Source organism: Curtobacterium sp. 24E2, assembly GCF_016925595.1.
GTDB lineage: Bacteria > Actinomycetota > Actinomycetes > Actinomycetales > Microbacteriaceae > Curtobacterium.
In genome coordinates, this window is record NZ_CP068987.1 from 1,190,934 (window position 1) to 1,303,503 (window position 112,570).

The 112,570-nt window shown below is 71.8% G+C and carries 105 protein-coding genes, 1 tRNA gene and 19 pseudogenes (2 of these 125 only partly in view); 67 read left to right on the plus strand and 58 right to left on the minus strand.

All coding sequences use genetic code 11. From position 1 onward, the window contains the following. Positions 1-92, plus strand: partial view of a catalase gene (locus JN350_RS05985; RefSeq protein ID WP_205463910.1) — the end only. 1,438 nt of this gene lie to the left of the window's left edge; only the last 92 of its 1,530 coding nucleotides appear in the window; the start codon falls outside the window, past its left edge; the stop codon is at positions 90-92. 77 nt (positions 93-169) lie between these two features. On the opposite strand, the gene JN350_RS05990 is transcribed toward JN350_RS05985, so the two are convergent. Next, on the minus strand, positions 170-718 hold the full coding sequence (locus JN350_RS05990; protein WP_205463911.1) for a GNAT family N-acetyltransferase: 549 nt from the start codon (positions 716-718) through the stop codon (positions 170-172). Positions 719-839: 121 nt separating this feature from the next. Here JN350_RS05990 and JN350_RS05995 point away from each other — a divergent pair, with 121 nt between their 5' ends. From JN350_RS05995 to JN350_RS06025, 7 genes are all read left to right on the plus strand, one after another. After that, positions 840-1,121, plus strand: a complete 282-nt coding sequence (locus tag JN350_RS05995) for a hypothetical protein (RefSeq protein ID WP_205463912.1) — start codon at positions 840-842, stop codon at positions 1,119-1,121. Between the two features lie 30 nt (positions 1,122-1,151). Then, a complete protein-coding gene (locus JN350_RS06000) occupies positions 1,152-1,730 on the plus strand; it encodes a hypothetical protein (RefSeq protein ID WP_205463913.1) in 579 nt (192 codons plus the stop codon). Then, positions 1,730-2,146, plus strand: coding sequence for a hypothetical protein (locus JN350_RS06005; protein ID WP_205463914.1), 417 nt, complete (start codon positions 1,730-1,732; stop codon positions 2,144-2,146). Before JN350_RS06000 ends, JN350_RS06005 begins: the two co-directional genes overlap by 1 nt. 265 nt (positions 2,147-2,411) lie before the next feature. Further along, positions 2,412-2,771, plus strand: coding sequence for a hypothetical protein (locus JN350_RS06010; protein WP_205463915.1), 360 nt, complete (start codon positions 2,412-2,414; stop codon positions 2,769-2,771). Between the two features lie 79 nt (positions 2,772-2,850). Further along, entirely contained in the window at positions 2,851-3,363 is a 513-nt protein-coding gene (locus JN350_RS06015) for an ATP-binding cassette domain-containing protein (protein WP_205463916.1), read from the plus strand. Between the two features lie 11 nt (positions 3,364-3,374). Further along, a complete protein-coding gene (locus tag JN350_RS06020) occupies positions 3,375-4,451 on the plus strand; it encodes a hypothetical protein (RefSeq protein ID WP_205463917.1) in 1,077 nt (358 codons plus the stop codon). A gap of 303 nt (positions 4,452-4,754) precedes the next feature. Next, positions 4,755-5,639 (plus strand): VOC family protein, encoded by an 885-nt coding sequence (locus JN350_RS06025; RefSeq protein WP_205463918.1) that lies wholly within the window; start codon positions 4,755-4,757, stop codon positions 5,637-5,639. Positions 5,640-5,754: 115 nt separating this feature from the next. On the opposite strand, the gene JN350_RS20630 is transcribed toward JN350_RS06025, so the two are convergent. After that, complete coding sequence (locus tag JN350_RS20630) at positions 5,755-6,000, minus strand: SDR family oxidoreductase (RefSeq protein WP_461963989.1); 246 nt, start codon at positions 5,998-6,000, stop codon at positions 5,755-5,757. Then, positions 5,946-6,539 (minus strand): SDR family NAD(P)-dependent oxidoreductase, encoded by a 594-nt coding sequence (locus tag JN350_RS06030; RefSeq protein WP_461963992.1) that lies wholly within the window; start codon positions 6,537-6,539, stop codon positions 5,946-5,948. Before JN350_RS06030 ends, JN350_RS20630 begins: the two co-directional genes overlap by 55 nt. A 127-nt stretch (positions 6,540-6,666) precedes the next feature. Between JN350_RS06030 and JN350_RS06035 the strand changes: the two genes are divergently transcribed. From JN350_RS06035 to JN350_RS06045, 3 genes are all read left to right on the plus strand, one after another. Then, the gene (locus tag JN350_RS06035; protein WP_205463919.1) at positions 6,667-7,227 is read left to right on the plus strand and encodes a hypothetical protein; all 561 of its coding nucleotides are present in this window, start codon (positions 6,667-6,669) and stop codon (positions 7,225-7,227) included. Further along, entirely contained in the window at positions 7,224-7,844 is a 621-nt protein-coding gene (lepB, locus tag JN350_RS06040; RefSeq protein ID WP_205463920.1) for a signal peptidase I, read from the plus strand. Before JN350_RS06035 ends, lepB begins: the two co-directional genes overlap by 4 nt. A 76-nt stretch (positions 7,845-7,920) precedes the next feature. Continuing rightward, positions 7,921-8,733 (plus strand): helix-turn-helix transcriptional regulator, encoded by an 813-nt coding sequence (locus JN350_RS06045; protein ID WP_205463921.1) that lies wholly within the window; start codon positions 7,921-7,923, stop codon positions 8,731-8,733. A gap of 12 nt (positions 8,734-8,745) precedes the next feature. Here JN350_RS06045 and JN350_RS06050 read toward each other — a convergent pair whose 3' ends face one another. Then, complete coding sequence (locus JN350_RS06050; protein WP_205463922.1) at positions 8,746-9,066, minus strand: hypothetical protein; 321 nt, start codon at positions 9,064-9,066, stop codon at positions 8,746-8,748. A gap of 141 nt (positions 9,067-9,207) precedes the next feature. Between JN350_RS06050 and JN350_RS06055 the strand changes: the two genes are divergently transcribed. After that, entirely contained in the window at positions 9,208-10,413 is a 1,206-nt protein-coding gene (locus JN350_RS06055; RefSeq protein WP_205463923.1) for a PP2C family protein-serine/threonine phosphatase, read from the plus strand. Between the two features lie 259 nt (positions 10,414-10,672). On the opposite strand, the pseudogene JN350_RS06060 reads toward JN350_RS06055, so the two are convergent. Further along, positions 10,673-11,533, minus strand: a pseudogene (locus JN350_RS06060) (phosphoribosylaminoimidazolesuccinocarboxamide synthase); the annotation flags it as partial. Beyond that, positions 11,530-12,797 (minus strand): annotated as a pseudogene (purD, locus tag JN350_RS06065) (phosphoribosylamine--glycine ligase). The pseudogenes purD and JN350_RS06060, both read right to left, overlap by 4 nt. Before the next feature lie 56 nt (positions 12,798-12,853). Between purD and JN350_RS06070 the strand changes: the two are divergent. Next, positions 12,854-13,216 carry a sterol carrier family protein gene (locus tag JN350_RS06070; protein WP_205463924.1) on the plus strand — a complete coding sequence of 121 codons (363 nt, stop codon included), beginning with the start codon at positions 12,854-12,856 and terminating at the stop codon, positions 13,214-13,216. Positions 13,217-13,439: 223 nt separating this feature from the next. Here the strand turns inward: JN350_RS06070 and JN350_RS06075 are convergent, their stop codons facing one another. Then, positions 13,440-15,971 carry a helix-turn-helix transcriptional regulator gene (locus tag JN350_RS06075; protein WP_205463925.1) on the minus strand — a complete coding sequence of 844 codons (2,532 nt, stop codon included), beginning with the start codon at positions 15,969-15,971 and terminating at the stop codon, positions 13,440-13,442. Between the two features lie 162 nt (positions 15,972-16,133). On the opposite strand from JN350_RS06075, the gene JN350_RS06080 reads away from it, so the two are divergent. Continuing rightward, positions 16,134-16,529 carry a hypothetical protein gene (locus JN350_RS06080; RefSeq protein ID WP_111085569.1) on the plus strand — a complete coding sequence of 132 codons (396 nt, stop codon included), beginning with the start codon at positions 16,134-16,136 and terminating at the stop codon, positions 16,527-16,529. Positions 16,530-16,613: 84 nt separating this feature from the next. Here JN350_RS06080 and purF read toward each other — a convergent pair whose 3' ends face one another. Next, positions 16,614-18,071: an amidophosphoribosyltransferase gene (purF, locus tag JN350_RS06085; protein WP_205463926.1), complete on the minus strand. Its 1,458-nt coding sequence runs from the start codon at positions 18,069-18,071 to the stop codon at positions 16,614-16,616. A gap of 72 nt (positions 18,072-18,143) precedes the next feature. On the opposite strand from purF, the gene purM reads away from it, so the two are divergent. After that, a complete protein-coding gene (purM, locus tag JN350_RS06090; RefSeq protein ID WP_205463927.1) occupies positions 18,144-19,241 on the plus strand; it encodes a phosphoribosylformylglycinamidine cyclo-ligase in 1,098 nt (365 codons plus the stop codon). 643 nt (positions 19,242-19,884) lie between these two features. Here the strand turns inward: purM and JN350_RS06095 are convergent. After that, complete coding sequence (locus JN350_RS06095) at positions 19,885-20,103, minus strand: DUF3073 domain-containing protein (RefSeq protein ID WP_111085566.1); 219 nt, start codon at positions 20,101-20,103, stop codon at positions 19,885-19,887. Between the two features lie 158 nt (positions 20,104-20,261). On the opposite strand from JN350_RS06095, the gene JN350_RS20635 reads away from it, so the two are divergent. Both JN350_RS20635 and JN350_RS06100 read left to right on the plus strand, forming a co-directional pair. Then, positions 20,262-20,705 (plus strand): NAD(P)-binding protein, encoded by a 444-nt coding sequence (locus JN350_RS20635; protein WP_461964002.1) that lies wholly within the window; start codon positions 20,262-20,264, stop codon positions 20,703-20,705. Continuing rightward, a complete protein-coding gene (locus JN350_RS06100) occupies positions 20,609-21,376 on the plus strand; it encodes an FAD-dependent oxidoreductase (RefSeq protein WP_461964005.1) in 768 nt (255 codons plus the stop codon). Before JN350_RS20635 ends, JN350_RS06100 begins: the two co-directional genes overlap by 97 nt. 119 nt (positions 21,377-21,495) lie before the next feature. On the opposite strand, the gene JN350_RS06105 is transcribed toward JN350_RS06100, so the two are convergent. From JN350_RS06105 to JN350_RS06120, 4 genes and pseudogenes are all read right to left on the minus strand, one after another. After that, a complete protein-coding gene (locus JN350_RS06105; RefSeq protein WP_205463928.1) occupies positions 21,496-21,936 on the minus strand; it encodes a DoxX family protein in 441 nt (146 codons plus the stop codon). 109 nt (positions 21,937-22,045) lie between these two features. Continuing rightward, on the minus strand, positions 22,046-22,291 hold the full coding sequence (locus JN350_RS06110; RefSeq protein ID WP_111085563.1) for a DUF3072 domain-containing protein: 246 nt from the start codon (positions 22,289-22,291) through the stop codon (positions 22,046-22,048). Positions 22,292-22,345: 54 nt separating this feature from the next. Continuing rightward, positions 22,346-22,846 carry a hypothetical protein gene (locus JN350_RS06115; RefSeq protein ID WP_205463929.1) on the minus strand — a complete coding sequence of 167 codons (501 nt, stop codon included), beginning with the start codon at positions 22,844-22,846 and terminating at the stop codon, positions 22,346-22,348. 265 nt (positions 22,847-23,111) lie between these two features. Next, positions 23,112-25,288, minus strand: a pseudogene (locus JN350_RS06120) (APC family permease). A 172-nt stretch (positions 25,289-25,460) separates the two neighbouring features. Here JN350_RS06120 and JN350_RS06125 point away from each other — a divergent pair. Further along, positions 25,461-25,880 (plus strand): MerR family transcriptional regulator, encoded by a 420-nt coding sequence (locus tag JN350_RS06125; RefSeq protein WP_205463930.1) that lies wholly within the window; start codon positions 25,461-25,463, stop codon positions 25,878-25,880. Positions 25,881-26,047: 167 nt separating this feature from the next. On the opposite strand, the gene JN350_RS06130 is transcribed toward JN350_RS06125, so the two are convergent. The 3 genes from JN350_RS06130 to yczE form a co-directional block, all read right to left on the minus strand. Further along, positions 26,048-26,629: a PadR family transcriptional regulator gene (locus JN350_RS06130; protein WP_205463931.1), complete on the minus strand. Its 582-nt coding sequence runs from the start codon at positions 26,627-26,629 to the stop codon at positions 26,048-26,050. Then, on the minus strand, positions 26,626-27,492 hold the full coding sequence (locus tag JN350_RS06135) for a DUF4097 family beta strand repeat-containing protein (RefSeq protein ID WP_205463932.1): 867 nt from the start codon (positions 27,490-27,492) through the stop codon (positions 26,626-26,628). The genes JN350_RS06130 and JN350_RS06135 overlap by 4 nt, the downstream gene beginning before the upstream one ends. A 134-nt stretch (positions 27,493-27,626) precedes the next feature. Further along, positions 27,627-28,280 (minus strand): membrane protein YczE, encoded by a 654-nt coding sequence (gene yczE, locus JN350_RS06140; RefSeq protein ID WP_205463933.1) that lies wholly within the window; start codon positions 28,278-28,280, stop codon positions 27,627-27,629. A gap of 61 nt (positions 28,281-28,341) precedes the next feature. Here yczE and yczR point away from each other — a divergent pair, with 61 nt between their 5' ends. The 3 genes and pseudogenes from yczR to JN350_RS06155 all read left to right on the plus strand — a co-directional run bounded on the left by yczR (position 28,342) and on the right by JN350_RS06155 (position 33,977). Further along, a complete protein-coding gene (gene yczR, locus JN350_RS06145; RefSeq protein WP_205463934.1) occupies positions 28,342-29,793 on the plus strand; it encodes a MocR-like transcription factor YczR in 1,452 nt (483 codons plus the stop codon). A 106-nt stretch (positions 29,794-29,899) separates the two neighbouring features. Then, on the plus strand, positions 29,900-30,514 hold the full coding sequence (locus JN350_RS06150) for a DUF6518 family protein (RefSeq protein ID WP_205463935.1): 615 nt from the start codon (positions 29,900-29,902) through the stop codon (positions 30,512-30,514). 108 nt (positions 30,515-30,622) lie between these two features. Next, positions 30,623-33,977, plus strand: a pseudogene (locus JN350_RS06155) (efflux RND transporter permease subunit). Here JN350_RS06155 and JN350_RS06160 read toward each other — a convergent pair. Then, positions 33,974-34,270 carry a hypothetical protein gene (locus JN350_RS06160; RefSeq protein ID WP_205463936.1) on the minus strand — a complete coding sequence of 99 codons (297 nt, stop codon included), beginning with the start codon at positions 34,268-34,270 and terminating at the stop codon, positions 33,974-33,976. The pseudogene JN350_RS06155 and the gene JN350_RS06160 overlap by 4 nt on opposite strands. A gap of 298 nt (positions 34,271-34,568) precedes the next feature. After that, positions 34,569-35,792 (minus strand): annotated as a pseudogene (locus JN350_RS20640) (alpha/beta hydrolase); the annotation flags it as partial. Here JN350_RS20640 and JN350_RS06175 point away from each other — a divergent pair. Next, entirely contained in the window at positions 35,753-36,607 is an 855-nt protein-coding gene (locus tag JN350_RS06175) for a polyphosphate kinase 2 family protein (RefSeq protein ID WP_240347580.1), read from the plus strand. The pseudogene JN350_RS20640 and the gene JN350_RS06175 overlap by 40 nt on opposite strands. A 268-nt stretch (positions 36,608-36,875) precedes the next feature. After that, positions 36,876-39,039, plus strand: a pseudogene (locus JN350_RS06180) (DEAD/DEAH box helicase). A 144-nt stretch (positions 39,040-39,183) separates the two neighbouring features. Here JN350_RS06180 and JN350_RS06185 read toward each other — a convergent pair. Both JN350_RS06185 and JN350_RS06190 read right to left on the minus strand, forming a co-directional pair. Further along, positions 39,184-39,693, minus strand: coding sequence for a mycothiol transferase (locus JN350_RS06185; protein WP_123293670.1), 510 nt, complete (start codon positions 39,691-39,693; stop codon positions 39,184-39,186). Between the two features lie 48 nt (positions 39,694-39,741). Then, positions 39,742-40,284: a MarR family winged helix-turn-helix transcriptional regulator gene (locus JN350_RS06190; RefSeq protein ID WP_205463939.1), complete on the minus strand. Its 543-nt coding sequence runs from the start codon at positions 40,282-40,284 to the stop codon at positions 39,742-39,744. A 203-nt stretch (positions 40,285-40,487) separates the two neighbouring features. On the opposite strand from JN350_RS06190, the gene JN350_RS06195 reads away from it, so the two are divergent. From JN350_RS06195 to JN350_RS06215, 5 genes are all read left to right on the plus strand, one after another. Beyond that, positions 40,488-41,087: a hypothetical protein gene (locus JN350_RS06195; protein WP_111085548.1), complete on the plus strand. Its 600-nt coding sequence runs from the start codon at positions 40,488-40,490 to the stop codon at positions 41,085-41,087. 90 nt (positions 41,088-41,177) lie between these two features. After that, complete coding sequence (locus JN350_RS06200) at positions 41,178-41,651, plus strand: S24/S26 family peptidase (protein WP_205463940.1); 474 nt, start codon at positions 41,178-41,180, stop codon at positions 41,649-41,651. Next, positions 41,648-42,352: a hypothetical protein gene (locus JN350_RS06205; RefSeq protein WP_205463941.1), complete on the plus strand. Its 705-nt coding sequence runs from the start codon at positions 41,648-41,650 to the stop codon at positions 42,350-42,352. The genes JN350_RS06200 and JN350_RS06205 overlap by 4 nt, the downstream gene beginning before the upstream one ends. A 61-nt stretch (positions 42,353-42,413) precedes the next feature. After that, positions 42,414-43,577 carry an exonuclease SbcCD subunit D gene (locus JN350_RS06210; protein WP_205463942.1) on the plus strand — a complete coding sequence of 388 codons (1,164 nt, stop codon included), beginning with the start codon at positions 42,414-42,416 and terminating at the stop codon, positions 43,575-43,577. Continuing rightward, positions 43,577-46,552, plus strand: coding sequence for an AAA family ATPase (locus JN350_RS06215; protein WP_205463943.1), 2,976 nt, complete (start codon positions 43,577-43,579; stop codon positions 46,550-46,552). Before JN350_RS06210 ends, JN350_RS06215 begins: the two co-directional genes overlap by 1 nt. Positions 46,553-46,639: 87 nt before the next feature. Here JN350_RS06215 and JN350_RS06220 read toward each other — a convergent pair whose 3' ends face one another. Together JN350_RS06220 and JN350_RS06225 are read right to left on the minus strand one after the other, a co-directional pair. Then, complete coding sequence (locus JN350_RS06220; protein WP_159573240.1) at positions 46,640-46,816, minus strand: hypothetical protein; 177 nt, start codon at positions 46,814-46,816, stop codon at positions 46,640-46,642. Beyond that, the gene (locus JN350_RS06225; protein WP_240347581.1) at positions 46,813-47,625 is read right to left on the minus strand and encodes a class E sortase; all 813 of its coding nucleotides are present in this window, start codon (positions 47,623-47,625) and stop codon (positions 46,813-46,815) included. The genes JN350_RS06220 and JN350_RS06225 overlap by 4 nt, the downstream gene beginning before the upstream one ends. A gap of 92 nt (positions 47,626-47,717) precedes the next feature. On the opposite strand from JN350_RS06225, the gene JN350_RS06230 reads away from it, so the two are divergent. Beyond that, positions 47,718-48,146 carry a GNAT family acetyltransferase gene (locus JN350_RS06230; protein ID WP_205463944.1) on the plus strand — a complete coding sequence of 143 codons (429 nt, stop codon included), beginning with the start codon at positions 47,718-47,720 and terminating at the stop codon, positions 48,144-48,146. A gap of 104 nt (positions 48,147-48,250) precedes the next feature. Here JN350_RS06230 and JN350_RS06235 read toward each other — a convergent pair whose 3' ends face one another. Further along, positions 48,251-48,922 carry an EamA family transporter gene (locus JN350_RS06235; protein WP_205463945.1) on the minus strand — a complete coding sequence of 224 codons (672 nt, stop codon included), beginning with the start codon at positions 48,920-48,922 and terminating at the stop codon, positions 48,251-48,253. After that, the gene (locus tag JN350_RS06240; RefSeq protein ID WP_205463946.1) at positions 48,919-49,179 is read right to left on the minus strand and encodes a hypothetical protein; all 261 of its coding nucleotides are present in this window, start codon (positions 49,177-49,179) and stop codon (positions 48,919-48,921) included. The genes JN350_RS06235 and JN350_RS06240 overlap by 4 nt, the downstream gene beginning before the upstream one ends. Positions 49,180-49,215: 36 nt before the next feature. Here JN350_RS06240 and JN350_RS06245 point away from each other — a divergent pair, with 36 nt between their 5' ends. The 7 genes and pseudogenes from JN350_RS06245 (at position 49,216) to JN350_RS19070 (ending at position 55,195) form a co-directional block, all read left to right on the plus strand. Next, on the plus strand, positions 49,216-50,379 hold the full coding sequence (locus tag JN350_RS06245) for a CPBP family intramembrane glutamic endopeptidase (RefSeq protein ID WP_205463947.1): 1,164 nt from the start codon (positions 49,216-49,218) through the stop codon (positions 50,377-50,379). Positions 50,380-50,388: 9 nt separating this feature from the next. Then, a pseudogene (gene recQ, locus JN350_RS06250) lies at positions 50,389-52,241 on the plus strand (DNA helicase RecQ). 154 nt (positions 52,242-52,395) lie between these two features. Continuing rightward, the gene (locus tag JN350_RS06255) at positions 52,396-53,079 is read left to right on the plus strand and encodes a lysophospholipid acyltransferase family protein (protein ID WP_240347692.1); all 684 of its coding nucleotides are present in this window, start codon (positions 52,396-52,398) and stop codon (positions 53,077-53,079) included. 134 nt (positions 53,080-53,213) lie between these two features. Further along, complete coding sequence (locus JN350_RS06260; protein WP_205463949.1) at positions 53,214-53,552, plus strand: hypothetical protein; 339 nt, start codon at positions 53,214-53,216, stop codon at positions 53,550-53,552. Positions 53,553-53,570: 18 nt separating this feature from the next. After that, the gene (locus JN350_RS06265; RefSeq protein WP_205463950.1) at positions 53,571-54,407 is read left to right on the plus strand and encodes a M23 family metallopeptidase; all 837 of its coding nucleotides are present in this window, start codon (positions 53,571-53,573) and stop codon (positions 54,405-54,407) included. Between the two features lie 99 nt (positions 54,408-54,506). Then, a pseudogene (locus JN350_RS19065) lies at positions 54,507-54,800 on the plus strand (NAD(P)-binding domain-containing protein); the annotation flags it as partial. Between the two features lie 65 nt (positions 54,801-54,865). Further along, positions 54,866-55,195 carry an NAD-binding protein gene (locus tag JN350_RS19070; RefSeq protein WP_240347582.1) on the plus strand — a complete coding sequence of 110 codons (330 nt, stop codon included), beginning with the start codon at positions 54,866-54,868 and terminating at the stop codon, positions 55,193-55,195. A 137-nt stretch (positions 55,196-55,332) separates the two neighbouring features. Here JN350_RS19070 and JN350_RS06275 read toward each other — a convergent pair whose 3' ends face one another. Both JN350_RS06275 and JN350_RS06280 read right to left on the minus strand, forming a co-directional pair. Then, entirely contained in the window at positions 55,333-55,536 is a 204-nt protein-coding gene (locus JN350_RS06275; protein WP_205463951.1) for a hypothetical protein, read from the minus strand. 10 nt (positions 55,537-55,546) lie between these two features. Continuing rightward, entirely contained in the window at positions 55,547-56,065 is a 519-nt protein-coding gene (locus JN350_RS06280; protein WP_111085535.1) for a MarR family winged helix-turn-helix transcriptional regulator, read from the minus strand. A 163-nt stretch (positions 56,066-56,228) separates the two neighbouring features. Between JN350_RS06280 and JN350_RS06285 the strand changes: the two genes are divergently transcribed. Further along, positions 56,229-57,122 carry an alpha-E domain-containing protein gene (locus tag JN350_RS06285; RefSeq protein WP_205463952.1) on the plus strand — a complete coding sequence of 298 codons (894 nt, stop codon included), beginning with the start codon at positions 56,229-56,231 and terminating at the stop codon, positions 57,120-57,122. Positions 57,123-57,299: 177 nt separating this feature from the next. Here JN350_RS06285 and JN350_RS06290 read toward each other — a convergent pair whose 3' ends face one another. Together JN350_RS06290 and JN350_RS06295 are read right to left on the minus strand one after the other, a co-directional pair. Further along, the gene (locus JN350_RS06290) at positions 57,300-58,646 is read right to left on the minus strand and encodes an MFS transporter (protein ID WP_374114445.1); all 1,347 of its coding nucleotides are present in this window, start codon (positions 58,644-58,646) and stop codon (positions 57,300-57,302) included. Between the two features lie 16 nt (positions 58,647-58,662). After that, complete coding sequence (locus tag JN350_RS06295) at positions 58,663-59,052, minus strand: MarR family winged helix-turn-helix transcriptional regulator (protein WP_205463953.1); 390 nt, start codon at positions 59,050-59,052, stop codon at positions 58,663-58,665. Positions 59,053-59,146: 94 nt separating this feature from the next. Here JN350_RS06295 and JN350_RS06300 point away from each other — a divergent pair, with 94 nt between their 5' ends. After that, the gene (locus JN350_RS06300; protein WP_205463954.1) at positions 59,147-59,899 is read left to right on the plus strand and encodes an SDR family NAD(P)-dependent oxidoreductase; all 753 of its coding nucleotides are present in this window, start codon (positions 59,147-59,149) and stop codon (positions 59,897-59,899) included. Positions 59,900-60,002: 103 nt separating this feature from the next. Here the strand turns inward: JN350_RS06300 and JN350_RS06305 are convergent, their stop codons facing one another. Together JN350_RS06305 and JN350_RS06310 are read right to left on the minus strand one after the other, a co-directional pair. Continuing rightward, positions 60,003-60,272, minus strand: a complete 270-nt coding sequence (locus JN350_RS06305) for a hypothetical protein (RefSeq protein ID WP_205463955.1) — start codon at positions 60,270-60,272, stop codon at positions 60,003-60,005. 11 nt (positions 60,273-60,283) lie between these two features. Then, the gene (locus tag JN350_RS06310) at positions 60,284-61,444 is read right to left on the minus strand and encodes an inorganic phosphate transporter (protein ID WP_205463956.1); all 1,161 of its coding nucleotides are present in this window, start codon (positions 61,442-61,444) and stop codon (positions 60,284-60,286) included. 87 nt (positions 61,445-61,531) lie between these two features. Here JN350_RS06310 and JN350_RS06315 point away from each other — a divergent pair. The 4 genes and pseudogenes from JN350_RS06315 to JN350_RS06325 all read left to right on the plus strand — a co-directional run bounded on the left by JN350_RS06315 (position 61,532) and on the right by JN350_RS06325 (position 64,550). Beyond that, a pseudogene (locus JN350_RS06315) lies at positions 61,532-62,402 on the plus strand (alpha/beta hydrolase). A gap of 132 nt (positions 62,403-62,534) precedes the next feature. Further along, positions 62,535-62,885, plus strand: a pseudogene (locus JN350_RS19075) (GNAT family N-acetyltransferase); the annotation flags it as partial. Positions 62,886-63,002: 117 nt separating this feature from the next. Continuing rightward, positions 63,003-64,052 (plus strand): lipoate--protein ligase family protein, encoded by a 1,050-nt coding sequence (locus tag JN350_RS06320; protein WP_240347693.1) that lies wholly within the window; start codon positions 63,003-63,005, stop codon positions 64,050-64,052. Between the two features lie 168 nt (positions 64,053-64,220). Continuing rightward, positions 64,221-64,550, plus strand: coding sequence for a hypothetical protein (locus JN350_RS06325; protein WP_205463958.1), 330 nt, complete (start codon positions 64,221-64,223; stop codon positions 64,548-64,550). Between the two features lie 34 nt (positions 64,551-64,584). On the opposite strand, the gene JN350_RS06330 is transcribed toward JN350_RS06325, so the two are convergent. Further along, on the minus strand, positions 64,585-64,869 hold the full coding sequence (locus tag JN350_RS06330; RefSeq protein WP_205463959.1) for a GNAT family N-acetyltransferase: 285 nt from the start codon (positions 64,867-64,869) through the stop codon (positions 64,585-64,587). A gap of 94 nt (positions 64,870-64,963) precedes the next feature. Between JN350_RS06330 and JN350_RS06335 the strand changes: the two are divergent. Next, positions 64,964-65,870 (plus strand): annotated as a pseudogene (locus tag JN350_RS06335) (DNA-methyltransferase). Positions 65,871-66,691: 821 nt separating this feature from the next. Here JN350_RS06335 and JN350_RS06340 read toward each other — a convergent pair. From JN350_RS06340 to JN350_RS06350, 3 genes and pseudogenes are all read right to left on the minus strand, one after another. Further along, positions 66,692-68,717 (minus strand): annotated as a pseudogene (locus JN350_RS06340) (MDR family MFS transporter); the annotation flags it as partial. Between the two features lie 185 nt (positions 68,718-68,902). Continuing rightward, entirely contained in the window at positions 68,903-70,147 is a 1,245-nt protein-coding gene (locus JN350_RS06345) for a glycoside hydrolase 5 family protein (protein WP_205463960.1), read from the minus strand. 13 nt (positions 70,148-70,160) lie between these two features. Next, positions 70,161-71,213: a LacI family DNA-binding transcriptional regulator gene (locus JN350_RS06350; RefSeq protein ID WP_205463961.1), complete on the minus strand. Its 1,053-nt coding sequence runs from the start codon at positions 71,211-71,213 to the stop codon at positions 70,161-70,163. Positions 71,214-71,334: 121 nt separating this feature from the next. Here JN350_RS06350 and JN350_RS06355 point away from each other — a divergent pair, with 121 nt between their 5' ends. The 6 genes from JN350_RS06355 to JN350_RS06380 are packed head-to-tail and all read left to right on the plus strand — an operon-like array spanning position 71,335 to position 78,089. Then, a complete protein-coding gene (locus JN350_RS06355; RefSeq protein ID WP_240347583.1) occupies positions 71,335-72,624 on the plus strand; it encodes an ABC transporter substrate-binding protein in 1,290 nt (429 codons plus the stop codon). Positions 72,625-72,654: 30 nt separating this feature from the next. Then, positions 72,655-73,593, plus strand: a complete 939-nt coding sequence (locus JN350_RS06360; RefSeq protein WP_205463963.1) for a carbohydrate ABC transporter permease — start codon at positions 72,655-72,657, stop codon at positions 73,591-73,593. A 23-nt stretch (positions 73,594-73,616) separates the two neighbouring features. Next, on the plus strand, positions 73,617-74,471 hold the full coding sequence (locus tag JN350_RS06365) for a carbohydrate ABC transporter permease (RefSeq protein WP_123293697.1): 855 nt from the start codon (positions 73,617-73,619) through the stop codon (positions 74,469-74,471). Further along, complete coding sequence (locus JN350_RS06370) at positions 74,468-76,462, plus strand: glycoside hydrolase family 3 protein (protein ID WP_205463964.1); 1,995 nt, start codon at positions 74,468-74,470, stop codon at positions 76,460-76,462. The genes JN350_RS06365 and JN350_RS06370 overlap by 4 nt, the downstream gene beginning before the upstream one ends. Next, entirely contained in the window at positions 76,459-76,818 is a 360-nt protein-coding gene (locus JN350_RS06375; RefSeq protein ID WP_205463965.1) for a hypothetical protein, read from the plus strand. The genes JN350_RS06370 and JN350_RS06375 overlap by 4 nt, the downstream gene beginning before the upstream one ends. Then, complete coding sequence (locus JN350_RS06380) at positions 76,815-78,089, plus strand: glycoside hydrolase family 125 protein (RefSeq protein WP_240347584.1); 1,275 nt, start codon at positions 76,815-76,817, stop codon at positions 78,087-78,089. Before JN350_RS06375 ends, JN350_RS06380 begins: the two co-directional genes overlap by 4 nt. A gap of 39 nt (positions 78,090-78,128) precedes the next feature. On the opposite strand, the pseudogene pgm reads toward JN350_RS06380, so the two are convergent. The 7 genes and pseudogenes from pgm to JN350_RS06415 form a co-directional block, all read right to left on the minus strand. Next, positions 78,129-79,747 (minus strand): annotated as a pseudogene (gene pgm, locus JN350_RS06385) (phosphoglucomutase (alpha-D-glucose-1,6-bisphosphate-dependent)). A 104-nt stretch (positions 79,748-79,851) separates the two neighbouring features. Further along, complete coding sequence (locus tag JN350_RS06390; protein ID WP_205463967.1) at positions 79,852-80,097, minus strand: hypothetical protein; 246 nt, start codon at positions 80,095-80,097, stop codon at positions 79,852-79,854. A 59-nt stretch (positions 80,098-80,156) separates the two neighbouring features. After that, positions 80,157-80,819: a methyltransferase domain-containing protein gene (locus JN350_RS06395; RefSeq protein ID WP_205463968.1), complete on the minus strand. Its 663-nt coding sequence runs from the start codon at positions 80,817-80,819 to the stop codon at positions 80,157-80,159. After that, complete coding sequence (locus tag JN350_RS06400) at positions 80,816-81,346, minus strand: DUF2064 domain-containing protein (RefSeq protein WP_240347585.1); 531 nt, start codon at positions 81,344-81,346, stop codon at positions 80,816-80,818. The genes JN350_RS06395 and JN350_RS06400 overlap by 4 nt, the downstream gene beginning before the upstream one ends. Before the next feature lie 97 nt (positions 81,347-81,443). Beyond that, complete coding sequence (locus JN350_RS06405; protein WP_461964041.1) at positions 81,444-82,229, minus strand: glycosyltransferase family 2 protein; 786 nt, start codon at positions 82,227-82,229, stop codon at positions 81,444-81,446. Between the two features lie 318 nt (positions 82,230-82,547). Then, positions 82,548-83,628, minus strand: a pseudogene (locus JN350_RS06410) (NAD-dependent epimerase/dehydratase family protein). Then, on the minus strand, positions 83,625-84,572 hold the full coding sequence (locus tag JN350_RS06415; protein WP_205463969.1) for an MTAP family purine nucleoside phosphorylase: 948 nt from the start codon (positions 84,570-84,572) through the stop codon (positions 83,625-83,627). The pseudogene JN350_RS06410 and the gene JN350_RS06415 overlap by 4 nt, the downstream one beginning before the upstream one ends. Positions 84,573-84,677: 105 nt before the next feature. Here JN350_RS06415 and JN350_RS06420 point away from each other — a divergent pair, with 105 nt between their 5' ends. The 8 genes and pseudogenes from JN350_RS06420 to JN350_RS20655 form a co-directional block, all read left to right on the plus strand. Continuing rightward, a complete protein-coding gene (locus JN350_RS06420) occupies positions 84,678-85,904 on the plus strand; it encodes a molybdopterin molybdotransferase MoeA (protein ID WP_205463970.1) in 1,227 nt (408 codons plus the stop codon). Then, positions 85,901-86,434: a cyclic pyranopterin monophosphate synthase MoaC gene (moaC, locus tag JN350_RS06425; RefSeq protein WP_461964045.1), complete on the plus strand. Its 534-nt coding sequence runs from the start codon at positions 85,901-85,903 to the stop codon at positions 86,432-86,434. The genes JN350_RS06420 and moaC overlap by 4 nt, the downstream gene beginning before the upstream one ends. Further along, complete coding sequence (locus JN350_RS06430; RefSeq protein WP_123293708.1) at positions 86,431-86,943, plus strand: molybdopterin-binding protein; 513 nt, start codon at positions 86,431-86,433, stop codon at positions 86,941-86,943. The genes moaC and JN350_RS06430 overlap by 4 nt, the downstream gene beginning before the upstream one ends. After that, entirely contained in the window at positions 86,940-87,395 is a 456-nt protein-coding gene (locus JN350_RS06435; protein ID WP_205463971.1) for a molybdenum cofactor biosynthesis protein MoaE, read from the plus strand. Before JN350_RS06430 ends, JN350_RS06435 begins: the two co-directional genes overlap by 4 nt. Before the next feature lie 83 nt (positions 87,396-87,478). Further along, positions 87,479-87,877 carry a PLDc N-terminal domain-containing protein gene (locus tag JN350_RS06440; RefSeq protein WP_205463972.1) on the plus strand — a complete coding sequence of 133 codons (399 nt, stop codon included), beginning with the start codon at positions 87,479-87,481 and terminating at the stop codon, positions 87,875-87,877. A 373-nt stretch (positions 87,878-88,250) separates the two neighbouring features. Then, positions 88,251-88,617: pseudogene (locus tag JN350_RS20645) on the plus strand (ATP-binding cassette domain-containing protein); the annotation flags it as partial. A gap of 56 nt (positions 88,618-88,673) precedes the next feature. Further along, a complete protein-coding gene (locus JN350_RS20650) occupies positions 88,674-89,177 on the plus strand; it encodes a hypothetical protein (RefSeq protein WP_461964373.1) in 504 nt (167 codons plus the stop codon). After that, positions 89,066-89,401 (plus strand): annotated as a pseudogene (locus tag JN350_RS20655) (ATP-binding cassette domain-containing protein); the annotation flags it as partial. The gene JN350_RS20650 and the pseudogene JN350_RS20655, both read left to right, overlap by 112 nt. Before the next feature lie 623 nt (positions 89,402-90,024). Here JN350_RS20655 and JN350_RS06450 read toward each other — a convergent pair. Beyond that, the gene (locus JN350_RS06450) at positions 90,025-90,465 is read right to left on the minus strand and encodes a VOC family protein (RefSeq protein WP_205463973.1); all 441 of its coding nucleotides are present in this window, start codon (positions 90,463-90,465) and stop codon (positions 90,025-90,027) included. A 38-nt stretch (positions 90,466-90,503) separates the two neighbouring features. Then, positions 90,504-90,998, minus strand: a complete 495-nt coding sequence (locus JN350_RS06455) for a MarR family winged helix-turn-helix transcriptional regulator (protein WP_194648573.1) — start codon at positions 90,996-90,998, stop codon at positions 90,504-90,506. 79 nt (positions 90,999-91,077) lie between these two features. Here JN350_RS06455 and JN350_RS06460 point away from each other — a divergent pair. Both JN350_RS06460 and JN350_RS06465 read left to right on the plus strand, forming a co-directional pair. Continuing rightward, positions 91,078-91,149, plus strand: a tRNA-Gln gene (locus JN350_RS06460). A 68-nt stretch (positions 91,150-91,217) separates the two neighbouring features. Further along, complete coding sequence (locus JN350_RS06465) at positions 91,218-91,439, plus strand: hypothetical protein (protein ID WP_205463974.1); 222 nt, start codon at positions 91,218-91,220, stop codon at positions 91,437-91,439. Positions 91,440-91,556: 117 nt separating this feature from the next. Here JN350_RS06465 and JN350_RS06470 read toward each other — a convergent pair whose 3' ends face one another. The 8 genes and pseudogenes from JN350_RS06470 to JN350_RS06505 all read right to left on the minus strand — a co-directional run bounded on the left by JN350_RS06470 (position 91,557) and on the right by JN350_RS06505 (position 97,436). After that, positions 91,557-91,742 carry a hypothetical protein gene (locus JN350_RS06470; RefSeq protein ID WP_146249760.1) on the minus strand — a complete coding sequence of 62 codons (186 nt, stop codon included), beginning with the start codon at positions 91,740-91,742 and terminating at the stop codon, positions 91,557-91,559. 94 nt (positions 91,743-91,836) lie between these two features. Then, complete coding sequence (locus JN350_RS06475; protein WP_205463975.1) at positions 91,837-93,159, minus strand: cytochrome P450; 1,323 nt, start codon at positions 93,157-93,159, stop codon at positions 91,837-91,839. Further along, a complete protein-coding gene (locus JN350_RS20660) occupies positions 93,156-93,515 on the minus strand; it encodes an oxidoreductase C-terminal domain-containing protein (RefSeq protein WP_461964375.1) in 360 nt (119 codons plus the stop codon). The genes JN350_RS06475 and JN350_RS20660 overlap by 4 nt, the downstream gene beginning before the upstream one ends. A gap of 46 nt (positions 93,516-93,561) precedes the next feature. After that, the gene (locus JN350_RS06485) at positions 93,562-94,704 is read right to left on the minus strand and encodes an FAD-dependent oxidoreductase (protein WP_205463977.1); all 1,143 of its coding nucleotides are present in this window, start codon (positions 94,702-94,704) and stop codon (positions 93,562-93,564) included. Between the two features lie 228 nt (positions 94,705-94,932). Continuing rightward, entirely contained in the window at positions 94,933-95,475 is a 543-nt protein-coding gene (locus JN350_RS06490; RefSeq protein ID WP_205463978.1) for a CPBP family intramembrane glutamic endopeptidase, read from the minus strand. A gap of 58 nt (positions 95,476-95,533) precedes the next feature. Beyond that, the gene (locus JN350_RS19080) at positions 95,534-95,935 is read right to left on the minus strand and encodes an SDR family NAD(P)-dependent oxidoreductase (protein ID WP_240347587.1); all 402 of its coding nucleotides are present in this window, start codon (positions 95,933-95,935) and stop codon (positions 95,534-95,536) included. Between the two features lie 200 nt (positions 95,936-96,135). Further along, positions 96,136-96,585 (minus strand): annotated as a pseudogene (locus JN350_RS20665) (SDR family NAD(P)-dependent oxidoreductase); the annotation flags it as partial. Beyond that, a complete protein-coding gene (locus tag JN350_RS06505; protein ID WP_240347588.1) occupies positions 96,507-97,436 on the minus strand; it encodes an alpha/beta hydrolase in 930 nt (309 codons plus the stop codon). The pseudogene JN350_RS20665 and the gene JN350_RS06505, both read right to left, overlap by 79 nt. A 132-nt stretch (positions 97,437-97,568) precedes the next feature. On the opposite strand from JN350_RS06505, the gene JN350_RS06510 reads away from it, so the two are divergent. Then, complete coding sequence (locus JN350_RS06510; RefSeq protein WP_205463981.1) at positions 97,569-98,204, plus strand: TetR/AcrR family transcriptional regulator; 636 nt, start codon at positions 97,569-97,571, stop codon at positions 98,202-98,204. A 62-nt stretch (positions 98,205-98,266) separates the two neighbouring features. On the opposite strand, the gene JN350_RS06515 is transcribed toward JN350_RS06510, so the two are convergent. From JN350_RS06515 to JN350_RS06530, 4 genes are all read right to left on the minus strand, one after another. Next, entirely contained in the window at positions 98,267-99,097 is an 831-nt protein-coding gene (locus tag JN350_RS06515; protein WP_205463982.1) for an SDR family NAD(P)-dependent oxidoreductase, read from the minus strand. A gap of 137 nt (positions 99,098-99,234) precedes the next feature. Further along, complete coding sequence (locus JN350_RS06520; RefSeq protein ID WP_205463983.1) at positions 99,235-99,786, minus strand: cysteine hydrolase family protein; 552 nt, start codon at positions 99,784-99,786, stop codon at positions 99,235-99,237. 62 nt (positions 99,787-99,848) lie between these two features. Continuing rightward, the gene (locus tag JN350_RS06525; protein ID WP_205463984.1) at positions 99,849-100,373 is read right to left on the minus strand and encodes a hypothetical protein; all 525 of its coding nucleotides are present in this window, start codon (positions 100,371-100,373) and stop codon (positions 99,849-99,851) included. A gap of 16 nt (positions 100,374-100,389) precedes the next feature. Further along, on the minus strand, positions 100,390-100,950 hold the full coding sequence (locus tag JN350_RS06530; RefSeq protein ID WP_205463985.1) for a hypothetical protein: 561 nt from the start codon (positions 100,948-100,950) through the stop codon (positions 100,390-100,392). A gap of 535 nt (positions 100,951-101,485) precedes the next feature. Here JN350_RS06530 and JN350_RS06535 point away from each other — a divergent pair. Together JN350_RS06535 and JN350_RS06540 are read left to right on the plus strand one after the other, a co-directional pair. Then, complete coding sequence (locus tag JN350_RS06535) at positions 101,486-102,274, plus strand: sensor histidine kinase (RefSeq protein ID WP_205463986.1); 789 nt, start codon at positions 101,486-101,488, stop codon at positions 102,272-102,274. Further along, a complete protein-coding gene (locus tag JN350_RS06540) occupies positions 102,271-102,933 on the plus strand; it encodes a response regulator (RefSeq protein WP_205463987.1) in 663 nt (220 codons plus the stop codon). Before JN350_RS06535 ends, JN350_RS06540 begins: the two co-directional genes overlap by 4 nt. Here JN350_RS06540 and JN350_RS06545 read toward each other — a convergent pair. Further along, entirely contained in the window at positions 102,826-103,635 is an 810-nt protein-coding gene (locus tag JN350_RS06545; RefSeq protein ID WP_205463988.1) for a hypothetical protein, read from the minus strand. The two genes, JN350_RS06540 and JN350_RS06545, sit on opposite strands and share 108 nt — an antisense overlap. After that, positions 103,635-104,651 (minus strand): zinc-dependent alcohol dehydrogenase, encoded by a 1,017-nt coding sequence (locus tag JN350_RS06550; protein ID WP_205463989.1) that lies wholly within the window; start codon positions 104,649-104,651, stop codon positions 103,635-103,637. The genes JN350_RS06545 and JN350_RS06550 overlap by 1 nt, the downstream gene beginning before the upstream one ends. A gap of 195 nt (positions 104,652-104,846) precedes the next feature. On the opposite strand from JN350_RS06550, the gene JN350_RS06555 reads away from it, so the two are divergent. From JN350_RS06555 to JN350_RS06570, 5 genes and pseudogenes are all read left to right on the plus strand, one after another. After that, positions 104,847-105,734, plus strand: a complete 888-nt coding sequence (locus JN350_RS06555; RefSeq protein WP_205463990.1) for a serine hydrolase domain-containing protein — start codon at positions 104,847-104,849, stop codon at positions 105,732-105,734. Between the two features lie 78 nt (positions 105,735-105,812). After that, entirely contained in the window at positions 105,813-106,523 is a 711-nt protein-coding gene (gene mtnN / locus JN350_RS06560) for a 5'-methylthioadenosine/S-adenosylhomocysteine nucleosidase (protein WP_205463991.1), read from the plus strand. A gap of 456 nt (positions 106,524-106,979) precedes the next feature. Next, a pseudogene (locus JN350_RS06565) lies at positions 106,980-108,259 on the plus strand (KUP/HAK/KT family potassium transporter); the annotation flags it as partial. Next, a complete protein-coding gene (locus tag JN350_RS20670) occupies positions 108,239-108,823 on the plus strand; it encodes a KUP/HAK/KT family potassium transporter (protein ID WP_461964377.1) in 585 nt (194 codons plus the stop codon). The pseudogene JN350_RS06565 and the gene JN350_RS20670, both read left to right, overlap by 21 nt. A 162-nt stretch (positions 108,824-108,985) precedes the next feature. Further along, the gene (locus JN350_RS06570) at positions 108,986-112,087 is read left to right on the plus strand and encodes a choice-of-anchor G family protein (RefSeq protein WP_205463992.1); all 3,102 of its coding nucleotides are present in this window, start codon (positions 108,986-108,988) and stop codon (positions 112,085-112,087) included. A 332-nt stretch (positions 112,088-112,419) separates the two neighbouring features. Here JN350_RS06570 and JN350_RS06575 read toward each other — a convergent pair. Beyond that, positions 112,420-112,570: pseudogene (locus JN350_RS06575) on the minus strand (excinuclease ABC subunit UvrA) (it continues 2,275 nt past the right edge of the window).

A 112,570-nucleotide genomic window follows, 5' to 3' on the forward strand; every position in this document is an offset into this window, starting at 1 on the left:
ACGCCGACCTCGGTGCGCGCGTGCGCGCCGCGGTCGTGCCGAGCGCGCCGGGTTCGAACGAGGACCCGGAGACGGTTGCGGTCGAGGCGTAAGCCCCGCTCCACCACCTGACGGACGGGAGGCACGGTGCCAGCTGGCACCGTGCCTCCCGTCCGTTCGTGGTCTGGTCCTAGACCTCTTGGCCGTTCAGCCAGATCGGGCCGGCCGGCCAGTCCTCGAGCGCTGCGGCCACCGGCCGCACCATCCAGCCGCCCTGCTCCGTGTTCGTGATGCCGGCGCCCTCGGCGGTGAACGCCGAGAAGGTGCCGACGACCTCGGGGAACTCGTGCCAGCCGAGCTTCGCGTAGAAGGGGATGCGGTTCTCTCCCGCGCCGAGGAAGCCGTACGGCACCGCGAGCCCGTCGAGCACGGCGTGCGTACGCTCCATGAGCTCCCGGCCCCTGCCCGATCCCTGCAGTCGCGGCGACACGGCGACGAGGCCGGTGTCGCCGACCAGGACATCGCGCCCACCCACCGTGATGAACATACGGCGGATCCCGACGTGTGCCAGGACGACGCCGTCCTGGTCGCGGGCGAGGACCCGGCGCTCGGGTTGCATGCCGGACCAGCTGCGGCCGCCCACGTACCAGTGGGACCAGTCCGGGAACGCCTGCGCGAGCAGTGCTGCGATCGCTTCGTGGTCCGGGAGCGAGAGGAGCTCTCCTCGACCACCTCCCACCGGATGTCATCAGTCACGCGTCCATCCTGCACGGATGTCGAGGAAGCCGTTGCGTCCGTGCACGGACCGGTAATACGTTAACGGTGACATCGGGGCGGTGTCGCAACGAAAGGGGAGATCGATGTCGATCAAGAACGTCGTGCTGGGTGCGGTCGTGCTGGGGAGTGTCGTGGGCGGTGGGATCGCGGTCGACACCGCGACGGCGCCGGAGGCGAGTGCTGCGTGCTACGGGTCGGTGACCTGGACGAAGGGAAAGAACAACTCGTGTGGCAACGGCGCGCGACACTGGAACGCGATCAGGAACGCGCCGTCGAAGTACGGAAAGTGGGTCGGCAGGGGAGCGATCTCACAGCAGACCGCTTGCTGGGCCAACGCTGTCTCCTACGGGATGACGGCGCGGTAGATGCGCCGTCCGCTCGGCGGCCGTGGCGCAGTGAGCGTCATGGCCGCCGCAGTTCTCCTCTTGTCAGGATGCACCCCCGCTGTGGAAGCCACGAAGTCGTCGGATGCGCACCTTGCGATGGCCGGGCCGTGGGCCGAAGAGTTCCGAGCTGCGCTCGATGACGGTGTTTCGGACTTCGAGTTCAAGGTCCTCGCTGACGGTGAGGTGACCACTGCGGAGCTCGAGGCTGCGCACGAGCGCGTGGGCCGGTGCCTCGCGGACTCCGGACTGCGGATCGACTACGACCCGGACGGGGGATTCGGCCTCGAATCACTCGATGGACGCTATCCCGACGGCTTCTTCGAGCGCTCGGACCCGATCCTCCGAAAATGCGAGGAAACCGCCGACGAGTACGTGACGTACCTCTACGAAGAGACGCGGCGGAACCCCGACCGACTCGATGATGCGAAGATCACCGTTCCGTGTCTGCGGAAGGCCGGCCTCGTCGGACCTGACTACACCGAGGAACAGTGGCGGAAGGACCAGGACGCCGACGCCTTCCCGTTCGACTCGATGGGCGAGCAGGCGAAGCAGTGCGCCCTTGATCCGCTCGGGCTCTGGCGGCAGTGATGCGCTTCCCGTCTGCCGCACTCCTGGCGCTCGGGGCGATGGTGGTCGCGGCTTCTACGGCCGCCGCCATCGCGGTCACGGTGCCGGCCGAGGTGCCGGCTGCACTCCGGACGGCGGCCCCCGCGAGCACCGTCCGGGTGACCGAGCGCACCGATGCCGATGAACGACAGGTGCAGCTCGCACTCGACACCGGCGCCCCGCGGGCGGTCGTGACGTCGCGGACCGGCACGGTGACGACGTCGACGTGCTCGACCGGGGCACCCGTGCGGAGCGGGGACGTCCTCGCGCGGGTCGACGGGCGGCCGGTGATCGCGCTCGCCAGTGACGAGCCGCTGTGGCGCGACCTCGAGCGCGGCGACCGCGGGGCCGACGTAAGGGGTTGCAGCGGGAACTCACGCGCCTCGGTGCCGGGCTGAGCGTCGACGGCGTCCTCGGCCCGGGCACGCTCCGCGCTGCGCACCAGTTCCTGGTCGACCGAGGTGTCGACCGCGACGACCTGCCCGACGACGTCGTGCCGCGGGACCCGTTCGCATGGGTGCCAGCCGCCGAGAACACCGTCCTGGCGTGCGTGGCCGTCGTCGGTGCAGCAGTCGGCGCCGACGGTGTCCTCGTCGAACTCCCGGCCGAACTCCGCGGTGCGCGCATCGAGGCGCTCCCGGTCGATCCGGCGCCGGGGAGCGCGTGCTGCGGATCGGGAACGCCGACGTCCCGACCGACGCCGCCGGCGTGGTCTCGTCGCCGACGGCTCTCGCCGCGATCACCGCCCTGCCGGAGTACGCGGCGACGGTCGCTTCGGCCGACGGCACACCGACCGTGGCCGCGACGTGGACGCTCAGTCGCCCGCGGACCGTCCAGGTGGTGCCACCGACCGCCCTCTGGGACCTCGAGGGTGACCGGGCGTGCCTGCAACCGACGACGGGGCGGTCGCTCCGGGTCGAGGTCCTCGGGTCGGAACTCGGGCAGTCGTTCGTCCGGGTGCCCGGCGGACGAACGCTCGACCGGATCCGTGCCGCGCCGGACCGGTCCAGCTCGTGTCGGTGACGCTCGAGGGCGTGGGGCACGTCTGGCCGAACGGTACCGTGCTGTTCGACCGCGTCGACCGCACCTTCGCCGAGGGAGCGTGACCGCGGTCGTCGGGCCGAGCGGTTCCGGCAAGTCGACACTGCTCGCGATCCTCGCCGGGATGCTCCGTCCGACGCGCGGTGCCGCCGTCCGTCCGCCGGGCTGTCGGCCGCTCTGGGTCTTCCAGAACCCGTACGGGGTGGCCCGCCGCCGCGTGCTCGACCACGTCGCGCTGCCGTTCGTCGCCGAGGGCGCGGATCGTCGGACCGCGGACGTCCGGGCGCTCGAGGTCCTCGAGCGCTTCGGGCTCGGCTCGCGGGCGCACGCACGGTTCGCCGAGCTGTCCGGTGGCGAGGCGCAACGCCTGATGCTCGCGCGCGCGATCGCGAGTGCGCCGGGTCTGATGCTGGTGGACGAGCCGACGGCGCAACTCGACCGGGCGACCGCGATCGAGGTGAACCGTGGGATCGGTGCGCTCGCCGCGTCGGGGACGGTCGTCGTCGTCGCCACGCACGACGACGCGACCCGTGATGCCTGCGACGGAGTGCTCGACCTCGGGCGGTACCGATGAGCCCCCGCCGGATGCAGGTGACCGAGGTCTGGCGAGAGGCGTGGCGCGACATCGCTTCCGGAGCGTCGTGGGCAGCCACGGCCGCTGTCGTGCTCGCGGTGCTGCTCAGCGGTGTCGTGGGCATGCGCGCCGCAGCGGTCGCCGATGACGTCCGAGCGGCTGCGGAGTTCGTCGCGAGTGGTGCGGCGACGACCGTCCAGCGGGCCGAGGGTCGGATCGACGGCCGTGTGTGCGATGCCCTCGCGGACGCCGAGGGGGTCATCGCGTCCGGTGCGTTCCGGCGCGTCGATGCCGGGGTCGTCCCCGTTGCGCTCCCGGGTTCGGCGATCCCGACCTACGAGGTGACCGCCGGGGTGGGTGGTCTGCTCGGCGGCTCGGCAGCCGACGGAGCCGCGGGCGTGATCGTCTCGCCCGCGGTGCACGAGATGCTGGGTCTTGCTGCCGGCGATCGCCTCGTGACGGTGGGCGGCGCGGACACCGGAGTCGCCGGTGTGTACGACCACCCCGACGACGGCCGGGACCCTGACCTGGAGTACGCGGTCCTCGCGCCGACGGTGGACGACGGGTCGTCGTTCGACGCCTGCTGGGCGACGGTGTGGCCGCAGCGCGACGACACGGTCTCGATGCTCCGGCGCACCGTCCTGCCGGCGAGCGGGGCCGAGGACGAAGACCGACCGACCGCCGGGCAGCTCAACCCGACCCTGGGCGCGGTCTTCACCCCCGCAGTGCGGCAGCCAGTGCTCGTCCCGTTCGGTGCAGCGGCCCTCGTGGGGCTGACGATCGGCGCGGCAGCGGTCGCACGGCGCCGGCTCGCCCTGGCCTCCGACCGGCACGTCGGGGTACCGCGGAGCGCGCAGGTCCTCGGAATCGTCCTGCAGCACCTGGTCTGGGGATGGGTCGGGGCGGTGGTCGCGACGAGCGTCGCGGTGGTGTCGGTGCGTGGCCTCGACGTCGAGGACGCGCTGCCGATCGTGCGCGAGGCGATCGCGATCGCGTCCCTCGGGCTCGTGGGCGCGCTGCTCGGCGGGGCGCTCGCCGCGGCCGCGATCCGCGAGCGCGCGCTGCACCGCTACTTCCGCTCCCGCTGACCGCAGCTGGCGAGGCGGAGGCGCACCGGGCCTCCCGTCCGCTGCGGGACCCGTCCGCCAAGGCGACCCGTCCGCTGCGCGACCCGTCCGCTGCGCGACCCGTCCGCTGCGCGACGCGTCCGCCGAAGCGACCCGTCCGCTGCGGGACCCGTCCGCCAAAGCGACAGATCGCCGCGAACTGTTCACGGCGATCTGTCGCTTTGGCGCACACGTCGCACCGGGGTCGCTTGGATCTGTCGCTCTGGCGCGGCCGACCACGCCCACTTGGTTGACGCGTCAACCAAATGGGCGCACACTGGTGCCATGCACACGCAGGACCTCCTCGCCGCCGACACCGGGATGGGTGCCGTCACCCTCCGAGTCGCGAACCTCGACCGGATGATCGGCTACTACCGCGACGGCGTCCAGCTCTCGCTGCTCTCGAACGAGGGCGGCGTCGCCGTGCTGGGGCGATCGGGCGCCGGGGGTCTGGCGATCCCGATCGTGATCCTCGAGCACGCGCCGTCGATGCAGCACGCCGGCCCGCACGATGCCGGCCTGTTCCACACCGCGATCCTGTTCGACACGAGGGCCGACCTGGCTGCCGCGCTGTACTCGGTCGCGACGAAGTTCCCGCAGACCTTCACCGGCAGCGCCGACCACCTGGTCAGCAACGCGTTCTACTTCACGGACCCCGAGGGCAACGGCGTCGAGCTGTACTGGGACCGCGACCGCACCGAGTGGTCGTGGACGCACGGCATGGTCGACATGGACACGAAGTACGTCGACCCGAACGCGTTCCTGCAGGAGCATCTGACGGCCGACGCGGTGGAGTCCGCGCCGAACGCGCCGGGCCGGGTCGGTCACGTGCACCTGTCGGTCGGCGACGTCGCCAGCGCGAAGGACTTCTACGTCGACAAGCTCGGCTTCGCGACGACGGCCGGGTGGGGTGAGGCCCTGTTCGTCAGCGCCGGCGGGTACCACCACCACATGGCGATGAACACCTGGAACTCCCGTGGGGCCGGGCGCCGCCAGCTCGCGCTCGGGCTGGGGCTCGTGCGGATCGAGGTGCCTGGGTCGGACGACCTCGGTGCCCTCGTCGCACGCATGCACGACACCGGGGTGCAGACCGCCGACGACGGCCGGACGGTCGCGTTCGAGGACCCGTGGGCGAACCGCATCGAGGTGACCGCGCCCGGTCGCGGCTGACGGGGTCCGCTGCGGGCGGCCGAGACTCGGGCTGTCCGACTGTTCTCGCGCCCGAAGCCACGAGAAGTGTCGCTGCCACCGAGTCTCGGCGCCGCCACCCACCGCCACCCGCGGGTCACGCGCGGTTCGAGATCCCGCCGTCCGACGTCAGCAGCTGCCCGTTCACCCAGCGCCCCTGCTCCGAGCAGAGGAACCCGACGAGTGCAGCGGTGTCCGACGGTCGTCCGAGTCGGCCGAGCGGCGTGCCCTCGACCGCCCAGCGCTTGACGTCGTCGGACATCCACCCGGTGTCGTTCGGGCCGGGGTTCACCACGTTGGCGCTGACGCCGAGGCTGCCGAGCTCCTTCGCGGCACCGAACACGAGGCGGTCGAGGGCCCCTTCGACGCCCCGTACGGCAGGTTGTACGCGATGTGGTCGCTCGTCAGTGCCACGATCCGCCGGCGGTCCCGCGGTGCAGCGTCGCCAGCGCGTTCGAGTGCGGCCGCGTACGCCTGCACGAGCAGGAACGGCGCGCGGGCGTTGACCGCGAAGTGCCGGTCCCACGACTCGACCGTCGTGGTCCGGACGTCCGAGTCGACCGATTCGCAGTGCGACATCACCAGGGCGGTGACGGGTGCGCCCGCCTCGGTCTCGGCGCGGCCGACCAGGGCGGCCGCCTGGTCCGGGTCCTCCAGGTCGACCGGGAGGCGCGTCACGCGTGCACCCACCGACTCGCACTCCTGCACGACGGATTCGACCCCGTCGGGATCCGCGCCACCGCTCACGCGGTCGTCGTACGGGCCCCACCACGAGATGGCCAGGTCCCAGCCGTCGGTCGCCAGACGGGTGGCGAGCGCCGCGCCGATGCCGGCTCTGCGGCCCACGCCGGTCACCAGGGCGAGTGGTCGTGCGGACGTCATACGGGCCTCCTGTCCGGTGCGCCGTCGCACCGATCGCCACCCAGTCTGCCGGAACCGGGCACGCGCGTGGCCATCGCACTCGGTGTCCTGTCGGCGAGGACCGGCACGCGAGGGCCAAGATGGACGGATGCCACGCACACGACCACCGCTCGGACGCGGACCCCGCGGCGGTCGTCCGGACCCGCGCGACCTGCCGATCGAGCACGTCCGCGACCGGATGTCGTCCTACATCTACGGCAACATCACGGTGCTCGCCGCCGCGATCGCCGTCGACCCGGCCGCCATCCACCACGGTTCGGCGATCTGGGCCGTCCTGGCGACCGCGGTCCTGACCTACCTGGCGCACGTCCTGGCGCACCTGGTGGCGCACGGTCTCGGCGGCGACGACTCCCAGACCGACGACGCCCGACGCGAGTCGGTCGTGACGATCATGCGGAACGCGAACCCGATCGCGACGTCCGGACTCATCCCCGCGGTGCTGTACGCGGTGGCGTGGATCGGGTGGATCCCGACGGGGTGGGCGCAGACGGCGGCCCTGGTCATCCTGGTCGTGCGCATCGGGATGGTCGGCGTCTTCATGCAGCGGTTCAGCGGCAAGCGGCCCACGTTCCTCGGACTCTGGGGTGGCATCGTGCTGGCCGCCGTGGCGTTCGTGATCGGTCTCGTGAAGGTGGTGTTGACGCATTGAGTGCCACCGAGTCCGAGCCGAAGCCGAAGCGGGCCGGCTGGAAGTTCCTCCGCGACCTCGTCGTCATCGTCGTCGTGGCGCTGCTGGCGTCGTTCCTGGTGAAGGCCTACCTGGTCCGGTCCTTCTACATCCCGTCCGCGTCGATGGAGAACACGCTGCTCATCGGCGACCGCGTGCTCGTCAACGAACTCGTCCCCGGCGCCGTCCCACTGCAGCGCGGTGACGTCGTCGTGTTCCAGGACCCGGGTGGCTGGCTCGGCACCGGGCAGGGCGACGACCTGATCAAGCGCGTGATCGGCCTGCCCGGCGACACCGTGTCGTGCTGCGGCACCGATGGTCGGCTGTCGGTGAACGGCCACCCGGTCGACGAACCGTACGTGGTGCCCGAGATCGGGTCGGACCGGGTCTCCGGCACCGACTTCGACATCACCGTGCCGAAGGGGCGCATCTGGGTGATGGGCGACAACCGGTACAACTCGGCGGACTCCCGCGTGCACGGCACGGTGCCGGTCGACGACGTGGTCGGTCGTGCGTTCATCACCACGTGGCCGGTCTCACGGTGGACGGTGCTCTCGCGGTACGCCGACGAGTGGGACCAAGTGCCGGACCCGTCCTGACGTCGGTCGCGCTCGGTGCGGTAGCGTTCCAGTTCGCGCGCCGGACCGGCCGGTGCCGAGCGGATCGGAGGCGCGTGTGGCGGCCTCCGAGACCGCGTTCGACTACCAGGTCGGCGGCGACGACGAGCTCTCGATCCGCCGCATCGGTACACACGGTCCGCAGTCCGGCACCATCGGGCCGCGTCCGGAGCACGTGGTGTTCTGGCTGACGGACGGCCGAGCCCGAGTGACCTCGGACAGCGGCGGATCCTGGGACGTCGGTGCTGAACGCCCGATGATGCTGTCCGCGCCGGTGGCCTACGGGTTCGACACCGACGCCACCGCCATGACCCTGATCCACCTGTCCCCGGCACTGCTCGGCGACAGCGGCGGGCGGACCGAGTTCCGGCAACCCGACGCCGCCGACCCCCGGATCGAGCCCCTCCGAGCACTGCTCCGCGACGTCACCGGGCGGGTCCTCGACCCCGCGCTGCCGGCCGACGAGCGGGCCGCCCTGAACCGACGCATCGCGACGGTCGTGCTGTCGACGTTCTCGCCGGCGCGGTCCGACGTCGAGCACCGGATGCGTCGCGCGATCCGCTTCGTGCACGACCAGGCCGACCGGCGGCTCTCGGTGGCCGACATCGCGGACTCGTGCGGCCTGAGCGAGCGCGGTGTGCAGGACCTCTTCCGCCGGCGGCTCGCGGTGACACCGATGCAGTACCTGCGCGAGGTCCGGCTCGACCGGGTCCACCTCGAACTCGGCCGATCGCGTTCGGGCGCGCTGCTGGTGAGTGACGTCGCCCGGCGTTGGCGGTTCACACACCTCGGGCGCTTCGCTGCCCACTACCGCGCACGCTTCGGCGAGCAGCCGCATGAGACGATCGCTCGGGGTCCCGGCGCGGTCTGAACCGACCCGCGCTCAGCAGCCAGTCGTCGTCAGGGTGACCGTCGCGACGGCGTCGTTCGTCACCGTGGTCGTCTGCGGGCACAGCGAGCCCGCGCGGACGGTCACCTTGCCGAGCGGAACGCCCGCGAAGTCCGCGGTGCCACCGGGGAACACCCGCTGGTGCTCGGAGAGCTTGCCCGTCGACGCGAACACCTTGACCTCGTAGGGGCGGTCGGCGGCGTTGTCCGACACGGTGACCGAGACCTGCCCGGTCGAGTCGTGGGCACCGCACCCCGCGAGCGTCACCAGGGCCACCGCGGCGAGGGCGACGGCGGGCAGGACACGGCGGGACACGCGTCCAGGGTAGTCCGGGGCCGGGTCGCGCCGGACCAGGGTCGGCCGCCGAGCGCTCGGCGAGCCTGCCCCGCGGACTGGGGTGGTGCGTCCTCCGTAGTGGGGACAAGACCTGTCCGGTTGGCGCGTTAGCGTGGGTGCATGCACTCGGAGACAGCGACGACCGTCCCAGTCACCGGCGCGCCCGACGCCGTGCGCCGAGCAGCGCTGCTCGCCGCACTCGACGTCGTCGAGGGTGGTGCCGAAGAGCGCTTCGACCGGATCACCCGCATCGCGCGTGAAGCCCTCGGTGTCTCCGGCTCCTTCCTGAACCTGGCGGGTGAGACCTCGCTGACCATCAAGTCCCAGCAGAGCGACAGCCACTTCGGACCGGTCATCCCGCTGCAGGACACCTTCTGCGGGCGCACCTTGGGAGAGCGCGGCCCCGTTCTCGTGCCGGACGCGCGCATCGACGCCCGCTACTCCGACATGCCGATGGTCGTCGGCGACCCGAACGTCCGCTTCTACGCCGGGGTCCCGCTGCGGCTCGGCGACGACGACGTCAAGGTCGGCACGCTTTGCCTCATCGACCCGGAACCGCGGACCCTCGACGCCGACGAGGTCGCCCTGCTCCAGGAGCTCGGCGTCTGGGCCGAGCGGGAACTGGCCGCCGGCGCCGACGAGGACCGCCTGCGGTCCGTGCTCGCGGGGCTCGAACCCGGCACGCTCGACGTACCCGGCTACCGGATCGCGGGGCTGTCGGTCCCGCACGGCGTCGTGTCCGGCGACTTCCACGACTGGCACCGTTCCGGCGACGACGCCGTGCACCTGACCGTGGCGGACGTCATGGGCAAGGGCATGTCGGCCGGGCTGCTCGCCGCGAACATCCGCGGTGCACTGCTCGCCCGCGGCGACCTCGCACCCGACGTCGCCGTCGCCGAGCTCGAGGCGCAGGTCGCACCCGACCTCAGTCGCGCCGAGTCGTTCGCGACGATGTTCCACGGCCGGCTCACGCCCTCGACCGGCCGGATCGACTTCACCGACGCCGGACACGGGCTCGTCCTGCAGCTCCGCGACGACGGCGCCGAGCGGATCCTGCGATCATCCGACCTGCCGATCGGGCTGCACCCCGCGGGCATCGAGCGTGCCTCCGGCTCGCTCGTCATGCGTCCGGGTGACGTGGTCATCGTGGTCAGCGACGGCGCGCTCGAGCTGTGGGACTCCACGCTCGCGTCGCTGTCGCAGCTCGGCGCGCTCTACCGCGGATCGCCGGACATCGCGACGTTCCTGCAGCGCGTGCGGTCGCGCGCGGTCGACCACGACCCGGGCGACGACCTGACCGTCGTCGTGGTCGCGCGCGACGTCTGACGAGTCGTCGGCGAGCCGTGCGCCGATCGTCGGTCGGTCGGTCGGTCGGTCGGTCGGTCAGGACTGGTCGCTCTTCGACTGGTCACGACGTGCCGTCGGCGCGCCGCCGAGCGGTCACGAACGGTCGGGCGCCGGGGTCTGGACGACGGCTCGTGACCGGTCGTCGGACGTGAGCGGGGTGTCGTGACCGCTCGTGACCAGTCGGGGCCCGCTCGGGGCACGCAGCGGCAGGCCCGCAGCAGGAATCAGCTGAGGCGCCGAGGCGCTCGATGAGCTCGGCGTACCGCGCGGCCGTGCGGGACACGATCGCCTCGGGCAGCACCGGGGGCGTGCCCTGGCGGTCCCAGTTGGCGCTGAGCCAGTCGCGCACGATCTGCTTGTCGAAGGAGTCCGTCCGACCGTCGGCCCGGGCGTCCCAGTACCGGCTCGAGTCGCTGGTCAGGACCTCGTCCGCGATCCGGATCCGGCCGTCGGCGTCCTGCCCGAACTCGAACTTGGTGTCCGCGATCACGACGTCGCGCTCGAGGGCGATCGCGGCTGCCTCGGTGTACACGTGCAGCGACAGGTCGCGCAGGGTCGCCGCGACCTCGGCGCCGACCAGGTCGACGGTCTGCTCGTACGAGATGTTCTCGTCGTGCTCACCCTGCGGTGCCTTGTAGGCAGGGGTGTAGATCGGCTCGGGCAACCGGTCGCCGTCGGACAGCCCCTGGGGCAGGGCGACGCCGCAGACGCTGCCGGTCTGCTGGTACTCGGCCCAGCCGCTGCCCACCAGGTACCCGCGCACCACGCACTCGACGGGGAACATCTCGAGCGGCATGACGTGCATCGACCGCGACTCGACCTCGGCCGGCACGGGCGTGCCACCGGACGCCGGGCCGATGATGTGGTTCGGCACGTCGCTCAGCTGGGTGAACCAGAAGCGCGACAGGCGGGTGAGCAGCTCGCCCTTGCCCGGGATCGGTGGCTCGAGTGCGAAGTCGTAGGCGCTGACCCGGTCGGACGCCACGAGCAGCAGCTCGGACGCACTCTGGATGTCGGCGGTACCGGCCGGCACGTAGAGCTCGCGGACCTTGCCCGACGAGACGTGTTCCCAGCCCTCGATCACGGGCGCGGCGCTCATCGGGTGACCTTCGCAGCGATGTCGGTGCGGTACTGCGCGCCCTGCAGGGTGATGTCGCCGAGGCCCGCGTAGGCGCGCTCCCGGGCCTGGGCGAAGTCGGACCCGGTCGCGACGACGCTGAGCACGCGACCGCCGGTGGCGACGAGGGTTCCGTCGAGCAGTCCGGTGGCGGCGTGTGCGACGGAGACACCGTCGCGGGCGTTCGCGGCGTCGATGCCGGTGATGGGCCGGCCGGTCTGCGGGTTCTCCGGGTAGCCCTCGCTCGCGAGCACGACCGTGACCGCTGCGTCCGGACGGAACGAGGGTGCCGGGGTGCCCCCGAGCTGGCCCGTCGCGGCGGCGAGCAGCAGCCCGCTCAGCGGCGTCGCCAGGCGGGGAGGACGACCTGGGTCTCCGGGTCACCGAAGCGTGCGTTGAACTCGATGACACGGACGCCCTGCTCGGTGACGATGAGGCCGCAGTAGAGCAGCCCGACGAACGGGGTGCCCTCGTGCTCGAGGCGACGGACGGTGGGCAGGGCGACCAGCTCGGTGACCTCGTCGACGAAGGCCTGTTCGGACGCCCAACGATCGGCCAGCCACGGCAGCGGCGAGTACGCGCCCATGCCGCCGGTGTTCGGCCCGAGGTCGCCGTCGGCCAGGCGCTTGTAGTCCTGTGCGGGGCTGAGCGGGCGGACGTCGTGGCCGTCGCTCAGGAAGAACAGCGAGACCTCTTCGCCGTCGAGGAACTCCTCGACCACGACGTGCCCGTGCTGCAGCCAGTAGGTGGCGTGGTCGATCGCGGCCTGACGGTCCTCGGTCACGAGGACGCCCTTGCCCGCGGCCAGCCCGTCGGCCTTCACGACGTACGGTGCGCCGAGCTCGTCGATCGCGGCGACGGCCTCTTCAGCCGTGCCCGCGTACACCGGGCGACCGGTGGGGACGTTCGCCTCGGACATGATGCGCTTCGCGAAGGCCTTCGAGCCCTCGAGCTGCGCGGCGGCCTTGCCCGGCCCGAAGACCGGGATGCCCCGGGTGCGGACGGGGTCGGCCACACCGGCGATGAGCGGTGCCTCGGGCCCGACGACGACCAGTTCGACGCCGTTCTCGATCGCGTACTCGGCGACGAGTGCGCCGTTGGTGGGGTCGAGGGAGACGGTCTCGACGTCGGCGGCGATGCCGGCGTTGCCGGGCGCGGCCGTGATGACGTGGCCCGCCTGTTCAGCGAGGAGGGCCGTGATGATCGCGTGCTCGCGGGCACCGGAACCGAGGACGAGGATTCGCACCCGATCACCCTACCGATCAGGACTCGCCCCCGCGAGGCGACGGCTAGCCTGTGGAGATGCCACCCAGGAGGATCGAGGACGCCGCCGGCCGTGCCGCGCTGACCGCGGTGCAGCAGGGCGACACGGCACGGGCGACCATCGCGACGGCCGTCCGGTGGACCCTGCAGCGCCTCGCCGACGACGTCCCGGGCAACAGCGTCGAGGTCCGGGTGCCGCCGTTCGCCGCGGTCCAGGCCGTCCCCGGCCCGCGCCACACCCGTGGCACGCCGCCGAACGTGGTCGAGACGGACGCCACGACCTGGCTCGCGCTCGCGACCGCGGAGCTGACCTGGGACGAGGCCGTCACGCAGTCACGCGTCAGCGCTTCCGGCTCGCGTGCGGACCTGACGGCGTTCCTGCCGGTGCGGGTCACGCCGTAGTCGCGTCGAGGAACTCCCTAGGCGGACGAACCGAATTAGGTAGTCCCTACCGATGCGGGCGCATGCACTGCGAACCTACGCTTGAAGTCGCCGGGATTCGGACCCGACCCGAACGGGTCCGAACCCGGCGACAGGGACCAAGGTACGCGATGTTCCACACAACGTGTCAACCGCCGCGGCGCGTCGTGCTGCAATGCGCAACGTTCTTGCGTCTGGAGTGGACTCAGAACAGTCCGGCGAGCTCCGACCGCGCGTGCAGGTCCCACTTGCCGAACACCCGCGACAGGTGCGCGTCGATGGTCCGCGTCGAGAGCCCGAGCTCCTCGCCGATGAGGCGGTTGCTCAATCCCTGCGCCGCGAGCTCGGCGACCTGGTACTCGCGGTTCGTGAGCGGTGGTTTCGGCCGGCCGGCCGTGACCGCCATCCCGTGCGACGCGAGCACCCCCTGCGCCGCGATCACCCGCGTCCGGTCGCGTGCGGTCAGGGCGTCGGCGTACTCGACGATCGCCGCGGCGAGCGGACCGTCGACCCGAGCGGCGGCCTCGCGCATCCGACCGAGTGAGGTACCGGTCTCGCGTCCGTTCATCATGTCCATCGCGTAGTGCAGCGTCTGGGCGTACATGACGTGCGTCCACCCACCGCTGGCCGTCCCGCGGTCGATGATGTCGTCGGCGTGCCGGAGCCCCGCCGGGTTGCCGAGCACCGCCTCGGTCCAGGCGATCGTCACCGCGACCTGCTCCCCGGTGATCCGCATGGCCCGCTTCGGTGTGGCCCTCGCCCGGTCGAGCGCACGTGTCGCGTCCTCGGTGCGACCGGCGTAGGCGTACGCCATCGCGAGCCGCGCCCACGGGTAGGCCGCGAAACCACCGTGGTCCGCGACGTCGTACCGTTCGCAGGCGGCGGAGAACGCCGCGATCGCATCGTCCCAGCGTCGTTGGCCGATGGCGAGGTTGCCGTCCCCGATGAGCTCGAGGGTGAAGTCGTACTTCAGGTACGGGTTGGACCGTCGGACGGGCACCTCGGTCAGCAGATCGGCCAGGTCGCCCCGCCAGACCTGCACCTGGTGCAGCACGGACACGATCTCACCGACGCTCCACGGTGCGTCCTCGAGGTGCTCGGTCGCGGTGGCCAGCGCCCGGCGACCGAGGGCCGAGGCGTCGTCGAGCCGGCCGGCCGTGGCGAGCGCCATGATCGCGCAGGGGGCGACGCAGAGGAACGCGAACGGGATGGTCGGCGCGTGCACGATGCCGCTGCGCTCGAGCTCGGCCCGCACCTCGTCGAACCGCCCGCCCCAGCCGAGGTGCGCGAGGCGCAGCAGCCGGAGCCGTTCGACCGCCTCGCCGGACACCAGCCTGCTGGCGACGTCGGTGAGCGCGACCGCCGCCAGCACGTCGTCGTCGTGGAACTGCCGGATGTTGGCGAGGATCTCGCAGGCCTCGACCACGAGGGTGTCGTCCACCGTGCCGGGGTCCGCGCGGGCGACCGCCCAGGCGGCCTCGGCGTCGGCACGACCGGCCTCACGCCCGTCGCTGTACGAGTACGCGAGCGACCGCAGGCAGCGCGCGGCGACCTGCTCGTTCGGGTGCAGCGTCCGCCGGAGTGCTGCGGATGCCAGGGCGATCGCGCTCTCGTGCTCCTGCAGCCGCACCGCGACCTGCGCCGCGTCGAGCAGCTGCTCGACCGGGGGCACGACACCGCAGTCGAGCGCCCAGAGTGCCGACCGCAACCGCGCGGCGGGCGGGGCGCCCTCGGGACTGTCGGCGCGGAAGGCGTTCGCGCGGGCGAAGAGTGCCGTGCGGCGGGCCACCGGTACCAGGCCGCGGATCACCTCGCCGACGAGCGGGTGCTGCGGACGGGCCACCGCGGCACCGTCGTCGAGCGAGTCGATCCGGACCAGCCCGAGCGCGACCACGCGGTCGACGTCGCCGCCGCTGACCAGGCCGAGCAGCCGCGCGAGCGGGATCGGGTCGGCCAGCGCAACGATGTCGACGACGTCGCGCAGGTCCTCCGGCAGCGAGCCGAGTTCCGTCCGGTACATGTCGGCGAGGCTGTTCGACGCCGTCACCCGGCCGCGCCAGTACCACCCGGACGCCGTGTGCTCGAGGGCGCCCGAGGTGCGGGCGGCGCGGACGACCTCGCGCAGGTAGAGCGGGTTGCCGGCGGTCGCACGGTGCACCCGCTCGGCCGAGGCGTTCTCGAGCTGCGAGCCGAGCGCCTCGGCCACCAGGGCCGACGTCTCGCGCAGGGTGAGCGGCTCGAGGTCGATGCGCTCGAGCAGGTCGTCCTGCCACAGGGCGCGGAGCGGTTCCGGCAGCGCGGTGAAGTCACGGCAGGTCAGGACGAGCCGCGCACCCTGGTGCCGGACGAGCCACGCCACGTACCGGGCGGAGATCGCGTCGAGGTGGTCGGCGTCGTCGACGCGCAGCAGGACGTCGCGGTCCGCCAGGTCGGCGATGGCCCGGAGGCGCTGCTCGGCCCCGGCGTCGTCGGACAGTTCGGACAGGGTCGCCGGCAGCTCGCCGAAGCGGTCCGAGATCGCCCCGAAGGGCATCGACCGCCCGGAGGCGACGGCGGTGATGGGCACCACGACCGTGCGCCCGGTGGCGTCCCGTCCGGCGACGCGGTCGGTGACGCGGGCCGCGACGGTGCTCTTGCCGAGACCCGGGGCGCCGACGAGCGCGACGCTCCACTGGTGCTCCGCGACGACGGACACGGCACGGTCCTCTTCGTGGCGTTGCATCACGGGCCAGGTCACGCGCGCCGGGGTGCTCGGGGTGCGACCTCGCCCCCGTACGGTCCGTTCTCGCATCCGTGTCACCTCCAGCCCTTGGGATACCAACGCGTACGGATCATCCTCTCCTGGATCGGACTGCGCGGACAGGCCGGGAGACGTCCCACAGTGGGGGACAATGGGTGGGTGAGCAACACCGATCGACCCGACGACCAGCCGGTCCCGGCCCCTGCGCCGAACGCCGTCTCCACCTCTGACGAGGTCACGATCCGTCGTGCCCCGAAGTTCGGGGTGTTCATCGTCGGCGGTGCGGTGCTCGGGTTCATCGCGACCCTGATCGTCGTCTCGCTCACCATGAACCTCGGTGGCCAGCAGGAGGAGTCGAGCTTCGGCAGCCTGGTGGGCTACTTCAGCCTGTGGGGCGTGACGATCGGCGCCTTCGTCGGCGCGGTCGTCGCCGTCGTGTTCGACCGGGTCTTCGCCCGGCGCGCGGCCCGCCTGACGGCGGAGCGTGTCGAGGTCGAGCTGCCGCCCGAGACGGTCGACGGCGAGATCGACGAGCACGGCGACCAGCGGCCGTAGCCGCGACCGTCTTCGGACAGGAGGCCCGGTGCCAGCTGGCACCGGGCCTCCTGTCCGTCTGGTGGTCGCGATCGCGACCACCACTCAGCTGAGCTGGTTCGCCTCGACCCAGGACAGGTACTCCGGGCTCACGGTGCCCGTGACGTACTCGCCCGTGAAGCAGCTCATCTCGAGGTCGGTGACGTCGGAGCCCTCGATGATGGCGTCCCGCATGTCGCCGATCTCCTGGTAGATCAGGTGGTCGCTGCCGAGCACGCGGTTGATCTCCGGGATCTTCCGGTCGTGCGCGATGAGCTCGTCGCGCGTCGGCATGTTGATGCCGTAGACGTGCGGGAACCGCACCGGCGGAGCGGCACTCGTGAAGGTGACCTCGTTCGCACCGGCGGCGCGGGCCATCTCCACGATCTCCTTGCTCGTCGTGCCGCGCACGATCGAGTCGTCGACGATCAGGATGTTCTTGCCCTTGAACTCCGACGACATCGCGTTGAGCTTCTGCCGGACGGACCGCTTGCGTTCCGCCTGGCCCGGCATGATGAAGGTCCGGCCGACGTAGCGGTTCTTGTAGAAGCCCTCGCGGTACTCGATGCCGAGCTTCTGCGCGACCTGCATCGCGGCCGGTCGGGACGAGTCCGGGATCGGCATCACGACGTCGATGTCACCGGTCGGCGCGTACTGCTCGATGGTGTCCGCCAGCCGGTTGCCGAGGCGCAGGCGGGCATCGTAGACCGAGATGCCGTTCATGACCGAGTCGGGACGGGCCAGGTACACGTACTCGAACGAGCACGGCACGAGCCGCGGGTTCTTCGCGCACTGCCGGGCGTGCATCTGCCCGTTCATCTCGATGAAGATCGCCTCGCCCGGGGCGACGTCGCGCACGATCTCGTAGCCGCCGGACTCGAGCACCAGTGACTCGCTCGCGACGACCCACTCGGGCTGGCCGGCCTCGTCGAACTTGTGCCCGAGGATGAGCGGCCGGATGCCGAACGGGTCGCGGAACGCCAGCAGCCCGTGGCCGGCGATCGTGGCGATCGTGGCGTAGGAGCCCTCGACCCGCTCGTGCACGCGCTCGACGGCGTCGAAGACCTGCCCGGGGTCGAGGTCCGTACCGCGGACCTGCCCCTGCAGCTCGTGCGCCAGCACGTTCACCAGGAGCTCGGTGTCCGACGTGGTGTTGAGGTGTCGACGGTCGATGTCGAACAGTTCACGCGTCAGTTCCCGCGTGTTGGTGAGGTTGCCGTTGTGGACGAGGACGATGCCGTAGGGCGCGTTCACGTAGAACGGCTGCGCTTCTTCCTCGTTGCTCGCCGCGCCCTTGGTGGCGTAGCGCACGTGGCCGAGGCCCATGGTGCCGAGGAGGGCGCGCATGTCACGGGTGCGGAACGACTCCCGCACGTGGCCGCGGGTCTTGTGCATGTGGTGCACGTGACCCTCGACCGTGGCGATGCCCGTCGAGTCCTGCCCGCGGTGCTGCAGGAGGAGCAGTGCGTCGTAGATGGATTGGTTGGCGGGGCCCTGTGCAACGAGGCCGACGATGCCGCACATTCGCGGGTGTGCTCCAGACCGTAGAATCGGGGGTACCGAACAAGTCTGCCATGTCACCGCGAAGGACTCCGCATGCCCAACCCGTACGCCGAAGCCGGAGTGGACACCGCTGCCGGTGACCTGGCCGTCGAACTCATGAAGTCCGCAGTCGCGGCGACGCACGACAGCCACGTGCTGGGCGGCGTGGGCGGCTTCGCCGGTCTCTACGACGTGTCGTTCCTGAAGGACTTCTCACACCCGTTGCTCGCGACCTCGACCGACGGCGTCGGCACCAAGGTCGCCATCGCCCAGGCGATCGACAAGCACGACACCATCGGGCAGGACCTGGTCGGCATGGTCGTCGACGACATCGTCGTGGTCGGTGCGAAGCCGCTGTTCATGACCGACTACATCGCCTGCGGGCGCGTCGTCCCGAACCGCATCGCCGACATCGTCGCCGGGATCGCCCGCGGCTGCTCGGCGACGGGCACCGCGCTGGTCGGTGGCGAGACCGCCGAGCACCCCGGGCTGCTCGGCCCGGACGACTACGACGTGGCCGGTGCCGCGACGGGTGTCGTCGAGGCCGGTTCGCAGCTCGGTGCCCACCTGGTGCAGGACGGCGACGTCGTGCTCGCGATCGAGTCGTCGGGTCTGCACTCGAACGGGTACTCGCTCGTCCGGCACATCCTGGCGTCGCGCGGGGTCGGGTACACCGACCAGCTGGCCGAGTTCGGCGGCGTCTCGGTCGGCGAAGCCCTGCTCGAGCCCACCCGCCTGTACACGACGCCGCTGCTGGAGCTGCTCGAACAGCACCCGGGCGCCGTGCACTCCCTGTCGCACGTGACCGGTGGCGGCATCGCGGCCAACCTGGCGCGTGTGCTGCCCGTCGGCTCGTGGATCGAGGTCGACCGCTCGACCTGGCAGCCGCTCCCCGTCTTCCGCGTGCTCGCCGACATGGCCGGCACGCCGATCGAGGACACCGAGAGCACCTGGAACCTCGGCATCGGCATGTTCGCCGTGGTGTCCGCCAGCGCCGCGGTGGACGTCATCGAGTCGCTCGGCGTCGCCGGGATGCCCGCGTGGCCCGTCGGCACGATCGCCACGTCGCCCCGCGACCTGACCGGGTTCGAGCAGGGCGCCAAGGGTGTCGACGGCGGTGCCGTCCGGCTCGTCGGGAGCTACGCCGCCTGACCCTGGGGCTGACCCTGCCCGGCTCGGCCGTGCCGTGCCGTGCCGTGCCGTGCTGTGCTGCGCCGTGCCGTGCTGCGTGCGGTGAGTGGTCACGAACCGTCGTTCGGCAGGCCTGCAACCGACGGTTCTCGACCGCTCGGCAGCTTGTGCGCGGGGAGTCGTGACCACTCGAGGCGGGGACCCGGGCGCGGTTCCGGGGCGTGGGGCCCTGGGTCGCGGGTACGCGAGTCCGTACCTCCGGTGCGTATCGTGCTGGCGACTCGCCGTAGTGCGTGCGGCGAGTGGTCGCGAACCGTCGCCTGACGGGCCTGCAACCGACGGGTCTTGACCGGTCGGCATGGTGCACACGGCGAGTCGTGACCACTCGAGGCGGGGACCCGGGCGCGGTTCCGGGGCGTGGGGCCTTGGGTCGCGGGTACGCGAGTCCGTACCTTCGGTGCGTATCGTGTTGGCGACTCGCCGTAGTGCGTGCGGCGAGCGGTCGCGAACCGTCGCCTGACGGGCCTGCAACCGACGGGTCTTGACCGGTCGGCATGGTGCACACGGCGAGTCGTGACCACCCGAGGGGTGTCTGGGAGCCAGGTGTCCGGGCACGCAGAAACGCCGCGCTGCCCGGAGGCGCGCGGCGTGACGGCTGTGCAGGTCAGGCGGACTTGTTCTGGTCCGCTTCGGTCTCGAACTCGTCGGACTCGTCTGCCGCTTCGGGACCGTACTGGTCCGCCCAGCGGTCGACGAGATCGTCATCGGAGTGTTGTCCGGCGGAGAGCTCCTGCTCGAGTGCACCGTAGTTCGTCTGCGGGCTGAAGTACTTCAGCTCACGGGCGACCTTGGTGTGCTTCGCCTTTTGACGGCCGCGCCCCATGCGTGACCCCCTCGTTCGGCTCTGGTCCGGTCCTGGCGAATGACGGAAGATCACTCGGGGAACCAGACGGTTCGTGGTTTGAAATCTGCCGATCACTCTACCATGTACCTCGATCTGGACGTCGCCGCGACGGCTCCGCGCACAGGAGAATCGAAGTGATGACCGAACCCCTCGAGAGCCCAGCCGACCAGTCCGCCCGTGTCGTCGTCATCGGTGCGGGGCAGGCCGGACTGTCGGTGGGATACCACCTGCGCCGCCTGGGGCTCGTGCCCGGCACCGACCTGGTGCTGCTCGATCGTGCCCCGAGCACGGGTGGCGCCTGGCAGTTCCGATGGGAGGCCCTGCGGCTCGGCGCGGCGCACCGCGTGCACGACCTGCCGGGGATGCGGGCGATGGGGCTGCAGTTCGACGACGCCGATCGGTCACGACCCGCCCGGGACGTCGTGGGGAGTACTACCGGCGGTTCGAGCAGCACTACGACCTGCGGGTCCGGCGTCCGGTCGCGGTGCCGTCAGTCTCGCGCACCGCGGACGGCCGATTGTGCGTCACGACCCGTTCCGCTGACGGTACCGAGACCCGGATCCGTGCCGACGTCGTGGTGAACGCATCGGGCACGTGGGGCACGCCGTTCGTGCCGTGGTACCCGGGCCGCGGCGCGTTCCGCGGACGACAGCTCGACACGACCGAGTACCGCAGCGCCGCGGAGTTCGCCCGGCAGGACGTCGTCGTGGTCGGCGGCGGGACGAGTGCCATCGGTTTCCTGCTCGAACTCGACGGTGTCGCGCGGTCCACCCACTGGTTCACCCGACGGCCGATGGTGTGGGCGGACTCGTCGTCACTCGACCTCGAGTCCGCGGTCGCAGCGGTCGACGAGCAGGACCGGGCCGCCCGTGCCGGCGAGGTGCTCCCGAGCATCGTGAGCGGCACGGGCGTGCCGGTCTCGCGGCGGATCCGGGCGGGCATCGACCGCGGGGTCCTGCGCGACCAACCGATGTTCACGCGGATGGACGAGACCGGCGTGGTGACCGCCGACGGCACGCACGTGCACGCCGACGCGGTGCTCTGGGCGACCGGGTTCCGGGCCGACCTGCGGCATCTCGCTCCGCTGCACCTGCGGACCGCGGCCGGCGGGGTCGTCGTGGCGGACGGTCGCTCGGTCGACGAGCCGCGGTTGTTCCTGGCGGGCTACGGGCCGCAGGCCTCGACGATCGGGGCGAACCGGGCCGGACGGCTCATCGCCCGCCAGGTGATGGACGTGCTCGCCGCCGCGTGAGTCGCTCCGCCTGGTGCGAGGTTGACCTCCCGGTGCGAGGTTCTTTCGGCGCACCGAGTGATCAACCTCGCACCAGGGGGCGTAGGGGGCGCAGGGGGCGCAGGGCGGCGCAGGGCGGGTCAGGCGGGGAGGGGCTCCTGCACGCCACGACGGCGACGGGACGCCGCCAGGAACACGGCGTCGAGCGAGAACCGCCCCGGGCCGGTCAGCGCCACGACGAGCGAGCCGACCGCCAGGACGAGCACGTACTCGAAGCCGCCGTCCTGCGAGTAGAAGCCGGACGACGCATGGGCGAGCAGCCCCGCGACGACCATGTCGACGGCGAGCAGGACGCCCACGACGCGGGTCGCGATGCCGAGCACGAGCAGCACGCCGCCGACGAGTTCGAGGCCGGCCACCAGGGGCGCGGCGACGTCGGCGAGCGGGACGCCCATGCCGGAGAAGCCCTGGGCGACGTTCGGGATGCCCTGGGCGAACTTCTGCGCGCCGTGGGCGATGAACACCACCCCGAGGACGATGCGGAGCGCGGTCAGGCCGATGGAGGTCGATGTCGTTCGCATGGCCACGAAGCTAACCGGTGACACGTCATCGATGCCCCTCGTCCGGGGGTCTGCCCGGACATCACCAGAACATGCCCAGGCTGGGGTCCGCCGAAGGGCGGACCCGCTCTCAGGAACCCGAGGTGTCCGTGCCGCGGCCGGTCTGCTGCTGCAGGCGGTCGATGTGCTCCGATGCCTCGGCCTTGGTCAGGTCGGCGGAGAGCTCCTCGCCGGCTTCGCGGGCCAGGGTGTCGAGGTAGCTGCGCTGCGGTCCGGTCATCGGCTCGTCACCGGTGACCCACTGCTCGGGGTCCTTGCTCGCGTCGGTCGACGGGTCCGGACGGGCGCCGCCGAGGGTCTCTTCTGCATCACTCATGCCGAGGACGCTACGCCGCACCTCCGACGCATCCCGCAGGCGGCGTGTCCCCCGTCAGACCGGCGTGGCCGAGTACCGCACCAGGTCCGGGCCGACCGCACTCGTGGCGATCGGCACGGTCCGTCCCTCGCGCCGGACCCAGATCGTCGCGGCCTGCTCGTCGATCCGCTCGACCTCGTGCAGCGAGCCGTCGAGCAGCACGGTCGCGGACACCACGACACGGCCACTCGACGGCCGCGGCGGCAGACCGGGGACGTCGTCGTCGTACGCCGCGTACTCGCCGGGCTGCAGGAACGGGGACACCGGAGCGGTCACCACCTCGAAGCCCTCATCGACCTCGGCGACCGCCACGAGCCGCACCGCCTGGTCCGTCGGCAGGGGGACGTCGACCACCCAGGGCGCCTCGGAACCGGCCAGTGCGCGGAAGGCGGGCCGACCGTCGGGGGCGAGTCGTGCCTCCAGGCCGTCGATCCGCACCCGTCCGCGGCCGCGCGAATCGGCGTAGAGACCCAGCTCGATGCCGGACTGCCGCGCCTCGAGCCGGGTGATGACCACGCGGTCCGGGCGGTACCAGTCGCGCAGCGTCGACGGGTCGACCCAGCCGACGCTGGGGACGCCGCGCGACAGCGCTGCCGACTCGTCGGCGGCGCGCTCGTCGAGCGCACCGAGGGGTGTTCGCCGCGCACGGCGACGAGTCCTTCGTGGCGGCTGCCCGCGACGGGCTCGTGGTCCAGCACCTCGACGCGCTTCGACACCTTGCCGCCGTGGCCGTCGAACGTGGCGAACGTCCGCAGGTCGGTGATCGTCATGACGTCAGATGCTACGACTCGTCGCCCCGGCGCGGCGAGGTCGGTACGAGCGCGTGCAGCTCGCCGGTGCACTGTGCGGGGTCGACGCCCTCGGCGGGACCGGCCGGACGGGTCGCGCGACGCGGCTGCAGGCTGTTCCGCTGCGCGGACCGGGCCAGGCGGTCGTCGGCGACACCGTCGACCGGCGCTCCGGCCGAGCCGGCGACGGACCGGCGGAGCGGCGGCCGCACGGGCTCGCCGCGACGCTCCTGGCCGGGGAGCGGACGCGACCGGCGGCCGTACAGCAGTTCGGACGAGTCGAGCAGCCACGGCACCAGCGCGACGGTGACGCCGTGCACGAGCAGGAGCTTCTTGCGGATGCGACGGCCGCGGTGGTTGTGGAGCAGGCCCTCCCACCAGTGGCCGACGATGAAGATCGGCGTGTAGACGGTGACGACCTCGGAGCCGTGCTCGAGTCGGTGCGCCTTGATGTACTTGATGAGCGGCATCGAGATGTCGCGGTACGGACTCGGCACGATGGTCAACGGCATCCGGATGCCGTACTCGGCCCACTGGTCGCGGAGGTGCTGGGCGTCAGCGTCGTCGATCGCGACGTGGACCGCCTCGCAGCTGGCGTGCTCGGCGGCGATCGCGTAGTCGAGGGCCTTGAGCACCGGCTTCTGCAGCTTGTTCACCAGCACGACGGCGTGGTCGCCGGTGGCGCCGAACTCGGTCTCGACGTCGGCCTCGATCTCGTGCGAGACGTCGCGGTAGTAGCGGTTCACGCCGAGCATGAGCACGTACAGGATCGGCATGATCAGGAACACGAGCCAGGCGCCGTGCGTGAACTTGGTGATCGTCACGATGACCAGGACGACCAGGGTGAACGTGGCACCGATCGCGTTGATGGTGCGGGAGCGCACCACCTGCGCGCGGTTGACGGACGGTTCGGCGGTGCCGGACCGGTCCGCGCGCAGCAGGCGCGTCCAGTGCACGACCATGCCCGTCTGCCCGAGCGTGAACGACACGAAGACGCCGATGATGTAGAGCTGGATGAGGCTCGTGACGTTCGCCCGGTACACCACGAGCAGCGCCGCGGCGACGAGCGCCAGCACGATGACGCCGTTCGAGTAGATGAGCCGGTCGCCGCGGGTGGACAGGGCCTTGGGGGCGTACGAGTCGCGGGCCAGGATCGAGCCGAGCAGCGGGAACCCGTTGAACGCCGTGTTCGCGGCGAGGAGCAGGACCGCGGCCGTCGTCGCCTGGATCACGAAGAACAGCACCGAGTTGTCCCCGAACGTCGCCGCGGCGATCTGGGCGATGAGGGAGCGCTGCGGGGTCGTGGCGCAGTCCGCGAACCCCTGCAGGTCGCAAGCGCGTTCGGCGTAGTGCACACGGGACACGAGCGCGAGCGTGATGAGCCCGATGAACAGGACGATCGCGATGCCGCCCATCGCCACCAGGGTCGCCTGCGCGTTCTTGATCTTCGGGCGCCGGAAGGCCTGCACACCGTTCGCGATGGCCTCGACGCCGGTCAGGGCCGAGCAGCCGGACGCGAAGGCGCGGAGGAGCAGCAGGATGAACGCCGCCTGCGTCGTGTGCTCCACGTTGTCGACGGTGTACCCGGCCGACTCGGCGACCGGGGCGTGCCCGGCGGCGACCCGGACCAGACCGGTGACCACCATCACGAAGACCGACGCGACGAACAAGTAGGTGGGGATGGCGAACGCCTTGCTCGACTCCCGCACGCCGCGCAGGTTCGTGGCGGCGAGGAGCACGACGAACACCAGCGCGAGTTCGACGCGGAAGTCGTTCAGCATCGGCAGCGCCGAGATGATGTTGTCCACACCGGAGGCCACCGACACCGCGACCGTCATCACGTAGTCGACGAGCAGCGCGCTCGCGACGACCAGCCCGGCCTTCTCGCCGAGGTTCCGGTGCGCGACCTCGTAGTCGCCGCCGCCGGACGGGTACGCCTTGATGAGCTGCCGGTAGGACGCGACGACCACCACGAGCAGCAGCACCACGAGGGCGGCCACCCACGGCGCGAACGTCAGGAACGACATCCCGCCGAGCAGCAGGATCATCAGCAGTTCCTGCGGTGCGTACGCGACGGAGGACAGCGGGTCACTCGCGAAGATCGGCAGTGCCAGGTGCTTCGGGAGGAGCTGTCCTTCGAGCTTCTCGGAGGGAGGGGATCCCCGATCAGTCGCGCTTTCAGCGACCGGACCTCGTTCGTCACGAGCGGCAAACCTACTCAGTTCCGGGCGGGAGTCAACACGGGTGCCCGGGCGGTCATTCCCCGCCGGTCGCGTGTCGTCGACTCCGCACCCCGATCACCCCTTGCAGTTGACGCCGCGTCAACCTCTACGGTGGGCTGCATGAGGGATCCGTCAGACATCGCCACCGCAGCTGCGAAAGCGCCCCACGGCATCGCCGACGTGGCGCGATCCGCCGGGGTGTCGAGCCGCACGCTCCGCCACTACGACGACATCGGACTGCTGCCGGCCACCGCCGTCGGCGACGGCGGACTCCGCCGCTACGACGACCGGGCACTCGTCCGGCTGCAGCGGATCCTGCTGCTGCGCAGCCTCGGCCTCGGGCTGCCCGACATCCGCCGGGTCCTCGACGGCGAACAGGACGACGTCGCCGCCCTCACCGCGCACGTCGCCTGGCTCGAACGCGAGCGGGACCGCCTCGCCCGGCAGCTCGCCGCCGTGCGCACGACCATCACCAGGATCGAGGACGGGGAGCGTCTGACGGTGGCCGCCGCGTTGGACGGATTCGCACCCGTGCCGTGACGGAACCAGGTTCCGGTCACGACACCACAGATCGGCGTGGTGCTGTGTCCGGAACCTGGTTCCGTGGACGAGGCGGTGCGCCGGGCGCGACGCGGTGCGCCGGGCGCGACGCGGTGCGACGGGCGGCCGGGAGGCACGGGTCGCGACCGCCTGTCGGCCGCGGGCCGTCAGAGCGACTTGCGCAGGGCCTCCAGGCCGTCACGCAGGCGCGTCACGGTGTCCGCACGGAGCGTGCCGCGGGTCGCACGACGGCGCAGGTCCGCGCGGACCTGCTGCCGGAACGACGACAGCGCCATCTCGAGCTCGCGCAGGGCGCGGGCGCTCTCCGACGGGACCGAGACGGGGTCCTCGTGGGATCCGGTGCCGGGGCTCTCCGCCGACGCGGCGAGATCCGCACGGAGCGAGCGCATCGCCTCGCCGACCGAGGCGCGGACGCCGTCGGCCAGGGACTTCACCGAGTCGGCGACCCCGGACTCGACCGCGGCGATCTCGTCGGCGCGGGCAGCGAGTTCGCTGCGCCCGGCATCGGTGATCGCATAGACGGTCTTGCGGCCGTCGGCGGTCTTCGAGACGAGGCCTTCTTCCTCGAGCTTCGCGAGCCGCGGGTACACGGTGCCGGCGCTCGGCACGTAGGTGCCGCCGAACCGGTCGCCGAGGGCCTGGATGAGCTCGTAGCCGTGCATCGGGTGGTCCGCCAGCAGCACGAGCAGGTACAGGCGGAGGTGGCCGTGGGCGAAGACGGGGCTCATGCGGGCACCTCGCCGTCGTCGGTCGGGACCGTCGGGGGTGCCGGGGGTACGGTCGGTTCGGCGGCGACCGGCGGGGCGTGCAGCACCGCGATGTCGCCGGACACCGAGTTCACGCGCAGGTCGAGCCACTGGCCGGCCAGCTCGCCGCCCTGCTTCACGTACGAGCCGCGCACGCCGCGGATCTCGGAGTCGTCGAACTGCAGCTTGCCGGACGCCGTGCTGACGGTGCACTGGTAGGCGACACCGTCCTCGAGCCGGACGCTCACGCCACCGGAGACCGTGTTGACCCGCGCCGACTCCGGCACGCCGTGCAGGTCGAGCACGACGTCCGCCGAGACACCGTCCGCCTGGAACCGCGGGATCTCGCCCGTGGCCACGACGTCACCCGAGACCGTGTGGACCGTCAGGGCGCCGTCGAGCTCGCGGATGGTCGTCGCTCCGGAGACGGCGTTGACCGTGACGTCGCCGGCGACACCGTCCACGACGAGGTCACCGGACACCGTGTTGAGCATGGCGCCGCGGTTGGTGCCGGACAGCAGGGCGCCCGCCGACACGACGCCGAGGTTCACCGAGGCGTCGCGGGGGACCAGGATGCTGACGTCCGCCTGGGCCTTGCCGCGGAACGACTTGAGGAACCCGATGGGGTCGTCCCACCGGATCTGCGGGTGGTCGACGGTGAGCGTGTCGCCGTCGACCTCGATCTTCAGCTGCTTGCCGGACACGCTGTGGACCTCGACCCGGGCGGTGGGTTCGTCGTGTGCCACGACGTCGACCTGACCACCGACGAGTCCGACACGGAGTGTGCGGACGATGCCGGTGTCGATGACCTTGGGCTCGTCGACGAGCCACTTCTCCTGTGCCATGGTGCTTCCTCCAACTCGCGATGTATCGCGTCTGTGGAGGTCACGCTATATCGCGACTCGACGCTCCGCAAGGGTGCCGGGCGGATGGTGAGCAGAAAAGGTCGGGTGGGGCCCGGTGACCCGACCATTCCTGCTCACGAAGCATGCGCGACGGACGTGGGGCGCGCCTCCTGGACGGCCCGACGCTCCGGACTCCACGGGAACCGGCGGAAGAACGGCATGAGCGGCTGCACCATCGGGCCGATCGCGAAGGCGGCGATGACGGTGCCGGCGCCGACGTTCCCGCCGAGGATCCAGCCCACGACCACGACGGACACCTCGACCAGGGTGCGTGCGAGCCAGAGCGGCCAGCCGAGGCGCTCGTGCAGCCCGACCATCAGGCCGTCACGGGCCCCGGTGCCGAACCCCGCGCCGATGTAGAACGCCGTCGCGATGGCGAGCAGCACCAGTCCCGCGACGAACAGGGCGATCCTGGCGGGCAGCCCGGACGGCTCCGGCACGAGCCAGAGCACCAGGTCGGCGCTCGGCCCGATCGCCAGCGCGTTCAGCAGCGTGCCGATGCCCGGCCTCTGGCGCAGCGGGATCCAGAACAGCAGGATCACGCCGCTCGACACGACGGTGATGACACCGAACGACCACGGCACCACGTTCTCGAGGCCCTGCGTCAGGACGGTCCACGAGCTCACTCCGACCACCGCGCGGACCTGCAGCGCGGTGGACGCGCCGTAGAGGAACAGACCGACGAAGAGCTGGACGAAACGGAACGTGAGGGCGGTGCTGCGGGTCATGGGTTCATCGTCGATGCGGATTGGACTGCTGGTCGAGGGCCAATCGCGCTACCGTGGACCCATGACACCCGTGCTGTTGAGTGCCCGATCTGCTGCACTGCTGCTCACCGACTGGCGGGACGGCACCGACGCCCCCGCGTACGAGGCCCTGTCCGACGCCATCCGGGTCCTCGTCATCGACGGCCGGGTCGCGCAGGGCGTGCGGCTGCCGGCGGAGCGCGGGCTCGCGACCGCGCTCGGCATCTCCCGCACGACGGTGGCGAACGCGTACGCCCGACTGCGGTCCGACGGGTTCGTCGTGTCCGTCCGTGGCTCCGGCAGTGTGGTCCACCTGCCCGCGTCCCTGATCGGTCGACCCGACCCGGAACGGCTCGGCGGGGTGGTCGACGGCGAGCTGCTCGACCTGCGCAAGGCCGCGATGCACTCGGCACCGGGGGTCGCCGAGGCCGTGGAGCGGGCGGTGCGGCACGTCCCCGCGGCGCTCGCCGGCATCGGGTACGACACCGTCGGCGACCCGGGTCTCCGTGCCGCGATAGCGGACCGGTACACCGAGCGCGGACTGCTGACCGACCCGTCCCAGGTGATCGTGACGATCGGAGCGCAGCACGCCATCGCGCTCCTCGCCAGGGTGCTCGTCCGCCGCGGGGACGCCGTGCTCGTCGAGTCGCCGACCTACCCGCACGCGCACGAGGCGTTCCGCGAGGCCGGCGGGAGACTCGTCGGCGTGCCCGTCGACGCGCGGACCGGGTGGGACGCCGCCGCGCTCGAGACGACGCTGCGTCGGACCGCCCCGGCCGTCGCCTACGTCATGCCCGAGCTGCACAACCCGACCGGAGCGACCATGTCCCCGTCCACGCGCCAGCTCCTGCTGTCGGTCGCGGCGTCGGTCGGCACGACGGTGGTCGCCGACGAGACGATGGGTGAGCTGCGGATCGACGGCGCGCCGTCGCTGCCGCTGGCAGCAGCGGACCCGTCGGGGGCGTCGGTCGTGATGATCGGATCGGCCGACAAGGTGTTCTGGGGCGGCCTGCGGATCGGCTGGATCCGGGCCGCACCGGCCCTCCTGCAGCGGCTGCTCGCCGCCCGCCCGACGGGCGACCTCGGCACGCCCGTCCTCGACCAGCTGGTCGCCCGGGAGCTGGTCCCACGCACGGCGGCCGTCCTGGAGGCGCGGCGCGAGTCCCTGCGACAGGGTCGCGACGACGTCGTGGGCGCGCTCAGGGCACGACTCCCGGAATGGGACGTCCCGTCGCCGGCGGGCGGGCTGACGACGTGGGTGGGCCTCGGGCGTCCGGTGTCGAGTGCGCTCGTGCTGGCCGCGCGGTCCGAAGGGGTCGTGCTGGCGTCCGGGGGCGTGTTCGGCCCGGACGGCGGGTTCGAACGGTTCCTGCGGGTGCCGTTCACGATGGCGCCGGCGGACCGCGGTCGGCTGGTGGACGTGCTCGAACGGGCGTGGGCTCGTGTCGGTGGGGAGTCCGCCGGGGTGCGGGGGTCGCTCGCCGCGGTCGTGTGAGGGGGCGGGCGCGGTGCTCCGGGGTCATCCTCTGGGGTGAAGATGCACCCGCCATGTCGCTCCCGGGGGTGATGCGGCCCGGGGCGGCTGCGGCGATGCTGTTGCCATGAACGCGACCCTGTCCGCCGGTCCTCCGGCCGCTGCTGCGTCCCCGACGTCCTCGTCCGCGCAGCCGTGCCCGGCGGTGCCCGCCGTGGTGCGCGTCACGATGGCCCTGAGCGGTGCGCTGCTCGCCGGTGTGCTGACCTCGTTCGGGCAGAGCGTGCCCGCGCTGTCGTCGGTCGCCAACTCGGCCGGCCCCTGGTTCCTCGTCGCCGTCGCGCTGTGCATCGGCGCCGGGGCCCGTGCCGGCCGGTTCGCCCTGCCGCTCGCGATGCTGCTCGGCGTCGTGCTGCTCGAACTCATGCACGTCGGCTACTGGGCCACGACGAACCTGCGCGGCTACCCGGACTTCCTGTCCGTCACCAACCCGTGGGTGCTGCTCGGCGTCCCCGCGGGGCTGCTCGCCGGTGCGGTCGCCGTGTTCGTCCGCTCCCGTGACACCCGCTGGCGCGCTGGAGCGTTCGGGGTCACCGCCGCGATCCTGATCGGCGAGGGGTACGGGCGCTGCTGCAGGTGGTGGCCACGACCGGCCCGGTCACCTGGGTGGTCGAGATCGTCGTCGGCATCGTCGTGCTCGTCGTCGGGGTGGCCACCGCCCGGTCGTCGGTCGGCCGCGTGATCGCCCTCGGCACCGGGGTCGTCGGAGCCGTCGGTGTCCTCGGGCTCTACCTGCTGATCGGGGCCTGAACCCGGCCGCTCGCAGACGCGTCCTGCGAGGATCGATGACGTGCACCTCCTCTCGGTCTTCAGCCTCCGCAACCGGGCCCTCATCGCGCTCGTCACCATCGTCGTCGCGATCTTCGGCGGCATCGCGCTGTCGAACCTCAAGCAAGAGCTCATCCCGAGCGTCGAGTTCCCGCAGGTCGCGATCGTCAGCGCGTACCCCGGGGCGACGCCCGAGGTGGTGTCCAACGACGTCTCGACGAAGATCGAGCAGGCGATCCAGGTCGTCCCGGACCTCGAGTCCACCAGCGCGACCTCGTCCACCGGACAGAGCGTGGTGTCGGCGTCGTTCCAGTACGGATCGAACCTGGCGAGCGCCGAGGACAAGATCCAGACCGCGGTGAACGCGCTGTCGCTGCCCGACTCGGTGCAGACGCAGATCGTCACCGGGTCCTTCGACGACCTGCCGGTGCTGCAGGTCGCGGTCTCGGCGTCCGGCAACCAGGAGCAGCTCGTCGACCGGCTGCAGGCCTCGGCGATCCCCGACCTCGAGAAGCTCGACGGCGTGCGGCAGGCGGACGTCTTCGGCAACCCCGGCCGCCGGGTCGTGATCACGCCCGACCAGGACGAGCTCGCCGCCCGTGGCCTCACCCAGACGGCGATCTCGGACGCGCTCGACGACAACGGCACCCTGATCCCCGGTGGCACGATCACCGAGGACGGCTCGACGCTGTCGGTGCAGACGGGGAGCGGATCGCGTCGCTCGACGACATCCGTGCGCTGCCGCTGACGAGTTCGTCGAGTTCGTCGGGTTCGGACGGGGCCGGGGCCGCTGGTGCCGATGGGACGGCGTCCGGTGACGGTACGGCCGCGGGCGCGACCGGGACGGGTACGACGGGGAGCGGCACCGGTGCGACCGGTTCCGCGCCCACGGATGACGCCGCGACGGGCGGGTCCACGACCGCCGCCACCCCGACCGACACCACGCTCGGCGACGTCGCGAAGGTCGCGATCACGGAGTCGCCGCGCACCTCGATCAGCCGGGTGGACGGCGAGCAGGCCCTGACGATCTCGATCACGAAGACGCAGGAGGCCAACACGGTCGACGTCTCGAAGACCGTGCGCGACGCCCTGCCGGGAATCGAGGACAAGATCGAGGGCGATCCCCGCTTCACCGTCGTCTTCGACCAGGCGCCCTACATCCAGCAGTCGATCGACTCCCTGGCCGAGGAGGGGCTGCTCGGCCTCGCCTTCGCGGTGATCGTGATCCTCGTCTTCCTGCTCTCGTGGCGTTCCACGCTCGTCACCGCGATCTCGATCCCGACGTCGGTGCTCCTGGCCGCGATCGGCATGCGTGCCGCCGGGTACACGCTCAACATCATCACGCTGGCCGCACTCACGATCGCGATCGGCCGCGTGGTCGACGACTCCATCGTCGTCATCGAGAACATCAAGCGGCACATGGTCCCCGGTGTCGACCGCGGCCAGGCCGTGCGGGAGGCCGTGCGCGAGGTCGCCGGTGCCGTCACCGCCTCGACCCTGACGACCGTCGCGGTGTTCCTCCCGGTGGCCTTCGTCGCCGAACTCGTGGGGAGCTGTTCCGTCCGTTCGCCGTGACGGTCACCCTGGCGCTCGTCGCATCGCTGTTCGTCTCGCTCACCATCGTGCCGGTGCTCGCGTACTGGTGGCTGCGCCCGTCGAAGGTGAAGCCGGGTGACGCGACGGCAGCAGCGGCGGCGGACACGGACGCGGAAGCGGCAGTGGAACCGTCGGCGGTCGGTGCCGAGCACGATCGCCCAGACGGAGCGCTCGCCTCCGCCGCGGACCTGCACGACGCCGGCCGGGTGGACCGCCTGCGCCGCGTGTACCTGCCGGTGCTCCGGTGGGTCGTCCGCAAGCCGGTCGTCGTCATCCTGCTCGCCGTGATCGTCCTCGGCGGCACGGTCGCCACGCTGCCGTTCGTCACCACGAACTACCTCGGCGACTCGGGGCAGAACACGTTCACGGTCACGCAGGACCTGAAGGCCGGCTCCAGCCTCGCCGTCCAGTCCGAATCCGCGCGCAAGGTCGAGCGGGCGCTCCAGGGCGTCGACGGCGTCGAGACCGTGCAGACCACCATCGGCACGAGCGGCCAGTCGATCCAGGCGGCGTTCGGCGGTGGCGGCAGCGCCTCGGTGCAGTACGCCGTGACGACCGATGCCGAGGCCGACCAGCCGACGATCCAGGCCGACGCCCGGGAGTCGATCGCGCGGATCGACGACGTCGGCGAGGTCACCATCGCGTCCTCCGGCGGCGGGTTCGGCGGCAGCAGCGACATCGAGGTCGACGTGACCGCGCCGACCCAGGCGCAGCTCGAGACCGCGTCGCGCCAGGTGCTGAAGACCATGCAGTCGGTCCCGGACACGACGAGCGCGACGAGCAACCTGTCCGCCGCCGAGCCGTTCCTCGCCGTCCGGGTCGACCGTGCCAAGGCCGCGTCACTCGGCCTCACCGAGACCCAGGTGGGTGGCCTCGTCGCCGCCGCGGTCTCACCGCGGGACACCGGCAGCATCGAGATCGACGACGCGACGCTCGACGTCTACATCGCCGACCCCGAGCCGCCGACCACGATCGCCGCGCTCCGCGCCCTCGACGTCCCGACGAGCACCGGCACCGTCCCGCTGTCCGACGTCGCCTCGGTGGAGGAGTCCGAGGGACCCACCACGGTCACGACGACGAACGCCGCCCGCACCGCCACGATCACCGTGTCGCCGGACGCCACCAACCTGGGGGCGGCCGTGCAGTCCGTCACGACCGCCGTCGACGAGCTCGACCTGCCGAAGGGCGCGACCGCCTCCATCGGTGGCGTCGCTGCCAGCCAGTCGTCGGCGTTCTCGCAGCTCGGACTCGCGGTCCTGGTCGCGGTGCTGATCGTCTACGTGATCATGGTCGCGACGTTCCGGAGCCTGCTCCAGCCGCTGCTGCTGCTCGTGTCGGTACCGTTCGCAGCGACGGGCGCGATCCTGTTGCAGATCGCCTCCGGCGTCCCGATCGGCGTCGCGTCGCTCATCGGCCTGCTCATGCTCGTCGGCATCGTCGTGACGAACGCGATCGTGCTCATCGACCTCGTCAACCAGTACCGACGGCGCGGCTTGCGGGTGCGTGAGGCGTTGATCGAGGGCGCGACACGACGCCTCCGTCCGATCCTGATGACGGCGATGGCGACGATCTTCGCGCTGCTGCCGATGGCGATCGGTCTGACCGGCAAGTCCGGGTTCATCTCGCAGCCGCTGGCACTGGTCGTGATCGGCGGCCTGGTGTCCTCGACACTGCTGACGCTCGTGGTGCTGCCGGCGCTGTACTTCGTGGTCGAGCGGGCTCGCGAACGGCGGGCCGACCGACGGATGGCGAGCGAACCGGCGACGGGCGAGGCTGCCTAGCGGCGGTACTCGGCGTCGATCGCGGCGAGGGGCGAGACGGCGGGCCGGTCGGCACGCTCCTCGCGCTCGACGGCCCGGAACCACGACACGAGCACACAGGTCAGCGTGACGAGGAAGACGATCCCGGCGGCCTGCGCGAACACCGCCAGGTGGCCGGTCGCGGCCGCGTACCCGCCGAAGGCCATGGTGGCGGCGAACGACAGCCCGAGCAGCAACTCCGCAGAGGTCTGCAGCGCAGAACGGTCCCAGCGGGTCGCGGCGGCGCGTGCAGGGCGGGTCGAGGTGTCGGTCACCCCGGAAGTCTGCGACCAGCGGGCGGTCGGCAGTAGTCCCGACTCCGGGTGCCACCCACCCGGGGCACGCGGCAGAGGCCGTCCCCGCGAGCGCGCCCGCGCCGCTCCCGCGCCGCTCCCGCGCCGCTCCCGCGCCGCTCCCGCGCCGCTCCCGCGCGTTCCCGCGAAAGCGACACTCTCCCGCCGAACATCGGCGGCACAACGTCGCTTTCCCGGCACGGACGGCCGCTCGTCGGCGAGGAGTGTCGCTTCGGCGGCACACAGCCCGGCCGCGGCCGTGCCCGCGCACGCCCGCGCCTCAGCCCAACCGGGCCCGGAAGAACGTCGCGACGCGGCGGCTCATCGCCTCGTCGAGCTGCGCGATCGAGTGCGCCGTCCCCTCCACCTGCACGAACGTGACCGGCACGTCGTGTGACCGGAGCGTCGCCGCGAACTCCTGCGACTCCCACAGCGGGATGAACTCGTCCGTCGAGTGCCCGATGAAGAACGGCGCCGTGTCCGAGGTGACGTGGTACTCCGGCGACGCCCGGGTGGCCGCTGGACAGTTCGCGTAGGTCCGGCATCCGAGGTAGAGCAGCTGCTTGCGCTGGAAGGACGCGGACACCCCGTCGGCCCGGGTCGAGCGTGACGTCAGGTTCGTGGGGCCGCTCAGGTCGACGACCGCACGGATCCGGTCGCCATCGGCGTACGCGGCGGACTCGTGGTCGGTCACCGCGAGCATCGCCGCCAGGTTGCCGCCCGCGCTCCCCCGAACACCCCGACCCGCTGGGAGTCGACGTCGTACGTGGACAGCGTGGTGGGGCGGAACACGTAGTCGAGCGCTCGCCGGACGTCGTCGAGGCCGGCCGGGAACGGGTCGGTGGGGGCGAGCCGGTAGTCCACGTTGAACGTGACGAAGCCCTCGGACGCCAGGTACTTGCACACCGACCGGTAGGCGGCGGTGGCCTTGTCGCCGTGCGACCAGCTGCCGCCGTGGATCATCAACACCGCGGGCCGGCCGGTGCTGGCCGCAGCCTCGGCGGGGTCGGCGGTCGGGGTGGCGGACGGCGTCGCCGTGGGGGTCGCGGTCGTCTCCGGGGCGCTGTCGGCCGGCAGGCAGACGTCGAGTCGCTGCAGCGGAGCCGTGCCGTACGGCACATCCGCGACCACGTCGATGCCGTGGTACTGCAGGGACAGCGGGTAGATGACGCTGTCGGCGGTGACCGTCGCGTTCTCGTCGCCGACGGGGTCCGTGCTGCAGGACGCGACCGCGCCGAGCGCCACGACCGCGGCGACGAGCGCGAGCACTGTGCGGCGGCCGGACTTCATCGGTTCCACGGTAGCCGCACCCGAGGCCGGCCACGTCACCCCAGCGGAGGAACCCCAGCGGAGGAATCCCAGCGGAGGAACCCCGACCGCGCAAGTCGACCGCGCAACCCTGCAACCACGACAGTGCCAGGATGAGAGCAGGGGGCACCCGCCGCCCGGACCGCAGGAGGACCCGTGAGCCGTCGCAAGGCCTGGAACGCCGATCCCGAACCACTGCTCCGCGTCGAACCGGGCTTCCGCCTCGACCAGGTCGACCCGGATGCGACCCCGGGATTCCCCGGCCGCAAGATCGACGGGCTCGAAGCGCTCGCCGCGGGATCCTCTCGCCTCGCTGCCCTGCAGGAGCGCCTGTACGCGGCGTCGACCGCCGGCGACCAGCGCCGGGTGCTGCTCGTCCTGCAGGCGATGGACACCGCCGGCAAGGGCGGCATCGTCTCGCACGTCGTCGGTGCGGTCGACCCGAACGGCGTGCGGTACGCGGGCTTCAAGTCCCCGACGGCCGAGGAGCGCGAGCACGACTTCCTCTGGCGCATCGAGCGCCAGCTCCCGAGTGCCGGACAGCTCGGCGTCTTCGACCGCTCGCACTACGAAGACGTCCTCATCCAGCGCATCCGGGGCTTCGCGGCGCCGGACGAGATCGAACGACGCTACGGCGCGATCACCGAGTTCGAGGACCACCTCACCGCCGAGGGCACCACCATCGTCAAGGTGATGCTGCACATCTCGAAGGACGAGCAGCGCGAACGCCTCGGCGAGCGACTCGACCGCCCCGACAAGCACTGGAAGTTCAACCCGGCCGACATCGACGAGCGCCTGCTGTGGGACCGCTACCAGGACGCGTACCAGATCGTGTTCGACCGGACCTCGACCCCGCAGGCGCCCTGGTACGTCGTGCCGGCGAACCGCAAGTGGTACGCCCGCCTGGCGGTGCAGCAGCTCCTGCTCCGGGCCCTCGAGGACATGCAGCTCTCGTGGCCCAAGGCGGACTTCGACGTGGCCGAGCAGCGACAGCGGCTCGCCGAGTCCTGACCGACGGGCAGGCCGGGAGGCACGGGCCGGGTCCCGTTCGCGGCCGTCGGGCGACGACGGGGCTGGCATCAGAGCGCGGGGTCGCGTAGACTCGCTCGGTCGGCCTTCGACGCCGTGACATCGTGATCACGGGCTTTTTGTTGGGTGTGTGTTGCTCGAGGGCTGGAATCACGTCGAATCGCGACGGGATGAACCCCCTCTCCGCAAGCAGCCCCCGCCGATGTCGCTGTCGGGCGCTGCGGTTCGTTGCGCACCCGAGAAAGCAGTCATGGCTCCGTACAACAAGGGCGCGGACAACCGCGCCTCCGACCGTCCCCGTCACCCGAACGGCACCCCCGCCGCCCGCAGCAGCAAGCACCGCGGCTTCCGCGCCGCCGAGCCGACCGCGCCGCGTCAGAAGCAGCGCTGGGACGCCGAGGAGCGTCGCGGCCGCTCGGCGCAGGGCGAGCGCCCCGCGCGCCCGAACTGGGAGCCCCGCGACAGCGGCGGCCAGCGCCGCCCGGAGCGCGACGACCGTGGTGGTCGCGGCTACAACCGTGACGACCGCGCCCCGCGTCGCTTCGACCGTGATGACCGTGCGCCGCGTCGCTTCGACCGTGACGATCGTGCGCCCCGTCGCGACAACGACGACCGCGCCCCGCGTCGCTTCGACCGTGACGACCGCGCCCCGCGCAGCTTCAACCGCGACGATCGTGCGCCCCGTCGTGACAACGACGACCGCGCCCCGCGTCGCTTCGACCGTGATGACCGCGCGCCGCGTCGCTTCGACCGTGATGACCGCGCTCCCCGTCGCTTCGACCGTGATGACCGCGCTCCCCGTCGTGACAACGACGACCGTCCCCGTCGCAGCTTCTGATCGCGATGACCGTGCGCCGCGCACCTTCAACCGCGATGATCGTGCCCCGCGTCGTGACAACGACGACCGTCCCCGTCGCTTCGACCGCGACGACCGTGCGCCCCGTCGTGACAACGACGATCGCCCGCGTCGTAGCTTCGACCGCGATGCTCCCTACTCGCACGGCCGTCCCGACGCTCCGCAAGCTCCGCGTCGCGCCGGAACCGGCTCGCAGGGGCCCAGCGCTCCGCGCAAGTTCGACCGCGACGACCGCGCTCCGCGCAAGTTCGACCGCGACGACCGCAGCGCTCCCCGCCGTTCCTTCGACGAGCCCGAGCGCGGCAAGTTCGTCCCCGCCGACGACGTCAAGCTCGCGAAGCTCCAGGCCGAGTCCACCGTGGCGTCCGACGTCGAGGGCGTGACCTTCGGCGACCTCGGCATCGGCGGCAACATCTCCCGCGCCCTGCAGGAGCTCGGCGCGAGCAGCCCGTTCCCGATCCAGGCAGCGACGATCCCCGACGTGATCGCCGGCAAGGACGTCCTCGGCCGTGGCCGCACGGGCTCTGGCAAGACCATCGCGTTCGGCGCCCCGCTCGTCGAGAAGCTCATGGAGCACGGCGGCGGCACGAAGCGCAAGATGGGCCGCGCCCCGCGTGCGCTCATCCTCGCGCCGACCCGCGAGCTGGCCCTGCAGATCGACCGCACGGTGCAGCCGATCGCCCGCTCGGTGGGCCTCTTCACGACGCAGATCTACGGCGGCGTGCCGTACGGCCGTCAGGAGGGCGCGCTCGAGCGCGGCGTCGACATCATCGTCGGCACCCCCGGTCGTGTGCAGGACCTCATGAACAAGGGGAAGCTCGACCTCAGCGAGGTCGTCATCTCCGTGCTCGACGAGGCCGACCACATGTGCGACCTCGGGTTCCTCGAGCCGGTGCAGGAGATCCTGTCCGCGACCGCCGAGGTGACCCCGCAGGGCAACCGTGCGCAGAAGCTGCTGTTCAGCGCGACGCTCGACACCCAGGTCGCGGCGCTCGTCGAGCAGTTCCTGCACGAGCCGAGCGTGCACGAGGTCGCGGGTGAGGACCAGGCGTCCTCGACCATCGACCACCGTGTCCTCGTGGTCGAGCAGCGCGAGAAGGACCGTGTCCTCGAGGAGCTCGTCGCCGGTGACGGCAAGACGATCGTCTTCGCCCGGACCCGTGCCTACGCCGAGCGCCTCGCCGACCAGTTCGAGGACGCCGGCATCCGTGCCACGTCGCTCCACGGCGACCTGAACCAGTCGCGCCGGACCCGGAACCTGCAGCTCCTGACGAGCGGCCGCGTGAACGTGCTCGTCGCCACCGACGTCGCCGCCCGCGGCATCCACGTCGACGACGTGTCGCTCGTCGTGCAGGCGGACGCCCCGGACGACTACAAGGCCTACATGCACCGCTCCGGCCGCACGGGTCGTGCCGGCAAGGAGGGCACCGTCGTGACCCTCGTGCCGCGTGGTCGCATCCGCAAGATCGAGGGCATCCTCGAGCGCGCCGAGATCGCGGCGGACCTCGTGCAGGCCGCCCCCGGTGACGGCATCGTCAGCGAGCTCGCCGCGCGGTAGTCGCGACCACACGGACGACGGGAGGCCCGGTACCAGCTGGTACCGGGCCTCCCGTCCGTCACATGGTGAGCAGCAATGGTCGGGTCCCGAAATCGGACCCGACCATTCCTGCTCAGGAAGCGCGCACGCGCCCGCGCGCCCGCGTCAGCGGTTGAAGAACAGCAGCCCGCGCACGAAGCCGGCCTGACCGGCGTGCTGCGTGCAGTCGTCGAGGATGCTCACGAGCCGGGCACCGGCGGTGACGGGCGGATCCCATGCGTCGTCGACCACGGGGTCGAGGTCGTCGGGGCCGAGCGTGCCGAGGTACGCGACGGTGCGGTCGTGGACCGCGCGCAGGTACCCGGTGAGCAGCTCGGCCGACGCACGCACCCGACCGACGTCGTCGCGGGACATGCCGTAGCCGAGGGCCTCGGCCGGGAACGGTAGGCCGAACCGCTCGTACCAGCCGTCGGCGGTCCACACCTGCGCGGTACCGGCGAGGTCGGCGATCTGGACGTCCTGTCCGCGGGCGGTGTGCCACGCGAGCCATGCCAGGGTGTTCGCCCCGGCGGCCGGACGCGCTGCGAGTTGGTCCTCGGACAGGCCGTCGACGGCACGTTCGACGGTCTCGGGGACGCGGGAGAACGCTTCGATCAGGACTTCGGACGGTGTCATGCGCACCACGCTACGCGCGCGCCACGACACACGAGGTCACGCGGATCGTCACGCGGAGCGGGCTGCGGTCTCCGCGCGCGAGTGGCGGTCCAGCGCATCGCCGAGCCCGGCGAACGCGGCGGCGAGCCGGACCCGGTCGGCGGGAGCGACGACCTCGCGGAAGGCGTCCGAGTACACGGCGCCGATCTGCCGGGCGACCTCGGCGCCCGAGGCGGTGAGGTGCAGCAGGACGCTGCGACGGTCCTGCGGGTTCGGTCGTCGCTCGAGGTGTCCGCGCTGCTCGAGGCGGTCGACGAGCGACGTCATCGCGCCCGTGGTGAGCTCGAGGTACTCGCCGGCCTGCTTCGGGGTGACGCCCTCGCCGTCGGCCGCTGCCAGGAAGAACACGAAGCGGGTGTCGGTGGCGTTCAGCCCACGCACGACGCTCTCGTGGTGCAGGACGCGGGCGTGCTGCGTCTGGAGCAGGCGGAAGGCGGTGAGGAGCTTCGCGAGGTCGGTGTCCGAGTCGACGCTCTCCGGCACGGAGACGGTCGGCGACACGGGCGCGGGCGGCAGGGTGTCGGGCAGGACGGGCTGGGTGGTGTCCGTCATCGGCAGCTCTTCTCGGCAGGGGGTGGGAAGACTCAGTCAACAAGTATCTCACTCGTCAAGACACCCCCAGCACGGGGGTGGTTCCTTCCCTTGTGAGCTGCTCGGCGAAAAAGTAACTTGATCGTCGTAGCAAACACCACGGCACCGACGCGACCAACCACCGCGATCACGGCGCCACCGTTTCCGGATCAGGAGCTCTCGCAATGTCTCGTGTCACCCCTCGCGCCGCCCGTCTCGCGGCCTGGATCGCCATCCCCGCCGCCCTCGTCGCCTCGGGTGTCGTCGTCTCGACCGCGTCCTACTCGGCGTTCTCGGCCACCACCGTCAACCCGACCAGCAACTGGACCGCCGGCAGCGTCGCCCTCACCGACGACGACAACAACACCGCGCTCTTCACCGCGACGGGCCTCAAGCCCGGCTCGACCGGCGCCAACTGCATCACGGTCACGTCGACCGGCTCGCTGGCCTCGACCGTGAAGCTGTACGGCACGAACCCGGCCACCACGAACAACCTCTCGGGCAACATCAACCTGCAGGTGGAGCAGGGCACCGGCGGTGGCTTCGGCTCCTGCACCGGCTTCACCCCGGCCGCGACCAGCGGAACGCTCTACAACGGCACCCTCGCCGCGTTCGGCACCGGCTCCACGAACTTCGCCACCGGCCTCGGCACCTGGGCCCCGACCGGCTCCGCGTCCGAGTCGCGCGTCTACCGCTTCACCTACACGGTCTCGAGCACCGCGCCGAACACGGTGCAGGGCGGCACCGCGTCCCTCGGCCTCACCTGGGAGGCCCAGAACAGCTGAGCCGGGAGCCCTCCCACCCGGTGACCTGGGCTGAGCCCGAGCCAGCCCCGGTCGCCACCCCCGAGAACGCGCCCCCGGTCGAAGGCAGTCATGAGCAGCATCGCAGTGCACGGTGGTCCCACACCGCACGCCGTGTTCCGTGACGTCGTCGACTGGGGGCGCGTCGTCGTCGGCACCGTCGCACGCGGTGTGGTCGCGACCCTCCTCGGCCTCGCCCTGTGGGCGGCCGCCCCCGCGCTGATCGGCTGGCAACCCACCACGGTGATGACCGGGTCGATGGAGCCGCGGCTCACGCCGGGGGACGTCGTCGTCTCGCGACCGGTCGCGTCGGGCGAGGTCCGGACGGGCAGGATCCTGCTCGCCGACGACCCGGACCAGCCCGGTCACCTCCGCATGCACCGCTACGTCGAGGACGGCCCGCACGGCACCCTGGTCACCAAGGGCGACGCGAACCCGCAGCAGGACTCCACGCCGCTCGAACGCTCGGCCGTGCGCGGGGTCGCCTTCCTGCGCATCCCCTTCGTCGGTTCGCCGGTCCTGTGGCTCCGGCAGGGGAGTGGGTGAAGGTCGTCGTGCTCGCACTCGGTCTGACGGCGCTGCTCGCGCTCTGCACGGCCGACGGGTCGCTCCGCCGCCTCACGGCGGTCGACGACGGCTCGGACCGGGACGACACCGACCACGGGTCGGGTGACGGTCCGCCGGACGGGACCGACGCCGGCCGGGAGGCGCGGGACGGCGCCGCGACGCGCCTCCCGTCCGCCACCTCGACCGTCGTCACCCGTCGCTCGCTCCGGGTGCACGAGCGTCGCGTGCAGCGGCTGCGCCGCTTCGGCGGTGCGGCGGCGGTCCTCGTCATCGCGGGGAGCATCGGCGTGCTCGTGCCCGCGCAGGCGGTGGCCGTGCCGTGGTCGCGGACGACCGTGAACCCGGTGTCGAACTTCACGGCGGGCACGGCCACCGGTGTCCCGACGCTGACCTGCACGGCCGCGTCGTCGAGCACCGTGACGATCGCCTGGACCTACACGGACCCGACCGTGCCGAACTCCTTCGACCTGATGAACGGGGCGACCCAGCTCGCGACCGCCACGACCGCTGGACAGCGTTCGCTGGTCTACGGCGGTGCGGGCCTGCTCGACCTCGGCACGACCTACACGCTGAACCTCCGCACGAACCTCGGCAACAACTGGACCGCGACCAGCACCCAGACCGTCAAGGTCAAGGTCGTCTCGATCCTCGGCCTGGCGTCGGCGAGCTGCGTGCCCTGAGTTCTCCACAGGCGGCGCGCGGCCGTCCGGCGATGTCCCCGGCCGGCGTTACCGTGTCCGCATGCGCATCCTGCACACCGGCGACTGGCACCTCGGCCGCACGCTGCTCGGTGCCGACCTCCTCGACCACCAGGCGGCGTTCACCGACTGGCTCGTCGACCTCGTGCGGGACCGCTCGGTCGACCTCGTCGTGATCGCCGGTGACGTGTACGACCGGGCGATCCCGCCGATCGACGCGGTCCGCATGCTGTCCCGGGTGCTCGAACGCCTGGCCGAGACGGCGACCGTGGTGCTCACGCCCGGCAACCACGACTCCGCCGCACGCCTGGGCTTCGGTGCCGGTGTGATGGACCGCCGCGTCCGCATCCTCGCCGAACCCGCCCGGATCGCCGACCCGGTGCTCGTCGACGACGCCGACGGCCCGGTGGCGGTCTACGGCATCCCGTACCTGCACCCCGACCTCACCCGTTACGCACTCGCCGACGTGCCGGACGAGCCCCTCGCGCGGTCGCACCACGCCGTCGTGCACGCTGCCACCGAGCGGATCCGGTCCGACCTCGCGCTGCGCGGCGGTACCCGCAGCGTCGTCGTCGCGCACGCCTTCGTCGGCGGCGCGGACCCGAGCGACAGCGAGCAGGACATCCGCGTCGGCGGTGTCGACCGGGTGGCCGAATCGGTCTTCGACGGCTTCGACTACGTCGCCCTCGGGCACCTGCACGGCCCGCAGCGGGTCGGCGACGGCGGACGGATCCGGTACGCCGGCTCACCGCTGGCGTTCTCGTTCGGCGAGCGGCACCAGCAGAAGTCGGTGACCCTGGTCGACCTCGACGCGGCCGGTGCCGTCTCGGTCGAACTCGTGCCCGCTCCGGTGCCGCGCCGCCTCGTCGACGTCCGCGGGGGCATCGACGACATCGAGTCCGGGGTCTTCCGGGCCGACGCCGACGCGTGGGTGCGGGTGGCCGTGACCGACACGGTGCACCCCGAGCGCATGTACGCCCGGGTGAAGGACCTCTTCCCGCACGCGCTGGCGATCACGCACGAACCCGCCGACCGCGGTCCGGCCTCGGTGGCCCGTGCGGTCACAGCGACGTCCGATCCGGTCGAGGTCGCAGCCGACTTCGTGGCCTTCGCCACCGGTGCCGCCCCCGACGACGACGAACACGCCGTCCTGACCGAGGCGTACGAGGCCGCGGTGCTGGCGCTGCAGCGCGAGGGGGACCGCTGATGTACCTGCACCGACTCGAACTCCGCGCCATCGGGCCCTACCCCGACCTGGTGTCCATCGACTTCGCAGCGCTCGCGGCCTCCGGGGTGTTCCTGCTCGAGGGGCCGACGGGCTCGGGCAAGTCGACCATCATCGACGCCGTCGTGTTCGCCCTGTACGGCGGGCTCGCCGGGTCCGACGCCAGCTCCGACCGCCTGCACAGCCAGCACGCCGACCCCGCGGTGGAGCCGTTCGTCGAGCTCGTCTTCGAGACCAGCGCAGGGACCTACCGGGTCCGACGCACCCCGCAGTACGACCGCCCGAAGCAGCGGGGGACCGGCACCGTCAAGCAGCAGGCGTCGGTGCAGCTGTTCCGTCTGGCGAACCCGTCCGACGCCGTCGGCGAACCGATGTCGTCACGCATCCCCGAGGTCGGCGTCGAGATCGGCCGCATCATCGGGCTCGACCGCGCGCAGTTCCTGCAGACCGTCGTGCTGCCGCAGGGCGAGTTCGCACGGTTCCTGCGCTCCCCGGGCGAAGAGCGCCGCAAGCTCCTGCAGTCCCTGTTCGGCACGCAGGTCTACGACCGCACCGCCGACGAACTCGCCGCGCGGCGCCGTGCCGTGCAGGCCGAGGTCGACGGTGCCGACGACCGCGTGCGCGACGCCCTGAACCGCTTCGCCCAGGCCGCTGGTCTCGACGACGCCGACGAGTCCGCCGTGCCGTCGACGGTCGTGTCGATCCGTGCGGCCGCCGATGCCGCTGCCGCCGTCCGTGCTGCAGCCGCCGCGGCGGCGACGACCGCTGCCGAGCACGAGCAGGCGGTCACGGCGCGTGCGAGCGCCCTCGAACGACGCGCGGTGCTGCTCGTGCGACGGGCCGCGCTCGACGACGACGCTCCCGCCGTCGACGCCGCCCGGTCGGCCGTCGCCCTCGGTGAACGCGCCGAACGGGTCGCTGCCGTGGCCGACGGACTCGACGCCGCGGTCCTGCGCGCCGACGAGACCAGCGCGGCCGCCCGGTCGCTGCGTGATCGCCACGGCGTCACCGAGGACGCCGACGCCGTCGTGCTGCGACGCGACGCCCTGGCCGACGACCTGTCGGCGGTGCGGCACCTCGTCGCGGTCGAGGACGGCGCCGCTGCCCGTCGGTCCGCCATCGCCGATGCCACCGCGGACGCCGAGCAGATCGCCGAGCAGCTGCTCGAACGCGACGCCGCTCTCGACGCCCGTCCCGCCGAGCGGGCCCGCATCGTCGAGGCCGCACGCACCGCTGCCCGCACGGCAGCCGACGCGGACGCCGCCGCGCACGAGGTCACCCGGATCCGGTCCCTCCGAGCCGACCTCGTGGCGCGCGACGACGCGGCGCAGCGGGTCGCCACGGCCGAGCAGTCCGTCGCCGCCGCGCGCCGATCGGCGACCGACGCCCTCGCCGCCGAGCGGGCACTCCGCGAACGCCGGATCGCCGGGCTCGCCGGAGAACTCGGCGCGGCGCTCACGACCGGCGACCCGTGCCCGGTCTGCGGGTCGACGGCGCACCCGTCGGTGGCGACCCCGCAGGACGACCACCCCACGACCGAGGCCGTCGACGCCGCCGGTGACGCCACGCGCCGAGCGGATCAGCGCCTCGCCGACGCCGCGTCGGACCTGGCGGTCGAGCGCGCCGGACACCAGCGGCTCGTCGACGTCGTCGGCACGGTCGACGCGGCCACGCTCGACACCCTGACGGTGGCCGCTGACGAACGGGTCCGGGCCGCGCACGACGCTGCCGCGCTCGTCCTGCAGCACGAGCGGCAGCGGGCGGAGCACGACACGACGACCGGTCGGCTCCAGCGCGAGCGGAACGACCTCGACGCACGGCGGACCGTCCTGGTCTCGACCGCGCTCGCCGACGCCGAGCGGCTCGACACCGAGCTCGGCACGGTGGAGGCGGCGCTCGAGCCGCTCGCGGCGCTCCTCGACGACCGGCCTGCGACGCTCCGGACAGCCGTCGAGCTCCTCGACGAGCGACTCGTGGTGTACCGCGCGGTCGTGCAGGCCGACGAACGGGTGGCCACCGCGATCCGTGCCCGCGACGACCGCCGTGCCGAGGTCGACCGGGTCCTCGACGACCAGGACTTCCCCGATGTCGCCGCAGCGCGGGCCGGACGACTCGACCCCGACGACACCGACCGGCTGCGGGCGCGGATCAGCGCGGCCGACGCCGAGCGGGCCGTCGTCGTGGCCGGTCTCGCCGAGCCCGCCGTGGTCGCCGCGGCGGACGACTCCGCGGAACTCCTCGACCTCGACGGTGCCCGTGCCGACCGCGCGCGTGCCGCCGTGGCACTCGACGAGGCCTCCGCGGTCGCCGTCTCCGCGGCCGACCGTGCCGACGCGGTCGACCGGTGCGCCGCCGAGCTCACCCGTGCGACCCGTGCCCGCGACGAGACGTCGGCACGCAGCCGCGCCGTGGTCCGGCTCGCCGACATCGCGAACGGGGTCACCGCGGCGAACCCGACGGGGATCACCCTGGGTACCTACGTGCTCATGCGCCGGTTCGAGGACGTCGTCGCCGCGGCCAACGACCGACTCCGGGGGATGCTCGCGGGGCGGTTCACGCTCGAGACCTCGGACGAGCGCGAGTCGGGGTCACGGGCACGCCGGACCGGACTGGCACTCGCCGTGCACGACCACACCACCGACACCGTGCGGGACCCCCGCAGCCTGTCCGGCGGCGAGACGTTCACGGTGTCGCTGTGCCTGGCGCTCGGGCTGGCCGACGTCGTGCAGGCCGAGGCCGGTGGCGTCTCGCTCGGCACGCTCTTCGTCGACGAGGGGTTCGGCACGCTCGACCCGGAGACCCTCGACGACGTCATCGGGCAGCTGTCGCGACTGACCGCGGGTGGACGGCAGGTCGGCATCGTCAGCCACGTCGAGGAGCTCAAGCAGCGGATCCCGGAGCGGATCGCCGTGCGTCGCACCGCGGCGGGCGGCTCGCACGTCACGACGACCGTCTGACGCCGTCGGCCGTCGGCCGTCGGCCGTCGGCCGTCGGCCGTCCGCCGTCCGCCGTCGGCCATCGGCCGTCACCGCCGTGGTCGACCGCTACGGGGTCGGCGTGGACTCCACGGTGCCGTCCGGCGGCGGCAGGATGTCCGCCGCGATCCACGGGAACACCCACTGGAACAGCACGAACACGATCGCGGCGAGCAGCACCAGCAGCTCGAGCACCTTCAGGAACGTGGGGCCGGGCAGCAGCCGCCACACCAGGGGGAAGATCACTTGGCCGTCTCCGAGAGTTCCTTCGGGGTGCCCTCGGACGCGGGCATCCAGTAGTCGAGCTTCGCGTGCGTGACGAACCGTTCCGCCGCCGACCACATCGGGTGGCACGCGGTGAGGGTCAGCCACCGGTCCGACGCCGAGGGGTCGACACCCGGCTTGTTCGGCACCGGCGCGATCGTCTCGATGTGGTCCGGGGTGACGATCTGGCTGTCGGTGACCTTGTAGACGTACCAGACGTCGAACTTCGTCTTCGCGTCGGTGACCCGCACGACGACCGAGTCGCCCGTCTTGAGCTCGGCGATCTGGTTGAGCGGCTTGCCGTAGGTCACGCGGTGTCCGGCGACGGCGAAGTTGCCGGGAGCCCCGGGCATCGCGGTGTCCTGGTAGTGCCCGAGCCCGATGGTGTTGAGGACCTTCTCACGGTCGGTCCCCTCGCCGATCGGCCGGTTGTAGTCCTTGCCGAAGCGGGGGATCTGCATCGTGCCGAACACGTCGGTGACGTCCGGCGGCTCCGCCAGCACGGGGGCGGTCCCACGGTGCTCGGTGCCGGCCTTGTCCGGGGTCTTCAGCTGGTCGAGTCCCTCGACGAGCTTCGACTGCTCGTTGACCGCCACGACGTCCGTCCACCAGGCGGTCCAGACCACGTACAGCCCGGTGCCGGCACCCGCGATGATGAGCAGTTCGGCGATGAGCGAGACGATCGCTCCGCCGACCGTCTGCCGTCGCCGGGGAGAGCGGCGCCCGGACCGTCTGCCGCCGTCGTCGTCCCGCGCGCTGCGGCGCGACGGGATGGTGTCGTGTGCGGTCACGGGGCTCCTGATCGGGTGGTCGGTCGGACAGGTCTATCAGATCACGACGACGGCCCGGTGACGACGTTCTCCACACCCCCGTAACGTGGGGGATGGAGTACCGGATCCGCCCGTTCCGCGCCGACGACACCGAAGCGGTCGTCGCCCTCTGGGAATCGTGCGGTCTCGTCCGCCCGTGGAACGACCCGCGCCGCGACATCGCGCGCAAGGCAACGGTGCAGCCCGAGCTCTTCCTGGTGGCGGAGTCGGAAACCGGCGGGGTCGTCGCCGCGGGGATGGCCGGTTTCGACGGGCACCGCGGCTGGGTGAACTACCTCGCCGTGCAGCCGGACCTGCAGGGCTCCGGTCTCGGCCGGACGCTGATGGCCGAGTTCGAGCGGCTGCTCACCGAACTCGGCTGCCCGAAGGTGAACCTGCAGATCCGTGCGGGCAACGAGCGGGTGCTCGGCTTCTACGAGTCCCTCGGGTACTCCGACGACCGCACCGTGTCGCTCGGCAAGCGGCTCATCCCCGACGTCTGAGCCCCCGCTGGTATCCGTCCGCGCAGCCGAGTCTCGGGCTGCGCGACGGTTCTCGGGCTCTTCGCCCCGAGAACTGTCGCCCACGCCGAGGCTCGGGGCCGCGTTCAGGCCGACGCGAGTGCCACCGACGCCACGAACGCCAGCGCGATGCCGACCCACTGCGGTAAGGTCAGCCGCTCGTGCAGCACGACCCCGGCAAGCACGACCGTGCCGATCGGGTAGAGCGCGTTGAGCACGCTCACGACGGGCAGGGCGCCCGGGTCGTCGCTCGCGTGCAGCCCCGCCTGGATGCACACGTTCGCCAGGGCGTCGAGGACGCCGCACGCCGCGACCGTCACCAGCAGACGCGGCGGCCACCAGCGGCCTGGAGGCACGGCAGACCCCGCGACGCCGACCGACGCTCCGGGGTCTGCCGCGCCTCCAGACCGCGCCCCGCGCCCGGCACGCACCGTCACCACGAGCGCCGCCGCGCCCAGCAGCACCGTCTGCAGCACCCGCGCGACCACGAGCGGGTGGACGCCCGCGCCGGGCGGTGTCATGTCGTAGGCGAGCACGATCCCGCCGAACCCGCACCCGGCGACCGCGGCCGCGACCACCCCACGCACGGTGAGGCGTGCACCGGAGGTGTCCCGCACCGCCGCCACCAGCACCACCGCGACGACGGCCACGACCACCGCGGCGACGGCCAGCGGTGACAGGACGGTCCCGCGGGCCACGGCCACCAGGACCGGGACGACGGCGGCGAACACGGCGGTCAGGGGTGACAGCACGCTCATCGGGCCGATCGCCAACGCGGCGTAGAGCAGCAGGACCCCGACCGCGCCGGACAGTCCGGCGACGGCGCCCCAGAGGGTGCCCGTCCACGACGGCGTCCCCCGAGCACGGCCAGTCCGACCAGCAGCGGCACGATCCCGATCGCCGCGGCGACGGCGGTGACCGCCACCGGACGGATCCGCCGCGACGCGAGCCCGCCGAGGAAGTCGGCGAAACCGTAGACGACGGCTCCGGTCAGGCCGAACAGCACGGTGAGCACGGGTCCCATCCTGCCCGGCCCGGTAGCCTGCGGGGCGTGAGTGTTCTCTACCACCGCCTGCCCCGTGTCGACGCACGATGGAGGTGGTGGCGCCCGCTGGTCGCCCTCGCGTTCCTCGCGGGCTGGTACTTCGCCTCGCAGGTGCTCATCACCGTGGCGTACTTCATCCCCGTTGCAGCGGTCCAGGGCGAGACCGGCGTGTTCGACCTGCTCGACGACCTGCAGCGCGGAGCCCTGGACCCGACCGATCCGCTCGTCCTGTCGCTGTTGCTCGTGTCGCTGGTCATCCTGCTGCCCGGCATCCTGCTGGCGGTCAAGGTCGCACGCCTCGGACCGGGCAGCATCCTCACCTCGACGCGCTTCCGGGTGCGGTGGGCGTGGACGGCGTGGTGTCTGCTGCCGACCCTGGTCATCGCGGCGATCATGTTCGTGGTGCAGACCGGTCTCTTCTGGGACGGCGGGATGATCACGACCGACGGCGGTTTCGCCTGGAACCACGCTGCGATCGGGGAGTCGACGGTGTCCCTGGGCACCCTCACGCTGACGATCGTCCTCGTCGTCCTGCTCGTGCCGTTCCAGGGTGCGGCCGAGGAGTTCATCTTCCGTGGCTTCCTCATGCAGACGATCGCCTCGTGGATCCCGCGACGCACCGGCACGATCATCGCCGTGGCGGTGTCGACCGTCGTCTTCGCGGTGCTGCACATCCCGAACGGCTACAACGTCTGGGGCATCCTCGACGTCGGTTCGTTCGGCCTGATCGCGGCGATCATCGTGCTCCGCACCGGTGGTCTCGAGGCCACCGTGCTGCAGCACGCCTTCAACAACATCATGATCTTCGTGCTGCAGGCGCCCGGCTGGTCCGGGATCGACCTGGCCTCCTCGGACGCCAACGGCACGCTCGGCGGCTGGCTCGTCACCCTCGGCACGTCGCTGTTGTTCTGGGGCATGGTCGAGCTCCTGGCGTGGTGGCGGAAGCTCGACCGGACGTTCGCCGGACACCAGGCACCGCGGTTCCGCGGGACGCCGCCGGTCTGGGCGGGCGGCAAGCGCTGGCTCGGCCCGGCGGGCTCGGGCTGGGCCGCCGCGCCGGCTCGTGCCGACGACGTCGACGCAGCCGCCGCGGACACAGCCGCCGCGGACACAGCCGCCGCGGACAATGCCGCTGTGGACAGTGCCGTGGGTGTCGCCGGTCGCCCGTAGGCTCGTGGCATGAGCACCGCGCCCGCGCCCGCCGCCGTGTCTGCCTCACGAGCCGCAGCGCTCGACGTCTTGCACCGTGTCTGGGGCTACGACGACTTCCGCGGCGAGCAGGCGGCGATCATCGACCAGGTGGTCGCCGGCGGCGACGCACTGGTGCTCATGCCCACCGGCGGTGGCAAGTCGCTCTGCTACCAGGTGCCCGCGCTCGTGCGCGACGGCGTCGGGGTCGTGGTCTCGCCGCTCATCGCCCTCATGCAGGACCAGGTCGACGCCCTCGCGGCGAACGGGGTCCGCGCCGTCTTCCTCAACTCGACGCAGGGGCCCGACGAGCGTGCCCGGGTCGAGCGCGCGGTCGTCCAGGGCGAGGTCGACATGCTCTACCTCGCACCCGAGCGGCTCCGGCTCGAGTCCACGCGCGCGCTCCTCGACCGGGCGCGCGTGTCCCTGTTCGCCATCGACGAAGCGCACTGCGTCGCCCAGTGGGGCCACGACTTCCGGCCGGACTACCTCGAGCTGAGCGTCCTGCACGAGCGCTGGCCGACCGTGCCCCGGATCGCCCTCACCGCCACGGCGACCCCGCAGACCCACAAGGAGATCTCGGCGCGGCTCGGCCTCGACGACGCCGCACACTTCGTCGCCGACTTCGACCGCCCGAACATCCAGTACCGCATCGAACCGAAGACCGGCGCGCTGCAGCAGCTCCTCACCTTCATCCGCACCGAGCACAGCGGCGACTCGGGCATCGTCTACTGCCTGTCGCGCAAGTCGGTCGAGCGGACCGCCACCGCACTGGCCGAACAGGGCATCCAGGCGCTGCCGTACCACGCAGGGCTCGACGCCCGGGTGCGAGCGCGCAACCAGTCGACCTTCCTGCGCGAGGACGGCATCGTCATGGTCGCGACGATCGCCTTCGGCATGGGCATCGACAAGCCCGACGTCCGGTTCGTGGCGCACCTCGACCTGCCGAAGTCGGTCGAGGGGTACTACCAGGAGACCGGGCGTGCCGGACGCGACGGACTGCCCTCGACCGCGTGGCTGGCGTACGGCCTGAACGACGTCGTGCAGCAACGACGGATGATCGACCAGTCCGAGGGCGACGCCGCACACCGTCGGCAGCTCAGCGCCCACCTCGACGCCATGCTGAGCCTGTGCGAGACGATCGAGTGCCGTCGGGTTCGGCTCCTGGCGTACTTCGGGCAGCCGTCGACGGCCTGCGGCAACTGTGACACGTGCATCGCCCCGCCCGAGTCGTGGGACGGCACCGTGCCCGCGCAGAAGCTGCTGTCCACGGTCGTCCGGCTCGAGCGTGAGCGCGGCCAGCGGTACGGCGTCGCCCACCTCGTCGACATCCTGGTCGGCAAGCAGTCCCCGCGGGTGCAGGAACTGCAGCACGAGTCGTTGGCGACCTTCGGCATCGGCTCCGACCTGTCCGACGGCGAGTGGCGCGCGGTGGCCCGACAGCTGCTCGCGCAGGGCTACGCCGCGGTGTCCGGCGACGGCTTCGGCACGGTCGTCCTCAGCCCGACGAGCGCCGAGGTCCTGACCGGCAAGGTCCAGGTGCGGATGCGTCGCGACCCGGTGAAGGCGCCGCGAGCGAGCCGGTCGTCCCGCCGGACCGTGGTCACCGACATGCCCCAGCAGGCGGTCGGCTTGTTCGAAGCGCTCCGGGTCTGGCGTGCTGCGCAGGCGCGCGAGCAGGGGTGCCGGCGTACGTGGTGTTCAACGACGCGACGCTCCGCGGCATCGCAGCGGTGCGTCCGGCCGACGTCGACCAGCTCGCCGAGATCTCCGGGGTCGGTGCCGCGAAGCTCGAACGGTACGGCCGCGCGGTGCTCGACGTCGTCGCGTCCGAGGCCGTCTGACCCCACGGTCGGACCTGCATGCCGCCGTGGGCATGTACCGCTCGCAGGCGTGATTACACTCGGGAGTTCGCCGTCACGACGAGGAGGCCCGGTGTCCGGTTCGACCAAGTTCGCCACCGTGCTGAGCCGCGCAGTGGTGACCCCGCTCGCGCGGATGCTCTGGCGACCGAAGATCATCGGACGCCGCAACGTTCCCAAGCGCGGAGCGGTGATCCTCGCGAGCAACCACCGCTCCTTCATCGACTCCCCGGCGATCACGTTGATGGCGCCGCGGAAGGTCGCCTTCCTCGCGAAGCAGGAGTACTTCACCGGCACCGGGTTCCGTGGCGCGGTGTCGCGGGCGTTCTTCGGCGGTATCGGTGCGATCGGCGTCGAGCGCGGCGCGGGGGCAGCGGCGCAGCAGGCGCTCGACCTGGGGCTCGCGCGGTTGAACGAGGGCGAGGCCTTCGCGATCTACCCCGAGGGCACCCGATCCCTGGACGGCCGGATCTACAAGGGCCGCACGGGTGTGGCCTGGCTGGCCCTGACGAGCGGCGCGCCCGTGGTGCCCGTGGCGCTGACGGGGACCCAGGACGTGCAGCCCGTCGGCTCGAAGCTGCCGAAGCTCGCCAAGGTGACGATCGAGTTCGGGAAGCCGATCGACCTGTCCTCGTTCGGTGAGGCCTCGTCCGGACGCGCGCGCCGTCACGCGACCGATGCGGTGATGGCGGCGATCCAGGAGCTCAGCGGGCAGGAGCCGGCGAACACGTACAACAACCCGCCGGCGACGATCGTCGAGCGGGTCAAGCGGGCGCTGCAGCCCGATGACCCGACCGCGGCTGCCGTCGACCCCGACTGATCGCGTTCTGTTCGGTCACTATTGCACATCTGAAATATCGATGGTTGAATGAGAGACGTGCCGCACGGCACGCATCTCCGACGGGTCGCCCGCAAACGGCCCGCAACCACGACTCAGATCGGACGGTCAGCAGCATGTCCTCCACCCCGCTCTTCGACTCCATCGCCCAACGACGCGACCAGCCCGAGGCGCCTGTGCCGACCCCCGCCCGTGCAGCAGCCGCCGCCGCACCGACCTCGCCGATGACCGCTCCCGTCCGAGCCGGTGACTCGACCCTCGTGCCCGCGGCCCTCGTCGCCGCGATCGACGACATCCCGGTCCGCGTCACCCCGTCGGTGGTCACCGAGCTCCGCGTGCAGCCCGAGCAGCTCGTCCTGGTCGAGACCGTCGCCGACGCCATCACCCGAGCGGTCGTCGACGCCGTCGCGACCGAACTCGACCGGATCGCCCGCGACGGCGTCGTCCGCGCCTGAGTCGGCGGTCCCCGAGCGATGACGACGCCCACCGACGGACTCCCGCTGCGCCCGCGCGGTGCCGAACGGCGGGCCGCGAACCGCTCCACCACCCGCCGACCCGAAGCGTCCGTGCGGCGCCGTGCTGGTGACGGCACGCGCCCGGACGCTCCCAGAGCCGCCGGGGTGACGGTGTCCCCTCCCGTCACCCCGGCCTCCACCTCCTTCTTCCGCAGTTCCGTCCGGCGTGCCCTGCCCGCGACGGCGACAGCGGCGGTGACCTGTCTCTTCGTCGCCGTCGGCTCCCCGCAGACCGCGATGGCGTCGACCCCGTCGCCGAGCACTCCCGTGCTCGGTGTGCAGCAGTTCGTCGCCGACGGCTCCACCCGGCTCTCCGTCGACCGCGACGGTTTCTCGATCGGCAGGGCTGCTGCCGCCCAGGCACGTGCGACCACCGTCGGCTCGTCGGACGCGGCGGCCCGCCCCACCGCGGGGAGCGTGCCGGCCGCCGGTGGGTTCGGCTCGCGCTGGGTGACCGGGTGCTCCGCTTGCTCGACGAACCACCAGGGCATCGACTTCGCGGCTCCGATCGGCGCCACCGTCGTGGCGGCGATGCCCGGCAGTGTCGTCTCCGCCGGCGTTCTGGGCGGGTACGGCAACCAGGTCCTGCTCCAGCACGCCGACGGCACCCAGACCCGGTACGGCCACCTGTCGGCGATCGGGGTCCGACCCGGTCAGGTCCTGTCGGCCGGCCAACGCCTCGGTGCCGTCGGCAACACCGGCGTCTCCACCGGGGCACACCTGCACTTCGAGGTCATCGTCGACGGGGTCCCGGTCGACCCCGCCACCTGGTTGCAGGCCCGCGGGCTCCTCTGACAGCGACGACGGTCGAGCGCGTAGCGTCGGGAACGTCGGGGCACGAGCCGTGGCAGGACGGAGACGTACGTGCGAGTGACGGTGTTGGGGACCGGGGCGATGGGTGCCGGCGTGGCGGGATCACTGCTGCGCGAGGGGCACCAGGTCACGGTCTGGAACCGGAGTGCTGACAAGGCTGCACCGCTCGGTGAGCACGGTGCGACGGTCGCCGCGGACCCGGGTACGGCCGTCGAGCACGCCGAGGTCGTCCTCCTGACCCTCTTCGACACCGAAGCCGTGATCGACGTACTCGAACAGGCCGCCGGAGACGCTCCGACCAACGCTGTGTGGGTGCAGGCGTCCACGATCGGTGTCGACGGCACCGAGACCGTCGTGCAGCTCGCCGCGAAGTACGGCATCACCCTGGTCGAGGCGATGATGCTCGGCACGAAGGCCCCGGCCGAGCAGGGAAGCTCACCATGTTGGCCGCGGGTCCCGCTGACGAGGTCGACCGGGTCGTCCCCGTGCTCGACGCGATCGGCGCCAAGACCGTCCGTGCCGGCGAGCGGGTCGGCGACGGGACCGCGCTCAAGCTCGCGGCCAACGCCTGGATCGCCTCGATCACCGCCGCCACGGGGCAGTCTCTCGCCCTCGCCGCGGCGCTGGGGCTCGACCCGCAGCTGTTCCTCGACGCGATCGACGGCAGCGCGAGCGACTCGGCCTACGCGCACACCAAGGGCGCGGCGATCATCGCGGGGAGTTCCCGGCGCAGTTCGCGCTCGACGGGCTGCGGAAGGACATCGGCCTGATCGCCGAGGCCGCGCGGGCGAACGACGTGTCCACGACGCTCCTCGATGCCCTGGGTCGCGTCTACGCCGACGCGAGTGCGGCCGGGCACGGGGGCGACGACATCGCGGCGGTCGGCACCGCCTTCTGAGGCGACGCGTCAGTCGCGGCGGAAGAACCGTCGCAGCCGTGCCGTGAGTCGCCCCACGGCCTCGTCGTTCATGGTGTTCGCCAGGTCGAAGGCCTCGCGTGTCGGATCGGCCCCGCCCTGGATCCGACGGAGTGCGGCGTCGGCGCGGGCCCGGGAGTCGAGTTCGGCGAACGGCATGTCGTCCTCGGGGTCGTGCGTGCCGCGAGGGTCCATGGAGAGCAGGTTACGCGCGGCGGACGGCGCGGGCGCCGGCGTCGACGTCGTCCACCACGCGGACCATCTCGTCGAGGAAGTCCACGACGACGGCCATCTCGTCGGTCGGCAGGTGCTCGGTGACCTCGAGGGCGCGGGCGTCGAGTTCCTCGATCACGCGCAGAGCGTGGCGCATGGACGTCCCCGTCGCGGTGAGGATCACGCCGCGGCGGTCGATCGGGTCCTGGTGTCGCTCGACGTGGCCGCTGCGGACGAGTCGGTCCACGAGCGCCGAGGTCGACGCCGCCGTGATCTCGAGGCGTTCGGCCAGGTCCTTGGCGTTGACGGTCCGGCCGTCCTGCTCGGCGTCGATGAGGACCCGCAGTGCGAGCAGTGCGTTCTCGCCGATGCCCAGGGCTTCACGGGCCCGACGCTGCGCGGCGCTCTCGGCGGTGCGGTAGCGGCGCAGGGCGTTCAGCACGTCGACGGCGGTGACCGGGGAGTCCTCGTACCAGAACCCCGCGGTGCTGGTCAGGACCTCGGACGTCATCCTGCAATGCTAGACGCTCTAGTTAGATTGTCTAGCGAGGGACCGTGATCGCGGCGGAGACCCAGGTGTGTGCGCGGACATCGGACACTGCAACACCCGTGACGCGGCTCCGAAACACTCCCGCAACGCCCGCTGGTTAGGTTCTGGGGATGCAGGAGCAGCCGTGCTGAGCCGACTCGCGGGGAACGTCTTCCACGTGGGGAGCGCGGTCGAGCGCACCGACGTGGTCGCACGCCTGCTCGACGTCTACGTCGCCCGGCGTGAACCCGGCACGGTCGAGGACGACCGGGCCGTGGCAGCGGAGCTCCGTTCGGTGGTGGGGACCGCGGGGCCGGCGAACGACGCCGACCGTGCCGCGACGATCGACGCCCTCGCGCTGGACCGGCACGAGCCGGCGTCCATCGCCGCCGCGGTCGCCGTCGCGCGGGACCACGCCCGTCGAGCCCGCGAGGTCGTCTCGAGCGAACTCTGGGACTGCCTCGACGTCACCCGTTCACGCATGCCGCGCAAGATCGCCCCGGGCCGCGCACACGAGTTCCTCGGCTGGGCGCGGGAACGCAGTGCACTCGCCATCGGCGTGGTCGAGGGGGACGCCAGTCGCGACGAGGTCTGGGAGTTCTTCACCCTGGGCCGCTCCCTGACCCGGGTCGCCTCGACCGCCCGCTTGCTCGCCTCGGGGCTGCTCGAACCGGACTCGGTCACCTCGTGGACGGCGGCGCTCCGGGCCTGTGGCGCGGGCGAGGCGTTCCTGCGTGGCCGGGACCACCATCCGCTGCCGGACGACGCCGCGGCGTTCCTGCTCCTGGACGAGCACAGTCCGCGGTCGCTGCGGTTCACCGTCCGACGGGCCGCCGAGTGCCTGGCCGACGTGGCACCGTCCTGCGTCGCAGAGGAGGTCGCGGCGTTCTCCGCCGCCCGCGACCGGCTCGAGGCCGTTCCGGCGGACGCAGCCCTCGGCGTCGTCGGCGACGCCGGCGGGCGGCTCGCCGCAGCCGCGGACCGCATCGCTGCGGCGCTCGACGCGCGCGTCTTCGCGGTGACCGAACCCGCGCACTGATCGCGGCCCTGGACCGGACCGGCGGCGGCCGGGAGGCCCGTGGCGGGCCCGACCCGTGCCTCCCGTCCGCCACGCGAAAGCGTCAGGGACCCGCCAACGGTTCGCGGAGATCTGTCGCGTTCGTGAGACGGACGCTGCCGCGTGACAGCGATCTGTCGCGTTCGCGGAGTGGACGCGTCAGACGGCGCTGGAGCGGTCGGCGACGGCTTCTTCGCGCTCGAGCTCCTGGCGGAGCGCGGCACGCGAGGCGCGAGTGCCGACCACCGGCATCGCGTGCGTGACCGCGAGGTGCAGGCGGGTGTCCGCGTCGTACCGGAGCCGGAGGTGCTGGAAGCGGACGAGCCAGACGATCGCGATGGCGAGCGCGACAAAGCCCGACGCCGCTCCGACCGCGATGGCCCAGCGGGGGCCCCACGCGTCTGCGATGGCACCGACGATCGGGGCGCCGATGGGGGTGCCGCCGGCGAAGATCGCCATGTAGAGCGCCATCACGCGGCCGCGCATCGCGGGCTTCGTGGTGGTCTGGACCAGGGCGTTCGCGGTGGTCATGAAGGTCAGCGCCGCGAGTCCGACGAACACCAGGACGAATGCGAACGTCCAGTACGTGGGTGCGAGGGCGGCAGCCGTGCAGGCCAGGCCGAAGCCTCCGGCGGCGAGCACCAGCGTGCGCATCCGCGGCTTGTCCCGGCGGGCGGACATCAGCGCGCCGAACACCGATCCGATCGCCATCACCGAGTTGAGCAGGCCGAACTCGCCGGCGCCCTGGTGGAACTCGACGCGCGCCATCGTCGAGGTGAAGATCGGGAAGTTCACGCCGAACGTGCCGACGACGAAGATCATGCAGAGCACGACGATGATGTCCGGCCGGGTCCGCACGTACCGGAAGCCGGCGACGATCTGCCCCTTGCCACGGCCGGCGTGCACCCGCTCGGCGAGCTGTGCGGGGTCGACGAAGCGCAGGGCGATGAGGACCGCCAGGAACGAGCCGGCGTTGATGACGAACACCCACCCGGAGCCGATGGCGGCGATGAGCACGCCGGCGACCGCGGGACCGATCAGGCGGGCGGCGTTGAACGATGCGGAGTTCAGCGCGACGGCGTTCGCGACGTTCTCGCCCTGCACGACGTCGGAGACGAACGCCTGCCGGATCGGGGTGTCGAACGCGGCGACGATGCCGAGCGCGAGGGCGAAGCCGTACAGCGCGAGGAGCGTCGCGGTGTGCGTGAGGACCATGACGCCGAGGCCCAGCCCGAGCAGGCCCATCAGCGCCTGGGTGAGCATGAGCATCTTGCGACGGTCGAAGCGGTCGGCGGCGAGCCCGGTCAGTGGGAGGAGCAACAGCTGCGGGCCGAACTGCAGCGCCATCGTGATGCCCACTGCGACGGCGTCGTTGTCGGAGAGCTGGGTCAGGACGATCCAGTCCTGGGCGGTGCGTTGCATCCAGGTACCGACGTTCGACACCAGGGCACCGGCGAACCAGATGCGGTAGTTGCGTCCGGCGAGGGAGCGGAACATGGCGGTCACTGCTGGGCCAGCCTCCTCATGATCTCGGTGGCGTCGGCGAGGGTGGCGCGCTCGACGGGGGTGAGTGCGGCGAGCCGCGGCGTGAGCCAGCCGTCACGGCGGCGCCGGGTCTCCTCGACGAACGCGGCTCCGGCGGGGTGGCGCAGAGGACGACCTTGCGGCGGTCGTCGTCGTGGCCGCCCTTGGACACCAGGCCACGCTCGACCAGCACTGCGATGGTCTTCGTCATCGAGGGCGGGGTGACGCCGTCCTGGCGGCTCAGGTCGGCGAGGGTCATCGCGCCGTCGCGGTGGAGCCGGGCGAGCGCCGCGAACTGGGCGTCGGTGACGGTCGTGTCGGCCTTCTGCGCGCGGAGCGTCCGGGACAGCCGGTTCACGGCGATGCGGAGGTCGGTGGCGTCGGTCACAGGTCGTTAGCCTAGCTCATTAGTTCAGCGAACGAACTGGTTTTCGGGTGTACCGTAATCCTGGACAACAGGTGTTGTTCAGAGAGAGGGAATCATGTCCGAGTTCGAGGGCAAGGTCGCCATCGTCACCGGTGGTGGCAGCGGCATCGGCGAGTCCGTCGCGAAGGAGCTCGCCGCGGCGGGTGCCACGGTCGTCGTCACCGACATCAAGCTCGACGCTGCCCAGCGGGTCGCGTCCGAGATCACGGAGGCCGGCGGCACCGCCAGCGCGTTCGAGGCCAACTCCGCCGTCGCCGCCGACAACGAGCGCATGGTCCAGTACGCCGTCGACACGTACGGCGCGCTGCACCTCGCCGTGAACAACGCCGGCATCGGCGCCGCCCCGCAGAAGATCGGCGAGTACGACATCGCCGCCTGGGACCGCGTCCGTGCGGTCGACCTCGACGGTGTCTTCTACGGCCTCCGCTACGAGCTGCCCGCGATGGTCGCCGCCGGCGGTGGCGCGATCGTGAACATGGCCTCGGTGCTCGGCACGGTCGGCATCGCGCAGAACGCCGCGTACGTCGCGTCGAAGCACGCCCTGGCCGGCCTGACCAAGGTCGCCGCGCTCGAGTACTCGGCGCAGGGCGTCCGCACCAACGCCGTGGGCCCGGGCTTCATCGACACCCCGCTGCTCCGCAACGCCATGACGCCCGAGGCCATCTCGGCGCTGGAAGAGGAGCACGCCACGAAGCGTCTCGGCACCGACAAGGAGGTCGCCGCGCTCGTCCTGTTCCTGCTGAGCGACAAGGCCTCGTTCATCACGGGCAGCTACCACCTGGTCGACGGCGGGTACAGCGCGCACTGACGTCGGTCGGCGCACCTGGTCGAAACGGGCGTACCTGGTCGGAAGTTTCGACCAGGTACGCCCGTTTCCGTTTCCCAGCGTGGGTGCGATGGGAAGGAACGTACTAGTGGAACTGGGGGATCGTGAGCCAGATGCCCGCCAGGACCGCGGCGACACAGACCGCGAAGCACAGGACGGCACCCGCCAGTGCTGCCGGTGGCGTGTGCCCGGACCGCGGGGTCTCCTCGGAGTACTGGGTGCGCTCGCCGCCGGAGTCGAGCGGTTGCCCCGTGCCGAGCAGCCGCAGGCCGAGCGTGTAGACGAGCACGATGCCCACCGCGGCCACGAAGCCGACGCCCGCGACCAGGCCGATGCTCGTGAAGTCGATCTCCATCGTCGATCCCCTCAGTTCTGCGCGCCGGCCGGCTGCGGCTCGGCCTGGTCGGTGGGTCCGGTCGATCCGGCGGCGACGTCGTCGTGCGAGATCGGCTTGCGCTTGGCGAGGATGTAGAAGGTCAGCCCGCCGGCCAGGGCGAGCACCGCCACCAGCACGAGGCCGACCGCCGAGGTCGAGGCGAGCCAGGTCGCCAACCCGCCGACCACCGCGGCGGCGGGCAGCGTGATCACCCACGCGACGACGATGCGGCCGACGACCGACCAGTGCACGTCGGCGAGCTTCTTGCCGAGCCCGGACCCGATCACCGAACCGCTGGTGACGTGCGTCGTCGACAGGGCGAAGCCGAGGTGCGAGGAGATGAGGATCGTCGCGGCGGAGCTCGTCTCGGCCGCGAAGCCCTGCGGCGACTGCACGTCGGAGATCTTCTTGCCGACCGTCTGCATGATCCGCCAGCCGCCCGTGTAGGTGCCGAGGCCGATCGCGAGTCCGCAGGCCAGGATCACCCAGAGCGCCGGGCCCGTGCCGCTGTCCTGGTAGTTCGCGGCGATGAGCGTGAGCGTGATGACACCCATCGTCTTCTGCGCGTCGTTGGTGCCGTGCGCGAGCGACACCAGCGACGCCGAGACGGTCTGGCCGTGCCGGAAGCCCGTCGCCGCACCGTGCGTCGTGGCGTTCTTCGTGAGCACGTACGCCAGGTAGGTCGCCACCAGGGCGATGACCCCGGCGATGACCGGGGAGAGCAGCGCCGGCAGCACGACCTTCGACACCACCGTCGCCCAGTCCACCGAGTTCAGCCCGGCACCGATGATCGATGCGCCGATCAGCCCGCCGAACAGCGCGTGCGTCGACGACGAGGGCAGCCCGAGGTACCACGTGGCGAGGTTCCAGAGGACCGCGCCGACGAGCCCGGCGAAGATCATCGTGGGGGAGATGTGGGCGCCGTCCTGGCCCTCGCGGATGATGCCCTGCGAGACGGTCTTGGCGACCTCGGTGGAGAGGAACGCGCCGACCACGTTGAGGACGGCGGAGATGAGCACGGCGGTCCGGGGCTTGAGCGCCCCGGTGGCGACCGACGTGGCCATGGCGTTGGCGGTGTCGTGGAACCCGTTCGTGAAGTCGAACACGAGGGCCACCACGATCACGAGCACGACGATGACGAGGACGTCCATGCCGGGGACGGTAGGCCCGCCCCGAAGCCCCTGCGTGAACGCCGGATGAACAGGTCCGTGGGGGTGCCTGTCTGCGAGGATGTTCACGTGCCCACCTTCTCCGCAGCGCGAGGCGACGCCTCGTTCACCGACGCCCACGGCGTCGAGATCGTCTACTCGACCTGGCGAGCGGCGCGCCCCAAGGGCATCGTGCAGATCGCGCACGGCGTCGGCGAGCACGGGCTGCGGTACGAGCCGTTGGCACAGGACCTCGTGCGTGCCGGGTACACCGTGCACGCGAACGACCACCGCGGGCACGGGCGCACCGGCCTCGGGCAGTGGGACGGCGACCACGCCAAGCTCGGTCGGCTCGGCCCCGGCGGACTGCGCGCCGCGATCGCCGCAGTCGAGCAGATGGGGAGGTCGCCCGGGCGGACACCCCCGGCGTGCCCCTGGTCCTGCTCGGGCACTCGTGGGGCTCGCTCATGGCGCAGCGGATCGTGAACACCGCGTCGGAGTCGTACGACGGGGTCGTGCTCTCCGCCACCGCCTACCGGTTGCCCGGCTGGATGAACAGCGGCGACCTCAACGCACGGCATGCAGGCTCCGGTCCGACCAAGTACGAGTGGCTCACCCGCGACCGGAAGATCATCGACGCGATGTCCGTCGACCCGCTCGCCGTCGAGGCCGACGTCATCGGCCTGTTCGGCCTGCCCGACACGCTCCGGCTGCTCGGGGTTCCGCGGCGAGGGATCCCGCACGACCTGCCCATGCTGCTGCAGGTCGGGTCCGACGACGCCCTCGGTGGGCCGCGGTCGGTCGAGCGGCTGGCACAGGCCTACCGGCGGCGCGGACGACTGTCCGACGTCACGGTGCAGGTCTACGAGGGGCGCGGCACGAGGTCTACAACGAGACGAACCGCGACGAGGTCGTGGCCGACCTGGTCGCGTGGCTGGACCGGGTGACGGCGCGTCGTTGAGGCGACGACGAGAGAACTGACGGGGCGCGGTGTGGGCGGGCGACGGTGCGGACGGGAGGCCCGTGGCGGGCCCGCCACGGGCCTCCCGTCCGGCACACGGATGCGGATGACGACCGGAGTGACGTGGACGAGGTGACCGTCGCGGTCCTCGAGCTGGCATCGGTCGAGGCAGTCGAGCGGCGCGAGCCCGCGGCGAGGCAGTACGTGCGCCCTGCGTTCGCGGCCCAGACGCGCGGCGAGCAGACCGTCCTGGTCGCGTGGATCGACGGGGTGCCGGTCGGCTCGGGCGAGGTGACCGCTGATGCCCGGCCCGAGCTCCGGAACCTCCGCGTCGACGCGGACCGGAGAGGTCAGGGCGTCGGGACCCGCCTCATCGCGGCGGCCGAGGCGCTGGCCACAGACCGGGGCGTGCTGCGGATCGGAGTCGCGCTCGACAACCCCGACGCACGGCGGCTCTACCAACGGCAGGGGTACGCCCCCACAGGCGAGATCGAGGAGTACGAGTACACGTACGTCGACGACGACGACCAGCGGGTGACGGTCCGTGAGGCGTCCGAGTACCTCGAGAAGGACCTGCCCGCGCGGGCGTACGCTCGACGCGTGCACGGTGAGTACAAGGTCCCAGGTGGAAAACTGGTCGTCGTCGACCTCGAAGTGGTCGAAGGGGACATCCAGGAGTTCCGGCTCGCCGGCGACTTCTTCCTCGAACCCGACGACGCGCTGCCGCTCATCGATGCGGCCGTCAACGGGCTGCCGGCGACGACCGACGCCGCCGGCATCGCCGCGGCCGTCCGCGCGGCGCTCCCGGCCGACGCCGTGCTGCTCGGCTTCACGCCAGAGTCCGTCGGGGTCGCCGTCCGCCGCGCGCTGTCCCGAGCGTCGTCGTGGCAGGACTACGACTGGCAGGTCATCCACGAGGGCCCGATCAGCCCGAACGAGCACCTCGCACTCGACCAGGTGCTGACCGAAGAAGTCGGCGCCGGACGTCGCGGTCCGACCCTGCGCATCTGGGAGTGGGACCAGCCCGCAGTCGTCATCGGGTCGTTCCAGTCGCTGAAGAACGAGGTCGACCCGGCCGGTGCCGAGAAGTTCGGCGTGCAGGTGGTGCGGCGGATCTCCGGCGGCGGCGCGATGTTCATGGATGCCGGCGCGATCATCTCGTACTCGCTCTACGTCCCCGCCGACCTGGTGCAGGGCATGACGTTCGCGGACTCCTACGCCTACCTGGACGAGTGGGTGATCGAGGCGCTGAAGTCCCTCGGCATCGACGCGTACTACCAGCCGCTCAACGACATCACCTCGGCGAAGGGCAAGATCGGCGGCGCTGCGCAGAAGCGCCTCGGCACCGGATCCCTGCTCCACCACGCCACCATGAGCTACGACATGGACGGCGAGAAGATGGTCCAGGTACTGCGGATCGGGCGCGAGAAGATGAGCGACAAGGGGACCACGTCGGCCGCGAAGCGCGTGGACCCGCTGCGCTCGCAGACCGGGCTGTCCCGCGCCGAGATCATCGACCGGCTGATCGGCACGTTCACGAAGCTGTACGGGGCGACTCCCGGCGCGGTGACCGATGCCGAGCGCGAGAAGGCGCAGGACCTGGTGCGGACGAAGTTCGCGACGAAGGAGTGGCTCGAGCGCGTGCCCTGAGCGGGCGCAGTCCCTGAGCGAGCTCGTGGTGGGCGGCCGGAGCAGAGGGGGACGCTCCGGCCGCCGCTCGACCAGTGTGACGACCGACTCCATGAACCACACGTGCGGATCATGAGAATCCCCGCGCGGCTGATGTCGTGGCCGGATCGTCCACGTAGCGTCGCTCGCGTGAACTGGTTGATCTTCCTGGGGGCGGTGGCCGCCGTGGCCGTCGTGGTGTGGATCGCCGATCGCGTGGGGTGGATCGACCTGTCGAACAAGTCCACGCGCAGCGGCGGATCCGGAGGCATCGGCGGGATGCTGGACGAAGTGTTCGCGCCGACCCGCCACGAGACGGGGGCCGAGTACGAACGGCAGTCGCGCCTCCCGAGGGAGGCACCGTCACCGGCGGACGACGACCACGACCTGCTCAGCGGCAGCGTGCTCATCAAGGTGCCGGCGGTGCGGAGCGCCGGTCGGCACGAAGCGCGGGTCGGGACGCACGACCGGTCGTACTGACCGCACGGCGGTCACCGGCCGCTCGCCGTGCGCGTCAGCGCGTCGTGAGTTCCTGGTAGTCCGGGTGCCGTTCGATCCACGCGCGGACGTAGCTGCACTGCGGCACGACCCGGAGGCTGCCGTCGCGCACGTCGTCGAGCGCGTGCTGCACGAGGATCGACGCGTGCCCACCACCGCGGTGCGACGGGTCGACCTCGGTGTGGACGAAGCGGATCTCGACGCCGTCGACCTCGTACGCCGCGAAGCCGATGACCTCGCCGTCCTCGACCAAGGAGTACTGCTGCTTGTCGGTGTCGTTCCGGACCTCGGGTGCTGCCATGCGCTGAGGCTACGCCGCGAGGCCGAGTCGCCGCTGGCTGCGCTGGCTGCGCTGGCTGCGCTTTCCTGCGCGGGGACCGGTGCGTCGCCGCTGGCTGCGCCACAATGGTCCCGTGCACACGGGAGACGACCGAGGCCCGGACCGAATCGTCCTCGGCGACGCCCTCGACGTGACCCCGGCGTTCGCCGACGGGACGTTCACCGTCGTGTACCTCGACCCGCCGTTCAACACGGGGCGGTACCAGCGGCGGCATGCTTCGTCCGCTGTACCGAGCGCCGACGGGCCGGTGATGGGGTTCCACGGACGGACCTACGAGCGCGTCCGCGGTGACCTGATGCGGTTCGACGACCGGTTCGAGGACTACTGGACGTTCCTCGAGCCCCGGCTGATCGAGGCCTGGCGACTCCTCACCACCGACGGCACCCTGTACCTGCACCTCGACTACCGCGAGTCGCACTACGCGAAGGTCCTGCTCGACGCGCTGTTCGGCCGCGAGTCGTTCCTGAACGAGATCGTCTGGGCCTACGACTACGGCGCCAAGTCCAAGTCGCGGTGGCCGACCAAGCACGACACGATCCTGGTCTACGTGAAGGACCCGTCGCAGTACTGGTTCGACTCGTCGGCGGTCGACCGCGAGCCCTACATGGCGCCGGGGCTCGTCACCGCGGAGAAGCGCGAGCGCGGCAAGCTCCCACCGACGTCTGGTGGCACACGATCGTGTCGCCGACCGGCAAGGAGAAGACCGGCTACCCGACGCAGAAGCCCGAGGGGTGCTGCGGCGGATCGTGCAGGCGTCGTCGCGGGAGGGTGACTGGGTGCTCGACTTCTTCGCCGGCAGCGGGACGACCGGGGCGGTGGCGTCGGCGCTCCGGCGGCGGTACGTGCTCGTCGACGACAACCCCGCCGCGGTCGAGGTCATGCGGAAGCGGTTGCCGGCGGCCTCGTTCGAGGTGGCGGATGCGGGGCCGGGTGGTCGTGCGGGCGAGGTGCCGGCGGGCTGACGGGCGCGGCGGCGGTGGCGCGTAGGTGCATGCTCGGGTGCGCGCGAGTGGTGGCCGCGCGCGGGCGGCGGCGGCCTCGCGTGGGTGCATGCAGGTGCATCGTGCGACGTTCCACGAGGTGATCGACGCGTGTTCCGTCGCAACATGCACACGATGCGGGTGCATGCTGCGACGTTCCACGAGGTGATCGACGCGCGTTCTGTCGGAACATGCACACGCACCGAGGGCGCGTGCAGTGCGACATCCTCGACGTCGTACGACATCGAGGACGACGCAACCGCGCGCCCGCAACAGTTGCACGCGCGCGGAAACGACAAGGTCGACGTCGTGCGACGTCGACCTTGTCGTTCCGAGTCGGCAGGGCCGACCTGCGCCCGCGCCTGCGTCTACTCGGCCGAGTGCCGCCCGTGCGGGTGCGCGTCGTCCGCGTCGTCCAGCCTGGAGGCGCGACTCGCCTCCGCAGCGTCGGCCCCGGTCGCAGGGGCGCCGGCGTCCACCACCGGGGCAGCGTGCGCAGCCCGGGTCCGGATGGCACCGGTCGTCGTCGGGGGCTCGTCGACCGGCGCAGCCGCCGAGTGGGCGCCGTGCGTCGTGGCGTCGGGCAGCGGCGCGCGGGTGCCGTCCGCGGCGACGTCGTTCGGCAGCACGTCGTTCGGCAGCACCGACACGTCTGACGATCCGGCCGCGCTTGCTGACCGGGGCTGGGCGGGCACGTCGGGCGAGGTCGGCACCGAGTCCGACGACGCGATCGAAGCCGAACCCGATCCGGCGCCGGCCGCACCAGCGCCCGCACCGGCTGCCGCAGCGTCGGCGTCAGCGGTCCGTGCGGCGTCCGCCTGCTCCTGCAGCGCCGAGGTCTTGCGCAGCGGCGGCACCCGGAAGAACCAGGTCAGCACGAACGCGAGCAGGATCACCGCGAGACCGACGTAGTACACGCGGACGGCCGAGTCGCTGAAGCCGACCAGGAACGGACGGGTGAGTCGCTTGTCCGCGCCGTTCAGGAACGAGGTGTCACTCGTCGCCGCGGAACCGGACGAACTCGCACTCGAGTCGCCGCTCTTCAGCTGCTTGATGAGCGTCGGGGCCACCTGGTCCACGACGTTCTCGCGTTGTGCCTTGTCCGAGTAGTCGACCTGCAGGGTGCCGTCGACGACGGTCGCGTTGGCCTTGGCCGCAGCCGTCTCGAGGGCCTGCTGCTCCGCGGCCGGCTTGGCGTCGTCGACCTGCTGGGCGATGACGGTGTCGGCTGCGGCGGCGGGGAGCTTGCCGGCCGCGACCTGCTGCTGCACGGCGGCCGTGACCTGCTTCGTGACGGCGGCGTCGGCGGCTTCCTTCGCCTGTACGGCGCCGTCGTTCAGGCCGTCCTGCACGTTCTTCTGTACCGGATCGACGATCTTCGTCCAGATCTGGTCCATCACGCCCTTGTTCTCGGAGGCGTTCGCGACCGAGGGGTGAGCGCGGCGTTGAGGGCGCTCTTCAGGTCGGTCTCGTTCTGCATCGCCGCGGTGATGTTCGTCGGCATCAGGGTGAACAGGACGGACAGCAGCACGGCGGTGCCCATGGTGCCGCCGATCTGCCGGAAGAACGTCGCGGCGCTGGTGGCGACACCGATGTCCCGCGGGGACACCGAGTTCTGCGCCGCGAGGGTCAGGGTCTGCATGAGCTGCCCGAGCCCGAGGCCGATGCCGAACATGCCGAGCATCAGGAACCACAGGGGGCGGTCGGCGGTCAGGAAGGTCAGGACCGTGAAGCCGATGGCCGTGAACGCCGTGCCCGTGATCGGGAAGACCTGGTAGTTGCCGGTCCGCGAGATGATCTGGCCCGAGGCGATCGACGAGATCATCAGACCGAGCACCATCGGGAGCATCGCGAACCCGGACTCGGTCGGGGTGACGCCCTTCACGATCTGCAGGTACAGCGGGATGGTCAGCATCGCGCCGAACATGCCGAAGCCGACGAGCACGGACAGGATCGCGGACATCGAGAACACCCGCGAGCCGAACAGCTTCATCGGCAGGATCGCGTCGCTGCCCATCGCCCGTTCGACGATGATGAACGCGATCAGACCGGCTGCACCGATGCCGTAGCAGGCGAAGGCGCCGGGGAGCTCCAGCCCCACTCGCGACCCTGCTCGGCGATGAGCAGCAACGGCACGAGGGTGACGATGACGAGCGTCGCACCCCACCAGTCGATCCGGGGCTTGCCACGGTCACCGAACTTCGGCAGGTGCAGGAACGTCAGCACCATGAACAGCGCGATGACGCCGATCGGCACGTTGATCAGGAACACCCAGCGCCAGCCGGAGATGAACAGCAGCTCGCTCGCACCGGCGAAGACGCCACCGACGAGCGGACCGATCACGGACGAGATGCCGAAGACCGCCAGGAAGTAGCCCTGGTACTTCGCCCGCTCGCGGGGCGCGAGCATGTCGCCCATGATCGCCAGCGGCAGGGACATCAGACCACCGGCACCGAGGCCCTGCAGCGCACGGAACCCGGCGAGCATGAGCATCGAGGTCGAGAACGACGCCGCGAACGACCCGACGATGAAGATGCCGATCGCCGTGATGAACAGCGGCCGCCGACCGAAGATGTCGGAGAGCTTGCCGTAGATCGGCGTCGTCACGGTCGAGGCGATCAGGTACCCGGTGGTGACCCAGGCCTGCTGGTCGAGGCCGTGCAGGTCGTCACCGATGGTGCGGATCGCGGTGCCGACGATCGTCTGGTCGAGGGCTCCGAGGAACATCCCGGCCATCAGGCCGTAGATCACCAACAGGATCTGTCGGTGGTTCATCACGACGTTGGACGCCGTGGTGGGGGCCGCGGGTGCGGTCGCCGTCTGGGTCATGAGCAGGGTCTCCCGGTACCGATGCGCTGGCGAAACGATTTTTGCGCTGCCTGCAAAGTTACATCTGCCGCAAGTACTCGGTTGCTCAGGAGCGGCTTCCTGTGTGGATCGGCAGTCACGGTACGCCCGGATCGCGGGCTCGGTGACGGTCCCGGTCCACGGCCAGGAGGCCCGGCTCGGCCCCGTCAGACCGCTGCGGTCTCCACGATCCGGGTCACACCCCGTGCCGCCAGCGCCGCGGGGTCGGCTGCGGTCCGGCTCGTCACGACGGTCACGGCCTCGCCGACGGCGCGCAGGCGGTGCCAGCGCTCGAAGACGGGGCCGCCCGGTGCCAGGTCCGCCCGACGGATCGGCAGGTCGGCCTCGTCGACGTCGACCACGACGGCACTCGTCCGCGGGGTCGGGATCGGGGCGGAGCGCCGTGCGTCGGCGACGACCTCGGCGTAGCGCCGGCCGAGTGGCTTCACGCGGTTGTCGACGTCGAGCAGGCCGAGCGAGTACTCCAGGTCCTTGAAGTCGCCCAGGTCGCGGGAGACGTCGTGGGAGCACCACCACGTGACCGCGTGCAGGCGTTCGGTGGTGAGGGCCGCGGCGACCGTGCGCTCGAGGAACTCGGGCATCTCGGACTCGGCGAGGTGCCGGTCAGGCGCCCCGACCTCCTGCAGCCAGACGGGTCGCTCGAGGTCGGTGGCGAAGGCGCGGGCGAGCTCGATCATCCACTCGGCGTGCCGGACGGACTCGTCGGAGAGTGCGCCGTACCGACCGGCCACCCCGTTGAAGATCCAGGAGTGCACGGTCGTGACGTCTCCGAGACGGCTGGCGTGCGCCGGCACGAACGGGTGGCCGTCGCGGTACCAGAGGTGGTCGTTCTCGGAGTGCGTGACGACGTGCCGAGGGTCCTTGTCGCGGGGTGCGCCGAGCAGGGACTCGAGCCAGTGCGTCACCTGCGCGGTGTCGGCCGGCATCGCGGCGGGGTTCGGCGGCTGGAACTGGTTGAGCTCGTTGCCCAGGGTCAGCCCGGTGAAGTTCGGGCGGTCGCGCACCGCGTCGTACACGGCGGCGACCAGGGCGGCCTGCGCGTCGATCGCCGGCTGGTCGGTGAACATGTTGCCGTCGTGCCAGTTCACGAGCCACGCGGGGACGAAGTCGAAGCCGGACATGTGCCCCTGGACGACGTCGACGCTGGCGTCCAGCCCGAACTCGGCGGCGATGTCGACCACCAGGGCCACATCGTCGAGGGCCCGTCGGCGGATGAGCGTGCGGTTCGGCTGCAGGGTCGGCCACAGCGGGAACAGCCGGACGTGGTCGAGGCCGAGGGCGGCGATCGCCTCGAGGTCGCGGCGGATCGCTGATTCCTCCACCGACTGCCACTGGAACATCCAGTCGGTCGAGGGCACGTAGTTCACGCCGAAGCGCGTGGCGGTGGTCATCGGTCTCCTTCGGTCAGGGAACGGTGGCGGCGGCTGGGGCGGGGGCGGGGCCGGTCGAGCCGCGGACGTGCAGGGCGCGCCCACCGACCTCGGCATCGGTGACCTCGTCGCCGCGGACGAGTCGTTCGACCAGGGCGACGGCGGTGCGGGCGGACTCCTCGACGGGGGCGTCGAGGGCGGTCAGCGACGGGCGCACGATCGACGAGACCCACGAGTCCTCCCACGCGACGACGGACAGGTCCTCGGGCACGCGGACGCCGAGCTCGGGGGCGTGCGCGATCACCTCGGCCGCGATCGCCTCGCCGTCCAGGACGATCGCGGTGGCACGGTCGAGCCGGGCGAGCAGGTCGGCCACCGGGTCCTCGGCGTCGGCTCGCCACCCGAGCACGAGCGCGTCCACGCCCCGACGTAGTGCTGCGGCGGTGAAGCGGGCGTCGCGGGCGCCGGTGTGCGCGAGTGCCGGGCCGTCCCCGACGCGGGCGATCCGGCGGTGCCCGAGCGAACCGAGGTGGTCGAGCAAGGATTCGGTCGCGTCGGCGTCGCCCACCGTGACCGCCGGGACGGTGCTGCCGGGGATCGGTGCGCCGAGCATGACGGCCGGGGCCGCCAGGTGCTGCAGCATCGGGATGCGGGGGTCGTCGGTGCGGACGTCGACGAGCAGGAAGCCGTCGACCCGCTGCTCGGTCCACCACTGCCGGTAGACGGCGGCTTCGTCGTCGGCCTGCACGAGGGTGACGGACAGCGACCAGCCGATCGCGGCGAGGGGTTCGGTCAGCCCGGCGATCAGCCGCATGGTGAACGGGTCGCGCTGGAAGGTGTCGCGCGAGCGGGCGAGGACCAGCCCCAGGCTGCGACCCGCGTTGCCGGAGAGCTTGCGGCTCGCCAGGTTCGGCCGCCAGTTCAGGTCGTCGGCGGCCTTGCGGATGCGGGTCGCGGTGGCGGCGGACACGTTCGGCCGCCCGTTGAAGACGTGCGAGACCGCCGAGGTCGAGACGCCGGCGCGCTTGGCGACCTGCGCGATGGTCACGCGGCGTCGGTCGACGGCTCCGGCGGTGGTGTCGCTCATGCCGTCGAGCGTAGAGGCTTGACCACCTCGTGTAAAGCGGTATACGTTGCTCGTCACCTGAAGTACACCGCTGTACCAAATGCATCGCGATCGCTCCACCATCCACTGCCAGGGAGGCACCGTGACGGACGGCATCAGTAGGCGCACCCTCATCGGAGCCGGGCTCGGCGCCGGCATCCTCGCGCCGATCCTGGCCGGGTGCAGCGCCCTCACCCCGGCCTCGAGCGGCCCCGGCACGCTGAGCGTGCACACCCAGCTCAGCGGCGCGGTCGCCGGCGCGCAGACGTTCACGGACGTCGTCGCCGCCTACCGTCGTCGCACGGACCGCAAGGTCGCCCTGCTCTCGAACGGGTCCGACCTGCCGATCGTCTTCGAGACGAGTTCCCTCGCCGGCAAGGAAGCCGACGTCGCGATCGTGAACATGGTCGGGCGGACGTTGTCCTGGACGGGTGAGGACGCCACGATCGACGTCTCCCGCTACCTCGACGAGTGGGGCCTGCGCGACAAGATCATCCCCGAGGCGCTCGAGGAGTGGACCGACGACCAGGGCCGGCTCCGGGCGTTCCCGTTCACCCGGACGAACTGGCCGGTGTCGTTCAACACGGCGCTGCTCGAACAGGCCGGTGTCAGCGAGATCCCGACGACCTCGGACGCGCTCATCGCCGCTGCCGACCGCCTGCGCTCCGCCGGCATCGGGCCGGTCACCGTCGGTGGGTCGGACTGGAGCGGGCAGAAGCTCCTCATGCAGGTGATCCAGGGGTTCGTGTCCCAGGACGAAGCGGCGAAGGTCTTCTCCACGGGCAGGATCTCGGAGAGCGCCGGTGCGGTCCGCGGCGTCGAGCACTTCGTCGAGCTCCGCGACGCCGGGGTCTTCGTGGACTCGGTGCAGGGCTTCACGTCGGACTCCGAACTGACGCAGTTCACCACGCGCAAGGCCGCGATCGTCCCCGCGATGTCCTCTGCCCTGGCGCTGGTGTCGAAGGAACGCGCGAAGGAGGTCACCGTGGGTGGCTGGCCGGTCCCCGCGCAGCACGCGGCCATCGCGCACCCGAGCGTCATCAAGAGCTACAACGGGCACGGCATCTGGATCAGCGAGAACGGCCGGGCGAAGCTCGACCTCATCAAGCCGTTCGTGCAGTACCTGTACTCGTCGGCCGTGACGACCGAGTTCGTCCTCGACTCCGGCCGTGACATGAGCCGGATCACCGACACCGTCAGCCGCGACTTCCCGCTCGTCGCCCAGGCGTCGAAGCTCACCGACGACCAGGTCACCCCGGTGATGCTGCCCGACCTGCTCGTGCCCGACTCGGCGTACGAGCCGATGATCCGCGCGACCAGCCTGGCGTACGGCTCGGGCACCTCGGCCGACCGCATCATCGACCTCTTCGAGCGCGCCTACACGGCCGCCTGACCCACCCGACCCTGCGAGAAGGAGCTCCCCATGGCAGTGCTCGTCGAGGAACCACCCGTCCGGTCGGCGTCGGCCCCGCCCGGGCCCGCCCGCCGCGGATCGCGCGCCGTCGGCACCACCCGCGGCAGCTTCCCGACCTTCGCGATCCCAGCGCTCGTCTGGTACGGCCTGTTCATGATCGGGCCGGTCGTCGCGATGATCGTGATCGCCTTCCTGAGCTGGCCCGGCATGCTCGTCTCGCCGACGTTCGCGGGGCTCGACAACTTCCGGGTGCTGTTCTCCGACGAGACGTTCTGGGCCGCGGTCCGGAACAGCACGGTGCAGATCGTGGTGGGGCTGCCGATCATGATCGTGCTGGCGTTCCTGCTCGCCTTCCACGTCGTGCAGAAGCCGCGCGGGCACAAGGTGCTCCGCTACCTGCTCTTCATCCCGGCGCTCATCTCGGCACCGGCCACGGCGATGATGTTCTACGCGATGCTCAACCCCGACGGTCTGGTCAACGGGGTGCTCGCGACGCTCGGCATCGGCGGCAAGGCCTGGCTGGCCGACCCCGCGACCGCCCTCGGCGCACTCATCGTCGTCGACCTGTGGGCAGGCATCGGGTACTCGGCGGTGCTCATCGCGAGCCGGCTCGACGGCGTCGACACCGAGGTCGTGCAGGCCGCGCGCATGGACGGCGCCGGATCGTGGCGGCTGGCATGGGGTGTGTACTGGCCGATCGCCCGCGACTTCATCGGGGTCGTGGCGATGCTGCAGTTCTTGTCAATGCTCTTCAGCTCGGCGCAGAACGTGCTCCTGCTGACCCAGGGCGGCCCGGGCACCGCGACCACGACGCTGTCGTACCTCGTGTACCAGAAGGCGTTCGTCGACACCGACCTCGGCTACAGCCAGGCCGTCGGCGTCGTCCTGTTCGTGCTCGGACTCGCCGGGATGTTCGTCATCCGCCGCGTCCTGCGCAAGACCCACTGACCGACAGACCCCGGGAGACCACCATGGCGAAACCCACCGCCGGCATCCGGCTGCGTGACCGGATCGGCTCCATCACGAGCGGCACCGTGGCGTGGATCTACGCCGCCCTGCTGATCCTGCCCTTCTACTACTTCGTGGTGTCGTCGTTCAAGGACAACGACGGCATCTTCGAGTCCCCGTTGGCGCTGCCCGCGTCGTGGGACCTGTCGAACTTCACCGAGGCGATCCGCCAGGCTTCGCTCGGACCGGCCATCGCGAACTCGGCGATCACGACGGTGGCGGCCCTCGTGCTGACCCTCGTCCTCGCGCTGCCGGCGTCGTTCGCCCTCGCCCGGGCCACCGGCCGCGCCGGACGGATCGTCGAGGGACTCTTCTCGCTCGGGTTCCTCATCCCGTCGTTCGCGGCGCTGTTCCCGACGTTCCTGCTCGCCGCCGGGATGGGGCTGTTCCACACCCGGACGTTCCTCGTGCTCCTGCTGCCGGCGACCGCGATGCCCCTGGCCGTCGTGATCCTGACGCAGTTCATGCGGACGATCCCGCGCGAACTGGAAGAGGCGGCGTCGATGGACGGCGCCTCGGCGTGGCAGGTGATGCGCCAGGTGTACCTGCCGATCTGCATCCCGGGCATCGCCACGGTGCTGCTGCTGAACTTCCTGTCGTTCTGGAACGAGTACCTGTACGCCCTGGTGCTCATCGGGCCGGACACCGCGCAGCGGACGATCCAGGTGGCGCTCCCGACGCTGAAGGTCGACGCCGGCACCGACTACGGGATGCTCATGGCCGGCACGCTGTTCACACTGTTGCCGGTGTACCTCGTGTACTCGATCCTGCAGCGCCAGATGCAGCGTGCCCTGGTCTCCGGAGCGATCAAGGGATGAGCGAGCTCCCGACCGAGCACCCAACCGAGCACCCGACCGGGCGCCGGACCGCGAGCAGTCTCGACGTCCGCGCCCGCATCGGCCAGCTCAACCAGCGCCTGAAGGGCTGGGAGGCCGTCCGCTGGGTCGACGGCCGCCCGCGGATCACCGACGTCCTGCGCGCCGAGGTCGACCGGTGGGGCGGCATCGGCGCGGTCTACGGCGTGCTCCGCGCCGACCCCTGGTCCGGTGTGCACTGGGGCAACGGCATCCCACCCGAACGCTCCGCCGAGGCCTACGCCGCCGTGCAGGACCACGTCGTCGCACACAGTGACGGCGGCGTCCCCACGCTCTTCGTGGAAGAGGTCCCGCACGGGCTGCAGGCCCTCGGTGGCACGACGGTGCCGGTGAACCTCGCGCTCGGCGCCGCGATGGACGAGCAGCTCGTCGAGGACCTCGCGGCCGCGGTCGCCGCCGAGGTCAGCGCCCGCGGCACCCACGTCGCCCTCGTCTCCGGGCTCGACGTCCTGCGCGACCCCCGGTGGGGCCGGAGCGAGGAGTGCTGGTCCGAGGACGCCGCGCTCGCCGCGATCATGGTCGCCGCCACCGTCCGGGGCATGCAGGGCGGCGGTCCGGGTCCGATCGACGACCGGCACGTCGCGGTCGTCGCGAAGCACCTGGCCGGGCAGGGCGCCGGCATCGGTGGGCGGAACGGTTCCGGTGCCCCGATCGGCCGCCGCGAGCTCGCCGAGGTGCACCTGCCGCCGGCGCTCGCCGCGGCACGCGAACACGTCGCCGGGTTCATGGCGGCGTACAACGACGTCGACGGGGTGCCGTGCTGCGGCAACCGCGACCTGCTCACCACCACGATCCGCGACGCCTGGGGTTGGGACGGGCTCGTGATGGCCGACGGCACCGCCGTCGACCGGCTGCGCGACGTCACCCCCGACCCGGCCTCGGCGGCGGCGCTCGCGCTCCGTGCCGGGGTCGACCTGAGCCTGTGGGACGAGGCCTACACGCACCTCGACGAGGCGCTGGACCGGGGCCTGGTCAGCACCGACGACCTCGACCAGGCGGTGGACCGCGTGCTCGCCCTGAAGCGCCGCGTCGGCCTGCTCGCGACGCCGACAACAGCACCACCGACGACACCAGCACCACCAACGACACCAGCACCAGCACCGACGCGCGCCGAGCCGCCGGAGCGCGCGACCATCGCGCTCGCCGAGCGCGCCGCTCTCCGCGCCGTGGTCGCCCTGGGTGGTGCACTGCCCGTGATCGCACCCGACGCCGTCGTCGCCGTGGTCGGCCCGAACGCCGACGACGTCGACGCCCTGCTCGGCGACTACGCACCCCCGAGGCCGCCCGTCGACCCCGGAGCGTCCACCGTCCGCTCTGCCCTGGAGGCCCGGCTCGGCCCCGCCCGGATCCGCACCGCCCGGGGCAGCGGGCTCCGACACCCCCTGCCGGGCCCCGACGGGCTCCTCGCGGTCCGCACGGCGCTCCTCGGCGCCGACATCGCGGTGGTGGTGCTCGGCGGTTCGAGTCGTCGCGCGTACGACGACGGCTTCGAGGACAACGGCGCCGTCAGCGGTCCGGCACCGGACACCACGAACGGCGAGGGGGTCGACCTGGCCTCGATCGCCGTGCCCGAGGCCCAGCTCGACGTGCTCCGCGCCGCCCGCGAGAGCGGTCTGCCGGTCGTCGCGGTCGTCGTCGACGGTCGACCACGGGTCCTGGCCGAGGTGCTCGCCCTGGCCGACGCCGTGCTCGTCGTGCCGTTCCCCGGACCCTCCGGCGGCCGAGCCGTCGCGGACGTGCTGTTCGGTGCCCCGGCCGAGGGGCGACTCCCCGCGACGTGGCCCGGCGCCGACGGCGTCCTGCCCGTGGCGCACGACGAGCGCCTCGAGACGGCACGCGGCTACGTCGACGTGACCAGCCGCTCGACCGTGACCGGTGCACCCGGGCCGGGTGACGGGGTGGACGTCCGCCTGGCGGAGGGAGCGACGCGGTGACTGCTGTGCGCCTCCTGGCCGGGGGGACGGTGACCGTGCCGGTGACGGTGCGCAACACGTCGGACGCACTCCGTCGGGTCTCGGTGCCCCTGTGGGGGCGGCGGCGTGAACCCGGTGTCCGTCCGCGGCGACGACGACTGCTCGACCTGGTGACGGTCGACGTGCCCGCCGGTGGGACCGTCGACACCACGTACGCGCTCGGACTCGATGCGCTCGGCACGTGGGACGCTGGTCTCCGGCTCGGTGCACGGCCGCTCGAACTCGACTGCTGGACGGACGACGTGCTCGATCCACCCAGGTCGACGCGGACCGTCCGCGTCACCGACGGACAGGAGTCAGTGCGATGGGTGTCGTGACGCAGACGCAGCTCGAGGAGATCACGCCGACGCTGGTGGCGGCCGCCGACCGGGTCCGGGCCGCGGTCGGCACCGAGGTCGGCGACCGCGTGGAGCGCGCGCTGGTCCGCACGCTGCGGGACACGATCTCGATCGACGACGACGGCGCCTTCGTGATCACGGGGGACATCCCGGCGATGTGGCTCCGCGACTCGACGACGCAGATGACGCCGTACCTGCGGTTCGTGGCGGACGACCCGGCGCTCGCGGAGCTGCTCTGGGCGGTGGTGCGGCGGCAGTTCCGGCTGATCGAGCACGACCCGTACGCGAACTCGTTCAACCGCGAACCGAACGGCGCGCACTACGACCCCGACGACCTGAACGCCGACCCGCTGGTGTGGGAGCAGAAGTACGAGGTCGACAGCCTGGCCTACCCGGTGACCTTCGCGCACGCGCTGTGGCGGGCGACCGGGTCGACCGCGGTGCTCGACGAGCGGGCCCACCGGGTGTTCCGCACGATCGTCACGCAGTGGCGCACCGAACAGGACCACGAGGCCTCGGCCTACCGGTTCGTCCGCGACGGGGCGATCCCGACCGAGACCCTCGCGCGCGACGGCCGCGGCACCCCGATCGCGGTGACGGGCATGACGTGGTGCGGGTTCCGCCCGTCGGACGACGCCTGCACGTACGGCTACAACGTGCCGGCGAACCTGTTCGCCGCCGAGGCGCTGCTCGCCGTCGCCGCCATCGCCAGGGACGTCTGGTCCGACACCGGCCTGGCGGACGACGCCGACGTGCTGCGCGCGAGCATCCTGGACGGCGTCCGGCAGCACGGCGTCGTGGCCGGGCCGGCGGGCGAGGACGTCTACGCCTACGAGGTCGACGGGCTGGGCGGCGTGCTGCTCATGGACGACGCGAACACCCCGTCGCTGCTGTCCCTGCCGTTGTCGGCGCCGTCGGTGCTCGACGACTCGGTGTGGGCGGCGACGCGGGACTTCGTGCTGTCACCGGCCAACCCGTACTGGTTCAGCGGCACCGCGGCGGCCGGCGTCGGCAGCCCGCACACGTTGCCGCAGCGGGTGTGGCCGATCGCCCTGGCGGTCGAGGGGCTCGTGTCCGGGTCGCCGGCGCGTCGCCGGGAACTGCTCGACGTGCTCGTGGCGACCGACGGCGGGACCGGCGACATGCACGAGTCGTTCGACGTCGAGGACCCGGCGCAGTTCTCGCGCCCGTGGTTCTCGTGGGCCGACGCGATGTTCTGCGAACTGGCACTGGCGGCGGCCGAGGACTGAACCTCGACCGCCGCCAGTGCGGGACCTGCGGGTGATCGACTAGGCGCCGAGTGCGGCGTCCACGATCTCCTTGGCCTCGCGCTGCACCTGCTCCAGGTGCTCCTGCCCGACGAAGCTCTCGGCGTAGATCTTATAGACGTCCTCGGTGCCGGACGGCCGTGCGGCGAACCAGGCGTTGTCGGTGACGACCTTGACGCCGCCGACGGCCGCGTCGTTGCCGGGAGCCTTCGACAGCTTCGCGGTGATCGGGTCGCCCGCCAGGGTCTCGGCGGTGATGGCGTCGCCGTCGAGCTTCGACAGGCGGGCCTTCTGCTCCTTCGAGGCAGCGGCGTCGACGCGCTGGTAGACCGGGTCGCCGAAGCGCTCGGTCAGCTCGACGTACAGCTGCGAGGGGTCTTGCCGGTGACGGCGACGATCTCGGACGCCAGGAGCGCCAGGATGATGCCGTCCTTGTCGGTCGTCCACGCCGTGCCGTCGGTGCGCAGGAACGACGCGCCGGCCGACTCCTCGCCACCGAACGCGACGGAACCGTCGATCAGGCCGGGCACGAACCACTTGAAGCCGACCGGGACCTCCCACAGACGGCGTCCGAGCGACTCTGCGACGCGGTCGATGATGCTCGACGACACCAGGGTCTTGCCGATGGCGGCGTCGTCGCGCCAGGCCGGACGGTGTGCGTAGAGGTACTCGATCGCGACGGCGAGGTAGTGGTTCGGGTTCATCAGGCCGCCGTCGGGCGTGACGATGCCGTGCCGGTCGGAGTCGGCGTCGTTGCCCGTCAGGACGTCGAACTCGTCCTTGTGCGCCAGGACCGAGGCCATCGCCGAGGGGCTCGACGGGTCCATCCGGATCTTGCCGTCCCAGTCGAGCGTCATGAACGACCAGGTCGGGTCGACGTCCGGGTTCACGACGGTCAGGTCGAGGCCGTAGTGGTCGCGGATGAGGTTCCAGTACGGCAGCGATGCACCACCGAGCGGGTCGGCGCCGATCTTCACCCCGGCACGCTTGATCGCGGCGATGTCGATGATGTTCTCGAGGTCGGCGACGTAGGTGTGCAGGAAGTCGTAGCGGTCGGGGGTGGCGTGCTCGGTGCGCTGCACCTCGGTGTTGCCGCCCTCGATGATCGCGTTCGCTCGGTCGGCGATCCAGCTCGTGGCGTCGCTGTCGGCGGGGCCGCCGTGCGGCGGGTTGTACTTGAAGCCGCCGTCGCGGGGCGGGTTGTGGCTCGGCGTGATGACGATGCCGTCCGCCGTGTCGGGGTTGCCGGCGCGGTTGTAGCGGATGATCGCGTGGCTGAGCGCGGGGGTCGGCACGTAGCCGTTGTCGCTGTCGGCCAGGACGTGCACGCCGTTGGCGGCCAGGACCTCGAGCGCGGTGCGCTCGGCGGGGCCGGACAGGGCGTGGGTGTCGCGCCCGATGAAGAGCGGGCCGTCGGTGCCCTGCGACTGCCGGTACTCGACGATCGCCTGCGTGATCGCGGCGATGTGGGTGTCGTTGAAGGCGGAGTCGAGCGAGGAGCCGCGGTGGCCGGAGGTGCCGAACACGACCTGCTGCTCGGCGACGGAGACATCGGGCACACGGTCGTAGTAGGCGGCGACGAGCGCGTCGATGTCGACGAGGTCGTCTGCGGTCGCGGGGGTGCCGGCGCGGTCGTTCATGGGTCCATCCTGGCATCGCGCACCCGGAGGCGTCCGGCCGGCGCACAGCCGGGGCCGCAGAGCGCGGCCGGAGCCGTGTCCGCCGACCGGGGCGACGGCACGGCTCAGGCGGTGCGGAAGGAGCCGGTCGCCGTGCGGAACGAGCCGGTGGCCGTGCGGGTGGAGGCGGTCCAGGTGGCGGGACGCGAACGCTGCGCGTCGGTGAAGCGCCCGAGGCGCCCGGTGATCGGTGCGCCCGTGTACGTGCCGACCGAGTCCGTGGTGCGGGTACCGGTGAAGGACCCGCGCTCGTCACGGTCGCGGAGTCCGGACACGAAGGTGCCGCCGAGCGGGAAGGTGCTGTTCGTCATGGGCTCGACCGTACGTGACTGTCTTGAATGATGCAAAACAACTGCACGAACGTGCGTGTTCAGGCCAGGAGCTCGCAGAAGCTCCGGCCCGCGACCGTCCAGCTCTGCCGTGCCACGAGACCGGCGTCCGCCGCGTGCCGGTGCAGCGCGTCGAGTCCGACCTCGGCCCAGGGGAACCCGGCGCTCTCGTGGCCGTCGGCGTCCATGACGCGGGCGGTGTACACGCGGTCGGCCAGCGGGTCGGGGTTCGTCTCGACGATGACCCGGCCGCCGGCGCGGACGATCTCGCCGCAGCGCTCGAGCAGTGCCGCGGGGTCGCCGCCGATGCCGATGTTGCCGTCGATGACCAGGGCGGTGTCCCAGTGCCCCTCGTCGGGGACCGCGTCGAACACCGACCCCTGGATCGCGGTGCCACCGGACCGCTGCGCGATCGCCACGGCCTCGGCGGAGACGTCCACGCCGAGTGCGGGGATGCCGAGGTTGCGGGCGGCGACGAGCATCCGCCCGGGGCCGCACCCGATGTCGATCACGGGTCCGTCGGCGTCGTCGAGCAGCGAGCGGTCGACCCGGTCGGCCGCGGCGCTCCACCGGCCGACGTCCATCGTCGTGACGACGTCGGGGCGGTCCGGGTCGGTCAGACGGAGCCGTCCGTCCGAGCGCAGGGCCCGGGCGTAGGGCTCGCCGCCGCCGGCGCCGAAGGAGACGGGTGCGTGCATGGTCATCGGAGACTCCCCGCGATCTCGGCACGGAGTGCCTGGGTGAAGCCGGAGTCCGGCGCGAGTTCGGCGACGCGTTCGGCGTCGGGCATCGTGTCGACGTCGAGCAGTTCGCCGAGGATCCCGACGTCGAGGCCGGCGTCGGTCAGGCGGGCGAGCTGGACGGCGCCGGTGTCGTCCTGCGACATCGGGACGCCGCGCAGCAGGTCGCCGGTCGGGGCCTGCAGGTACAGCGACCAGAAGCCGCCGTCCTCGGCGGGACCGAACCACGCGTCGCGTTCGGGCTGGTCGAACACCGGGGCGAGCGCGTCGGTGGACACCTGCGGGGTGTCCATGCCGACGAGCAGCAACGGGCCGTCGATCGCGTCGAACAGGAATCCGAGGCGCTCGTCCAGCCCGCCGCCCGGCTGGTGGAGGACGTCGAAGCCGTCGGCCGACTCCGGGACGACGTCACCGTCGAAGAACAGCACGCGGCGCTCGGCGGCCAGGGCGCGGACGGTCGACAGGGTGTCGGCGAGGCTCGCGGACGCCACACGGGCGGCACCCTCGGGGAGAGCGCCGGGGTCAGCCGGGTCTTCACCTTGCCGGGCAGGCACTCCTTCGCGACCACGGCCACGGTGATGCCGGCGGTCATGCGCGCGTCCCCTCGACCGAGGCGGTGACGGCGGCGGAGTCGGGCCGTGCCGCGGCACCGGTCGCGGCGGTGGAGCCGGCCACGTGGCGGACGGGCGCCGGTGCGACGACCCGGACAGGGGCCTCCCGGCGGTACGCGCGCAGCAGGCGGGTCATGTCGCGGACCGCGTTGACCGTGCCGCGGAGCGTCCCGGTCACCTTGCTGTCGCCGATGCGCTGCGCGTAGCCGATGTCGGACTCGTCGACGCGCCAGCCCGCCGCGTGCGCGGCCAGGACCATCTCGAGCGGGTAGCCGCTGCGGCGGTCCTGCAGGTCCAGGGCGACGAGGTCCTCGCGGCGCATGACGCGCATCGGGCCGAGGTCGCGCAGGCGGTAGCCGGTCGCGCGGTGCATGAGGACGGCGAGGACGCGGTTCGCGAACCGGGCGTGCGGCGCCCAGGCGCCCTTGCTCGTCGGGACACGTCGTCCGAGCGCCAGGTCGACGCGGCCGCTCGCGACGCGGTCGACGAGCGGCGGCAGCTCTGCGGGGTCCATCGAGGCGTCCGCGTCGCAGAAGGCGACGAAGTCGGCGGTGGCGGCCGCGACGCCCGCAGCGCAGGCGGAGCCGAAGCCCTTCACCGGTTCCGTGACGACGAGGGCGCCGTGCGCGCGGGCGACGTCGGCGGAACCGTCGGTCGATCCGTTGTCCACCACGATCGCGCGGTAGCCCTCCGGCAGGCGAGCGATCACCTTCGGCAGGGCATCGGCCTCGTCGAGGCACGGGAGGATGACGTCGACACTCATGTCCGTCATTCGGTGCCGGTCGTCAGATCGACGGGTCTGTCCTGTCATGCACTCGACGTAACACGACGACGCGCGTCGGGGTACAGGAAAGGTGTACCCGCTGGTCAGTCAGCGCGTGTTTCCCGGGTCGGGTCCCCAGAACGGGGGCAGGCGGACGGGAGGCCCGTGGCGCGTGTTCTGGTCGGGTCGCGTCCGCCGCGCGGTCGCGCTGGGCGCGGTGCGCGCGGTGCGCGGTGGGCGCGGTGGGCGCGGTGCGCGCGGTGCGCGGTTCGTGAGCAGGAATGGTCGGGTCGCGTCCGGCGACCCGACCATTCCTGCTCACGAAGCGGGGCTACTGGACGGCGCTCCGGAGGGGGCGGTGGCGAAGTCGCGCATGCCGGCCACGAAGTCGACCTCGGCGCGCCAGCCGAGCTCGGCGGCGATGCGGTCCGAGCTCGCCGTGACGTGGCGCACGTCGCCCAGGCGGTACTCGCCGGTGACGACCGGTTGCGGACCGTCGGGTCCGGCGATCGCCGCGGCCATGTCGCCGATCGTGTGCACGACGCCGGACCCCACGTTGTACGCGCGGAACGAGTCGGCGGGCTGGTCGGCGGTCGCGGCGATCGAGGCGGCGTTCGCTCCGGCGACGTCGTCGACGTGCACGAAGTCGCGGCGCTGGGCGCCGTCCTCGAAGACGCGGGGGCCTCACCGCGGGCCAGCGCCGAGCGGAACAGTGACGCGACACCGGCGTAGGGGGTGTTCGCGGGCATGCCGGGTCCGTAGACGTTGTGGTACCGCAACGCGACCGCCCGGCCGCCCGTCGCGCGTGCCCAGCTCGAGGCCAGGTGCTCCTGCGCGACCTTCGTCTGCGCGTACACGTTGCGGGGGTCGAGCGCGGCGGACTCGTCGATGAGGCCGGGCAGCAGGGGGTGGCCGTCCGCGCCGATCGGGTCGAAGCGACCGGCGTCGAGGTCCTCGCGGCGGCGGGCCGGCGGCCGGACGGGCTCGCCGTCGGTCGTCGTGTACGCGCCCTCACCGTAGACGACCATCGAGCTCGCGACGACGAGTCGCCCGATGTCGTGCCGGTCCATGCCGGCGAGGACGTAGGCCGTGCCGGCGTCGTTCGACGAGACGTAGTCGGGGGCGTCCTGGAAGTCGACGCCGAGGCCGACCTTGGCGGCCTGGTGGCAGACGACGTCGACGCCGTCGAGCGCGGCGTCGAGCGAGACCCGGTCGCGGACGTCGCCGTGCACGAACTCGATGCCCTGCTGCTGGTGGGCGCGCACGACCTCGCCGGGATCGCCGTGGACGTCGTCGCGGAGGAGTCGAGGACGCGGACCTCGTGGCCGTCGGCCAGCGCGCGGCGGACGATCGCGGAACCGATGAAGCCGGCGCCGCCGGTGACGAGCAGGCGGGTCATGCGGTGCGGCCCGTGGCGGGCTGGGCCTGCGTGACGCTGGCGCCTGTGGGCTGGGCTTGCATGATGCTGGCGCTCGCGCTGCTCGGGACGAGTTCGCGCGGCGTGAAGTCGGCGGGGATCGCGCCGACGATCTCGCCGATGGCGCGGACGATCACCTCGTTGGCGCGGGCGAGACGTTCCATCACGAGGGCGTGGGTGACGGGTGCTCCGGCGTCGTCGGCCGCGTCCGCGGTGGCCGCTGCGTCCGCCGTGGCCGCGTGGGCGGCCGCTGCGGCGGCTTCGTCCTCGGTCGGGGCCAGGCCGGCGTCGGCGTCGGTGACGAACGACAGGTTCACGGTGGCGATGCCGAGCTCCGCGGCGAGCGGGACCTCGGGGGTCATCGTCATGTTGATGGTGTGGCCGCCGGCCTCGCGCAGCCAGACGGACTCGGCGCGCGTCGAGAACCGGGGGCCCTGGATGACGACGCACGTGCCCGTCGACCGGAACGGCACGTCGAGTGCTGCGATGGCGTCGACGGCCGCCCGCCGCAGCGTCGGGTCGAACGGGTCGGCGAACGACAGGTGCTGGACGTCGTCCTCGAAGAACGTGTCCGCGCGGCCGAAGGTGCGGTCGATGAGCTGGTCGGTCACGACGAAGGTGCCCGGGGCGTAGTCGGGGTGCAGGCCACCGACGGCGCTCGAGGACACGATCGCCCGGACGCCCAGGGAGCGGAGCGCCCAGACGTTCGCGCGGTGGTTGATGCGGTGCGGGGCGACGGAGTGCTCACGACCGTGCCGGGTGAGGAACGCGACCCGGCGTCCGGACATCGTGCCGATGCTGATCGGGCTCGACGTCGGGCCGAACGGCGTCGGCACGTCCAGCTCCTCGGCGGTCCCCTCCTCGAACAGCTGGTAGAGGCCGGAGCCCCCGATGACACCGATCATCACGGCTTCGTCGTTCTCCACAGGTCCTCCGAAAGGTCGTCGGCGCGGTCTGCGCGCTGGATACGCTACTGACGCCGGCCCCGGACGAACCGGGAGCGGTGACACCATCCCTGTTCGGAGGCACCTGTGCGAACGATCGGTCAGCACCGCGACGACCTGGCCGTGCTGCTCGCGCCGGTCCTGGCGGGCCTCGGGGCTGCATCGTGGCGGATCGACGACCTGGCCGTCGACGGCCGTGCCGGGCACGGGCACCGCGTGCTCGCTGCGCCCGTCGTCTCTCCGGTCCCGTTGCCGCCCTTCGACAACAGCCAGATGGACGGCTTCGCGGTCCGGGTGGCCGATGCCGGGCAGGACGTCCGGGTGGTCGCGCCGATCCCCGCCGGCGTGGTGCCCGCGCCGCTCTCCGCCGGCACCGCTGCACCGATCATGACCGGCGCGCGGATCCCGGACGGCGCAGATGCGGTCTTCCCGGTGGAGTCGACGTCGCCGGGGTCCTTCCCGGCTGCGCTCGACCTGGGGCACGTCACGGTGCCGTCCGACCTCGCGCCGGGCACCTTCGTCCGTGGGACCGGCAGCGACCTGGCCCTCGGTGCGTCCATCGCGCCGACCGGTGCGCCGATCACCCCAGCCCTGCTCGGTGCGCTCGCGTCCGCCGGAGTGTCCACCGTGCAGGTTCGTCGACCACTGCGGGTCCTCGTGGTCTCGACGGGGTCCGAGCTGCAGGGCGCGGACACGGCCGCAGCGACGATCGGAGACGCGAACGGCATCGCGCTGCAGGCGGCGCTCGCCGAGGTCGGTGCTTCGTCCCGCAGGGTCCGGGTCCCCGACGACGTGGAAGCGTTCGTCTCCGAGCTCGACGACGCCGTGGGAGATTGGGCCGACCTCGTGCTCACCACCGGGGGCATCAGTGCGGGCGCGTACGAGGTCGTGCGGCAGGCACTCGAACCCCGAGGCCTCGCCGTGACCCCGGTCGCGATGCAGCCCGGCGGGCCGCAGGCGTTCGGCAGCGTGGAACTCGCCGGTCGACCGGTGCCGGTGGTGTCGTTCCCCGGCAACCCGGTGTCGGGGCTCGTCTCGTTCGAGGTGTTCCTCCGTCCGCTGCTCGCACCCCTCGTCGGGCTGCCGGCCGACCGCCCCGAGCTGCACCTGCCCGCTGCTTCGGCTGCGCGGTCACCGGGTGGCAAGCACCAGGTGCGGCGTGGCCGGGTGGACGACGGGGCCGTCCACTTCGTGGGCGGACCGAGTTCCCACCTGCTCGCGCACTACGCCGCCGCCACGCACCTCGTCCACGTCCCGGTGGGGGTCGACGCCGTCGAACCCGGTGACGTCCTGACCGTCTGGAGTCTCCGATGACCGAACCCGCCGCCACGTCCGATCAGTCGGGTCCGTCCGAGCAGGTCGATCCGTCCGGCGCGGCCGAGCTGTCGCACGTGCGCGCCGACGGGTCCGCGCACATGGTCGACGTGTCCGCGAAGGACGTCACCGACCGCTCGGCGACCGCCACCGCCACGCTCGTCACCCGGCCCGACGTCGTCGCCCGCATCCTCGACGGCTCCCTGCCGAAGGGCGAGGTCATCGGTACCGCCCGCATCGCCGCGATCATGGCCGTGAAGAAGACCTCCGACCTCATCCCGCTCTGCCACCCGCTCCCCATCGCCGGGGTGCAGGTCGACATCACCGGTGCCGACGACCGCGTGCTGATCGAGGTCTCGGTCCGCACGACCTCGCGCACCGGCGTCGAGATGGAAGCGCTGACCGGCGCGAGCATCGCCGCGCTGACCGTGTACGACATGGTGAAGGCCGTCGACCGGGCGGCCTCGATCACGGACGTCCGTGTGCTCGAGAAGCACGGCGGTCGGTCCGGAGACTGGAGCAACCGATGACCTCGCAGCCGACCAGGGGCCGTGCCGCCGTCGTGGTGGTGTCCACGCAGGCTGCCGCCGATCCCGCGCTCGACCGCACCGGGCCCGTCATCGCGGGGTGGCTGCGCGAGCGGGACTTCACCGTCGCCGAGCCCGTGATCGTCCCCGACGGCGGGGCGATCACCGAGACCGTGACCGCCGAACTGCTGGCCGGGGCCAGGATCGTCATCACGACCGGGGGCACCGGCGTCACCCCGACCGACCGGACGCCCGAGGCTGTCGCGCCGCTCATCGACCTGGAGCTGCCCGGTGTCCTCGAAGAGGTCCGTCGTCGCGGGCTCGCGGGGGCCGGGCCGACCGCACTGCTGAGCCGCGGCATCGCCGGCATCAGCACCGGCGGATCCCTGATCGTCACCCTTCCCGGGTCCCGCGGCGGCGTCGCGGACGGACTGGCGGTGCTCGACGGGCTGGTCGATCACGTGCTCGCGCAGGTGCACGGCGAGGGCCACGCGCCGCGGAGTGCGTCATGACCGCTGCGCCGGCCCCGTCCCCGGCACCGGACGCGCGCGTCGTCCTCGCTGACGTCGTCGACCGGGGGATCACCGTCGACGAGGTCTCCGCCGTCGTCGCCACCGACCGGGACGGCGCCGTCGTCACCTTCGCCGGCGTCGTCCGCGACCACGACGGTGGCAAGGGCGTCACCGCCCTCGACTACGAGCGGCACCCCAGCGCCGGCGACGTCATCGCCGAGGTCGCCCGCACCGTCGCCGACGCCCACCCCGACGTCCGGATCGCCGTGCTGCACCGCGTCGGGTCGCTCGGCATCGGGGACGTCGCGCTGGCCGCAGCCGTGGCGTCGTCGCACCGGGCGCAGGCGTTCGCAGCGTGCGGGGAGCTGGTCGACCTGGTGAAGGAGCGTGTGCCGATCTGGAAGCACCAGCGGTTCACCGACGGCACGGACGAGTGGGTCGCGGCGTTGTAGGACGCCGACCCTGTGCGACTTCGCAACTGCGACGCTCGTTCGGGGCATGGTGAGACTCCAAGCGGATCCATAGAATCGCGAACATGAGCGTTCTGCTGCCCGGGATCACCGTCATCCTGCTGGTCTTCGCCCTGATCGACATCCTGACGAAGAACGACGACCAGATCCGCGGACTCCCGAAGATCGCGTGGGTGATCCTCGTGATCCTGGTCCCCGTCGTCGGCAGCATCGTCTGGTTCGCCATCGGCCACGACTGGGCCCCGGGCGAGCGGAACCACGGCCGCTACATCGAACCCACCCGTCACGAGGACCGGTACGCCACCCTCGGTGATGCCCGGAACGCCCACGGAGCCAAGCGCATCAGCGGCACGGAGCAGGAGCTCGCCGAACTCGAGCGCGAGATCGAGTACTGGGAGGCGCAGGCTCGCCTGAAGCGCGCGAAGGAAGCCGCAGGCGAGGGCGACGCCGCTCCCGCGAGCTGACGTACCCGACTGCCGGAGCCGAACCGGCCCCGGTGAGCTGACCCGCGCCTCCAGGCCGACGCGTCGTCGCACCGACGCGACGGGCGCACCGTGCGCGGTCGGTCGGCCGGTGCGAGGTTGTGCGCTCCGTGCGCCGCTACAACCTCGCACCGAGCGGTCAACCTCGCACCACTCGAACAAGCCCGCACCGTGCGTCCGACCCCGCCCCGGCCCCACGACCCGAATCACCGCCCCGCACCGACCACCCCGCCACGCCGCCTACCCTTGACGCGTGGCTCATCTCCTCGGCGCCGAGAACCTGCATCTCGAGTTCCCCACCAAGGTCGTCTTCGACAACGTCACCCTCGGCATCGACGAGGGGGACCGGATCGGCGTGGTCGGACGCAACGGCGACGGCAAGTCGACCCTGCTCGCGCTGCTGTCCCAGCGCCTCGAACCCGACGACGGCCGAGTCACGCACCGACGCGGGCTGACCGTCGGCTACCTGGACCAGCGCGACATCCTGCCCGAGGGCGCGACCGTCGGCAGCACCGTCGTCGGCGACCTCGAAGAGCACGAGTGGGCCGGCGACCCGAAGATCCGCGACGTCATCGGCGGTCTGGTGTCGGACATCCCGTGGGACGTCAGCGTCGACGAGCTGTCCGGTGGCCAGCGCCGCCGCGTGGCGCTCGCGCGGCTGCTCGTCGGCGACTGGGACGTCCTGTTCCTCGACGAGCCCACGAACCACCTCGACGTCGAGGGCATCCAGTGGCTCGCCGAGCACATCAACCGCCGCTGGTCGTCGAACCAGGGCGGCATGGTGGTCGTGACGCACGACCGGTGGTTCCTCGACGCGGTGTCGACCGACACGTGGGAGGTCCACGACGGCGTCGTCGACCCGTTCGAGGGCGGCTACGCGGCGTACATCCTGCAGCGCGTCGAGCGCGACCGGCAGGCCGCGGCGAGCGAGCAGCGCCGCCAGAACCTGGCCCGCAAGGAGCTCGCGTGGCTGCGCCGCGGCGCTCCGGCCCGGACGAGCAAGCCGAAGTTCCGCATCGACGCGGCGAACGCCCTGATCGACGACGTGCCGCCGATCCGCGACACGGTCGCGCTCGCGAAGACGGCGACCGCCCGCCTCGGCAAGGACGTCGTCGACCTGCTCGACGTGAGCGTCTCGTTCGACGGCACCCAGATCCTGGACCGCATCGAGTGGCGCATCGCACCGGGGAGCGGACCGGCATCCTCGGCCCGAACGGCGCCGGCAAGTCGACGCTGCTCAACCTCGTCTCGGGCACGCTCGCGCCGACGAGCGGCCGGGTGAAGACCGGCAAGACCGTGCAGGTCGCGATCCTCGACCAGCAGCTCGCCGACCTGGCGCAGTTCGCGAACGACCGCGTGCGCGAGGTCGTCGCCCGCAAGAAGACGAGCTACGTCGCCGACGGCAAGGAGATGACGCCGGCGCAGCTGCTCGAACGCCTCGGCTTCACGGCGGAGCAGCTCTCAACGCCCGTCAAGGACCTGTCCGGTGGCCAGAAGCGCCGCCTGCAGCTCATGCTCATCCTGCTCGACGAGCCGAACGTGCTGATCCTCGACGAGCCCACGAACGACCTCGACACCGACATGCTCGCCGCCATGGAGGACCTGCTCGACACCTGGCCGGGCACCCTGCTGGTCGTCTCCCACGACCGGTACCTGCTCGAGCGCGTCACCGACCAGCAGTACGCCGTGCTCGGCGGGCACCTGCGGCACCTGCCCGGCGGCGTCGACGAGTACATGCGGCTGCGTGCGGCCGGCACCGGTGGTGGGACCGCTTCTGCGGCTGCCGCCGCGTCTGCCGGGAGGCCCGACACGGCTGGCGGGACCGGCTCGGCCGGTGCCGTGGCCGGGTCCAGTGCGTCAGCTGGTTCCGGCGCGTCGGCTGCGGCCGCCTCGGGGCTGTCGGGCGCGGAGCGTCGGACGGCCGAGAAGGAGATGTCGGCGCTGGACCGCAAGATCACGAAGGTCGGCGCGGACCGGAAGAAGCTGCTCGACGACTTCGCCACCCACGACCAGTCGGACTACGCCGGGCTCGGGGGCTGCAGGCGAAGCTCGCCGCGCACGAGGCCGAGATCGAGCAGCTCGAGGAGCGTTGGCTCGAGGTCGCGGAGCTGCTCGGGGTCTGAGGCGCGCTACTCCGCTGGCTTCGCGTCCTCGGGGGCCCCGCCACCGGGGTTCGCGACGACCTCCCACAGGTGGCCGTCCGGGTCCTGGAAGAAGCCGGACCACATGCCCCACGGCCGTGTGTACGGCGGAGCGAGCATCGTCGCGCCGGCGATCCGGGCCCGGTCGAGGAACGCTTCGGCGTCGGCCTGACTGTCGACGAAGTGCCCGATCGTCGCCGCGGGGCCGTCGGCGAGTGCCACCCCGGAGTCCTTCGCCATGTCGTCCCGCCCGTAGACGCTGACGATCAGACCGTCGTCGAGGGTGAACATCGCCGTGGTGCCGCCCGCCTCGGTCTCGGTCGGCGGGTACTCGGTGCCGATGACGCCGCTGCCCTCGATCCCGAGCAGGGCGCGGTAGAACTCCGCCGAACGTGCGACGTCAGCGACGGCCAGGGTGATCGCGTGCATGGGCCGGAGGCTACCCCGGGTCTCGTCGGTCGGGCGGCTCAGTCGCCGAGGCCGAGGATGAGCCGTCGGAGCAGCCCGGCCAGCTGGTCCTGCTCGGCGTCGGACACCCCGGACAGGATGTCCCGCTCCGCCGTCAGCAGGTCTGCGATGGCCGCGTCGACCGCGACCCGCCCCTTCGTCGTCAGTGACACGAGGATGCCGCGGCCGTCCTTCGGGTCCGTCCGCCGACCGACCAGGCCCCGCGCCGTGAGCCGGTCGACCCGGTTCGTCATCGTGCCGCTCGACACCAGGGTCTGCTGCAGCAGGGTCTTCGGGCTCAGCTCGTACGGCTCACCCGCACGCCGCAAGGCGGACAGCACGTCGAACTCCCACGGCTCCATGTCACCGGCGTCGAACGCTGCTCGCCGGGCGCGGTCCAGGTGCCGCGCGAGCCGGTCGACACGGGACAGCACCTCGAGCGGCCCGAAGTCGAGATCGGCGCGCTCACGACCCCACGCCGCGACGATGCGGTCGACCTCGTCCTGGTGCGGCATCCCTCCATCTTGGCCGAACCCGGGGCGGACGGCCAGCCTCGTCGGTCATGGGAGGATGGACGAGCACCCACGGGTGCGTTCCGCCTTGGTGTAATGGCAGCACGACGGCCTTTGGTGCCGTTAGGTCCGGGTTCGAATCCTGGAGGCGGAGCTGCCTGCGTCTGATTCGGTGATCTGACTTTCCGGCGTCGCGGCATCGCATGTCACGTTCGGAAGCACATGGCACGACTTCTCCCACATCAGGTTTCGGTCGCGGATGCGCACCGGTTGCGGGACTTCGTCGCCGGCTCGGAGCAAGGGTGGCTCACACAGCTCGCGCACTGGCTCGTGGCAACCGGAGGACCGATCAAAGCCCTCGACTTCACGGTCGATTCGCTGGTGCCGCTCTGGGCATGGTACGTGGCGTGGTACCGCGGCGGCCTCCCCGGCGTGCCCGACTGACGCACCCTCTGTGCGCATGACGACGATGCGACCAGTGGCGCTCTCCACCACGGGGTGGCGCGTGCGACGCGGGAGTTCGCTGGCCGTCCCCGGATGGATGCGACGCCAGGTGCCGTGTCAGGAGCCGTGCCCGCCGTGACCACCGGCATCCGGCGGCGTCAGCTGGCCACCCTGCATCGTCGACGCGGCCCCGTCCGGGACACCGCGGCCGTGCTTGCTCGTGAACCACCCGAAGAAGTGACCCACCCAGGCGATGATCGCGACGGCGACGCTCGCGATGACGAACCACAGCTCCGAGGACATGACCGCACGGTACCGGACCCACGACTGCTCCACAACGGAGTCGGAACCCGCTCACGACAGATGGGCTCAGTCGGGTCGGTCACGGGACCTCGCATCACTTCGTCGCCGGCGATGTCGGTGGTTCGCGTCGATCGCGTCCGACCGCGGGGCGTACGCCGTCGAAGGTGATGCGCAGCTCGCTCGGTCCGCGGAGGAGTGCGTTGCGGCGGTAGGGCGGCGGATCGATGACCAGTTGCGGGTTGACGAGGCGCTCGAAGAGGCCGGCGAGAGCGATCTGGGTCTCCAGTCGTGCCAGCGGCGCCCCGAAGCACGCGTGGATGCCGGCGCCGAAGCTGAGGTGGTCGTTGCCAGCACGGTGCGGGTCGAACTGGTCCGGGTCGACGAAGTGGCGAGGGTCGCGGTTGGCGGCCGCCCATGCGATCCAGACCGGTGAGCCGGCGGGGATGGTGACGCCGGCAACGGTGACGTCGGCGAGGGCGATGTACTTCGGTGTCACCTGGGCGGGCGGTTCGACGCGGATGAGCTCTTCGAACACCTGCGCGATCGTGTGCGGGTGGTCGCGGATGAGGTCGATGGTCTCGGGATGGCGCAGCAGGGTGAGTGTGCCGTTCGCGATCATGTTGACGGTGGTCTCGTGCCCGCCGATGAGCAGCATGATGGACGTGTTCAGGACCTCGGCGCGCGACATCGGCCCGTCGGGGCCGTGGTCGTTGACGAGACCGGACAGCAGGTCACCGTGCGGCGTGCCCTTCCGGGCGTCGGCGAGGTCGCCGAGGTAGGCCGCCATCTCGCGGGATGCGTCGTCGGCCTCGCGGCGCTTGACCGCGGCGTCTGCGTCGTCGACCACTTCCGGGGGCGCGATGATGGCTTGGCTCCACTCGTGGAAGCGGGGCTCGTCCTCCGCGGGGACGCCGAGCACGTCGCAGATCATCGCGACGGGGAGCGGGTACGCGAAGGCTTCGACGACGTCGATCTCCGTGCGGCCGGCGAACCCGTCGATGAGGTCATGGGTGATGGCGTCGATGTCCTGGCGGAGCCCGTCGATGTAGTCGGCGGCGTGCGGCGGCCCGAAGTGGCGCATGGTCTGCCGGCGGAGCCGGTCGTGGACCGGCGGATCCGTCATCACGAACGCGGACGTCAGCCCGGGCTCACCGGCGTCGGTGCCCTCCTTGCGGTGCGCGGCCATCGGGTCGGAGCTGATGCGGGGGTCGTGGACGAGCTGCAGGATCTCGTCGTACCCGGTGATGAGGAAGGCGCCGTTGTCGAGTTGCTGCACCGGCTGGGTGCGGAGCTGCTCGTAGTGGGGGTTGGGGTCGGGTCGGCTGTCCTGCTCGAGCAACGTCTCCCAGGTCGCCGACGCGGTCGCTGTCGTCGGTGCGGCGTCGGTGGTCGGTGTGGTCTGCGGGGTGTCGGTCATCGTGTTCTGCTCCTGGTGGGGTCGATCGGTTTCGGGCGATGCCGAGCGCTACCGCGCCGCTGACAGCCTGGTGTCGGCGGCGGGATCGACCGTCGGGTCTTCGAGGGGAAGGCTGCTCCGGATTCGATCTGCGCCCGGTAGTACGGCAACCACTTCGACTGGTTCACGGCGACCGCGGCGACCAGACGTCCGTCACGGCCGAACGTGACCACAGCGGATCGCTCTTCGAGGGATCCTTGTGTGACCTGTGCGGTGTCGGCGATCGCCGGCTCTCCCGCCGCTTTGAGCACCTGCCCGAACTGCGTCGTCCAGAACACCGGCACGTCCCGATGGGGTGTGTCCGTACCGTGCACCATGTTCCGCGCTGCGGTCTCGGCCTGTCCGACGGCGGCGCCCCAGTGTTCACTCGTCCACACGCCGGGCCCGGCAAGGGGTTCGGGTGCCGGGCGATGTCCCCGGCGACGAACACGTCGAGCAGGGGCTGCCCGTCGGTGCCGAGGGCGTGCTGGGCAGCGTCGCAGAGCACACCCCGTCGTCACTCGCGACGCCGGATCCGGCGAGCCATTCGTTGTTCGGGACGGCGCCGATCGCGACGACGGCCACATCGACGTCGATCGTGGAGCCGTCGGTGAGCTGCGCTGCGGTGAGCCGTCCCTCGTCGTCACCGAGCACGGCGGTGACGCCGGTGCCGGTCCGGAGATCGACGTCGTGCTCGCGGTGGAGCGCACGCATCATCTCGCCGACGGCCGTCCCGAAGAGTTTCGCCATGGGTGCCGGCCCACGGTCGACGACGGTGACGGGGATGCCGAGGCTGCTGCAGGAGGAGGCGATCTCACCGCCGGTGAAGCCGCCGCCGATCACCAGCACCCTCGTGGCGCGGTCCGTCAGTCGTTCGCGGATCGCGGCCGCGTCATCGGCGGTGCGGAGCACGAAGACACCGTCCAGCGCTGCCTCGGCGGTGACGGGCCAGGGGCGGGAACGACGGCCGGTGGCGATCAGCAGGCGGTCGTAGTCGACTCGCGCACCGTTCTGCAGGAGCACCTGCTTGGCATCCGTGGTGAGGGCGGTGGCGGTGTTGCCGAGCCGCCAGTCGACGTCGAGGTCCGCGGCGTGCGGCAACCGTGTCGAGGTGGTGCCGGCAACGCCCGTGAGCACCTGTTTCGACAGCGGCGGACGGTCGTAGGGCAGGTGCGGCTCGTCACCGAGCACGGTGATCGTGCCGGTGAACCCGGAGGTGCGGAGCGTCTCGGCTGCAGTCAGACCAGCCAGCGACGCGCCGACGACGACGACTCGTCCGTCCGCGGTGAGCGGAGCGTGCACCGGTTCAGTGGTGTCGGCTGCTCGTACCGGCAGACGTGCGCCCCCGACACGGATCGCCTGGACGGGGCACGCGGCTGCGGACTGCAGCACCCGGAACCGTTCGGCGTCGGAGGGATTGGGGTTGTAGGCGAGTGCTTCCTCGCCCTCGAACCGGAACACCCCCGGCGCGAGGAAGCAGCACTGCGCATAGCTCTGGCATTTCGTCATGTCGACCGCGATCTCCACGAAGACCTCCCGGGCTCTCGTTGTGGGACGTCTCCATCGTCCGCGGCGCACCACTTGGTGTCGTCCGCGGTCGCGGTAGTCCGATCACTGCGATCGCAGTACGACGGGCGCGCCCACATCTGCTGGCGTCATGACCGGATGCAGTTGCGAGGCCCGCCGGCCCTCCGCACGAGACGGTGGACGATCGATCGATCGATCGAACGAACGCAGTGCGCAGTTCCGCCACGCTCAGGAACTCGTGGCGGCTCCGATGATCGCGCCCGTGAAGAGCACCCAGTCGTTGATGATGTGTGCGCCGGTGCTGACCGCGATGTTCTTCGTGCGGATGTACGCGAGCGCGAGGACCAGCCGTGCGACACCGATGATCAGGAACGCCTGCGCGAAGTTCCACCCGTAGGTCGGCAGGTGCGCTGCACCGAACCAGATCGCGGTCGCGAGCCAGGCGATGAGGATCGCCTGGGTGCGGGTGAGTCCGATGCGGTGGCACAACGCCATGACCGCCAGGAACGGCAGGATGGTGAAGAGCTCCTCGCCCAGCAGCTGGATCGCGGTCCCGACGGAGAACGCGACGATCTCACCCGCGCCGTGGATGCCATCGGTCGCGGTGTTGGCGTTGGTGCCGAAGATCGCCTTCACGATGATCCCGACCGTGAACGACACGATGAGGCTGAGGATCGCGAAGACGATCATGGTGCCGAAGTCGCGTGCGGTGGTGCGTTGGAAGATGCGCGCCCAGTGTCGTCTCGTGAAGGCGATGAGGACGGCGAGCATGACATCGCCCTGAGTCGCGACTCGTCTCCGCCGAAAGCTACCAGCGGACGCGACGCCCTCACGCGGTCAGCCGCACACTGACCTCCCACAACCGCCGGGCGTCGTCGGCGTCGAGCATCGCCGAGTTCGCGTCCGACGGGATGCTGTCCGCGGTGAGCGGCCGGACCTCGTCGTCGATCACGGCGACGTCGCTGTCCTTCAGGTAGACCCCGCCGACGCCGTCGAGCAGCGGGCTCGCGGCACCGAACACGAGCGTCGCCGCCCCCTGCTCGATCGTCTTCTTGCCGTGTTCGGGGTCGATGACCGTCGCGCCGTCGTCGTCGACCAGCCCCTGCTCGCGGTACGAGGCGATCCGGGACCCGTCGTGCGGGCCGGGGCCGATGATGACGCCGGGGTGCGCGGCGAAGGAACGGATGCCCTGGTCGGCGTACCGGCGGTCGAGTTCGACCGTGAACAGCACGTTCGCCCGCTTGGACTGCCCGTAGGCGGCGGCCGCGTCGTAGCCGCTGGCGAACGCCGGGTCGTCCCACCGGATCTGCCCGAAGCGGGCGGCGCCGGACGTGACGTTGAGTACCCGCGCACCACGGGCCTCCAGCAGGGAGGGAGGAGCGCCCGCGTGAGCCGGAAGTGCCCGAGGTGGGACGTCGAGAACGACAGCTCGTTGCCGCGGGCGTCGAGCCGCCGGTCCGGTGTGAAGAGCATCGCGGCGTTGTTCACCAGGGCGTGGAGCGGGCGGCCGGAGGCCGTCCAGCGTGCGGCGAAGGCGTCGATCGACGCCGGATCGGTCAGGTCGAGCTGCTCGACCCGGACGCCGGGGATGCCGGCGACGGCGGCGCTCGCGCGGTCGGTGTCGCGGGAGGCGATGGTGACGACGGCACCGGCGGCGGCGAGGGCGCGGCTGGCCTCGTGGCCGAGGCGGCCGTGGCCGCCCGTGACGACGACGTTGCGCCCGGTCAGGTCGACGCCGTCGAGGACCTCGGCGGCGGTGGACGACGCGGTGAAGGGGGTGGGGAGCGGGTGCTGGTCGGTGATCACGAGTGGTCCTCCTTGGAGTCGATGTGGCCGACGGCGGCTTCGGCGGAGGCGATGGCGTCGGCCGTCGCGGACCACGCGTCGTCGTCGAGCCCGAGCGCGGTCCGGAGGAACGCCGTCGTGGTGCGGCGGACCAGGTCCACGCGCTCGGGGCTCTCGTCGGTCGTGGCGGTGGACGCGTAGTCCTGGATGCCGCCGAGCAGGTGCTCCCCGCCGTGCACGGTCACCAGGTGCCGGGCGCCGGGGCTGTGGTGGTAGACGTCGGTGAACCAGTCCGGCCCGCGCGTGGAGAGCCGGGACTGGTCGTGGTCGCCGGCGACGACGAGCGACGGGGTGTGCAGCTGGCTGAAGTCCGGGCTCATGAAGGGGAAGTGCTCCTGCGCGAACGGCGTCAGGTCGGCTCCACCGATCCCGGTGGTGGAGAGCAGGACCCCGGCGCGCACGCGGTGGTCGGTGCGGTCCTCGCCGGGCTGTCCGTCCGACCCGATCACCCGGGCGCCGAGGAGCATGCCGACGGACTGGCCGCCCCACGAGTGCCCGGCGACCGCCAGGTTCGCCTGGTCGACACGTCCGGCGAGACCGGGGACGGCGGCGATGACGACGTCGAGGTCGTCGATGACCCGCTCGAGGTCGTCGACACGGGTCTGCCAGATCGTCGGGGTGCGCGGGTCGTCGGGTGCCAGGCCGTACTGCGTCGAGTCGAGGAACGTGGGCTGGACGACGACGAACCCGCCTGCGGTCCAGTGATCGACGAGGGGGTCGCCGCCGGTCATCGACTGCCCGAAGCCGTGGGCGAAGACGATCACGGGCAGCTCGGTGCCCGTGGTCGGGGCGGTGATCCGGACCTCGAGGTCGTGGCCGCGTGTCGGCGCGGGCAGGGTGACGGGGCGCACGCTGATCACCTGGGGGTGCGGTGCTGTTGCTGGCATCGGGAGTCCTTCCGGAAGCGGACGTCACTCGAAACGGAGCGACGTTCCGGAACGATACGGAACCGCGCTCCGGATTGCAAGCGAAACGGATCGTCGTTCCGTTCCGTGCGCAGACCGTGCGATGATCGGGGGATGAGCACGCCGTTGGACGACACCGCGCCGTCGGACGACACCGCGCCGCCCCGGCGTCGCCGCGACGTCGAACGGAACGAGCGGACGATCCTCGACGCCGCGGCCGGTGTCTTCGCCGCGTCCGGCGTCGGTGCGCCGGTGCGCGAGGTCGCTGCCGCCGCCGGCGTGGGAGTGGGCACGCTCTACCGGCACTTCCCGACCCGCTCGGACCTGGTCGTCGCCGTCTACCGGCACCAGATCGAGGCCCTGGCCGAGGCCGGCCCGGTGCTGCTCGACTCGGCGCCGACCGCGTTCGACGCGATCCTGCGCTGGGTGCACCAGTTCGTCGACTTCCTCGGCACGAAGCACGGCCTGGCGCGGGTGTGGGAGGGCGACGCCGACGGCTTCACCGCGCTGCACACGCTGTTCGTCGACGAGCTCGTCCCGGTGCTGGGCCGGATGCTCGACGCCGCTCGTGCATCGGGCGAGGTGGTCGCGTCGGTGTCGCCGTACCAGCTGCTCCGCGCCGTCGGCGACCTGGTCGCGTGGAGCCCCCAGGACCCGGCCTACGACGTCCGCGCGATCGTGACGCTGCTGGTCACCGGCCTGCGGCAGGGGCAGCCGCCGGTCACGCCCGCGCCGACGACCGGCGCGTAGCGCGCCGACGACCGGCGCGTAGCGCGCCGACGACCGGCGCGTAGCGCGCTGAACGCTCCCGGTCAGGCGGTGTGGAGCATCGCCACGCTCCGGTCCCACAGCTCGCGTGCGAGATCGGCGTCCTCGGCCTGCGCGTTCGGTGCCGCCACCCTGCGCTTCACGTAGTACTCGCCGGTCGGGTAGTCGCGACCGGGGGTGTTGTCGGCCAGGTACACGAGTGTGTCGGCACCCTTCTCCGGGGTCGTCAGGAACACGTGGCGCAGGGGCGTGTGGTACACGAGGTACATCGGCGAGGTCTTGTCGTTCGAGAACCCGGTGCTGATCGTGCCGGGGTGGAACGCCGTCGACGTCACGCCTCGGTCGCGGTACCGGCGGTCGAGTTCCTTGGTGAACAGGATCTGTTCGAGCTTCGAGTCGCCGTAGGCCTTGGTGGCCCGGAAGTGCCGCTCAGCGTCGAGGTCGTCGATGTCGACGCGGCCGAAGAGCTTGTTCGCCACACTCGAGGTGTTGATGACCGTTCCGCCGGACGCGATGAGCCGGTCCATCAGCAGCTCCGTGAGCAGGAACGGCGCCAGGTAGTTGACCTGGAACGTCAGTTCGTGGCCGTCAACGGTGACCTGACGGCCCGCACTGAAGATGCCGCCGGCGTTGTTGGCCAGCACGTCGATCCGGGGGCAGCGCTCGAGCAGGTCGTCGGCGAGCCCCCGGACGGCGGACAGGTCCGAGAAGTCGGCCACGAAGTGGTCGACGCCGAGGTCGCGGGCGACCCTTTCGGTCTTCGCGGGGTTGCGACCGACCACCACGACCTCGTTCCCGCGGCGGACGAGCTCCCGCGCAGCGGCGACGCCGATGCCGTCGCTCGCGCCGGTGATGACGATGGTCTTCGCGGCCATGGGTGCTCCTCGGGTCGGGGGCGAGCGTGCGCTCGGCTGCGTCCGTCCTACAGGGTCGGCCCTGAACGGACCACGTGACGGACGGGAGGCACGGGTCGGGTCCGCCATGGGCCTCCCGTCCGCCGTCCGGTCGCCGCTCAGGCCGCGCCCGGCCCCGCCAGGTCGGCCGTCTGCGTGACGACGCCGAGCGCGGGGAACACCGACCGGAACCGGTCTGCGTGGGCGTCGGGGTCCGGGTCGTTGGTGGCGTCCTCGACGAGGACGACGTCGAAGCCCAGGTCGTACGCGGCCCGAGCCGTGGACTCGACGCCGAACGTCGTCGCCTGGCCGACCACGATCACCTCGGTGACGCCGTCGGCGCGGAGCCGCTCGTCGAGGCCGGTGCCGGCGAAGGCGCTCCACCCGCCGCGGGTGAGGTTGCCGTCGGCGTCGGCCCGTTCGAGCAGCAGGGAGCCGTAGGCGACCGGGGCCGGACGCGGGCCGCCGCCGTACTGGGTCGTGCCGGCCGGTGTCGCGGCGGGGTCGTGGCGGATGAAGACCACCGTTCCGCTGGCGGACCGGGTGGCGCGGGCAAGGGTCTCGACGTTGGTCACGACGGTCTCGACGGGGTGGGTGCGCTGGTACGGCGCGGTCCCGGCCTGCAGGTCGACGACGAGCAGGGCGGTGTGTTCGGTGAGGGTTCGGGGCACCGGTCCAGGGTGCTCGATCGTCGGGCGCGGCGTGTACTGCGTCTGCGGTATCCCGGTCGCGGTCACCGGTCGGTCGGTGGGTGCGTGCACGCGTCGATCGCGGCGTACTCCCGGCTGAGTGCTGCCTGGTTCCGCTCGGTGCGCCACGACCGGATGCCGGGCGCAGCGGCAACAGCGGCGATCCACGCGCCAGCACCGACGAGGACCGGCACGAGCGTCGGGTCCCCGCCGAGGGCGAGCAGACCGCCGAGCGCGACCGCCAGCAGGGCGACCGCGGAGCCCGCGGTGGCGACGACACCAGCCAACCGGGCCGGCTGCTGCTCGAGGGCGGCGATCCGGGCCAGCGCCCGCTCGGCACGACGCTCGAGGATCGGTCGTGCGGGGTCGAGCCGGGTGCGCAGCCGCTGGAGCAGCAGGGACGTCGTGCCGAGCCGTCCGCCCTGCACGGTCACCGTCCAGCCGAACTGCTCCAGGGTGTGCCGGTGGAGCGGCACGAACGCGGTCGGTGCGTACAGCACCCGGGTCTCCAGGTGGCGGGGGACCGGCGCGTGCAGGACAGCGCCGGTCCGGGCGATGGTGTTCGTCATCGGGCTCGGCCCGCGCTCAGGCGGTCCGGCGGCGACTGGCCGCCTCGCACGCGCCGTAGACGACGTCGAACTGGCGGTCGACGGCCGGACGGATCCGCTTGGTGCGCGCCGCGCGGACGAGCTGGAAGGCCACGGGAGCGATCGCCCAGTTGACCAGCCCACCGGCCCCGACGAGGAACACCGTGACCGGGTCGAGCCCGCCGAGCAGGTCGGGGACCGCCACGGTGTCCTGCATGGCGAACACCGAAGCGGCCAGCAGGACGCTGCCGATCGCGCCGAGCGCGTACGCGACCACCGACGCCGCGGTCGTGCGGGAGCGTTCGAGCGAGTCGATCGTGGCCAGGGCGGCCTCGGCGTTCTGCTGGAGCTCGGTCAGCTCGACGGAGCGGTCGGCACGGTCGCGGCGGAGGCCGAGGGTGCGCCGACGGTTCAGTGCGCCCGTCCGGTCCGAGCCGTCGGACGTCCAGCCGAAGTTGCGGTAGGTGTCCGTGTACAGGGCGTCCTTGCCCCGTGGGACGTCGACGGTGCAGTAGTCGTACGTAGTGGCAGCGGGAGTGGCGGTGTTCGTCAGCGTCATGGTGGTTCCTCCGGTCGGTGCCGGATCGTTCCGGCCTGGTGTCGATCGTCCCGGGGACGCGCCGCGGGCAGGTCCCCGATCGGTGGTACCCCCGACTACTGCGTTCGCAGTAGCCGGACCGTTGACCCGCACGACAGGATGAGTGCATGCGGCGACTGCGGGCGATCTGGGGTTCCTGGCGTCCCGACGACCGCTGGGTGTTCCGCGGCACGGCCGCCGTCGTCCTGCTCGCGTGCGCGATCGAGTCGGGCCGGGTGATCGCGGCCGATGCCGGCCCGGGGCCCGGCATCGCGGTCGCCGCGACCGTGCTCGCCGTCGTCGCGGCGCCGTGGACACCGTGGACAGCGCTCGGGCTCGCCACGGTCGCCCCCGTGCTCGGAGGACTGTCCGGCTGGTCGCCGATCGTGACCTGGAGCTGCGCGGTGCTGCTGCTGTTCGCGGTGTCCTCGCGGCAGGGGCACCCGGTCCGCGCCGCGGCGATCGTCGCTCCCGGCGTGGTCATCGGCACGCTCCTCGCGCCGGGGAGGGCGGTGCGGTGCCGACCGCCCTCGGCGCCCTCATCTCCGTCGTCGCCGCGGCGGCCATCGGCTCGGGGCTGCGGGTGCAGCACCAGTACCGGGCGTCGTTGGAACAGCGCGCCGCCGATGCCGTCGCCACGCGGGAACTCGAGGCCGAGCGCCGCGTGGCCGAGGAACGCGTCCGGATCGCGCGGGACCTGCACGACGTCATCGGGCACGAGATCGCGGTGGTCAGCATGCAGCTCGGGGTCGCCGAGGTCACCCTGCCCGCCGGGGCCGACGAGGCCCGGCGTGCGCTGGACGCCGCCCGGGACGGCGTGCGGAACGTCCTGACGGAGACCCAGCACGTCCTGACGGTGCTCCGTTCGGCGTCGAGCAGCGGCGCCGACCTCGACGACCCGACGGCGCCGGCTCCAGGCATCGCGCAGCTGCCCGGACTGGTCGCCTCGTACGAACGGATCGGCCTCGATGTCGATGCCCGCCTGGACGACGTCGGTCCGGTCTCCGTGCCGATCGGTGTGACGGTCTACCGGGTGCTGCAGGAGTCGCTCACCAACGCCCATCGACACGGTGAGGGCCGGACGACCGTCACCCTCGCCCGCGCCGGTGACGACCTGGTGCTCGAGGTCTGCAACCCACGTCGCCGGACCCCGGCGGACGAGCCCGTCGCGGGCCGGACGGGCGGGCTCGGCCTGGTCGGCATGCGCGAACGCGTCGCCGCCGTCGGCGGATCCGTCCAGGCTGCGGCGGACGGCGTGCTGTTCGTCGTCCGGGTCCACCTGCCCACCGCGAACGGAGCACGATGAGCACACGAGTGATCCTGGTCGACGACCAGGACATGATCCGACTGGGGCTCCGCGCGATCCTCGACCGGCAGGACGGCCTCGAGGTCGTCGGCGAGGCCGGGGACGGACTCGCCGCGGTGCAGACGGCGCTGTCGGTCCCTGCGGACGTCGTCATGATGGACATCCGGATGCCGGGCATCGACGGGGTCGAGGCGACCCGACGGATCCGCGCCGACCGCACCGCCGAGCAGGTGCGCATCGTCATGCTGACGACCTTCGACCAAGACGAACTCGTCTTCGCGGCGCTGCGTGCCGGGGCGAACGGGTTCCTCAGCAAGGCCGCGGGTCCGGCGGAGCTCGTGGCGGCGATCGAGGAGGTCGCAGCCGGCGGGGGCGCCCTGTCCGCGGCGGCCGCAGCGGCGCTCATCGGACAGGTCGCCAGCACACCCGCGTCCTCGGTCGACCCCGAGATGACCCGGCGCTTCGAGGCACTCACCGCTCGCGAGCGCGACGTCGTGGCGATGGTCAGCCGAGGTCAGGGCATCGACGCCATCAGCGCCGAGCTGTTCCTCTCACCGCTCACGGTCAAGACCCACGTGAACCGGGCCATGGCGAAGGTCGACGCCCGCGACCGGGCCCAGCTCGTGGCGTTCGCGTTCCAGGCCGGCTTGGTCGACTGAGGTCGGCGCCGGCCGAGGCGCCGACCGAGGCGCCGGCGCTTCCGGGAACCGTCGCAGCGCCATCGCGAGCCCGATCACCGCGGCCACGCCGCCGAGGAACACCCCGCTCGCACCCGTGGACGCAGCAGCGTCCTCGGCGCTGCCCGCGAACGAGAGCAGTGCCGACTGGGTCAGCACGAGCAGGACCACCGCGGCGGCGATGTTCACGAGCTTCGTCGCCTCGACGAGCGGCTCCCCGTCCTTGCGCGCGGTCACCGCACCCCAGACCCCGATGCCCAGCTCCGCGAACGTCGCCGCCGCGATGACGATCGCCACCCACTGGTCGTAGTGCACGGGGTGCGCCCGCCCGACGAGCATCGGCACGCTGCACCCGACGAACACGACCGACATCGCGGTCACCGCACCCCCGATCCACCGGTGTCCGGCCTGCCGGAACCGCATCCGGTCGCCGTTCGCCGCATCGAACGCGAACGACAGCCGGTGCCGACGAACGGCCCAGACCTTCGCGGCCGCGACCCCGAGCGTGAAGACCACGGTCGCGGCGAGGAACAACGAGGGAGCCGCGCAGAACAGGACGACCTTCCACCCCGCCATCACGAGGCTGCTCGGCACCGACAGCACGGCGAGCACGAGCCCGCGGCGCGGCCGATCCCGCCACACCGTGACGGCGTACTGCACGGCGACCTTCCTGGTCACCGGCATCAGTCGAACGTGACGACGACCTTGTCGGCCGCACCGGGGGTCGCAGCCACCCGGAGAGCCTCGAGCACGTCGGTCGCCGGGAAGACGTCGCTGACGATCTGCGCGTACGCCTCAGGGTTCGCGATGATGTGCTCGGTGACGTCGAAGATCTCGGTCGGGTACCCCATCGCGGTCACGATCGTCGGCTCGACGGCCAGCAGGTCACCGAAGTCGACCTCCACGGGCCGCTTGTGCACCGCCACGACGCCGATCGTCGCGCGGTGCTTCGCCAGGCGCAGCGCCGTCTGCACGGTGGCCGGCACCCCGGCGGCGTCGAGCCAGACGTCGGTGCCGGACTTCCCGCCGTGCCCCACGCCGTCCCGTGCTTCGCCGTGCAGGGCGATCAGGCGCTCGTCGAGCGGCTCGTCCGCCGAGTTCACGACGGCATCGGCTCCGACGAGCAGGGCCTTCTCGAGCCGCGACGCGACCACGTCGACGACGACCACGTGCCCGACGCCGAGCGCCTTGTAGCTGATCACGGCACCCAGCCCGATCGGGCCGGCACCGAACACGACGACCCTGTCACCCGGTTGCGGCGCGGTCCGGTTGACGGCGTGCAGGGCGACCGCCATCGGCTCGTTGAGCGCGGCCACCTGCCAGGGCAGGTCCTGCGGGACCAGGGCGATGCTGGTGCCGAGCACGGCCTGCTCGACGAGCAGGAACTCGGAGAGCCCGCCGGTGGGGCCGCCGTTGCCGATGATCCCGCGTGGGTCGCCCATCGGGTTCACCACCACGTGGTCGCCGACGGCGATGCCCTCGACCGCGTCGCCGACGGCGGCCACCTCTCCGGCGACCTCGTGTCCGAGGGGCGTGTGCCCCTCACGCGGCGGGATGCCGCCGCGCGCGGCGTAGAAGGCGTCGGAGCCGCAGACCCCGCACGCCTTGACGGCGATCAGGACGTCGGCAGGGCCGACCTCGGGGACGGGCTCGTCGCGGATCTCGACGGATCCGGGGCCGGTGACGACGACGGTGCGCATGGTGCTCCTCACGTCACGAGCACGGGCGGCTCGGGACGGAACCATCTGACCAAGACGGCGACCTGCGCACGTACTGCGATCGCAGTAGCGCCGGGTCATCGGACGGGAGGCCCGTGGCGGACCCGCCACGTGCCTCCCGTCGGCTGTCCGGTCCCGTTCAGGGCACGCAGTCTGCTGCACGCGAGAGGATGGCGTGTGACCACCGCGACCAGCATCCTCGACGCGATCGTCCGGTACGTGGACGCGACCGGCTTCGTCGCCCACGGCCTGCACGTCCGGACTGCCGACGACGACGTCGCCGAGCACCGATGGACGCCCGACGTGCGCGAGGAGATCCACTCCGCGGCGAAGGGCGTCTGCGTCCTCGCCACCGGGATCGCCGCCGACGAGGGCCTGGTGGACGTCGACGAACCGATCGCCGCATCGCTGCCCGGGTTCGTGTTCGGGGACGGCGTCGACCAGGTCACCCTCCGACACCTGCTCACGATGACGAGCGGGATCGACATGCCCTGGTCGGCGACCGAGCTGACCGACTGGCCGGACCTGGCGGCCGAGTTCCTGCGACGGCCCTCGCGGGGTCGCGTGTTCCAGTACGCCAACGTCAGCACCTACACCGCCATGCGCGTGCTCGAGACCCGCGTCGGCGACGTCGGCGCGTTCGTGTCCCGGCGCCTGTTCGACCCGCTCGGCATCGACGACGTGGAATGGCTGCGCTGCCCGAACGGGTACGTCGCCGCCGGTGAGGGCCTGGCGCTCCGCACCGAGGAACTCGCGCGCCTCGGCCGGCTCATCCGTGACCGCGGCGTGGTCGACGGGCAACGCATCGTCAGCGCCCGCTGGTGCGACGCGATGCACTCCGACTGGGTCGAGCGCGAGGGGACCGGACCCGGCTACCACCGCTACGCGATGGCCGGCTGGGGCGGTCCGGGGCAGCTGTGGCGGCTGCACGGCGCGTACGGGCAGATGCTGCTGTTCGACGACCACCCCGACGGCGACACCGTGGTCACGATCACCGCCGACGACCACTTCGGCGCCGACGCGATGGCCGCGTTCGTCGCCGAAGAGCTCGCTCGGCAGCGGTAGTCGGCGGCCGTCGCTGGCAGCGGTAGCCGGCGGCCGTCGCTGGCAGCCGTCGCGTCCTCGCCGTGCGAGGATCGATCAGTGCAGGAACAGACGCCCGTCGCGATCATCATCGCGGCCATGAGCGAAGAGGTCTCGGCCTTCGCCGACCTGTTCGGCGGGGTCCCGATCCTCGACGGGCCCGTCGGCGGCCACGACCCGCACCAGCTGCTCGACATCGGCGGCGCCACCGTGGCCGTCCGCCGCAGCGGCATCGGCTTCACGAACGCGACCGCCGCGGTCGCACACGGCTTCCACGACTTCGGACCCGGCATCCCCGTGATCAGCGTCGGGACCGCTGGCGGCCTCATGCACGGCATCGCGATCGGGGACGTGATCGTCGGCGACCGGTACGTCAACCTCAACGCGGACGCCACCGCGTTCGGCTACGCCCTCGGCCAGGTCCCCGGCATGCCGACCGGGTACGCCCCGGACGCCCGACTGGTGGACCTGGCGATGGCCGCCGACATCGCCTGGCCGCTGCGCTCGGCGACGATCGGCTCGAGCGAGGTCTTCGTCACCGAGGGGCGCGCCCGGACGCTCCGCGGCGCCTTCCCCGACGTGGCCGCCGTCGACATGGAGTCGGCCGCCATCGCCCAGTTCGCCCACGTCCACGACATGCCGTTCGTGTCGGTCCGCTGCATCAGCGACCTCTGCGCTCCCGACGGTGCCGAGTTCCGCGAGCACCTGGACGGTGCCGCGGCGCGCGCCGCCCGCGTGGTCCACGACCTGGTGCGCGGCCTGCGTCCCTGAGACCCGGCCCGCCGGCGGACGGGAGGCGCGGTGCGGGCCCGCCCCGTGCCTCCCGTCCGCCCTGCGCGCACGTCGAGAGCCGGTGCTGCCCGCGAAAGCGACGATCCTGCGGCACGGGGCACCGTCCGGTCCGGCATCGCGACAGATCTCCGCGAACTGTTCGCGGCACGCTGTCGCTTTCGCGGATTCGGGATCGCAGCGCACGTCGAGAGCCGCGGTGCGCACGCATGTGCGCCACCTGCGAGCGCATCCCGCGCACGGTGCGATGATGAGCGGCGGCCGTCGCCCGGACGGCCGGAGACGGAAGTGCCGAGCGTGACCGATACCCGCTCCGAGACCCCGACGGAACCGTCGAAGCCGACGGACCACACCACCCCCACGACCGAGGCCACCGACGACGGCGGCCACGGCCCGCGCAAGGGCGTCGCCGTCCTGGCGCTCGCCGCACTCGGCGTCGTGTTCGGCGACATCGGGACGAGTCCGCTCTACGCCCTGCGCACGGTGTTCACGATCGACGACGGCCTGGTGAAGGCCAACCAGGAAGACGTCTACGGCGTCATCTCGATGATGTTCTGGAGCATCACGATCATCGTCTCGATCAAGTACGTCCTGATCCTGATGCGCGCCGACAACGACGGCGAGGGTGGGGTGATGGCGCTCGCTGCCCTGGCCCGCCGGCTCTACGCGAAGCGTCGCGGTGGCGCGGTGATCTTCCTGGTGATCGGCATCGTCGGGGTCTCGCTCTTCTACGGCGACTCCGTGATCACCCCGGCCGTGTCGGTGCTGTCCGCGGTCGAGGGGCTCGGCACCGCAGCGCCGTCCGTCGAACACCTGATCGTGCCGATCGCCGCGGTCATCCTGGTCGTGCTCTTCGCGGTGCAGCGCTTCGGCACCGGCAAGGTCGGCAACCTGTTCGGCCCGGTCATGCTGCTCTGGTTCGTCGTGATCGCCGCCGCCGGCGTCCCGCACATCCTCGAGCACCCCGGCGTCCTGCAGGGGCTCTCGCCGACGTGGGCGATCTCGTTCGCCTTCGCGCACCCGTACATCACGTTCGTGGCGATGGGGGCCGTGGTGCTCGTCATCACCGGTGCCGAGGCGCTCTACGCCGACATGGGGCACTTCGGACGGTCGCCGATCCTGAAGGCGTGGTTCTTCGTGGTGTTCCCGGCGCTCGTCCTCAACTACCTCGGGCAGGCGTCGCTGGTCCTGCGTGACCCGTCGGCGGCGAAGGACCCGTTCTTCCTGCTGTTCCCGGACGCGTTGCGGCTGCCCGTGGTGGTGCTGGCGACGCTCGCGACGGTGATCGCGAGCCAGGCCGTCATCTCCGGGGCGTTCTCGCTCACCCGCCAGGCCGTCCAGCTCGGCTGCTGCCGCCGCTCACGATCCGGCAGACCTCGCGGCGGGAGAGCGGGCAGATCTACCTGCCCGCGGTGAACCTGCTGCTGTTCATCGGCGTGCTCGCGATCATGCTCGCGTTCCGGTCGTCGGCGAACCTGGCGACCGCGTACGGGGTGTCCGTCACCGGAGCCCTGGTCGTCGACACGCTCCTGCTCCTGCTCGTCGTCCGCCCGCTGTGGAAGTGGGCGACCTGGAAGCTCGTCGTCGCGGCGGTGGCGTTCGGCGGGCTCGAGCTGACCTTCCTCGCCGGCAACCTGTCGAAGATCATCCACGGCGGTTGGGTGCCGCTCCTCATCGCCCTGGCCGTGATCACCGTGATGACGACGTGGCGCCGTGGCCGGGCGCTCGTGCAGGAGGAACGCAAGGAACGCGAGGGGTCGCTCGCCGAGTTCATCGACCGCATCAACCAGGAGCACATCCCGCGGGTGCCCGGGGTGGCGGTCTTCCCGCACCCGAACAAGGAGACGACGCCGCTGGCGCTCCGGGCCAACGTCGAGCACAACCACGTGGTGCACCGGACCGTCCTGATCGTCTCGGTGCTCACCGCCAACGTGCCGCACGTCCCGCACGCGAAGGCGTTCTTCCGCGACGACCTCGGCTACGAGGACGACGGCATCGACCACATCACGGTGAAGTTCGGGTTCTCGGACGACCAGGACCTGCCGAAGGCCCTGCACGCCGCGTGCCTGGCCGAGGTCCTGGACATCGACCCGGAGGAAGTGCTCCGGGCGTCCTACTTCATCTCCCGCGGAGCCCTCCGTCCGATGCCCGGCAACCGGGGGATGGTGGCCTGGCGGAAGAAGCTCTTCGTCGGACTCGCCCACAATGCCGCCGACCCCGCAGCACGCTTCGGTCTCCCCGCGCAGCGGACCGTGACGATGGGCAGCGACGTCGAGATCTGACGCACGTCATGCGCCTGCGTTCCGCATCCGCGGAGCGCAGGCCCCCGTTCGGGGGTGATGGTCTTGTGCACCCGTTCAGGGTTACGCTCATCGGAACCACACCACAGCTGCAGGCAGCATCACCAACTGCCGGACCAGCACCAGGATCAGGAGCGAAGCCACATGAGGCTTGGAGTACTCGAGCGCGCCCAGAAAGACCCAGGGGCGTCCACTTCCACCCGATGGTCAGGCCGGAGCAAGGGCGTCGCGATCGTCACCGCCGCCCTCCTCGGCGCCGGCGGCAGCATCCTCGCCGCCGCCCCCGCGACGGCAGCGCCCGTCGCATCGACCGGGCAGGGGCGCTTCCTCAGCGGCTCCGCGCTCGGTCTGAACCTCGACGACATCCTCACCGTGACCCCGGCGGACGCGGTCAACACCGGTGGGGCCACGGACACCGACGTCCACCCGCTCGACGTCACCGCGCTCAACGCGGTCAACGTCAACCTGGGCGGGGGCCTCAACCTGCTCGGGAACAACGGCATCCTCACCCTCGGTGCCGTCAACCAGTACGCCGCCGCCGACGCCGACGGCAGCTCCGTCGCCGCGTCCGGCGCGGTGACGAACACCGGCGGGATCGGCGTCGGCGGCCAGGACGGCGTCCCGCAGTCCAACGCCACGCTCGACCTTTCCGGACTCATCGGGGCCGACCTGGCGGGCGCACTCGCGAACGCCCAGCTCGAGGTCGGCGCCGTCTCGGCCACCGCTGCCCAGGCAGCCGGTCCGGACGGTGCGCAGACGGGCGACTACGGCATCGCCGGACTCGACCTGTCGCTGACGAGCCCTGCGCTCGGCACCACCGTCACCGATCTCCGCACGACGCTCGGCACGCTGCAGCCGACCGTGGACAACCTCGAGGAACTGCTCACGGTGCTCGGCCCGCTCGTCCAGGTCGCGGGCATCCCCGACCTCGTCGCGGTGCTCGACTCCGCCACCGGCGACGTCACCAGCGCCGACGGGTCGATCACGGCGAACCTGCAGACCGGTGCGATCACGGTCGACGTCGCCGCGGTACTGACCAACGCCGGCCTGGACATCAACAACCTGCCGCCGAACACCGAGCTGCTGCCGTACATCACGAACGCGCTCACGACCCAACTCCTGCCGGCGGTCACCACCGCGCTGCAGGGTGTCGTCACGCAGCTCACCACGTCACTGCAGGGCCTCTCGGTCACCGTGCTCGGCGTCCAGCTGCCGGTCGGGCAGGTCCTGCCGATCATCAACCCGGTCCTCGCGCAGGTCGTCGCCCCGATCAACGAGGTCGTCGCCGGCCTCGGTGAGACGGTCATCACGCCCCTCGCCGACGCCCTGACGACCGTCGTGTCGCTCCAGGCGAACGTGCAGGAGACCAGCGCCGACGGCGTCTTCACCCAGCGTGCCCTGCGCGTCGCACTGGTGCCGGCCGCCGGCACCGCCGTCGTCAACCTCGCCTCGGCTGCGGTCGGCCCGAACGCCGGTCCGCTCGCGGTCCCGACGATCACCGCGCTCGACCCCGACAACGGGCCGGTCGCCGGTGGCACGGTCGTCACCGTCACGGGCACCGGTTTCACGGACGACGCCACGGTGTCGGTCGACGGTTCCGACCCGATCGAGGCGGACTCCGTCTCGGACGACGGCACCGAGCTGACGTTCACCACGCCGGCGCACGTCGTCGGCACGGTCGACGTCACCGTCACGACGCCCGCCGGTGAATCCGACCCGCTCGACTTCACCTACACCGACGACGCGGCCGCGGTCCCGACGATCACCGCGCTCGACCCCGACAACGGGCCGGTCGCCGGTGGCACGGTCGTCACCGTCACGGGAACGGGCTTCACGGACGACGCCACGGTGTCGGTCGACGGTTCCGACCCGATCGAGGCGGACTCGGTCTCCGACGACGGCACCGAGCTGACGTTCACGACGCCGGCGCACGACGCCGGGACGGTCGACGTCACGGTCACCACGCCTGCCGGTACCTCGGACCCGCTCGACTACACCTACAACGCGGCACCCGCAGCGGTGCCCACGCTCACGACGCTCGACCCCGACAACGGGCCGGTCGGCGGCGGCACGCTCGTCACCGTCACGGGCACCGGGTTCACCGACGACGCCACCGTGTCGGTCGACGGTTCCGACCCGATCGACCCGGAGTCGGTCTCCGACGACGGCACCGAGCTGACGTTCACGACCCCGGCGCACGTCGCCGGTCCGGTCGAGGTGACGGTCACGACCGACGCAGGGACCTCGGACCCGCTGACGTACACCTACAACCCGGCACCCGCCGGGGCTCCGACGCTGACGGCGCTGGACCCCGACAACGGTCCGGTCACCGGTGGCACGGTCGTCACGGTCTCCGGCACGGGCTTCACCGACGACTCGACGGTCTCGGTGGACGGTTCCGACCCGATCACTCCGGACAGCGTGTCGGACGACGGCACCGAGCTGACGTTCACGACACCGGCGCACACCGCCGGTGCGGTCCCCGTGACCGTCACCAACGGCTCCGGCACCTCGGCGCCACTGCCGTACACGTACAACCCGGCCCCGGCCGCGGTCCCGACGATCTCCGCGCTGGACCCGGACAACGGTCCGGCCGCGGGTGGCACCGTCGTGACCGTCACGGGTACCGGCTTCACCGACGACTCCACGGTCTCGGTGGACGGTTCCGACCCGATCACGCCGGACAGCGTGTCGGACGACGGCACGACGCTCACCTTCACGACCCCGGCGCACGCTGCCGGTGACGTCGAGGTCACGGTGACGACCCCGGGTGGCACCTCCGACCCGCTCGTCTACACCTACAACCCCGCGTCGACCACGACGACCCCGCCGCCGGTGATCACCTCGCCGACGGATGGTGGCACCGTCACGACGCCCAACCCGCCGATCACCGGCACCGGCCAGCCCGGCGCGACCGTCACGGTCACCGTCGGCACGGTCATCGTCTGCACCGCGGTCGTCGCGGCCGACGGCACCTGGAAGTGCACGCCGATCGTCGGCTTCGGCCCGGGAACGGTGACCATCACCGCCACCCAGACCGGCGCTGACGGCACCTCGGCGGCGTCCGACCCGGTGACGTTCACCGTCCGTCTCGCGACCGCCGGCACCGGTGGCGCCGGCGGCACCGGCCCGAACGGGACGCTCGCCTACACGGGCAGCGACCCGGCCCCGGTGATCGCCTTCGCGATCCTGCTGATGCTCGCGGGCGTCGGGCTCACCATCGCCCGCCGCTTCCGTCGGGCCTAGTCCGCACCACCAGCAGCGCCCGCCGGGATCCGTCCCGGCGGGCGCTGCTGCGTGCGTGCGTGAGTGAGTGCGTGCGTGCGGGCGTGCGAGTGCGAGTGCGGGTGCGGGTGCGTGCGCGTGCGCGTGCGCGTGCATGCGTGCGCACCGTGCGACGATCCACCACGTGATCGACGCGTGGAACGTCGGAACATGCGCACGCACCAGATGCGTGTGCATCGTGCGACACAGCACCGGTTGATCGACGCGTGGAACGTCGGAACATGCGCACGCACCGGCGGACGGGAGGCGCGGTGCGGGGCCGCCACGGGCCTCCCGTCCGCGGGTGGGTGCGATCAGTGCCCGAGCTGCTCCCGCAGGTACGGTGCGGTCCGGCTCTCGGTGGACGCCGCGACCTGGGCCGGGGTGCCGGTGGCGACGACGCGGCCGCCGTCCTCGCCGCCGGAGGGCCCCATGTCGATGACGTGGTCCGCACTCGCGACGACG

What these genes read in the sequence shown, in the direction of transcription:
- JN350_RS06530 (WP_205463985.1), bottom strand. Translation starts at nt 100,950, where the DNA reads ATGACGCTGACGAACACCGCCACTCCCGCTGCCACTACGTACGACTAC.
- JN350_RS20650 (WP_461964373.1), top strand. Translation starts at nt 88,674, where the DNA reads ATGGTGGTCGTGACGCACGACCGGTGGTTCCTCGACGCGGTGTCGACC.
- yczR (WP_205463934.1), top strand. Translation starts at nt 28,342, where the DNA reads ATGACACCCGTGCTGTTGAGTGCCCGATCTGCTGCACTGCTGCTCACC.
- JN350_RS06345 (WP_205463960.1), bottom strand. Translation starts at nt 70,147, where the DNA reads ATGACCACCGCCACGCGCTTCGGCGTGAACTACGTGCCCTCGACCGAC.
- JN350_RS06435 (WP_205463971.1), top strand. Translation starts at nt 86,940, where the DNA reads ATGACCGCTGCGCCGGCCCCGTCCCCGGCACCGGACGCGCGCGTCGTC.
- JN350_RS06185 (WP_123293670.1), bottom strand. Translation starts at nt 39,693, where the DNA reads ATGACACCGTCCGAAGTCCTGATCGAAGCGTTCTCCCGCGTCCCCGAG.
- JN350_RS20660 (WP_461964375.1), bottom strand. Translation starts at nt 93,515, where the DNA reads ATGGTGCACGGTACGGACACACCCCATCGGGACGTGCCGGTGTTCTGG.
- JN350_RS06540 (WP_205463987.1), top strand. Translation starts at nt 102,271, where the DNA reads ATGAGCACACGAGTGATCCTGGTCGACGACCAGGACATGATCCGACTG.
- JN350_RS06150 (WP_205463935.1), top strand. Translation starts at nt 29,900, where the DNA reads ATGAACGCGACCCTGTCCGCCGGTCCTCCGGCCGCTGCTGCGTCCCCG.
- JN350_RS06440 (WP_205463972.1), top strand. Translation starts at nt 87,479, where the DNA reads ATGAGCGTTCTGCTGCCCGGGATCACCGTCATCCTGCTGGTCTTCGCC.
- JN350_RS06280 (WP_111085535.1), bottom strand. Translation starts at nt 56,065, where the DNA reads ATGACGTCCGAGGTCCTGACCAGCACCGCGGGGTTCTGGTACGAGGAC.
- JN350_RS06055 (WP_205463923.1), top strand. Translation starts at nt 9,208, where the DNA reads ATGCACTCGGAGACAGCGACGACCGTCCCAGTCACCGGCGCGCCCGAC.
- JN350_RS06260 (WP_205463949.1), top strand. Translation starts at nt 53,214, where the DNA reads ATGTCCTCCACCCCGCTCTTCGACTCCATCGCCCAACGACGCGACCAG.
- JN350_RS06215 (WP_205463943.1), top strand. Translation starts at nt 43,577, where the DNA reads ATGTACCTGCACCGACTCGAACTCCGCGCCATCGGGCCCTACCCCGAC.
- JN350_RS05995 (WP_205463912.1), top strand. Translation starts at nt 840, where the DNA reads ATGTCGATCAAGAACGTCGTGCTGGGTGCGGTCGTGCTGGGGAGTGTC.
- JN350_RS06210 (WP_205463942.1), top strand. Translation starts at nt 42,414, where the DNA reads ATGCGCATCCTGCACACCGGCGACTGGCACCTCGGCCGCACGCTGCTC.
- JN350_RS06265 (WP_205463950.1), top strand. Translation starts at nt 53,571, where the DNA reads ATGACGACGCCCACCGACGGACTCCCGCTGCGCCCGCGCGGTGCCGAA.
- JN350_RS06030 (WP_461963992.1), bottom strand. Translation starts at nt 6,539, where the DNA reads ATGACGTCCGCACGACCACTCGCCCTGGTGACCGGCGTGGGCCGCAGA.
- JN350_RS06200 (WP_205463940.1), top strand. Translation starts at nt 41,178, where the DNA reads ATGAGCAGCATCGCAGTGCACGGTGGTCCCACACCGCACGCCGTGTTC.
- JN350_RS06095 (WP_111085566.1), bottom strand. Translation starts at nt 20,103, where the DNA reads ATGGGGCGCGGCCGTCAAAAGGCGAAGCACACCAAGGTCGCCCGTGAG.
- JN350_RS06235 (WP_205463945.1), bottom strand. Translation starts at nt 48,922, where the DNA reads ATGAGCGTGCTGTCACCCCTGACCGCCGTGTTCGCCGCCGTCGTCCCG.
- JN350_RS06110 (WP_111085563.1), bottom strand. Translation starts at nt 22,291, where the DNA reads ATGAGTGATGCAGAAGAGACCCTCGGCGGCGCCCGTCCGGACCCGTCG.
- JN350_RS20670 (WP_461964377.1), top strand. Translation starts at nt 108,239, where the DNA reads ATGACGACGTGGCGCCGTGGCCGGGCGCTCGTGCAGGAGGAACGCAAG.
- JN350_RS06510 (WP_205463981.1), top strand. Translation starts at nt 97,569, where the DNA reads ATGAGCACGCCGTTGGACGACACCGCGCCGTCGGACGACACCGCGCCG.
- JN350_RS06455 (WP_194648573.1), bottom strand. Translation starts at nt 90,998, where the DNA reads ATGCCGCACCAGGACGAGGTCGACCGCATCGTCGCGGCGTGGGGTCGT.
- JN350_RS06130 (WP_205463931.1), bottom strand. Translation starts at nt 26,629, where the DNA reads ATGAGCCCCGTCTTCGCCCACGGCCACCTCCGCCTGTACCTGCTCGTG.
- JN350_RS06105 (WP_205463928.1), bottom strand. Translation starts at nt 21,936, where the DNA reads ATGCGAACGACATCGACCTCCATCGGCCTGACCGCGCTCCGCATCGTC.
- JN350_RS06395 (WP_205463968.1), bottom strand. Translation starts at nt 80,819, where the DNA reads ATGACCATGCACGCACCCGTCTCCTTCGGCGCCGGCGGCGGCGAGCCC.
- JN350_RS06470 (WP_146249760.1), bottom strand. Translation starts at nt 91,742, where the DNA reads ATGTCCTCGGAGCTGTGGTTCGTCATCGCGAGCGTCGCCGTCGCGATC.
- purF (WP_205463926.1), bottom strand. Translation starts at nt 18,071, where the DNA reads ATGTGCGGCATCGTCGGCCTCGTTGCACAGGGCCCCGCCAACCAATCC.
- JN350_RS06300 (WP_205463954.1), top strand. Translation starts at nt 59,147, where the DNA reads ATGTCCGAGTTCGAGGGCAAGGTCGCCATCGTCACCGGTGGTGGCAGC.
- JN350_RS06125 (WP_205463930.1), top strand. Translation starts at nt 25,461, where the DNA reads ATGAGGGATCCGTCAGACATCGCCACCGCAGCTGCGAAAGCGCCCCAC.
- JN350_RS06465 (WP_205463974.1), top strand. Translation starts at nt 91,218, where the DNA reads ATGGCACGACTTCTCCCACATCAGGTTTCGGTCGCGGATGCGCACCGG.
- JN350_RS06275 (WP_205463951.1), bottom strand. Translation starts at nt 55,536, where the DNA reads ATGGACCCTCGCGGCACGCACGACCCCGAGGACGACATGCCGTTCGCC.
- JN350_RS06390 (WP_205463967.1), bottom strand. Translation starts at nt 80,097, where the DNA reads ATGACGAACAGCACCTTCCCGCTCGGCGGCACCTTCGTGTCCGGACTC.
- JN350_RS06190 (WP_205463939.1), bottom strand. Translation starts at nt 40,284, where the DNA reads ATGACGGACACCACCCAGCCCGTCCTGCCCGACACCCTGCCGCCCGCG.
- JN350_RS06515 (WP_205463982.1), bottom strand. Translation starts at nt 99,097, where the DNA reads ATGGCCGCGAAGACCATCGTCATCACCGGCGCGAGCGACGGCATCGGC.
- purM (WP_205463927.1), top strand. Translation starts at nt 18,144, where the DNA reads ATGCCCAACCCGTACGCCGAAGCCGGAGTGGACACCGCTGCCGGTGAC.
- JN350_RS06525 (WP_205463984.1), bottom strand. Translation starts at nt 100,373, where the DNA reads ATGACGAACACCATCGCCCGGACCGGCGCTGTCCTGCACGCGCCGGTC.
- JN350_RS06230 (WP_205463944.1), top strand. Translation starts at nt 47,718, where the DNA reads ATGGAGTACCGGATCCGCCCGTTCCGCGCCGACGACACCGAAGCGGTC.
- JN350_RS06505 (WP_240347588.1), bottom strand. Translation starts at nt 97,436, where the DNA reads ATGCCAGCAACAGCACCGCACCCCCAGGTGATCAGCGTGCGCCCCGTC.
- JN350_RS06545 (WP_205463988.1), bottom strand. Translation starts at nt 103,635, where the DNA reads ATGCCGGTGACCAGGAAGGTCGCCGTGCAGTACGCCGTCACGGTGTGG.
- JN350_RS06365 (WP_123293697.1), top strand. Translation starts at nt 73,617, where the DNA reads ATGGCGAAACCCACCGCCGGCATCCGGCTGCGTGACCGGATCGGCTCC.
- JN350_RS06475 (WP_205463975.1), bottom strand. Translation starts at nt 93,159, where the DNA reads ATGACCGACACCCCGCAGACCACACCGACCACCGACGCCGCACCGACG.
- JN350_RS06450 (WP_205463973.1), bottom strand. Translation starts at nt 90,465, where the DNA reads ATGCACGCGATCACCCTGGCCGTCGCTGACGTCGCACGTTCGGCGGAG.
- JN350_RS06310 (WP_205463956.1), bottom strand. Translation starts at nt 61,444, where the DNA reads ATGGACGTCCTCGTCATCGTCGTGCTCGTGATCGTGGTGGCCCTCGTG.
- JN350_RS06255 (WP_240347692.1), top strand. Translation starts at nt 52,396, where the DNA reads ATGCTCTGGCGACCGAAGATCATCGGACGCCGCAACGTTCCCAAGCGC.
- JN350_RS06025 (WP_205463918.1), top strand. Translation starts at nt 4,755, where the DNA reads ATGCACACGCAGGACCTCCTCGCCGCCGACACCGGGATGGGTGCCGTC.
- JN350_RS06035 (WP_205463919.1), top strand. Translation starts at nt 6,667, where the DNA reads ATGCCACGCACACGACCACCGCTCGGACGCGGACCCCGCGGCGGTCGT.
- JN350_RS06195 (WP_111085548.1), top strand. Translation starts at nt 40,488, where the DNA reads ATGTCTCGTGTCACCCCTCGCGCCGCCCGTCTCGCGGCCTGGATCGCC.
- moaC (WP_461964045.1), top strand. Translation starts at nt 85,901, where the DNA reads ATGACCGAACCCGCCGCCACGTCCGATCAGTCGGGTCCGTCCGAGCAG.
- JN350_RS06305 (WP_205463955.1), bottom strand. Translation starts at nt 60,272, where the DNA reads ATGGAGATCGACTTCACGAGCATCGGCCTGGTCGCGGGCGTCGGCTTC.
- JN350_RS06350 (WP_205463961.1), bottom strand. Translation starts at nt 71,213, where the DNA reads ATGAGCGACACCACCGCCGGAGCCGTCGACCGACGCCGCGTGACCATC.
- JN350_RS06070 (WP_205463924.1), top strand. Translation starts at nt 12,854, where the DNA reads ATGCCACCCAGGAGGATCGAGGACGCCGCCGGCCGTGCCGCGCTGACC.
- JN350_RS06005 (WP_205463914.1), top strand. Translation starts at nt 1,730, where the DNA reads ATGCGCTTCCCGTCTGCCGCACTCCTGGCGCTCGGGGCGATGGTGGTC.
- JN350_RS06135 (WP_205463932.1), bottom strand. Translation starts at nt 27,492, where the DNA reads ATGGCACAGGAGAAGTGGCTCGTCGACGAGCCCAAGGTCATCGACACC.
- JN350_RS06360 (WP_205463963.1), top strand. Translation starts at nt 72,655, where the DNA reads ATGGCAGTGCTCGTCGAGGAACCACCCGTCCGGTCGGCGTCGGCCCCG.
- JN350_RS06330 (WP_205463959.1), bottom strand. Translation starts at nt 64,869, where the DNA reads ATGGCAGCACCCGAGGTCCGGAACGACACCGACAAGCAGCAGTACTCC.
- JN350_RS06370 (WP_205463964.1), top strand. Translation starts at nt 74,468, where the DNA reads ATGAGCGAGCTCCCGACCGAGCACCCAACCGAGCACCCGACCGGGCGC.
- yczE (WP_205463933.1), bottom strand. Translation starts at nt 28,280, where the DNA reads ATGACCCGCAGCACCGCCCTCACGTTCCGTTTCGTCCAGCTCTTCGTC.
- JN350_RS06430 (WP_123293708.1), top strand. Translation starts at nt 86,431, where the DNA reads ATGACCTCGCAGCCGACCAGGGGCCGTGCCGCCGTCGTGGTGGTGTCC.
- JN350_RS20635 (WP_461964002.1), top strand. Translation starts at nt 20,262, where the DNA reads ATGACCGAACCCCTCGAGAGCCCAGCCGACCAGTCCGCCCGTGTCGTC.
- JN350_RS19070 (WP_240347582.1), top strand. Translation starts at nt 54,866, where the DNA reads ATGTTGGCCGCGGGTCCCGCTGACGAGGTCGACCGGGTCGTCCCCGTG.
- JN350_RS06550 (WP_205463989.1), bottom strand. Translation starts at nt 104,651, where the DNA reads ATGCGCACCGTCGTCGTCACCGGCCCCGGATCCGTCGAGATCCGCGAC.
- JN350_RS06405 (WP_461964041.1), bottom strand. Translation starts at nt 82,229, where the DNA reads ATGAGTGTCGACGTCATCCTCCCGTGCCTCGACGAGGCCGATGCCCTG.
- JN350_RS06020 (WP_205463917.1), top strand. Translation starts at nt 3,375, where the DNA reads ATGCAGGTGACCGAGGTCTGGCGAGAGGCGTGGCGCGACATCGCTTCC.
- JN350_RS06490 (WP_205463978.1), bottom strand. Translation starts at nt 95,475, where the DNA reads ATGCTCGCCGTCCTCATCGCCTTCACGAGACGACACTGGGCGCGCATC.
- JN350_RS06570 (WP_205463992.1), top strand. Translation starts at nt 108,986, where the DNA reads ATGAGGCTTGGAGTACTCGAGCGCGCCCAGAAAGACCCAGGGGCGTCC.